Source organism: Arsukibacterium sp. (assembly GCF_033721375.1).
GTDB lineage: Bacteria > Pseudomonadota > Gammaproteobacteria > Enterobacterales > Alteromonadaceae > Alishewanella.
The window spans coordinates 56770-172112 of record NZ_JAWWAP010000011.1 but is presented as its reverse complement, the minus strand read 5'-3'; the positions used below and the strand labels follow the sequence as shown (position 1 = coordinate 172112).

110 protein-coding genes (1 of these 110 running past the window's edge) are annotated in these 115343 nt (G+C 51.2%); 54 read left to right on the top strand and 56 right to left on the bottom strand.

Features of this window, described 5'->3' with window-relative positions; genetic code table 11:
* Both R3187_RS17080 and uvrD read right to left on the bottom strand, forming a co-directional pair.
* Positions 1–794 carry the 5' portion of a GNAT family N-acetyltransferase gene (locus tag R3187_RS17080; RefSeq protein WP_318968270.1) on the bottom strand. Its footprint begins 1282 nt before the window's first position, so the window shows 794 of its 2076 coding nt (coding positions 1–794); its start codon is at positions 792–794; the stop codon falls past the left edge of the window.
* Positions 795–2966, bottom strand: coding sequence for a DNA helicase II (gene uvrD / locus R3187_RS17075; RefSeq protein WP_318968269.1), 2172 nt, complete (start codon positions 2964–2966; stop codon positions 795–797). It lies immediately after the preceding gene.
* A 239-nt stretch (positions 2967–3205) separates the two neighbouring features.
* On the opposite strand from uvrD, the gene R3187_RS17070 reads away from it, so the two are divergent.
* Together R3187_RS17070 and R3187_RS17065 are read left to right on the top strand one after the other, a co-directional pair.
* Entirely contained in the window at positions 3206–3907 is a 702-nt protein-coding gene (locus tag R3187_RS17070) for a hypothetical protein (RefSeq protein ID WP_318968268.1), read from the top strand.
* A gap of 65 nt (positions 3908–3972) precedes the next feature.
* On the top strand, positions 3973–4347 hold the full coding sequence (locus R3187_RS17065; protein ID WP_318968267.1) for a hypothetical protein: 375 nt from the start codon (positions 3973–3975) through the stop codon (positions 4345–4347).
* On the opposite strand, the gene R3187_RS17060 is transcribed toward R3187_RS17065, so the two are convergent.
* The 6 genes from R3187_RS17060 to lptM all read right to left on the bottom strand — a co-directional run bounded on the left by R3187_RS17060 (position 4344) and on the right by lptM (position 9006).
* Positions 4344–5048: an HAD-IA family hydrolase gene (locus tag R3187_RS17060; RefSeq protein WP_318968266.1), complete on the bottom strand. Its 705-nt coding sequence runs from the start codon at positions 5046–5048 to the stop codon at positions 4344–4346. The two genes, R3187_RS17065 and R3187_RS17060, sit on opposite strands and share 4 nt — an antisense overlap.
* A 71-nt stretch (positions 5049–5119) precedes the next feature.
* Complete coding sequence (locus R3187_RS17055; protein ID WP_318968265.1) at positions 5120–6067, bottom strand: tyrosine recombinase XerC; 948 nt, start codon at positions 6065–6067, stop codon at positions 5120–5122.
* Positions 6054–6710: a DUF484 family protein gene (locus R3187_RS17050; protein WP_318968264.1), complete on the bottom strand. Its 657-nt coding sequence runs from the start codon at positions 6708–6710 to the stop codon at positions 6054–6056. The genes R3187_RS17055 and R3187_RS17050 overlap by 14 nt, the downstream gene beginning before the upstream one ends.
* Positions 6707–7537 carry a diaminopimelate epimerase gene (gene dapF, locus R3187_RS17045; RefSeq protein ID WP_318968263.1) on the bottom strand — a complete coding sequence of 277 codons (831 nt, stop codon included), beginning with the start codon at positions 7535–7537 and terminating at the stop codon, positions 6707–6709. The genes R3187_RS17050 and dapF overlap by 4 nt, the downstream gene beginning before the upstream one ends.
* A gap of 13 nt (positions 7538–7550) precedes the next feature.
* A complete protein-coding gene (gene lysA, locus R3187_RS17040) occupies positions 7551–8807 on the bottom strand; it encodes a diaminopimelate decarboxylase (protein WP_318968262.1) in 1257 nt (418 codons plus the stop codon).
* A complete protein-coding gene (gene lptM / locus R3187_RS17035; protein ID WP_318968261.1) occupies positions 8794–9006 on the bottom strand; it encodes an LPS translocon maturation chaperone LptM in 213 nt (70 codons plus the stop codon). Before lptM ends, lysA begins: the two co-directional genes overlap by 14 nt.
* Positions 9007–9078: 72 nt before the next feature.
* Between lptM and cyaY the strand changes: the two genes are divergently transcribed.
* The 11 genes from cyaY (at position 9079) to R3187_RS16980 (ending at position 18550) form a co-directional block, all read left to right on the top strand.
* The gene (gene cyaY, locus R3187_RS17030) at positions 9079–9414 is read left to right on the top strand and encodes an iron donor protein CyaY (RefSeq protein ID WP_318968260.1); all 336 of its coding nucleotides are present in this window, start codon (positions 9079–9081) and stop codon (positions 9412–9414) included.
* Entirely contained in the window at positions 9414–10094 is a 681-nt protein-coding gene (locus R3187_RS17025) for an alpha/beta hydrolase (protein ID WP_318968259.1), read from the top strand. The genes cyaY and R3187_RS17025 overlap by 1 nt, the downstream gene beginning before the upstream one ends.
* A gap of 1 nt (position 10095) precedes the next feature.
* Positions 10096–11028: a hydroxymethylbilane synthase gene (gene hemC, locus R3187_RS17020; RefSeq protein WP_318968258.1), complete on the top strand. Its 933-nt coding sequence runs from the start codon at positions 10096–10098 to the stop codon at positions 11026–11028.
* Entirely contained in the window at positions 11025–11777 is a 753-nt protein-coding gene (locus tag R3187_RS17015) for a uroporphyrinogen-III synthase (protein ID WP_318968257.1), read from the top strand. Before hemC ends, R3187_RS17015 begins: the two co-directional genes overlap by 4 nt.
* Positions 11774–12904, top strand: a complete 1131-nt coding sequence (locus R3187_RS17010; RefSeq protein ID WP_318968256.1) for a uroporphyrinogen-III C-methyltransferase — start codon at positions 11774–11776, stop codon at positions 12902–12904. Before R3187_RS17015 ends, R3187_RS17010 begins: the two co-directional genes overlap by 4 nt.
* Entirely contained in the window at positions 12901–13980 is a 1080-nt protein-coding gene (locus tag R3187_RS17005) for a heme biosynthesis HemY N-terminal domain-containing protein (RefSeq protein WP_318968255.1), read from the top strand. The genes R3187_RS17010 and R3187_RS17005 overlap by 4 nt, the downstream gene beginning before the upstream one ends.
* Positions 13980–14486, top strand: a complete 507-nt coding sequence (locus R3187_RS17000; RefSeq protein ID WP_318968254.1) for a DNA-deoxyinosine glycosylase — start codon at positions 13980–13982, stop codon at positions 14484–14486. The genes R3187_RS17005 and R3187_RS17000 overlap by 1 nt, the downstream gene beginning before the upstream one ends.
* A 169-nt stretch (positions 14487–14655) precedes the next feature.
* A complete protein-coding gene (locus R3187_RS16995) occupies positions 14656–14778 on the top strand; it encodes a hypothetical protein (protein ID WP_318968253.1) in 123 nt (40 codons plus the stop codon).
* 109 nt (positions 14779–14887) lie between these two features.
* Entirely contained in the window at positions 14888–16279 is a 1392-nt protein-coding gene (locus tag R3187_RS16990) for a Type 1 glutamine amidotransferase-like domain-containing protein (protein WP_318968252.1), read from the top strand.
* A gap of 144 nt (positions 16280–16423) precedes the next feature.
* On the top strand, positions 16424–17740 hold the full coding sequence (locus R3187_RS16985; protein ID WP_318968251.1) for a TonB family protein: 1317 nt from the start codon (positions 16424–16426) through the stop codon (positions 17738–17740).
* A gap of 90 nt (positions 17741–17830) precedes the next feature.
* Complete coding sequence (locus R3187_RS16980; RefSeq protein ID WP_318968250.1) at positions 17831–18550, top strand: hypothetical protein; 720 nt, start codon at positions 17831–17833, stop codon at positions 18548–18550.
* Here the strand turns inward: R3187_RS16980 and R3187_RS16975 are convergent, their stop codons facing one another.
* The 4 genes from R3187_RS16975 to ubiD all read right to left on the bottom strand — a co-directional run bounded on the left by R3187_RS16975 (position 18551) and on the right by ubiD (position 21548).
* Positions 18551–18961 (bottom strand): thioesterase family protein, encoded by a 411-nt coding sequence (locus R3187_RS16975; RefSeq protein WP_318968249.1) that lies wholly within the window; start codon positions 18959–18961, stop codon positions 18551–18553.
* A 62-nt stretch (positions 18962–19023) separates the two neighbouring features.
* Positions 19024–19749, bottom strand: a complete 726-nt coding sequence (fre, locus tag R3187_RS16970) for an NAD(P)H-flavin reductase (RefSeq protein ID WP_318968248.1) — start codon at positions 19747–19749, stop codon at positions 19024–19026.
* A gap of 33 nt (positions 19750–19782) precedes the next feature.
* Positions 19783–20061, bottom strand: a complete 279-nt coding sequence (locus R3187_RS16965) for a 2Fe-2S iron-sulfur cluster-binding protein (RefSeq protein ID WP_318968247.1) — start codon at positions 20059–20061, stop codon at positions 19783–19785.
* Positions 20058–21548: a 4-hydroxy-3-polyprenylbenzoate decarboxylase gene (ubiD, locus tag R3187_RS16960; protein WP_318968246.1), complete on the bottom strand. Its 1491-nt coding sequence runs from the start codon at positions 21546–21548 to the stop codon at positions 20058–20060. Before ubiD ends, R3187_RS16965 begins: the two co-directional genes overlap by 4 nt.
* A gap of 141 nt (positions 21549–21689) precedes the next feature.
* Between ubiD and R3187_RS16955 the strand changes: the two genes are divergently transcribed.
* On the top strand, positions 21690–22331 hold the full coding sequence (locus R3187_RS16955; protein ID WP_318968245.1) for a class II aldolase/adducin family protein: 642 nt from the start codon (positions 21690–21692) through the stop codon (positions 22329–22331).
* 86 nt (positions 22332–22417) lie between these two features.
* Positions 22418–23188, top strand: a complete 771-nt coding sequence (locus R3187_RS16950; protein ID WP_318968244.1) for an EAL domain-containing protein — start codon at positions 22418–22420, stop codon at positions 23186–23188.
* A 50-nt stretch (positions 23189–23238) separates the two neighbouring features.
* Here R3187_RS16950 and R3187_RS16945 read toward each other — a convergent pair whose 3' ends face one another.
* Positions 23239–25740: a TonB-dependent receptor gene (locus tag R3187_RS16945; protein WP_318968243.1), complete on the bottom strand. Its 2502-nt coding sequence runs from the start codon at positions 25738–25740 to the stop codon at positions 23239–23241.
* 215 nt (positions 25741–25955) lie between these two features.
* Here R3187_RS16945 and R3187_RS16940 point away from each other — a divergent pair, with 215 nt between their 5' ends.
* Positions 25956–27128 carry a cystathionine beta-lyase gene (locus R3187_RS16940; RefSeq protein ID WP_318968242.1) on the top strand — a complete coding sequence of 391 codons (1173 nt, stop codon included), beginning with the start codon at positions 25956–25958 and terminating at the stop codon, positions 27126–27128.
* 306 nt (positions 27129–27434) lie between these two features.
* Entirely contained in the window at positions 27435–27935 is a 501-nt protein-coding gene (locus tag R3187_RS16935; protein ID WP_318968241.1) for a hypothetical protein, read from the top strand.
* A 56-nt stretch (positions 27936–27991) separates the two neighbouring features.
* Here R3187_RS16935 and R3187_RS16930 read toward each other — a convergent pair whose 3' ends face one another.
* The 3 genes from R3187_RS16930 to R3187_RS16920 form a co-directional block, all read right to left on the bottom strand.
* Positions 27992–28432 carry a hypothetical protein gene (locus tag R3187_RS16930; protein ID WP_318968240.1) on the bottom strand — a complete coding sequence of 147 codons (441 nt, stop codon included), beginning with the start codon at positions 28430–28432 and terminating at the stop codon, positions 27992–27994.
* A gap of 1 nt (position 28433) precedes the next feature.
* A complete protein-coding gene (locus R3187_RS16925; protein ID WP_318968239.1) occupies positions 28434–29333 on the bottom strand; it encodes a lipid kinase in 900 nt (299 codons plus the stop codon).
* A gap of 138 nt (positions 29334–29471) precedes the next feature.
* A complete protein-coding gene (locus tag R3187_RS16920) occupies positions 29472–30257 on the bottom strand; it encodes a DUF1206 domain-containing protein (protein WP_318968238.1) in 786 nt (261 codons plus the stop codon).
* A 202-nt stretch (positions 30258–30459) separates the two neighbouring features.
* On the opposite strand from R3187_RS16920, the gene R3187_RS16915 reads away from it, so the two are divergent.
* Positions 30460–31296: an ion transporter gene (locus tag R3187_RS16915; RefSeq protein ID WP_318968237.1), complete on the top strand. Its 837-nt coding sequence runs from the start codon at positions 30460–30462 to the stop codon at positions 31294–31296.
* Here R3187_RS16915 and R3187_RS16910 read toward each other — a convergent pair.
* Positions 31283–31999 (bottom strand): VC0807 family protein, encoded by a 717-nt coding sequence (locus R3187_RS16910; RefSeq protein ID WP_318968236.1) that lies wholly within the window; start codon positions 31997–31999, stop codon positions 31283–31285. The genes R3187_RS16915 and R3187_RS16910 overlap by 14 nt on opposite strands.
* Before the next feature lie 256 nt (positions 32000–32255).
* Between R3187_RS16910 and ppc the strand changes: the two genes are divergently transcribed.
* Positions 32256–34886, top strand: a complete 2631-nt coding sequence (ppc, locus tag R3187_RS16905) for a phosphoenolpyruvate carboxylase (RefSeq protein ID WP_318968277.1) — start codon at positions 32256–32258, stop codon at positions 34884–34886.
* A gap of 63 nt (positions 34887–34949) precedes the next feature.
* Complete coding sequence (locus R3187_RS16900; protein WP_318968235.1) at positions 34950–36302, top strand: mechanosensitive ion channel family protein; 1353 nt, start codon at positions 34950–34952, stop codon at positions 36300–36302.
* On the opposite strand, the gene msrA is transcribed toward R3187_RS16900, so the two are convergent.
* The 3 genes from msrA to R3187_RS16885 form a co-directional block, all read right to left on the bottom strand.
* Entirely contained in the window at positions 36299–37624 is a 1326-nt protein-coding gene (msrA, locus tag R3187_RS16895) for a peptide-methionine (S)-S-oxide reductase MsrA (protein WP_318968234.1), read from the bottom strand. The genes R3187_RS16900 and msrA overlap by 4 nt on opposite strands.
* Positions 37625–37715: 91 nt before the next feature.
* Positions 37716–38795, bottom strand: a complete 1080-nt coding sequence (gene ltaE, locus R3187_RS16890; protein ID WP_318968233.1) for a low-specificity L-threonine aldolase — start codon at positions 38793–38795, stop codon at positions 37716–37718.
* A 160-nt stretch (positions 38796–38955) separates the two neighbouring features.
* The gene (locus tag R3187_RS16885; RefSeq protein ID WP_318968232.1) at positions 38956–41181 is read right to left on the bottom strand and encodes a TonB-dependent receptor; all 2226 of its coding nucleotides are present in this window, start codon (positions 41179–41181) and stop codon (positions 38956–38958) included.
* A 219-nt stretch (positions 41182–41400) separates the two neighbouring features.
* Between R3187_RS16885 and R3187_RS16880 the strand changes: the two genes are divergently transcribed.
* Positions 41401–43509 (top strand): protein-disulfide reductase DsbD family protein, encoded by a 2109-nt coding sequence (locus tag R3187_RS16880; protein WP_318968231.1) that lies wholly within the window; start codon positions 41401–41403, stop codon positions 43507–43509.
* 48 nt (positions 43510–43557) lie between these two features.
* Positions 43558–44157, top strand: coding sequence for a redoxin domain-containing protein (locus tag R3187_RS16875; RefSeq protein ID WP_318968230.1), 600 nt, complete (start codon positions 43558–43560; stop codon positions 44155–44157).
* Positions 44158–44216: 59 nt separating this feature from the next.
* On the opposite strand, the gene R3187_RS16870 is transcribed toward R3187_RS16875, so the two are convergent.
* The 7 genes from R3187_RS16870 to mtnK form a co-directional block, all read right to left on the bottom strand.
* A complete protein-coding gene (locus R3187_RS16870) occupies positions 44217–45131 on the bottom strand; it encodes an exo-alpha-sialidase (protein ID WP_318968229.1) in 915 nt (304 codons plus the stop codon).
* A gap of 93 nt (positions 45132–45224) precedes the next feature.
* A complete protein-coding gene (locus R3187_RS16865; RefSeq protein WP_318968228.1) occupies positions 45225–46460 on the bottom strand; it encodes an ABC transporter permease in 1236 nt (411 codons plus the stop codon).
* A gap of 4 nt (positions 46461–46464) precedes the next feature.
* Positions 46465–47667: an efflux RND transporter periplasmic adaptor subunit gene (locus R3187_RS16860; RefSeq protein WP_318968227.1), complete on the bottom strand. Its 1203-nt coding sequence runs from the start codon at positions 47665–47667 to the stop codon at positions 46465–46467.
* Entirely contained in the window at positions 47657–48682 is a 1026-nt protein-coding gene (locus R3187_RS16855; protein ID WP_318968226.1) for an HlyD family secretion protein, read from the bottom strand. The genes R3187_RS16860 and R3187_RS16855 overlap by 11 nt, the downstream gene beginning before the upstream one ends.
* Positions 48679–49662: an HlyD family efflux transporter periplasmic adaptor subunit gene (locus R3187_RS16850; protein WP_318968225.1), complete on the bottom strand. Its 984-nt coding sequence runs from the start codon at positions 49660–49662 to the stop codon at positions 48679–48681. The genes R3187_RS16855 and R3187_RS16850 overlap by 4 nt, the downstream gene beginning before the upstream one ends.
* On the bottom strand, positions 49638–50330 hold the full coding sequence (locus R3187_RS16845; protein ID WP_413229039.1) for an ABC transporter ATP-binding protein: 693 nt from the start codon (positions 50328–50330) through the stop codon (positions 49638–49640). The genes R3187_RS16850 and R3187_RS16845 overlap by 25 nt, the downstream gene beginning before the upstream one ends.
* 158 nt (positions 50331–50488) lie before the next feature.
* Positions 50489–51703 carry an S-methyl-5-thioribose kinase gene (mtnK, locus tag R3187_RS16840; RefSeq protein ID WP_318968224.1) on the bottom strand — a complete coding sequence of 405 codons (1215 nt, stop codon included), beginning with the start codon at positions 51701–51703 and terminating at the stop codon, positions 50489–50491.
* 103 nt (positions 51704–51806) lie between these two features.
* On the opposite strand from mtnK, the gene mtnA reads away from it, so the two are divergent.
* Both mtnA and lepB read left to right on the top strand, forming a co-directional pair.
* Positions 51807–52832 (top strand): S-methyl-5-thioribose-1-phosphate isomerase, encoded by a 1026-nt coding sequence (gene mtnA / locus R3187_RS16835; RefSeq protein WP_318968223.1) that lies wholly within the window; start codon positions 51807–51809, stop codon positions 52830–52832.
* Between the two features lie 1014 nt (positions 52833–53846).
* The gene (gene lepB, locus R3187_RS16830) at positions 53847–54563 is read left to right on the top strand and encodes a signal peptidase I (protein WP_318968222.1); all 717 of its coding nucleotides are present in this window, start codon (positions 53847–53849) and stop codon (positions 54561–54563) included.
* A 610-nt stretch (positions 54564–55173) separates the two neighbouring features.
* Here lepB and R3187_RS16825 read toward each other — a convergent pair.
* The 5 genes from R3187_RS16825 to R3187_RS16805 all read right to left on the bottom strand — a co-directional run bounded on the left by R3187_RS16825 (position 55174) and on the right by R3187_RS16805 (position 58917).
* Positions 55174–55698, bottom strand: coding sequence for a tetratricopeptide repeat protein (locus R3187_RS16825; RefSeq protein WP_318968221.1), 525 nt, complete (start codon positions 55696–55698; stop codon positions 55174–55176).
* 210 nt (positions 55699–55908) lie between these two features.
* A complete protein-coding gene (locus R3187_RS16820) occupies positions 55909–56796 on the bottom strand; it encodes a LysR substrate-binding domain-containing protein (protein ID WP_318968220.1) in 888 nt (295 codons plus the stop codon).
* Between the two features lie 263 nt (positions 56797–57059).
* Positions 57060–57602 (bottom strand): acireductone dioxygenase, encoded by a 543-nt coding sequence (locus R3187_RS16815; RefSeq protein ID WP_318968219.1) that lies wholly within the window; start codon positions 57600–57602, stop codon positions 57060–57062.
* Positions 57599–58282, bottom strand: a complete 684-nt coding sequence (gene mtnC, locus R3187_RS16810; protein WP_318968218.1) for an acireductone synthase — start codon at positions 58280–58282, stop codon at positions 57599–57601. The genes R3187_RS16815 and mtnC overlap by 4 nt, the downstream gene beginning before the upstream one ends.
* Entirely contained in the window at positions 58279–58917 is a 639-nt protein-coding gene (locus R3187_RS16805) for a methylthioribulose 1-phosphate dehydratase (RefSeq protein WP_318968217.1), read from the bottom strand. The genes mtnC and R3187_RS16805 overlap by 4 nt, the downstream gene beginning before the upstream one ends.
* 126 nt (positions 58918–59043) lie before the next feature.
* Here R3187_RS16805 and R3187_RS16800 point away from each other — a divergent pair, with 126 nt between their 5' ends.
* From R3187_RS16800 to R3187_RS16780, 5 genes are all read left to right on the top strand, one after another.
* Positions 59044–60231: a methionine aminotransferase gene (locus R3187_RS16800; RefSeq protein ID WP_318968216.1), complete on the top strand. Its 1188-nt coding sequence runs from the start codon at positions 59044–59046 to the stop codon at positions 60229–60231.
* Positions 60219–60995, top strand: coding sequence for an amidohydrolase (locus R3187_RS16795; RefSeq protein WP_318968215.1), 777 nt, complete (start codon positions 60219–60221; stop codon positions 60993–60995). The genes R3187_RS16800 and R3187_RS16795 overlap by 13 nt, the downstream gene beginning before the upstream one ends.
* Before the next feature lie 104 nt (positions 60996–61099).
* Positions 61100–61531, top strand: coding sequence for a cytidine deaminase (locus R3187_RS16790; RefSeq protein WP_318968214.1), 432 nt, complete (start codon positions 61100–61102; stop codon positions 61529–61531).
* 4 nt (positions 61532–61535) lie between these two features.
* Positions 61536–62852, top strand: coding sequence for a thymidine phosphorylase (deoA, locus tag R3187_RS16785; RefSeq protein WP_318968213.1), 1317 nt, complete (start codon positions 61536–61538; stop codon positions 62850–62852).
* 56 nt (positions 62853–62908) lie between these two features.
* Complete coding sequence (locus R3187_RS16780) at positions 62909–63805, top strand: hypothetical protein (RefSeq protein WP_318968212.1); 897 nt, start codon at positions 62909–62911, stop codon at positions 63803–63805.
* On the opposite strand, the gene R3187_RS16775 is transcribed toward R3187_RS16780, so the two are convergent.
* The 3 genes from R3187_RS16775 to trxA form a co-directional block, all read right to left on the bottom strand.
* The gene (locus tag R3187_RS16775; protein ID WP_318968211.1) at positions 63752–65047 is read right to left on the bottom strand and encodes an NAD(P)/FAD-dependent oxidoreductase; all 1296 of its coding nucleotides are present in this window, start codon (positions 65045–65047) and stop codon (positions 63752–63754) included. The two genes, R3187_RS16780 and R3187_RS16775, sit on opposite strands and share 54 nt — an antisense overlap.
* Before the next feature lie 81 nt (positions 65048–65128).
* On the bottom strand, positions 65129–66394 hold the full coding sequence (gene rho / locus R3187_RS16770) for a transcription termination factor Rho (RefSeq protein WP_097112836.1): 1266 nt from the start codon (positions 66392–66394) through the stop codon (positions 65129–65131).
* A gap of 192 nt (positions 66395–66586) precedes the next feature.
* Positions 66587–66913, bottom strand: a complete 327-nt coding sequence (gene trxA, locus R3187_RS16765) for a thioredoxin TrxA (protein ID WP_097112835.1) — start codon at positions 66911–66913, stop codon at positions 66587–66589.
* Positions 66914–67014: 101 nt separating this feature from the next.
* Here trxA and rhlB point away from each other — a divergent pair, with 101 nt between their 5' ends.
* Positions 67015–68301, top strand: a complete 1287-nt coding sequence (gene rhlB, locus R3187_RS16760) for an ATP-dependent RNA helicase RhlB (RefSeq protein ID WP_318968210.1) — start codon at positions 67015–67017, stop codon at positions 68299–68301.
* The gene (gene gppA, locus R3187_RS16755) at positions 68267–69826 is read left to right on the top strand and encodes a guanosine-5'-triphosphate,3'-diphosphate diphosphatase (RefSeq protein ID WP_318968209.1); all 1560 of its coding nucleotides are present in this window, start codon (positions 68267–68269) and stop codon (positions 69824–69826) included. The genes rhlB and gppA overlap by 35 nt, the downstream gene beginning before the upstream one ends.
* A gap of 58 nt (positions 69827–69884) precedes the next feature.
* Here the strand turns inward: gppA and R3187_RS16750 are convergent, their stop codons facing one another.
* Positions 69885–70505 (bottom strand): superoxide dismutase family protein, encoded by a 621-nt coding sequence (locus tag R3187_RS16750; protein ID WP_318968208.1) that lies wholly within the window; start codon positions 70503–70505, stop codon positions 69885–69887.
* Between the two features lie 161 nt (positions 70506–70666).
* Between R3187_RS16750 and R3187_RS16745 the strand changes: the two genes are divergently transcribed.
* The 6 genes from R3187_RS16745 to R3187_RS16720 all read left to right on the top strand — a co-directional run bounded on the left by R3187_RS16745 (position 70667) and on the right by R3187_RS16720 (position 78678).
* Positions 70667–70894, top strand: a complete 228-nt coding sequence (locus R3187_RS16745; protein ID WP_318968207.1) for a ChaB family protein — start codon at positions 70667–70669, stop codon at positions 70892–70894.
* A 22-nt stretch (positions 70895–70916) separates the two neighbouring features.
* Entirely contained in the window at positions 70917–71825 is a 909-nt protein-coding gene (gene pip / locus R3187_RS16740; protein WP_318968206.1) for a prolyl aminopeptidase, read from the top strand.
* 5 nt (positions 71826–71830) lie between these two features.
* Entirely contained in the window at positions 71831–72634 is an 804-nt protein-coding gene (locus R3187_RS16735) for a TVP38/TMEM64 family protein (protein WP_318968205.1), read from the top strand.
* A complete protein-coding gene (locus R3187_RS16730; RefSeq protein ID WP_318968204.1) occupies positions 72631–74883 on the top strand; it encodes a hypothetical protein in 2253 nt (750 codons plus the stop codon). Before R3187_RS16735 ends, R3187_RS16730 begins: the two co-directional genes overlap by 4 nt.
* Positions 74880–76175 (top strand): glycosyltransferase, encoded by a 1296-nt coding sequence (locus tag R3187_RS16725; RefSeq protein WP_318968203.1) that lies wholly within the window; start codon positions 74880–74882, stop codon positions 76173–76175. The genes R3187_RS16730 and R3187_RS16725 overlap by 4 nt, the downstream gene beginning before the upstream one ends.
* A gap of 76 nt (positions 76176–76251) precedes the next feature.
* Entirely contained in the window at positions 76252–78678 is a 2427-nt protein-coding gene (locus R3187_RS16720; protein ID WP_318968202.1) for an endonuclease/exonuclease/phosphatase family protein, read from the top strand.
* A 2-nt stretch (positions 78679–78680) separates the two neighbouring features.
* On the opposite strand, the gene hemB is transcribed toward R3187_RS16720, so the two are convergent.
* From hemB to R3187_RS16665, 11 genes are all read right to left on the bottom strand, one after another.
* Positions 78681–79685, bottom strand: coding sequence for a porphobilinogen synthase (gene hemB, locus R3187_RS16715; RefSeq protein WP_318968201.1), 1005 nt, complete (start codon positions 79683–79685; stop codon positions 78681–78683).
* Positions 79675–80409: a GGDEF domain-containing protein gene (locus tag R3187_RS16710; protein ID WP_318968200.1), complete on the bottom strand. Its 735-nt coding sequence runs from the start codon at positions 80407–80409 to the stop codon at positions 79675–79677. Before R3187_RS16710 ends, hemB begins: the two co-directional genes overlap by 11 nt.
* Positions 80406–81206, bottom strand: a complete 801-nt coding sequence (locus R3187_RS16705; protein ID WP_318968199.1) for a TatD family hydrolase — start codon at positions 81204–81206, stop codon at positions 80406–80408. The genes R3187_RS16710 and R3187_RS16705 overlap by 4 nt, the downstream gene beginning before the upstream one ends.
* A gap of 1 nt (position 81207) precedes the next feature.
* Positions 81208–81741 carry a hypothetical protein gene (locus R3187_RS16700; RefSeq protein WP_318968198.1) on the bottom strand — a complete coding sequence of 178 codons (534 nt, stop codon included), beginning with the start codon at positions 81739–81741 and terminating at the stop codon, positions 81208–81210.
* Positions 81738–82496 (bottom strand): twin-arginine translocase subunit TatC, encoded by a 759-nt coding sequence (gene tatC / locus R3187_RS16695; protein ID WP_318968197.1) that lies wholly within the window; start codon positions 82494–82496, stop codon positions 81738–81740. Before tatC ends, R3187_RS16700 begins: the two co-directional genes overlap by 4 nt.
* Positions 82486–82854: a Sec-independent protein translocase protein TatB gene (gene tatB / locus R3187_RS16690; protein ID WP_318968196.1), complete on the bottom strand. Its 369-nt coding sequence runs from the start codon at positions 82852–82854 to the stop codon at positions 82486–82488. Before tatB ends, tatC begins: the two co-directional genes overlap by 11 nt.
* A 1-nt stretch (position 82855) precedes the next feature.
* Positions 82856–83101, bottom strand: coding sequence for a twin-arginine translocase TatA/TatE family subunit (gene tatA, locus R3187_RS16685; protein WP_318968195.1), 246 nt, complete (start codon positions 83099–83101; stop codon positions 82856–82858).
* A 53-nt stretch (positions 83102–83154) separates the two neighbouring features.
* Complete coding sequence (ubiB, locus tag R3187_RS16680; protein ID WP_318968194.1) at positions 83155–84783, bottom strand: ubiquinone biosynthesis regulatory protein kinase UbiB; 1629 nt, start codon at positions 84781–84783, stop codon at positions 83155–83157.
* Between the two features lie 3 nt (positions 84784–84786).
* Positions 84787–85395, bottom strand: coding sequence for an SCP2 domain-containing protein (locus tag R3187_RS16675; RefSeq protein WP_318968193.1), 609 nt, complete (start codon positions 85393–85395; stop codon positions 84787–84789).
* Positions 85395–86150 (bottom strand): bifunctional demethylmenaquinone methyltransferase/2-methoxy-6-polyprenyl-1,4-benzoquinol methylase UbiE, encoded by a 756-nt coding sequence (gene ubiE / locus R3187_RS16670; RefSeq protein ID WP_318968192.1) that lies wholly within the window; start codon positions 86148–86150, stop codon positions 85395–85397. Before ubiE ends, R3187_RS16675 begins: the two co-directional genes overlap by 1 nt.
* Before the next feature lie 97 nt (positions 86151–86247).
* Complete coding sequence (locus R3187_RS16665) at positions 86248–87324, bottom strand: GGDEF domain-containing protein (RefSeq protein WP_318968191.1); 1077 nt, start codon at positions 87322–87324, stop codon at positions 86248–86250.
* A 180-nt stretch (positions 87325–87504) separates the two neighbouring features.
* Between R3187_RS16665 and R3187_RS16660 the strand changes: the two genes are divergently transcribed.
* The gene (locus R3187_RS16660) at positions 87505–89238 is read left to right on the top strand and encodes a DUF885 domain-containing protein (RefSeq protein ID WP_318968190.1); all 1734 of its coding nucleotides are present in this window, start codon (positions 87505–87507) and stop codon (positions 89236–89238) included.
* Positions 89239–89359: 121 nt separating this feature from the next.
* Here the strand turns inward: R3187_RS16660 and R3187_RS16655 are convergent, their stop codons facing one another.
* Positions 89360–89590: a hypothetical protein gene (locus tag R3187_RS16655; RefSeq protein ID WP_318968189.1), complete on the bottom strand. Its 231-nt coding sequence runs from the start codon at positions 89588–89590 to the stop codon at positions 89360–89362.
* Positions 89591–89639: 49 nt separating this feature from the next.
* The gene (locus tag R3187_RS16650; protein ID WP_318968188.1) at positions 89640–90098 is read right to left on the bottom strand and encodes an EVE domain-containing protein; all 459 of its coding nucleotides are present in this window, start codon (positions 90096–90098) and stop codon (positions 89640–89642) included.
* Between the two features lie 64 nt (positions 90099–90162).
* On the opposite strand from R3187_RS16650, the gene tesB reads away from it, so the two are divergent.
* Positions 90163–91032 carry an acyl-CoA thioesterase II gene (gene tesB, locus R3187_RS16645; protein WP_318968187.1) on the top strand — a complete coding sequence of 290 codons (870 nt, stop codon included), beginning with the start codon at positions 90163–90165 and terminating at the stop codon, positions 91030–91032.
* A gap of 18 nt (positions 91033–91050) precedes the next feature.
* On the opposite strand, the gene plsB is transcribed toward tesB, so the two are convergent.
* Positions 91051–93495, bottom strand: a complete 2445-nt coding sequence (gene plsB, locus R3187_RS16640) for a glycerol-3-phosphate 1-O-acyltransferase PlsB (RefSeq protein ID WP_318968186.1) — start codon at positions 93493–93495, stop codon at positions 91051–91053.
* 140 nt (positions 93496–93635) lie between these two features.
* Between plsB and lexA the strand changes: the two genes are divergently transcribed.
* The 5 genes from lexA (at position 93636) to R3187_RS16615 (ending at position 98787) form a co-directional block, all read left to right on the top strand.
* On the top strand, positions 93636–94256 hold the full coding sequence (lexA, locus tag R3187_RS16635; protein ID WP_318968185.1) for a transcriptional repressor LexA: 621 nt from the start codon (positions 93636–93638) through the stop codon (positions 94254–94256).
* 399 nt (positions 94257–94655) lie between these two features.
* On the top strand, positions 94656–95726 hold the full coding sequence (gene coxB, locus R3187_RS16630) for a cytochrome c oxidase subunit II (RefSeq protein WP_318968184.1): 1071 nt from the start codon (positions 94656–94658) through the stop codon (positions 95724–95726).
* A gap of 2 nt (positions 95727–95728) precedes the next feature.
* A complete protein-coding gene (ctaD, locus tag R3187_RS16625) occupies positions 95729–97336 on the top strand; it encodes a cytochrome c oxidase subunit I (RefSeq protein ID WP_318968183.1) in 1608 nt (535 codons plus the stop codon).
* 10 nt (positions 97337–97346) lie between these two features.
* Positions 97347–97904, top strand: coding sequence for a cytochrome c oxidase assembly protein (locus tag R3187_RS16620; RefSeq protein WP_318968182.1), 558 nt, complete (start codon positions 97347–97349; stop codon positions 97902–97904).
* Between the two features lies 1 nt (position 97905).
* Positions 97906–98787: a cytochrome c oxidase subunit 3 gene (locus R3187_RS16615; protein WP_318968181.1), complete on the top strand. Its 882-nt coding sequence runs from the start codon at positions 97906–97908 to the stop codon at positions 98785–98787.
* A gap of 9 nt (positions 98788–98796) precedes the next feature.
* Here the strand turns inward: R3187_RS16615 and R3187_RS16610 are convergent, their stop codons facing one another.
* Positions 98797–99006 carry a DUF2909 domain-containing protein gene (locus R3187_RS16610; RefSeq protein WP_318968180.1) on the bottom strand — a complete coding sequence of 70 codons (210 nt, stop codon included), beginning with the start codon at positions 99004–99006 and terminating at the stop codon, positions 98797–98799.
* A 26-nt stretch (positions 99007–99032) separates the two neighbouring features.
* Between R3187_RS16610 and R3187_RS16605 the strand changes: the two genes are divergently transcribed.
* Genes R3187_RS16605 through R3187_RS16585 form a run of 5 tightly spaced genes read left to right on the top strand, consistent with a single transcriptional unit; the run spans position 99033 to position 102801 of the window.
* A complete protein-coding gene (locus tag R3187_RS16605) occupies positions 99033–99764 on the top strand; it encodes an SURF1 family protein (protein WP_318968179.1) in 732 nt (243 codons plus the stop codon).
* Entirely contained in the window at positions 99751–100266 is a 516-nt protein-coding gene (locus tag R3187_RS16600) for a hypothetical protein (RefSeq protein ID WP_318968178.1), read from the top strand. Before R3187_RS16605 ends, R3187_RS16600 begins: the two co-directional genes overlap by 14 nt.
* A complete protein-coding gene (locus tag R3187_RS16595) occupies positions 100263–101258 on the top strand; it encodes a COX15/CtaA family protein (RefSeq protein WP_318968177.1) in 996 nt (331 codons plus the stop codon). Before R3187_RS16600 ends, R3187_RS16595 begins: the two co-directional genes overlap by 4 nt.
* Positions 101259–102170, top strand: coding sequence for a heme o synthase (gene cyoE, locus R3187_RS16590; protein ID WP_318968176.1), 912 nt, complete (start codon positions 101259–101261; stop codon positions 102168–102170).
* Positions 102160–102801 (top strand): SCO family protein, encoded by a 642-nt coding sequence (locus R3187_RS16585; RefSeq protein ID WP_318968175.1) that lies wholly within the window; start codon positions 102160–102162, stop codon positions 102799–102801. The genes cyoE and R3187_RS16585 overlap by 11 nt, the downstream gene beginning before the upstream one ends.
* On the opposite strand, the gene R3187_RS16580 is transcribed toward R3187_RS16585, so the two are convergent.
* From R3187_RS16580 to nfuA, 3 genes are read right to left on the bottom strand one after another with little or no spacing between them, the layout of a single operon-like run.
* A complete protein-coding gene (locus tag R3187_RS16580) occupies positions 102798–105029 on the bottom strand; it encodes a DUF3857 domain-containing transglutaminase family protein (protein WP_318968174.1) in 2232 nt (743 codons plus the stop codon). The genes R3187_RS16585 and R3187_RS16580 overlap by 4 nt on opposite strands.
* 57 nt (positions 105030–105086) lie before the next feature.
* On the bottom strand, positions 105087–106100 hold the full coding sequence (locus R3187_RS16575) for a polysaccharide deacetylase family protein (RefSeq protein ID WP_318968173.1): 1014 nt from the start codon (positions 106098–106100) through the stop codon (positions 105087–105089).
* Between the two features lie 55 nt (positions 106101–106155).
* On the bottom strand, positions 106156–106734 hold the full coding sequence (gene nfuA / locus R3187_RS16570) for a Fe-S biogenesis protein NfuA (protein WP_318968172.1): 579 nt from the start codon (positions 106732–106734) through the stop codon (positions 106156–106158).
* A 129-nt stretch (positions 106735–106863) separates the two neighbouring features.
* Here nfuA and R3187_RS16565 point away from each other — a divergent pair, with 129 nt between their 5' ends.
* Positions 106864–109404, top strand: coding sequence for a M14 family zinc carboxypeptidase (locus R3187_RS16565; protein WP_318968171.1), 2541 nt, complete (start codon positions 106864–106866; stop codon positions 109402–109404).
* Here the strand turns inward: R3187_RS16565 and R3187_RS16560 are convergent.
* Entirely contained in the window at positions 109392–110108 is a 717-nt protein-coding gene (locus tag R3187_RS16560; protein ID WP_318968170.1) for a ComF family protein, read from the bottom strand. The two genes, R3187_RS16565 and R3187_RS16560, sit on opposite strands and share 13 nt — an antisense overlap.
* 40 nt (positions 110109–110148) lie before the next feature.
* Between R3187_RS16560 and bioH the strand changes: the two genes are divergently transcribed.
* The 3 genes from bioH (at position 110149) to R3187_RS16545 (ending at position 112207) form a co-directional block, all read left to right on the top strand.
* Complete coding sequence (gene bioH / locus R3187_RS16555) at positions 110149–110913, top strand: pimeloyl-ACP methyl ester esterase BioH (protein WP_318968169.1); 765 nt, start codon at positions 110149–110151, stop codon at positions 110911–110913.
* Positions 110914–111011: 98 nt separating this feature from the next.
* Positions 111012–111320: an excinuclease ATPase subunit gene (locus R3187_RS16550; RefSeq protein WP_318968168.1), complete on the top strand. Its 309-nt coding sequence runs from the start codon at positions 111012–111014 to the stop codon at positions 111318–111320.
* A gap of 5 nt (positions 111321–111325) precedes the next feature.
* Positions 111326–112207, top strand: a complete 882-nt coding sequence (locus R3187_RS16545) for a putative metalloprotease CJM1_0395 family protein (RefSeq protein ID WP_318968167.1) — start codon at positions 111326–111328, stop codon at positions 112205–112207.
* Positions 112208–112249: 42 nt separating this feature from the next.
* Here R3187_RS16545 and R3187_RS16540 read toward each other — a convergent pair whose 3' ends face one another.
* Entirely contained in the window at positions 112250–114571 is a 2322-nt protein-coding gene (locus R3187_RS16540) for a Tex family protein (protein WP_318968166.1), read from the bottom strand.
* Positions 114572–114645: 74 nt separating this feature from the next.
* Between R3187_RS16540 and greB the strand changes: the two genes are divergently transcribed.
* Positions 114646–115131: a transcription elongation factor GreB gene (gene greB / locus R3187_RS16535; RefSeq protein WP_413229038.1), complete on the top strand. Its 486-nt coding sequence runs from the start codon at positions 114646–114648 to the stop codon at positions 115129–115131.
* Positions 115132–115343: the final 212 nt, after the last annotated feature.

Below are 115343 nucleotides of genomic sequence, written 5' to 3'. Positions count from 1 at the left end.
AAGCGCAGGCCAGCGGTATCTGCCAGCTGGCTCTGACAATGCTTTATGGCAGTCGCCGCCGCATTCGGGCTGGCAGCAGTAATAGCCAGTCGTGTTTTACCCTGCTTTGCCAGCAATGCTGCTGCCAGGCCAAGGGCAGCAGATTTACCGCGGCCACGATCAGCGACTAATACCAGTGGCCGTTTCCGATGGCCTGACACCACTTTTAAAATGGCTGTTACAGCCTGTTGCTGCTCAGTGCTGGCATAAAGCGTTGCAACTTCAACAGGCGTTGTATATTCCGGTAATGATAAGTGCTGAGCGACGCTTAGTTGATTATTAATCAGGGTTAGTTTTAGGATCTGACATTCAGCCAGCCTGGCTAACCAGAACCGGATAAACTGTCCCTTATGCTGCTGTGGGTCCAGCGGATAGGGTAGCAGTGCAGCATGTGCCGGATTTGGCTGGCGGCACCAATTTTCATCCTCAGGTGCCAGCAACAGCCATAAGCCACCGGCGCGGACACAGCCGGCAGTGGCTGCGACTAAATCGGCATTAAAACCGGCACAAGCATTGATAACCAGCATATCGCATTCGCTGCCCAGTAGCTGATAGTTACTGCCGGCGCTAAGTTGGGTTGCCGCGACAGGCGGCTGTTCACCGAGCCAGTACAGCTTTTGCGGCTTAGTGCTGGCAATAAGCTGCTGACACTGGCTTAGCAGGTCCGCTTGCTTGCCTTGCAATAACACCGGTAAACGGACCCGGCGCGCAGCAGCTTGTGCCAGCAGTGGCTGCAAACAGGCCGTCAGCGGCATTTAGCCGGCAGCCTGCAGCCGGGCATAGGCTGTCATCAGCCATTTGCTGCCAAGCTGGTCAAAATTCACCTGAATACGCGACTGCGCCCCTACGCCTTCGTAATTAAGCACCGTGCCTTCACCAAATTTATCGTGCAATACCCGCTGGCCAAGCTTAAAACCGGTGTTTTCAAAGGCAACATGACTGGCGGCATTACCAAAGCGGCCAGTCTGGGCGGGCCGGCTTACCTGGGTGGTTAAACGAATTTCTTCAAGGTATTCAGCCGGAATTTCGCGGATAAAGCGTGACGCTTTATGGTATTGCTCCTGACCATATAAACGGCGGCTTTCCGCATGACATAAGTAAAGCTTTTGCATAGCCCGGGTCATGCCGACATAACAAAGCCGCCGCTCTTCCTCAAGCCGGGTAGGATCATCACCGCTTTGCTGGCTGGGAAACATGCCTTCTTCCAGACCACAGATAAATACCAGCGGAAACTCCAGCCCTTTGGCGCTGTGCAGGGTCATTAATTGTACCGCGTCTGAATGCTCTTCGGCCTGATAATCACCGGCTTCCAGCGCGGCCTGTGATAAAAACGCGGCCAGTGGCGTCATATCTTCTACGGTGTTGCTGTTAAAGTTCTGACAGGCCGTGACCAGCTCATTTAAGTTTTCGATTCGGGTCTGGGCCTTCTCGCCTTTCTCGGCCTGGTACATCGCATATAAACCCGATTGTTTAATAATATGCTCGGCCTGCTCAAACAGCGGTAAGTCGGTCAGCTCCTGCTCCAGAGTGTCAATTAATTGCATAAACTGTTCAATGGCATTGGCGGCGCGGCCACTGAGTTGCTTTTGCTGTAACATCTGCTGCAGCGCCTGCCACAGGGTTTGCTGCTCGCTGCGGGCGTGCAGTCGCACCTTATTCATCGTGGTATCGCCAATGCCGCGGGCCGGGGTATTAATAATCCGCTCCATCGCCGCATCATCCTGCCTGTTGCTGATCAGGCGTAAATATGCCAGCGCATCTTTAATTTCCTGCCGCTCATAAAAGCGTAAACCGCCATAAATACGATAATGCAGGCCTTCCTGAATAAGGGCTTCTTCCAGCACCCGAGACTGGGCATTATTCCGATACAAAATAGCACTTTCGGTCAGGCTGCCGCCCTGGTTATGCCAGCTGCGAATACGGCTGACAATAAAGCGGGCTTCGTCCAGTTCGTTAAAGGCGGTATAAAGTGAAATGGTTTCGCCGTCGCTGCCGTCAGTCCATAAGTCTTTACCGAGCCGGCCACTGTTATTGGCTATCACGGCGTTGGCGGCTTTTAGAATAGTGGCGGTAGAGCGGTAGTTTTGTTCAAGCCGGATAGTTTCTGCGCCGTCAAAATCACGCAAAAACTGCTGAATATTCTCTACCCTTGCGCCGCGCCAGCCGTAAATTGACTGATCATCATCACCAACAATCATCACCTTGGCTGCAGTACCTGCCAGTAGCCGCAGCCAGTTATACTGAATAGCGTTAGTATCCTGAAACTCGTCTACCAGAATATGGCGAAAGCGCTGCTGATAATGGCCGCGTACATCGGCATGGTTTTTTAGCAGCTCAAAGCTGCGTAGCAGAATTTCGGCAAAGTCGACTAAACCTGCCCGGTCACACATTTCCTGATAAGCGGCGTAAATTTTTACCATCTGTTGCAGGCTGAAATCGCCGCCGGCATCAATCATGCCCGGGCGCTGACCATCGTCTTTACGGCCATTAATAAACCACTGAATTTGTTTGGCTGGCCAGTGCTTTTCATCCAGGTTGAGGGCTTTGAGAACCCGCTTCACCAGCCGGTACTGATCGTCTGAATCGATGATCTGAAAGCCCTGTGGCAAACCAGCCTGCTGATAATGCGCCCGCAGCATCCGGTGTGACAAGCCGTGAAAGGTACCCATCCACAGGTTGTTTAAGCTGACACCGATAGTACTTTCAATCCGGCCGCGCATTTCCTGCGCCGCTTTATTGGTAAAGGTCACTGCCAGCAAACTATAGGGTGCGACGGTTTCCACCTGCATTAACCAGGCTAAACGATGCACCAGTACCCGGGTTTTACCACTACCGGCACCGGCTAAAATCAGCATATGCTGCGCCGGCGCAGCCACCGCGTCACGTTGTTTATCGTTTAAGCCATCCAGCAGGTTGGATACATCCATCAGCACATCTCAGTAAACCATTTGCGGCCATTATAACAGCCCTGCGGTAAGCGCCAAGTAAAGCAACAGATTTTAGTGGATAAATAACCAGTGTCTGGAGTGCTTATTGCCTTTTTGTCCGCAGAAAAGACTGGTATTTAATTCAGGAACAGATTATCTTTTGCTTAAAAAACAAGCATTAGAACGACAACATGCCATATAAATTGATTGTAAGTCTTGTGAGGATGGTTGCTATAGCGGTGGTTTTACTATCGCTGGCGATCGGCGGTGAGGATCAACCGGTAACTGGCACGGCACATAAGCAGCTAAGCATTGAACTGCCACCTGATATGGCACTTAAGCGGTTTGCCGATGCAGTGCCGGACAGCTGCCAGGATAGTAATGAGTTGCTGGCTATTGAACATACTTTCGATAGCACCAGACTGGGTCAACTGAATGCCGCGATGCAAATGTTGCATACCAAAACTAATGATCCTTTCTGGCAACCGCTGGCAGATTTGTTTAAACCCAAATCGATTTGGCTTAACCCTGTCGATTTCACAGTTGGCTACTCTGAGAATGCAGTTGAGGTTAATCGCCAGGTTAAACGCATAACAGTGAATTACCCTGAGCGTGTTGACAGCACCAGCGTTTATTTAAGTTATGACCTGCGAATTTCAGCTGCGGGCGAGGTAGACGTTATTGCCAATAAATTGGCTGAACGACACAGCCTGACTATTCCGGTTGGGTTAATTAAAAATAAGCCGTTTATTAGCGCAACTAAGCTAGTTAATGGCGGCAGTGTTTCCGATTGTGCTGTAGCAGTACTACCGAGTCTGCTACCAGAATTAAGCTGGCAAACCACTGAAATTGCTGGAAAGCCTTATTGCAGGTTGAATGGCCTGCATAATTCTAAACCGGTTATCGATTTTTATATCAACTGTCAGGTTTCATTAATTTGATTATTTGTTGCTCAACGGCTATTTGCGTGTTAAAACACTTTCTGGTGTGAAATTAGGGAAATAGTATGCGGTTAAATGGTTGGCAGCGGATTTATTGTATTATCGTTGTTGGGTGGGTCGGCTATCTGGCATTTGCAGCTCATTCGGACCTTAGTTTTGCGGATGAACGCATTGTGGAACTTACTGCAGCGGTACAGCGAATGGAAGCACAGCCGGAACCGGATGGCACCCTGGCAGGCTCAATTACACACCATCTTAACGGGCACAGCCCAGCGCTATTAGCTGAGCGATATCAGCAGCAGTTAAATCAGGTGCAGCAATCTAAAACAACCACTATAACCTCAGCGCTATTTTTAGCGGTAGTGCCGCCGGTCCTTATCTACTTAATTATTGTCTGGGTAGTTGCCGGTTTCAGGTCATCAGCCAAGGCAGCCAGTTAAGCTGTAATTAAAGCCCCTAACTGCCGCACATCGGTTAGCCGGATATGCGGCAAGATACTTACCGGTTGCTGGTGGTGATCGAGCCAGGCTGCCTGGCAGCCAGCGGCTAAGGCCCCCATCACATCGGCGCGGTGACTGTCGCCAATATGCAGTATTTGCGCAGGTGTCAGCTGCAGCCGCTCTGCCGCCAGCTGAAACATATCCGGATAGGGTTTCATTTTACCGGCCGGCCCGGCCTGCAGGCTGAACTGAAATAACTCGCCAACTCCCATCTTATTAATACAGGCATTGCCATTGGTTATGGCAATTAACCGGTACTGGCTGGCCAGTTTGGCTAGCAATTCGGTGATGTCAGGCGTCACGGTAATCCGGGTGCGGGCGTCGAGAAAAGCATCATAGCCCTGTTGCGCCACCTTTTTAGCCTCTTTGCGCGCTAAGCCCAGCTCGACCAGCCCGGCCTCAATACCCAGCAGTCGCCAGCGGCCAATATCATGCCGAATTTCCGGCTCTAGTTTGGCCAGCTTTAAGCGGTGCTGCCACCAGAAGTCGCTGTCGGTCTGGTTGCTCTGTGGCGCAAGTTCGAACAGCGCTGTCAGCATAGCCTGTTCAGCCGCCGCGATAACCGGCGAGTTGTCGTACAGGGTGTCGTCTAAATCAAAAGATAATGCCTGGACAGGCGCCAGCGCTTTAAATATCTGCATGTTGAATTTCCGACATTAAAGTTAACCTGAATTATGATTGCAGTTATTACTCACTTACGCCAAACAGATAGTCATGGTTTTTTCCGGGCCCTCGGGTGGGCATTGTCATACACCGCTGCCAGATGCTGAAAATCAAGATGGGTGTAAACCTGGGTGGTACTAAGATTAGCATGACCCAGTAAGTCCTGCACGGCGCGCAGATCTGAGCTTGATTGCAGCACGTGGCTGGCAAAAGAGTGACGCAGCATATGCGGGTGCAGCTGCTGGCCCAGGCCCTGCACTTTGGCCCAGTGGTTAACCCGCTGCCGTACCTGACGCGCGGAAATACGTTGCTGCTGCTTACTTAAAAACAGCGCCTGCTGATCGGCTTGCGGTGTGGCCTCACCCAGCAATAAATGGCGCTGACTAAGCCAGTGCTGCAACGCCGTTAATGCTACCGAGCCAACCGGAATTTGCCGCTCTTTGCTGCCTTTGCCGCGCACCCGGATTAACTTTTCATGCCAGTCAATATCATTAATATTGCTGCCGACTAATTCTGCCAGGCGCAGGCCGGATGAATAAAACAACTCCAGCATGGCTTTATCGCGGCACGCCAGCACATCACTGCTGCTGTCAAAGCTGAGCAAATGCTGCAAAGTATCGATATCAAGGTTTTTCGGCAGTCTCGCTTTGGGTTTGGGAACGGTCAGGTACTGAGCCGGATTGTCGCTAACATGCTGTTGTTGCTGCAGATAGCGGTATAAGCCGCGCAGCGCAGCCACCGTCAGCGCCAGGCTGCGGGCACTGAGGCCGCGGCGCCGGCCGTTGGCCAGATAAGTTTGTAAGCTGCTTTCGGTTTGGTTGTGCCAGCTGAACTCGGTTGGCTCGGTGGCTGAGGCCTGATCACTCTGGCTGGACGCGAACAGGCTCAGCTGCTGGCGATAAGTTTGTAAGGTCCGGCTGGCATAACCGCGCTCAAAGCGCAGGTAGCTCAGATACTGTTCCAGATCACGTTGCCAGCGTGGCTCAGCTGTTGGCATGGCCGGGTAATACCAGCAACAGCAGTTCGGCCAGATGGCGGATAAACAGCCGGTCCATGCCTGGTTGAAAGTGATCATCCTGCTCGCTGCCAAAGGCCAGCAACGCCAGGCCCGGGCCACTGCCAATCTGCAACAGGGCAACGGAATGAATGGACTCGCCGAATAACGGCTGTTGTTCCTCTTTATTTAACCGGCCCAGATACACCTTGTCGCTGCTTAAACGGCGGGATACCAGCAGCTGATACTGGCTGATGGCACTGCTGTCGGGCTGCAGGCAAATAAGCCGGCAGGCATGCACCTGGGGCATACTTTGGGCAAACTGCTGCAGCGCCTGTTCCGCATCGTCCAGGCTGGGTTTATGCAATAGACTTAAGTGCAGGGTATTCAGCGCATGAAAAATATGTTCATTCTGACGGGCGACTGACATTAAACGGGTAATATCATCTTCCAGCGCAGCAATTTTAGTGCGCTGCAATTCCAGCTGGCGTTCTACCAGTGACACGCTGCCTCGTTGCTGATGGGGCAGGCGCATTTGTTGCAGCAGTTGCGGATACTGCTGGAAAAATTCCGGGTGATCCTGCAGATAATCCAGTACCACCGAGGCGGCAATCGCTTCTTTATCCTGAGCCAGGTTGTCATTCATAACGAAAGTTGTCCATCAAATACGTGTTCAGCCGGGCCGGTCATTTTTACAACCTGGCCCGGCCCATTCCAGCGAATATGTAAGGTACCACCGGGCAAGTCTACCTGCACCTGGGGCCCCAGTTTTTTCTGCAGCTGACCAATCACCACAGCCGCACAGGCGCCGGTGCCGCAGGCCAGGGTTTCACCAGCCCCACGCTCCCAAACCCGCAGTTTAATATGCTGCGACGACAGCACCTGCATAAAGCCGATATTGGCCTTTTGCGGAAAGCGTTCATGCCCTTCCAGCAGCGGACCCAGTTCTGCTACATTAGCCGTGGCAATATCGTCTACTTCCAGCACGGCATGCGGGTTCCCCATCGAGGCCACACCGCACAATACCGTATGCTCGCCGGCCCGCATAATATAAGTTGCTTCCTGCTTCTGCGCTTTAAACGGCACCAGTGCCGGGTCGAGCTGGGGGATGCCCATATTAACGGTAACCTGGCCATCCTGTTCCACATACAAGGTAATTTTGCCCGACTTGGTACTAACCTGAATTTTACTTTTATTGGTCAGACCGCGGTGACGGACAAACTTGGCAAAGCAGCGGGCGCCATTGCCACATTGCTCCACCTCAGTGCCATCGGCATTAAAAATCCGGTAATGAAAATCCAGCTCCGGATCATAAGGTGGTTCTACCATCAACAGCTGATCAAAGCCAATACCGAAGTTCCGGTCAGCCAGCTGGCGAATTTGCTCTTTGGTAAGAAATAAGTTCTGACTGACACTGTCAACCATCACGAAGTCATTGCCCAGGCCATGCATTTTAGAAAAATTAATTATCATCAAAGCCTTATCACTATTCGCTAAGCAGCTGTTCACCGCGCCACAAATCCTGCCATTGTTCGCGGGCCCGGATTAAGTGGCAGCGGTCGCCCGCTACCATCACTTCGGCCACCCGCGGCCGGCTGTTGTAATTGGAGCTCATGGTAAAGCCATAGGCACCGGCCGAGCGCACGGCCAGCAAGTCGCCCTGGGCAATGGCCAGCATCCGGTCTTTACCCAGAAAATCACCGGTCTCGCAGACCGGGCCAACCACATCATACAGTTTAGCGGCCGCTGTACTTTGCTGCTTAACCGGCACAATATTCTGCCAGGCACTGTACAGTGCCGGCCGGATTAAATCGTTCATTGCTGCATCAACAATGGCAAAGTTCTTTTCCTGACCGGGTTTTAAAAACTCGACTTTAGTCAGCAAAATGCCGGCATTGGCCATAATAGCCCGGCCGGGCTCCATAATCAGTTCCAGCTGAGGGTAGCTTTGCAGCCGTTCAACCACTTTACTGATGTAGGCATAAGGCTCGGGCGGCGTTTCTTTATCGTAGGTCACGCCCAGGCCGCCGCCGATATCGATATGACTTAGCTCAATGCCGTCCTGCTTTAACGCATCAATTAAGCTCAGCAATTTTTCCAGCGCCTCTAAAAAGGGCTGGGTTTCGGTCAGCTGTGAGCCGATATGACAATCCACCCCGACCAGTTTCAGGTGGCTCATCTCGCTGGCAGCGCGGTAAATTTGCGGTGCTTTTAAAATATCGACCCCAAATTTATTGGCTTTTAAGCCAGTGGAAATATAAGGGTGGGTTTTGGCATCAATATCCGGGTTTACCCGCAGCGACACCGGCGCCTTAATATTTAAACTGCTGGCCACCTGCTGCAGCAGCTCCAGTTCAGCTTCTGATTCAACGTTAAAGCATTTAATCCCCAGTTGCAGGGCAAAGCGCATATCATCAGCGGTTTTTGCCACCCCGGAAAATACCACTTTGGCCGGATCGCCGCCGGCGGCGATAACCCGGCGCAGCTCACCACCCGAGACAATATCAAAGCCACTGCCGAGTTTGCTCAGCACATTCAGTACCGCCAGATTACTATTGGCTTTTACCGCATAGCACACCAGGCTGTGCGGGTGGGCCGCAGCGGCACTGGCAAAGGCCTGATAATGACGCTCAATGGTTGCTTTGGAGTAAACGTAGCAGGGCGTGCCGAACTCTGCCGCCAAGGCGGTCAAATCTACCTGTTCGGCGTGCAAGGTAGCGTGTTGGTAATTAAAGTGGTCCACGGTTTTGCTCCTCACTGGCGCCCGGCAACTGCTCATTATCAGCTGGCTGAGCAGGCTTTTCTGCTGCCGGCTCTGCCACTTCTGGTGCAGCTTGTGGTAAGGTAAGAGGCCCTTTTTGACCACAGGCGGCTAGCATAATGCTGCCCAGCAATAAGCAGGCAGGCAAAAGAAACTGGGATGAAATGCGCTTCGTTTGCATGGTTTCTATTTCTTTAACGGCTTGACGCTCTATAATCGCATCCTTAGCGATAAAAGCAAACAGGTGACGCAGATGAATGACTTAGAATATGAACAACTGACCGACAATACCCTGTTAGCGGTAGAAGAGGCAATTGAACAACTGGAGCTTGATTTAGACTATGAATCGAATGGTGGTTTGTTGTCGATAACCTTTCCTGATCAAAGCAAGATTATTATTAACAAACAACCGCCGCTGCAGCAGCTCTGGCTGGCGACCAAGTTTAATGGCCATCACTTTGAATGGCGCAATCAGCAGTGGATTGATAACCGCACTGGCAGTGAGTTCTGGCAGTTGTTGTCAGATGCAGCCTCAAAACAGGCGGGTAGTCCGGTGGTGCTGACACCACAGCAATCTGGAACAGAATAATGGCGTTACTCCCTTTTGTTGATGTAAAACCAAACGGCCCGGTCAGGGCCGCAGTTGTCTGGCTGCATGGCCTGGGCGATTCCGGTCACGGCTTTGCGCCGATAGTTCCCGAGCTGCGTTTACCGGCGGACGCCGGTATCCGGTTTTTATTTCCGCATGCCCCGGAGCGGCCGGTTACCGTGAACGGGGGCATGCGAATGCGCGCCTGGTACGATATTAAAACCATGGATTTAAGTAACCGGGCCGATGAGGCCGGGGTGCGCGAATCTGCCGCAGCCGTGCAGCAACTGCTGGATAAATTAATCGCCGATGGCCTGAACAGCGAGCAAATCGTGCTGGCCGGCTTTAGCCAGGGTGGGGTAATAGCGCTTCATTTACTGGCGCGCCTGCCCTATAAGCTGGCCGGGGTGATGGCGTTATCAACTTATATGTGCGCGCCTGAAAAACTGGCTCAGGAAGCTACCGCCGTTAACAAAGCAACGCCGGTATTTATTGGCCATGGCAGTCAGGATCCGGTCGTGCCGATGGCTGCCGGTCAGCAGGCCTTTCATGCCCTGAAAAACCTTGGTTTTAATGTCAGCTGGCAGGATTACCGGATGCAGCACAGTGTCTGTGCCCAGGAAGTGGCCGATATCAGCAGCTTTTTGCAGCGCCGCTTGATGATTGTAAAGGAAGCATGAGATGAGCCAGATTGTTCGTATCGCAACCCGCAAAAGCGCGCTGGCGTTGTGGCAGGCTGAATTTGTTAAAGCGGAATTAATCCGCCATCATCCGGATATTCAGGTGGTGCTGGTGCCAATGTCGACCCAGGGCGATAAAATTCTCGATACACCGCTGGCGAAAATTGGCGGTAAAGGTTTGTTTGTTAAAGAGCTGGAAACTGCGATGCTCGATGGCCGCGCCGATATTGCCGTACACAGCATGAAAGACGTGCCGGTGGCATTTCCGGACGGGTTGGTGCTGCAAACCATTTGCCAGCGCGAAGATCCGCGCGATGCGTTTGTCTCTAACCAGTTCAGATCATTAAATAAACTGCCGCAGGGCGCTGTGGTAGGCACCTCAAGTTTGCGCCGCCAGTGTCAGTTAAAAGCGCTGCGGCCTGATTTAACAGTGCGCGACTTGCGCGGCAACGTTAATACCCGGCTGGCTAAGCTGGATAACGGCGAGTTTGCCGCCATTATCCTGGCCTCGGCCGGGTTAATCCGCTTAGGTTTTGCCTCGCGGATTGCCAGTTATCTTGAGCCTGAGCAGAGTTTGCCGGCCAATGGTCAGGGCGCGGTCGGGATTGAATGCCGCAGCGATGATACCGTGATCCAACAACTGCTGGCGCCGCTGGAACATCAGTCTACAAGGTTATGTGTGCTGGCCGAGCGGGCAATGAACCGCCGGCTGCAGGGTGGCTGTCAGGTGCCAATTGGCGCTTTTGCTACTCTTAACGGTGAGCAGCTACAGTTACGGGGGCTGGTAGGCTCGCTTGATGGCAGCACGATCCTGCATGCCAGTCACAGCGGCAAAGCTGATGATGCTGAACAGATTGGTCTGCAGGTAGCAGAGCAGTTACTGGCTCAGGGCGCAGGTACCATTTTGCAACAGGTATATCAGGCGAACGCATGACACCAGCCACGCCTTTTCTGATCACCCGGCCGGCCGGTAAAGCTGATAATTTGCTGGCCAGCCTGGATGAGCTTGGCGTGGCCTACAGTTATCAGCCCGTTATTACCACCCAACAGGTGACATTAAAAACAAAAGATCTCAACTTGCTGACGCAGGCTGATTTGCTTATTTTTGTCAGTGTCAGTGCGGTACATGCGCTGGAGCAGCAAATAAGCCCGGAGCAGCTGCCAGGCCACTTATTTGCCGTTGGCAGTACCACTGGAGGGCTGCTGCAACACTGGAGCGGCCGCGAAGTAATAGTGCCGCAGGATCAGCGCAGTGAGGGCCTGCTGGCGCTACCGCAGTTACAACAGGTTGCAGGTAAACAGGTGGTGGTGGTGCGTGGCAATAGTGGCCGTGAGCTGATTAAACAGCAATTACTGGCCCGCGGTGCTACCGTTAAGTATGTACAGAGTTATAAGCGGCTGCCGCTGCCGCTGGATGGCGGGCAATTATGGCAAGTGTGGCAGCAACAGCAGGTACGTTGTATTGTAGCGACCAGCAACGAAATTTTGCAGCAGTTGTTCGGCTTGATCCCTGAAGCCGGTCAGCCCTGGCTGAAACAACGGCACTGGCTGCTGGTAAGCCCGCGGATGCAGGAGCAGGCACAGGCACTTGGTATTAGCCCGCAGCAGATAAGCCTGGCAGAAAATGCCAATGATCAGGCTTTGCTGCAGCAAATTATTCAGCTTAAAAAGGAAATGTTATGAGCGAGCAGGCAGAGTTAACCCCGGCTGAAGAATCAGCAGCACCACTGGAGCAATTGAAACAGCAAATTGCTGAACAGGAACAACGTCCTGCCGGTGCTGGCCGTGCGTTAGCAGTGCTGGCATTGCTATTAACCCTGTTGCTGGCAGCGGGGGTGGCTGCTGCAGGCTACTGGCTGTGGCCACAGTGGCAGCAAATGCAAAACCAACAGCAGCAATTGCAACAGGCACAGCAGGATATTAACCGGCAAAGTGCCGAGCTGCTAAACAGCAGTCAGAGCCAGTTGCAACAAAGCCTGAGCAGCCAGCAGCAAAGCCTGAATGCGTTCGAACAGCAGTTAAAAGCGGAGCAGCAGCGGCAGCAGCAACAACTGCAGCAGCAGATGCAGGCCGTGCGCGAGTTAGTCCAGCAAAGTGACGGCGCGCCGCCACGGCACTGGGCACTGGCTGAAGTACAGTTTCTGTTAAAGCGGGCTGATTACAGCCTGTGGCTAAACCGGGATATCAACAGCGCCCGCCTGCTATTGCAGCGAGCGCAGCAACAACTGGCCGAGCTGGATGACGCTTCATTAATCAATGTCCGTCAGGCTATCGTTACCGATTTAGCTGCGCTGGCCGGATTAAACACCCCCGATCTGAGCGCTGTCCATGTCGAACTTGCGCAAATGCGCAAAACCAGCATGGCGTTACCGTTGAAACAACAGCAAGCTGAGCTTAGCGTCACGGTGCAGGCGCCAGAGGGCGAGCTGAAAAACTGGCGCAGCACGTTAAAATATTACTGGGACAGCAGTCTGCAGCGGCTATTTTCAGCCAGAGTGGCGGTACCGGAAGACTATTTCAGCTTAAGTGAAGAACAGCAGCTGATGGTGCGGATTGCGCTTAATCAGCAATTGCTACTGGCGCAACTGGCAGCGTTAGAGGCTGAGCCTGCGGTGTATCGCAGTGCGCTACAGCAAGCCAGTGATCAGTTACAGCGTTATTTTCAGCCAACTGAGCCGGCAGTGCAGCAGCTAAGTGATCAGCTGCTGGCGCTGGCCGCTATTGATATCAGCCCGCAACAACTACCGGCGCTGCAAAGTGGCCCGCAGTTGCAAGACTATCTGCAAAGCATGGCGGAGACTGAGTTATGATCAAAGCGCTTATTCTGGTCGCGGTATTGGCGCTGGCAATGTTCATCGGGCCGGTGGTTACTAATAATCCGGGCTATATCAAACTGGTGCTTGCCGGCTACGTTATAGAGATGACCGCACTCGGGTTTGTAATCGTGCTGATCGCCGGTTTAGTGGTGCTGTGGCTGCTGGTCAAATTGCTGAAGCGCTTGCTGCGGCTGCAGCATGTGTCGTTTAACTTTTTCCGCTCGCGGCGGGAACGCAAAGCCCGTCTGGCTTTTGCCAAAGGTTTACGTGCTTATACCCGACGCCAATGGCCACAGGCAGCCAGTCAGATGCAACTTGCTCTGCAGGACGGCGATTTTAACCACGAAAAACGTTTTCTGGCCGCTTATGCGGCGTTTTATGCGGGCGATGCAGATAAGGCAAGCCGCTTAATTGCTGAGTTGGCTGAGGACGACCCGGACCGCCAGTATCTGGAAGCCGATATATTGCTGCATCAGGGCAATGCCGCTCAGGCCGCACGGCTGCTGGACACCTTGTTGCAACAGCAGCCAGTCGACCCGGCGTTGGCTGAACTGTATCTGCGGGCATTGCAGCAAGCCGGGCAGTGGCAGCAGCTTCTGGCCGCAGCGGGCCGGGCGGCAAACGGCCACTGGTTTGATAAAGCCAGCTGGCAGCAGCAACGTTTTGCCATTTATCCGCAGGCCATCCACTATTTAGCTACTGAGGCAGGCTTTGATCAGCAACAGGATTACTGGCAGGCGTTGCCTGCCAAAGAGCGTAAATCTGCCGCTGCGGCCCTAGGGTTAGCCTGGGCAGAAGCCGCCGCAGGCCAGACAGATGCCGCAGAAAAACGGCTGGTCGCTGCTTTGTCACTGGCTGATATTGCACCCGCTTGGCCACATTTACGGCAGATCCCGCTGGGCCATTCGGTTTTGCGTTTACGCAAACAAATACAACACTGGCTGCGAGATCATCCAACTAACGGCTATCTGTATGCGGTGCTGGCCTATCTGTCCGAGCAGGAAGGTGAGCCGCAACAGGCGAAGCAAGCCTGGCAGAAAGCCCGGCAGTATCAACCCGGGCTGGGTTAATGGCTGAGAGGCTGCAAGGTCTGACGGCCGTAGCCCGGCCGGATGCCAGGCTGCTAATTCTTGGCAGTATGCCGGGCGCAAAATCGCTGCAACAGCAGCAGTACTATGCTCATCCACGCAATGCATTCTGGCCGTTAATGGCAACTATTCTGGGGTTTGACCCTGATCTCAGTTATCCTGCCCGGCTGCAGGCTATGCAAAACCGTTGTGTCGCGCTGTGGGATGTTATTGGCTACTGTCAGCGTCAGGGTAGCCTGGACAGTGCCATCAGTGCTGAACAGGCAAATGATTTTGGTCTTTTTTTTAAACAGCACAGTGAAATTCGCGCTATCGCTTTTAATGGTGGCAAAGCCTGGCAATGCTTTCGGCGTCAGGTGATAAATAAACAGCCATTACCCGAAAGCCTGCAGCTGCTTCAGCTACCCTCTACCAGCCCGGCGCATGCCAGCCTGAGCTTTAGCGATAAACTGCTGCACTGGCAACAAATACGCTCCTTTCTGAATTAAAACCGCATCGTCAACATTTCTGCCGCGTTTTAGTTATCACTTTTCCTGCCTTAGGTACCTGTCGGCTTTTTTTACAACTGCAGCAGTTTTATGCTTGACAGCATGCTGATTCAGGACAATATTGAATAGTAATTGAACAGTCATACAACTATGGTACTAAGCCAATTTTATGAAACAACTGTTATGCAGAACCAGTAAATTACTGTGGCCGGTTGCCCAACCGGCTAATCTGCATAACTGTTTGCATGAATGTGCCACCGACTATCACCTGTCTGAGTGGTTCGACGAATAGCCACACCCCTCTGAGTTAGCTCCAAAATCTTTTGCCCGGCGTTTGGCCGTGCGAAGAAACCTGGCCTGTTGGCCATTTCCTATAACAAATCAAAATGCAGGAAGTAAAAATGAAAGCACTAAGTCTGTTAGGCGTCGTGGCGCTATTGCTATGTGGCAATGCGCAGGCCTGTTTATTACAAGAAAGCGAAAACAACAATAACGAAAGTGGCGCCAATGGCCTGTTATGCAGTGGCGTAGCGGTACAGGCCAGTATTGGCAGCCGCACCGATCAGGACTGGTTTTACTTTGATTCCAGCGCTACCGGTGATATTACCGTAAGCCTTAGCCATGATAACAACGATGACTTTGACTGGTTTTTATACCGGGCCAGCGGCAGCTACATTGCATCAGGCCAGAGTAGTGCCAACCCTGAAACCGGCAGCTATGTTGCCTCTCCGGCCGGGCCGTATTATGTCAAGGTGACCCGTTACAGTGGTACCGGCAATTACCAGCTAACGGTAAATTTTAGCGCCGCAGCTGGCGGTGGTGGCACCGAACCGGAACCGGAGCCTGAGAACTGTAATTATGGTAACCGGCCGACAAAACCGGGTGGCTTAAGCGCAACGCTGCTGGGTAGCGCTAATGATGTCTGTGTCAGCCTGACAAATCCGGCATTGCTACTGATGGGTGGCGGTGCTGACGTTGATGCGGCGTTTGCTAACCGGATTAACCCGCATATTCAGGGCGGCAATGTAGTGGTGCTGCGTACCTCTGGCACTGCAGCATATAACGACTACCTGCAAGGTTTAACTAACGCTGCCTCGGTAGAAACCCTGATTGTAAATACCCGGACCAAAGCCAACAGTGATTATGTTGACTGGGCTATTCGCAGTGCCGAATTTGTATTTATCGCCGGGGGTGATCAGTCTGATTATCTGAATCAGTGGCAGGGCACCAAAGTACAGGATGCCTTGATGCATGTGTATAACAAGGGTGGCGCAGTGGGCGGTACCTCTGCCGGCAACCATGTATTGGGCGAGTTTATCTATGATCCGGATGGTGTGCTCGGCGCTATCAGCTCAGAAGCGGTAACCGATTTCTGTCATGAAACGGTGAATATCAGCAGTAACTTCCTGGGCTTGTCGCTGCTTAATGGCATTATTACCGACACCCACTTTAAACAGCGCGACCGGATGGGCCGCTCAGCGGTGTTTCAGGCCAGGCTGGGGAGCAGTGGCCGGGTAGTGGCTGTATCAGAAGCCACGTCGCTGTTTATTACTGCAGACGGTAATGGCGTGGTCGATGGCAGCCATGAAGTTTATGTACTGCGGGCCGACAGCCAGACCCAGTACCAGCAAACCAGTTGCGGTCAGCCGGTTATTATTAACAATTTACTGCGCTATAAACTGTTACCGGGCCAAAGCTACAACTTGCTGAATAACAGCACGGCGGTCAGCCCCATCCGGCTAAGCATCAATGGTAATAACAGTAATTTTTATAATCCGACTATTCCATACTAAGTCTCTGGCTCAGGCGGGCATGGTGCCTGCCTGAGCTGTCACAGGCTAAAATTCAGTGTATTCAAACTAACATTTAACTAACAAGGGTTGCATTCCCCTTTTAATTGGTTAAGGTATCGGCAGTTTAATTAAAAGGGACTAACAATGAAAAAATGGGTTTTTCTGGCGCTGTTCAGTTGTGGCTTAGCGCAGGCCGGTATGCTGGAAGCATTAAAAGCGTACGAAGATAAAAATTATACCGAAGCCAAACAACAATTTGCTGAGTTAATACCGCTGGGCAATGACGTTGCCGCATTTAATCTTGGGGCGATGGCCTACCAGGGTGAAGGGCAGGAAAAGGATCTGAGCGCAGCGCTGGCATATTTTATGTTAGCGGCTGAATTGAAGCATCCCCAGGCAAAAGAGATTTTGCAAAGTGAGATAAAAAATGTCACCGAACTACAACTGGAGCAGGCAAATCAGCATTTTGAACAGCTAAAACGCAAAGTGGTAATTGTGGCGACAGACTTGGATAAACGGCGGGATGACAGTCTGCCACAACCTATCAAAAGGGTTAACCCCGAATATCCGGTAAATGCTGCCAGAAACGGCCAGTTTGGGTTCGTTAATCTGCGATTCTTAGTAGACGAGCAAGGTCAGGTGACAGCAGTGGATACCTTGGATGCTTACCCGGAAAAAGTATTTGAAAAGGCATCAATCCGGGCTGTTAAGCGTTGGCGGTATCAGCCAAGTGGTCAAAAGCATTTAATGAAAGTGCAACTAAGTTATTCTCTGAGCGGTGGTGTTAAGGTTTCAGCGGTAGAAGAGACTGTCGCTGAACATAATCTATGGGATTACGCGGTGGCAGGGTCGCCACAGCATCAGCTGGCGCTGGGTATGCTACTGTCGCTGGTTGAAATTCAAAGTCACAATAGCTTCTGGTATAACCCGGAGTTGCCGCTGGCCACAGCAGCTGACTTCTCTATTTATCAAAAACGCGCTGAGCTGCGGCCTGATTTCGATGGCTTCTGGGGTTATGCCGTGGTGCGGGTGGCTGCAGATGGCACCATTACCGAGCAGATTAAAACCGATTTTGAGCCTCGCAGCGAAGTCACCGATTTAGTGGGTCTCAAACTGAAAGGCAATGTGGAGACCGAGGTTTACCGGTTGCATCGCAGAAGCGACATTCGTTCAAAAGGCGTTTCTGTAACACCTTCAATTGAAACCTCCAAAGCAATGTCTGGTAAGTTCTGGTGGGAGCAAGCGGCAAAAAATGGTAACAAAGATGCGCAGCGTATTATGGCGGCCTATGACAAGCAGTGGGAAGACTATTTACTGGGCCAGAACGATGCCGAGGTGATGGCCTGGACTGGTACCCGGTTAATTCTGGAAGGGCAACGTGACCAGGGCATTAAGTTGCTGGAGCAGGCAATAGCAAAAAACTATAAGCCTGCAGCTGAAATGAAAAAGCAATTTATGTAGTAACTTATTACGCCATTGGAATTAATTGCTGGCCCAAGGGTCTGAAGCTTATTAAATAGCATCAGGCCCGGGCAGCAAATTTTGTCAGCTGTGACACACCCTCTCAAGCGTTTTATCTTTGAATATGGCAATGCTGTGCTGCTGGCCGTGTTGGTGCACACCGTCATTTTGGGGTTGCTGCTAACAACAAAATTCAGCCAGCCTGCGTCGCCACCGGTAGCTGAGCCAATAATATCCTTCCTGTATCAACCGCCGCCCGCTGCAAAACCGCCCCCTAAAGCGACTCTGCCAGACAATCTATTGCCAGATGAACAAAGAACGGCCGATGAAAGGGTCGAGCAGGCTATTGTCAGCGATGACAGCGCAGGAAACTTGCCACCAGAATTAAAACCACTCACGACAACGCCAGATGTCGCTGACCAACATACCCGTTCAGCAGATAACACAACGTTAGTTCAAGGCCAAAGCCTGGCGCAACGTGCATTGCACCAAGTGGCAAAACCGGATCAGGCGGCAATCGAGCGGGCAGCAACGGTCAGCTACCAGCAATTTATTCAACAGCAGCAACAGCCAAGGTTAACAGTGGATAAAAAGCACTGGCCGGTTAGTCAGGACCCGACACAGCAGGTTGTTGCCCAGCTAAATGATGGCCGGCATATCGTTCGTATCAGCAAAGGTGTTTGTGTTTTCGGCGACCCGACGCTGGATGGTTTTGAAGCACTGATGGCGGCAAAAAGGGTGCCTTGCGGCGATGAAGTGACAACCAGCGCGTTGCTAAAGCAAGCGCTGGATAAACATAGTAAGCGCTGATTATTGCTCGGCGATATGCTGTTCCAACCGTGCTTTTAATTCACCTTCAATAACCACCGGCTTGCCGGTTTTCTGATCAAGACAGACAATGGTCACCTCAGCGTCAGCAGCAATGGCATCTTTACCGGCAATTCGCACTTCCTGCTTAACCACAGCGCTTTTACCGCCAATTTTGCTAAAGCGGGTCAATATTTCCAGGGTATCGCCCATGGTGGCCGCAACCCGGTAGTTAATATTAATATTGACGATAATCCAGGCCAGCTTATGTTTGGCAAACCAGTCAATATCGCCGCTGTCTTCCAGATAGCCCCAGCGGGCTTCTTCCAGGAATTCCAGGTAACGGGCATTATTGACGTGCTGATAAATATCTAAATGATAACCACGCACTTTAATCAGGGTTTTATGTTGCATCTTACTGATCCTGTTCTACCGAAAGGCACTAAGTGTGGCACAGTTTAACTGGCCAAACCAGTTCAAATGTAGGCAAAGGCATCGGCAAACATATGCTCGCGGTGGGCGCCTTGCTCTGTAAAGGCTTCGCGTGCTACCCCGGCCATGGCAAAGGGGCCGGCGATATAAATGTCATAGGCTTCCAGCGAGACAAAATCAGCTAACACCGCTTCGTGTACCAGACCATTGCGGCCCTGCCAGCCGGTACCCGGCTGCTGCACTACCGGGATAAAGCGGAACTGCTTATGCTGACTGGCCCATTGTTGTAACTCTGCCTGATAGTACAACGCATCTTCATGGCGCACGCCCCAATACAAAAATACCGGCTGGCTGGCGTTAGCCGCGCTAAGTGCCTGGGCAATCGCGTAAACGTAAGAAAAACCGGTGCCGCCAGCCATTAAAATGACCGGCCTTTTGCTGTCGGTACGCAACTGAGCCTGGCCCAGGCCAACTTCAGCCATCACCGGCAAGCCAGCACGGAATTGCTGTTCAATATGGCTAAGGGCAGCGCTCGACCAGGTATCGCCGGCTGGGGTACCAATATGCAGCTCCAGTAATTGGCTGCTGGCGATACTGGCAATCGAAAAAGGTCGTTTATCATCATCGCTTAACACCAGTTGCAAATACTGACCGGCGCGGTAATCAGCTGCCTGCTGCGGCCGCAGCACAACTTTGCTGATCCCGGGGGTCAGTGCTTCGACAGAAATCACCTGGCAGGCAATCGCAGTGGTGTTGGCAGTGTTGGTCATAACGCTCTCGTTTCTGGTGGCCTGAACCTGTGGTCAGCCACTGATAAATGGATGATGCAATACTACATCGCTTAGCGGGTACGCCAGGCAACAATAAGTAAACTGCTGTTGTTTGTCCACGTCGGACAGCGGTTGTGGCTCGTTATATCGAACTTCACCGCTTTTTAGTTTGCAGACGCAGCTGGTGCAAACGCCTTGCCGGCAGCGGTTGGGGAAATCAATACCACATCGCAGCGCTGCGTTCAGAATGGTCTCTTCTTCGTGCACAGTAAAACTGAGTCCGGCCGGGGTAATGGTTACCTGAAAACTCAAAGCCGGGATTCCTTTGCCGGCAGCACAATGCCGAGGCTATCCCAGATGGCATCAACCCGTTGTTTAGTGGCTTCATTCATCACTATGGGTTCACCCCATTCCCGACTGGTTTCGCCCGGCCATTTATTGGTTGCGTCCATACCCATTTTCGAGCCTAAGCCTGATACCGGCGAGGCAAAGTCGAGATAATCTATCGGCGTATTTTCTACCAGGGTGGTATCACGCGCCGGGTCCATCCGGGTGGTAATGGCCCAGATCACATCCTGCCAGTCGCGGGCATTGATATCATCATCGCAGACAATGACAAATTTGGTATACATAAACTGGCGCAAAAATGACCAGACGCCCATCATTACCCGCTTGGCATGGCCGGGGTACTGCTTTTTCATGGTGACCACAGCCAGCCGGTAAGAGCAGCCTTCCGGTGGCAGATAAAAGTCGGTGATTTCCGGAAACTGCTTTTGCAGAATTGGCACAAATACTTCGTTCAGTGCCACCCCCAGAATGGCGGGTTCATCCGGCGGCCGGCCGGTGTAGGTACTGTGATAAATCGGGTCTTTGCGCATCGTAATATGGGTAACCGTAAACACCGGGAAGTTATCAACTTCGTTATAATAACCGGTATGGTCGCCATAAGGGCCTTCCGGCGCCATTTCACCAGGGGCAATATAGCCTTCCAGCACAATCTCGGCACTGGCAGGTACTTGCAAATCATTGCTGATGCACTTGACCACTTCAGTGTTGTCACCACGCAGTAACCCGGCAAAACCATACTCAGACAAGGTATCCGGTACCGGGGTGACGGCGCCTAAAATGGTTGCCGGATCGGCGCCTAAGGCCACTGAAACCGGATAATTCTGGCCCGGATTGGCTTTTTGAAATTCATAAAAATCCAGGGCGCCACCGCGGTGCGATAACCAGCGCATAATCAGTTTGTTTTTTGCCAGCACCTGCTGGCGGTAAATACCCAGATTCTGTCGTTCTTTGTGCGGCCCTTTGGTTACTGTTAAGCCCCAGGTAATTAACGGCGCCGCATCGCCCGGCCAGCAGGTCATTACCGGCAACTGGCTTAAATCAACCTGCTCACCTGTCAGCACAATTTGCTGGCAGGCGGCTTTTTTTACCTGCTTCGGTGACATATTCAGCACCTGCTTAAATAACGGCAGTTTGCTGAAAGCATCTTTCAGACCTTTTGGTGGCTCTGGCTCTTTTAAAAAAGCCAGTAACTTACCCACTTCCCGCAGTGCCGATACGTTTTCCTGGCCCATGCCAAGCGCCACCCGCTGCGGCGTGCCAAACAGGTTAGCGAGCACCGGCATGTTATAGCCTTTCGGGTTTTCAAATAATATGGCCGGGCCACCGGCCCGCAAGGTGCGGTCGGCAATTTCGGTCATTTCCAGCACCGGGTCTACTTCTGCAGTTACCCGCACCAGTTCACCCCGTTGTTCCAGCTGGCTGATAAAATCGCGTAAGTCTTTATATTTCATGCTTGGCATCAGCCCTTGTCAGTTATTGCCGGCTATTATACAGCTCTGGTCAGTGCTTGCCAGTTTTGGCCTGCTATGCGGCTGGTTTGGCAAAGCGCTGGCTTTATAATAGCGGCAGGTAATTAAACGCAGAGTGATACGATGGCCGAGCAGGAAGGGGTTATAAAATATCAGTTAAATTTTCAGCCAGCTGAGGTGTTGAAGATGGATGATATTGTCCAGCTGAACAGCTGGCGCCATATTATGCTGCAGTTAGGTATGCTGGGCCAGGACCCGGCTCGATACGATAATTACGGTTTTGGTAATATTAGCCAGCGCTATCGCAATACCACCCAGTTTATTATCAGTGGCAGCCAGACCGGTGGGATCAGCAATATGACAGCGGCTGACTATGCGCTGGTCAGCGAATGTGTTCCTGAACAAAACCAGATCACAGCACTGGGCCAGACCAGGCCGTCCTCTGAGGCAATGACCCATGGCCAGTTGTATCAGTTAAGCGACGACATTAACTTTGTTATTCATGCCCATTGTCCGCAAATCTGGCAGCAGGCCAGCGCCCTGGGCCTGCCACAAACCCGGGCCGAGGTACCTTATGGCACGGTGGCGATGGCCGATGAAGTGGCACGGTTATTCCGTGATACAGATGTATTGCAACAAGGGCTGTTTAGCATGGCCGGCCATGAAGATGGGATAGTGGCTGTTGGCCAAAGCGCGGCAGAGGCCGGCCAGCGGCTGATTGCCTGTTATGCGGCAGCGCTTGGTCGTGATACTGTCTCTGAATAACGCTTACTGCCGATTAAAGGTTGGTAAAAGTAGCGGATAATCGCTAAAGTTTAATTTAGGTGTTTTTAGCAAAAATAAGGTTGTTGATGGATTTTCCGCCACAAGTTAAACAACAAACGTGCAGCGACTGTTTAAGCGGGCAATCGTTAGGTTTTCAAATCCGGATGGCGTTTCAGCCGATAATTGACTGGAAATATCAGGTTATCTGCGGCTACGAAGCGTTGGTGCGCGGCCCCGAGGGCCAGGGCGCGGGCTGGGTTTTTCAGCATATTAACGAAAGCAATAAATACTACTTTGATCAGGCGTGCCGGGTTAAAGCCATTGAAACAGCGGCAAAGCTGGGCTGCAGTACCTATCTGAATATCAATTTTTTACCCAACGCTGTTTACAACCCTGAAACCTGTATAAAGGCCACCATTGAAGCCGCCGATTTATTTGGTTTTGATTTAACCAAGCTGGTGTTTGAAGTAACCGAAGGTGAACAAATTCCGGATAAAGACCATTTAAACCGGATTTTTCGCAGTTACGCCAAGCGTGGCTTTAAAACGGCGATTGATGACTACGGTGCAGGATATGCTACGCTGGACTGGCTGGTTGAACTTAAGCCGCATATTTTAAAGCTGGATATGGAGCTAATCCGCAATATTGAAGCCAATCCGGACAATCAGTTTATTGTTGAGCAAACCATGGCTCAGTGTCAGTTGCAAGGTACTCTGGTCTTGGCCGAGGGGGTGGAAACCAAAGCCGAGCTGGACTGTCTGCTGGGGTTGGGTATTCGTTATTATCAAGGCTATTATTTTGCCCGGCCAGAGCTGGAGCGGTTAATCAGCACTGCCGAGCTAAATGGCATGAAATAACCCGGACCCTGCTGCGCCCGGGTTGCTGCCAGAAAAATGCCAAAATCTTGTTAAAAATCGTAGCTGACCCTGCCATACACCAGCCGGCCAGAACGACCATAGGGTGAATAGTTTGAAAACGGCGTATTACCAGTACCGTTTAAATTAACCGGGAAAGCGTCCGGATATTCATCCAGCAGGTTATCAGCACCAAGTGCCAGCTTAATATTGTCGGTCATTTGATAACGGGCTTCTATATCAAGCAGGGTTTTCGCATCCAGGGTAAAATCATTGGCAGCACTGGCATTCGGGGTAAGCACTTCACCATAACGGGTAGCGCGGAAAGTGGCGCCAAAACGGTCGCGGCTCCAGTTAACATGGGCACCTAATTTGCTTTTCGGGTTACCTTTTTCATAGGTCAGCACATTTACCCGGCCAAACAGCTCCGGTGCAGGGTCCAGGGCAGATAACTCAGCGGTTTGTGGCGTGCGGGTGACATCAGTGCTGTTAAAATTGGCTACCAGCGTCAGATCAAAGCGGCCGCTGTGGTCAGTAAACACCGGGTAATTGGCTACAATATCCACGCCCTGAGTTTCAGTATCTACCCCATTAATAAAGAAGCGGCCCCCACCAATACCAATTAAGCCCAGCGATTCCAGATAGGCCCGGACATTGGCCTGGGTCAGGTTTTCTGACAAGACGATTCTGTCATCAATATCTATCCGGTAGCCATCTATGGTGAGGGTTAAATCGCCCAGCCGGAACACCGCGCCTAAAGAAAAATTAACGGATTCTTCGGCGTCGAGCGGCGTGGCACCCAGGGCAATAGCCGCCGGATTGTTAACCGGGAAGGTAGTAATATCAAACGGCACACCGTCGATAAAATTAGTCGAGGTACTGGTAAAATACTGCTGCTGCAGCGACGGCGCCCTGAAACCATTCTGCACGCTACCGCGCAGACCGACGCTTTCATTAACGTCATAACGAAGCGCCAGTTTACCGGTAACATTATTACCAAAATCTGAGTAGTCTTCTGCCCGCAAAGCGACCGAGCCTAACAGGTTGTCAGTAATGTTGGCTTCTAAATCAATATAGACACCAATTGCCCGCCGGTTTTCGTCTACCGCATTGGCGGGCCTGAAGCCAGGAAAGACCTGAGAGCCAGACTGGGTCGGATTGCCATTAGGCAGTAACACACCACCGTTGCGGTACGAGTCTGGTTCGCCGGCAAAAATCGAGTAGCCTTCACGCCGAATTTCAATGCCGGTGGCCATATTTACCGGCGAGGCAAAGCTGGCAATGTCGAAAGAAGTCACCCCTGAAAAGTTAAACACCCATTGGTCATAGTCAAACCCGCCGGCATCGAATTCGGTTTTACTGGTTGGGCCAATTGAGCGGTTAACGGTATTTTCAATGGTAAAAGCCATTTCATTCATACCATAAACCACTGAAGCATCCATACTCCAGTCAGCGATATCCCACTCGTAACCTACGGCAAAGCTGGTATCAGTCACTTCAGGAGCAATTATCGGCAGAAAACCGTCCGGATGCACTTCAATAACGTTTCTGTCATCCAGTGCCCGCCGGTAAAAACCACCAGAGCGGGCTGATCTGTCCTGAAAGCTGGCCCAGCCATACAGTTTGCCGCTGTCCAACATCAGACCGGCATTAGCAAACAGGGTAAATTGCTGCAGCTCAGGTTCGCCATACCAGGCATTAAAGCGTTCGATAGTTTGTTCGCGGGGGTCATATTCGTCGCCAACCAGCGGATATTGCTGGCGATGGTCATAGCCACCCCGCTCAGTCCGTTCGGCGTCTTTAAACTCTGCCGCCAGCGTCAGATAACCATTACCGGGCAGGGCAAAGCCTTTCCAGCCAGACAGGTTGATTGTTTCGCCATCGTTAACGCTGCGCTTTATTTCAGCCGGCGCGCTCCAGGTGGCATTTGCCGGCGGCGGGGTGGTGGGTACTGTATAGGCTGAGTCGCGATAGCCGTATGACAGCGTAACATTGCCGCCTTCACTGGCCTCACGCAGCCGCACATTAATGACCCCGGCAATGGCATCTGAACCATACTGGGCTGAAGCACCGTCGCGCAGTACTTCAACGCTGCGAATCGCGGCAGTGGGAATGGTATTTAGATCTACCGCTGAACTGCCACGGCCAATGGTGCCGTTAACATTTACCAACGAAGCAGCATGCCGCCGCTTGGAATTCACCAGCACCAGAGTCTGATCCGGCCCCAGACCACGTAAGGTTGCCGGCCGGATAGTATCGGTACCGTCCGCAAGGCCGGGACGGGGGAAATTAAACGACGGCAGAGCTACCGATAATACTTGGTTAAGCTCGGTCGAGCCCGAGCGCTCCAGCGCTTCAACGCCCACGATATCGATAGGTACGGCGGTATCATCTACTGAGCGGCCGGCGACCCGGGTGCCGGTTACCACAATTTGCTCAATTTTTTCATCGTCGGCAGATCGGTTATCGTTACTTTGCGCCAGGACAACAAAAGCGGGGTTAAGTAAAGCCGCACTGATCGCCAGTACCAAAGGGTGTAAAGCAGCACTGCGCATAGTAAGCTCCTTGTTGATATCCTTAAAACGTAGGTGGCCGTTTGCAGCTTGTCAAACTTCAGCAAACTTTGTTTCTATGATGCAATACTGCTGTTAACGACAGTGGGATCAGCCGGCTGCGGATTAGCATCGTGATTTTTGCTGCAAAACAGGGTAATCTGGAGCAGCCATCCGGATGGCTTATAACTGACCGAAGGTAGAAATGGGGTTAAACCATGCATAAAAACACTAAACTTATTGATGCCGGCCGGGCAAAAAAGTACACCGGCTATGCGGTTAACCCGCCGCTGGTGCGTGCTTCTACTATTGTATTTGACACCTTTAGTGAGCTGAAACAGGCTACTTTGCAGCGCGGCAACCGGGTACCGTTTTATGGCCGGCGGGGTACCGATACCCATTTTGCCCTGCAGGAAGCAATTTGTGAGCTGGAAGGCGGTGCCGGTTGTGCGTTGTATCCCTGTGGTGCTGCGGCGGTAAGCGGTGCCTTGCTGGCATTTCTGCAAAGCGGCGATCATCTGCTGATGGTCGACAGCGTCTACGAGCCTACCCGGGCGCTGTGCGATAAGTTGCTAAAAGGCTTCGGTATTGAAACCACCTATTATGATCCGCAACTCGGCGCTGGTATCGCCGGGCTAATTCAAGCCAATACCAAAGTAATATTTCTGGAATCACCCGGTTCCTTAACCTTTGAGATGCAGGACATTCCAGCCATTTGTGCGGTGGCGCAGCAACATAAAATTGTCACCATGTTAGATAATACCTGGGCGTCGCCCATTTTATGTCAGCCTTTTGCACTGGGAGTGGATATTTCAATTCAGGCGGCAACCAAATACATTGTCGGCCATTCCGATGTGATGCTGGGAACCGCCAGTGCAAATCAAAAGCACTGGCCAAAGCTTCGGGAGCATAGCTATTTAATGGGTTACTGTGCCTCAGCAGATGATGCCTATACCGCGCTGCGTGGCCTGCGTACCTTAGCAGTACGATTGCAGCAGCACGAGCAAAGCGCCCTTACTATTGCCAATTGGCTGCAGCAACGGCCAGAGGTTGAGACTGTGCTGCATCCGGCCTTGCCGTCGCATCCGGGGCATGCCATTTTTCAGCGGGATTTTTCCGGCAGCAATGGTTTATTCTCGTTTGTGTTAAAGCAAGGTAACCAACAGCAGGTTGAAGCTTTTATCGAAGGCATGCGCCATTTTAAAATGGGTTTTTCCTGGGGAGGCTATGAAAGCCTGATCACCGCTACCTTGCAGCTGCAAAAACTGCGTACGGCCAGCAGCTGGCCCTACAGCGGGCCGCTGATCCGGTTGCATATTGGCCTGGAACATGTTGATGATTTACTGGCAGATTTAACCGACGCATTTCAGCGGTTTGCCCAGGCAAGCTGAGGCTGAATTCGGTATCAGCTAACTAAGATTAACGCCGTTGTGTTGCTATTCACAGCGGCCTGCTCAATACTTTCACTGCGCCACCCGTCGGGATAATATCGCTGGCCACCATAGTTGGAGGTTTTTATCCGTCCTTACTATATCGCCTGGAGCATTTGTTTAATTCCCGTTATTGCCGCACACGGGGCATTTTTAGTTGGCCTTTGGGAAGGTGTGGCGCGGCAGTGTGTACCGTATATTGAAGGCTGCACATCAATCAGCCGGGCAGCCCGTGAAGGAAATGCAATATTTCTATTCCGGGGCCTTATGATGCCAACAGCGGCGTTACTGTTTATTTTCTGGTATTTACAAGCTGTCTGGTTAGAAAAAATCACTCAACAATCTCAAAGAACTATTTTCATTTCAGGTTCGACAGCCGCTGTTTTTTTAATCTTATATATAGATTTTCTGGGTACCAGCGGCGACATTTACCAACTGTTACGCCGCTACGGCACCACGTTGTATTTTGGCTTAACGATACTGGCCCAGATGTTAAGCATCCGAAGCCTTAAACTGAAAGGGCAGGTACTGGATAGTAAAGTTCGCTTTTATTTAACGCTGCAATTCCTGCTGATGGTGCTTTACTGGTGCCTGGGTATTGCCAATATTGTTATCAAAGCCAGCGGCGTCAGCTGGGCTGATGCCGCCGAGAATGTAATCGAATGGCATTTTGCGTTATATATGTCACTCTACTTTGGTTTAACAGCCATGATGTGGCAACGAACAGGTTTTAACTTGTGCTTTACGGTAGGTAAAAAAAACGGCTAGTTTCATGGTATCGACTCTGGTAAGTCTGCAGCCAGCAAGTAAACCGCCATACCCGTTTATTCTTTCAGCGCCTGGAGTGTTTTCTTACTGTCGTTAAGGTTGTCAGCTAACTGATCCAGTAATTGCTGAATGTCTGCCGACAGCTCGCCGAGCTTGGTATGTCTGACCAGATCCGCAAGCTTGTGGTCTTGTTCCAGACATTTATCCAAAATGGCATTTCTGGCATCAGATGAGAACAGTTGGGTTAGCTTGCCACCCAGCTGCTGCATCAGCTCTTTGTCTGGGTCGGGCCTGACAGGCAATTCATCCAGCTGCTTAACAACTTTTTCAAAGGGTTCGATAAAGCTTTCCCGCTCACGGGCAAGATTGGTTAAGCGCTCGTCAAGATTATCTTCCGCCAGCAGCTCAGCCATTTGCCGATAGTAGTCTGCTGTTTCTCTGACTAATTTCAGAATTTCCAGGCTATCAGCCTCGTTATCAGTGCGTATAATTGACATATTAAACCTTGTTAGTCGTTGGCTGCGGTATTGTTCCTGCGATTACTTCAATAGCCTCTGGCATTACGGCAAACTCCGCAGGCGTTTTCGTTTTATATTCACCATCAGCGTTGAGTTCAATTGGCTTGGTGGTGTTAATGCTGATTTTTCTGGCGGTTTTACAGATAACCCGCTCTGCTGTTCGCAGGTCGCCATTGCGCAAACTGGGCCCCAACAGTAACAGTTGCCACCAGCGCTGTGGTTTAATGCAGAATAAACTTAGCTGCCCGTCCAGTAATGTTGAGGTATTATCAACAATATTGCCACCGCCGTAAAAGCGGCCGTTGCCGACAGCCAGATGAATGACCCTGACCGAACAATTCCAATCATCTGCTTTTAAGTTTATTTTAAAACTTCTGTTACGCTTAATGGCGCTGAAAAAAGCTCCCAGATAAGCAAAAACGCCAAAGTATTTTTTCGTTTCCGGTGTCAGCTCATGAGTGACATCTACTCCTAAGCCAATATGCGCCACATTGACAAAGTAGTTACCGTTAACCGTTGCCAGGTTTATCCGTTGCCGCTTACCGGCAACAATGGTTTCGGTTGCTGCCAGAATATCCTGTGGAATTCCCAGAGAGCGGGCAAAATCATTGGCAGTACCCAGCGGCAGAATGGCCAGGGTGCGTTGGTGTTTTTTAACGGATGCCAGTGCCGAACTGATCGTGCCATCACCTCCGGCTATAATGACGATGCCGTCTTGTTGTGGGTAACCTGCAATTTTCGCCAGCATATCAGCACGGCTTTGCGTGATATGAACGGCCACCTCAAAACCCGAAGTCTTCAGTAACGCTATTGCCTCGTCCAGCTCAGCCGCCTGACCATTGCGGCTATTAGGATTGACCAGCAGCAGAGCGTGTTGCAATTGTGTGTCCCTCCAATCTTAAAAATAGCCGGTGTTCGCAGCAGAACCGGAATTTAGCAGAATAATGCTCGCTGTTGCCGCAAACATGATGCAGTAAAAGCATAGCCTTATTTCAATTATCAGCTTTGGCAAAAAACACTATGTGTCTATATGTCGATACAGAGACTCAATAAAACTGTATATTCCAAACGCAAACAAGCCCAGTGAAATAATGATAATTGTCCAGGTACCGAACGGGGTATTGCCCAGCCATTCAAAAGCGTCGCTTATTCCTTCTTTATCGGCGTTGCCCGAGACGTATGCCGGGCGAAGAATAATCCAGCCAATAATACACCACACTATGCCACGTGAAATAAGGCCGAACCTGCAGATTGGAACGAGCCATTGTTTTTTATCGGCTGGAAAATCGATGTACTTTTTGAAACCGGATCTGAAACCTTTAATCAGATGCGCTACGCCAACCAGGATTACCATCACCCCAATTACCGCGAACAGTAGGGTGACCTTATCTGAACCCAGAAGTTCATAGGCAATTGATGAAACAGATTGTTCAGAAGCATCATCAGTCTGGTGGAGCAAAAGTTTAATTACCCAATATGCCAGTATGCTATGAGAGATTGCACTGATAATGAGACCCCCTCGGATAGCGATTCCTTTGAAGGAGTGGCCGTGATTATCGGTATCCGTTATGCCTTGAATAAAACGCCAAATCACATAGCCTGCCAGACCTACCACCAGCATCATTAACAGTATTTCACCAAAAGGTTGCGCTTTGAGGCTTAAAATGGCCCCTTTACTGCCCGTTTTGTCGCCCTGCCAACCCATGGCGGAAAAAAACGCCAGCAGACCGATTGTCAGATAAATCACGCCCCTGGCTGCGTAGCCCATTTTAGCCCAGGGTTTGGGGCTATTAAGTTTAACCATGCTAACTCCCTTTAATATTCGGTTTTTGCTGCGTTATCACGTAGCGCGCCGCGCTGGAGAATAACAATTGAAGGCTGATTTGCCGATTAAGCTTATGTAACCTTTTCTTAACTTACAAGTTTTGCTGTTGTAGAGAATGATTGTTTTTGGCAACGCTCACCCACTGACATACAATAGCGCCAGTTTAATTCTGAGGTGCGGTATGAGTAGTAATAGCTTGCCCGGGGTAAGTTCTTTTCGTCATAAAGTCGGCCATTTTCTGCAGCGTACCAGTGTGCAGCGCACGCTACTGACGCTAATTTTAATTAATGCCTTAATTCTGGGGCTGGAAACCTCAGCGGCGATAATGCAGGCCGTTGGTCCGGCGCTGTTGCTGTTTGATAAAATTATTCTGGCCGTGTTTGTAGTGGAAATTGGCTTACGGATTTATGTACACCGGCTGGCGTTTTTTAAAGATGGCTGGAGCATTTTTGATTTCATCGTGGTGGGTATTGCACTGGTACCGGCCAGCGGACCTTTTGCGGTATTGCGGGCGCTGCGGGTATTGCGGGTACTTCGGGTGCTAACCTTTGTACCGTCGATGCGCAAAATTGTCGGGGCGTTAATAAAGTCTCTGAACGGTATGCTGTCGATTGCCATGGTGCTGGCGCTGATTTATTACGTGGCGGCGGTAATGGTCACCAAGTTATTTGGTGAGGCCTTTCCTGACTGGTTTGGCAGTCTCGGCGCGTCGCTCTACACCCTGTTCCAGATCATGACCCTGGAAAGCTGGTCAATGGGCATCGCCCGGCCGGTGATTGCCGAGTTCCCCTACGCCTGGGCGTTTTTTGTACCCTTTATTCTTATTGCCACCTTTACCATGCTTAACCTGTTTATTGCCGTTATCGTTAATGCCGTACAAAGCATGCACGATGAAGAGCATAAAGTGGAGCATGATGCCGAGCAGGCTACTCAGCAGCAGTTATTGCAACAGATGCAGCAACTGCAGCAGGAGTTGCAACAGCTTCGCAGCGAGCTGAAAAAGCCTACTGCAGAATAAAGTCTTCCAGTGATTGCTCGGTTAATTTACCAATCTGGCTGAACATATAAATAATGGCGCCCATCAGCATTACCATTACCGGCAGCACAATAACCGGGTAGCTGAGCCAGGTCATCCGGCCCAGTTCCTCGGCATAAGCCGTGGTGCCAGGCTGGCTGACGACAATGGCTTTGGCCAGTACATAATTCAGTACTGCCGAGACAAAAAACGCCGAAGCGACAATATAGCCGGCGCGGGCTACGCGCTGTTCAAACAGCTCGCGTTTTTGCCGGGCCGCCAGTGCCTGATACAGCTTGTCGGTATCCAGCAAATCGGGGTTAATCAGCAGTTTTTTCACCAGCGGGTACGGTGTGTACTGGCTTATCAGCACAATAATGCCAATAATTGCCGGGATCATTGCCTCTTTAATCGCAATATACGACGGGTCCAGCTGCAATAAGCTGATGCCACCGGTCAGCAATACACTGATAATGCCAAGAATTGAATAAAAGTTGACCTTGCCCGACTGCAGCAGCTCCCATAAGCCAAACAGCAGCGGAAAGGCCAGTGCCACCACCACGCCCCATACCGGCCCCAGATTGTCTTCGCCACTGAAGCGGCTGAGAATAACTGCCGGCACCACAATATTAAAAATCATATTGCTGAAAAAACCGGACTTTTTCTGTTTAGCCGGGCGGGTTGGGGTTGTTGCTGGTGTACTCATCAGGCTGTTTACCGTTTATATAGATAGGGTCGGACTATAGCATGGCCGGAGCCGGTTATTTAAGTCAATATTGCCAGCGGTGAATAGCATGAGTGTCCGGGCTTTGATCCTGAATTTATCTTTGTGGTAATTTGGTCTTACCAATTCCGTTGCCGGTTTTGTAATCAATCAGTGTTGAGTACCAATTGATTACAGGCTAGGGTGGGTTTATTCGGGATGTGTATTGAACACAGATAATCAAAACAGAGATGCTGAAATGGACCATTACGCTGCACTAAAAACCAATGTTGGCCTACTGGGCACCCAACTGGGCGAGACTATCCGCCAGCAACTGGGCGACGCTGTGCTGGAACGGGTAGAACAAATCCGCATGCTGTCCAAGGCCGCGCGCCAGGGTGAAGAATTACAGGCCGATAAGCTGAAACAGGTACTGCGTAGCCTGAGCGATGATGAGTTATTGCCGGTGGCCCGCGCTTTTGCCCAGTTTTTAAACCTGGCTAATTTAGCCGAACAACATCACACCATCAGCCGGATTGGCCATGCCAGTATCGAAAAGCCTGAACCCCTGCAGGAGTTATTCAGCCTGTTGGATGAAAAAAAGCTCGATAACGGCAAAGTTAAACAAGCCGTGGCCAATTTATCAATTGAGCTGGTGCTGACCGCCCACCCGACTGAAGTATCACGCCGCACCCTTATTCATAAACTGACAGAAATTGCCGGTTGTTTAACTGAACTGGAACACGAATTAACCGCGGCAGAGCAACAAAAAGTGGAACTGCGGCTAAGCGAACTGATTGCACAGGCCTGGCATACCAATGAAATCCGCGAGCAGCGGCCGACGCCGGTGGATGAAGCCAAATCAGGCTTTGCAGTCATTGAAAGCTCGTTATGGCAGGCCATTCCGGACTTTTTAAGGGAGCTGGATCAGAAACTGCTAAGCGCAACCGGTGAGGGCCTGGCTGCAGACGCGGCGCCGGTGAAATTTTCTTCCTGGATGGGCGGCGACCGTGACGGTAACCCTTTTGTTACTGCCAAAGTTACCCGTCAGGTGTTGCTGTTAAGCCGCTGGAAAGCTGCCGATTTATTTGCCGCCGATTTAGATAGTCTCAGCAGTGAATTATCGATGTATCAGGCCAATGACGCACTGCGCGCAGCCGCAGGCGAGGCAAGTGAGCCTTACCGGGTGGTGCTGAACCAGTTGCAGACCGGCCTGCTGCGCAGCCGCGACTGGCTGACTGAGGCGCTGAAACATGACCGGCTGCAGCGGCCGCAGGATTTAATCTGGCATAATAAGCAGCTGCTAGAGCCCTTACTGCTGTGCCATCAGTCGTTGCTTGACTGCGGCATGGCTGTGATTGCCAATGGCCGGCTGCTGGACACTATTCGCCGCGCCTATGCCTTTGGTTTAACCCTGTTAAAGCTGGATATCCGCCAGGATGCCGGCCGCCATGCTCAGGTATTTGCTGAATTAACCCAGCATCTGGGCCTGGGCGATTACAGTGCCTGGGACGAAAGTGCCCGTCAGGCCTTTTTACTGGCCGAGCTGGCTAACCGCCGGCCATTATTCCCGAAAAACTGGCAGCCGTCGGACGATGTTCAGGAAGTACTGGATACCTGCGATATCGTGGCCCGGCACGGCAGCGAAGCGCTGAGTACTTACGTTATTTCAATGGCCGGTAAGCCGTCTGATGTGCTGGCGGTGCAACTGCTGTTAAAAGAAGCCGGCATCAGCTTTGCGATGCCGGTGGCGCCTTTGTTTGAAACCTTAAGTGATTTGCAAAATGCGCCGCAGTGTATGGAGAAGTTGCTGAGTATTGACTGGTACCGTGGCTATATTAATGGTAAGCAGGAAGTGATGATTGGTTACTCTGACTCGGCCAAAGACGCCGGCGTGTTTGCCGCCGCCTGGGCGCAGTATAGTGCCCAGGAAGCCTTAGTGGCCATTTGCCAGCAGGCCAAAGTGCAGCTGACGTTGTTTCATGGCCGCGGCGGTACCATTGGCCGTGGCGGCGGTCCGGCCCATGCCGCTATTTTATCGCAGCCACCGGGCTCACTGGCTGGCGGTTTGCGGGTAACCGAGCAGGGCGAAATGATTCGCTTTAAATTTGGCCTGCCAAAACTTGCCGAGCGCAGTCTGGCGTTATATGCCAGTGCCGTGCTGGAAGGCCTGCTGCTGCCACCGCCGGTGCCGAAAAAAAGCTGGCGTGAGCTGATGCAGCAGCTGGCCGATGACTCGTGCGAGGCGTATCGTGTCGTGGTGCGCCACGATAAAGACTTTGTGGGCTATTTCCGTGCTGCCACACCCGAGCAGGAGCTGGGCCAGTTACCGCTGGGCAGCCGGCCGGCCAAACGTAACCCGACCGGTGGCGTTGAAAGCCTGCGGGCGATCCCGTGGCAATTTGCCTGGTCGCAAAACCGCTTAATGTTGCCGGCCTGGCTGGGTGCCGGTGCTGCGCTGGCGAAAGCGGCAGAACAGAACCACACCGCTTTACTGGATGAAATGCAGCAGCAATGGCCGTTTTTTGCCACCCGTATGTCGATGCTGGAAATGGTGTTTTTAAAAGCCGACGTCGATATCGCCGCTTATTATGACAAAGTGTTGGTGCCGGACGAGCTGAAACATCTGGGGCAGCAACTGCGGGCCCAGCTGACAGCAGATCGTGAGCTGCTGCTAAAGTTGATTCACAGCGATACGTTAATGGCGAAAGAGAGCTGGATCCGCGAATCAATAATGCTGCGCAACACTTACGTAGACCCACTGCATATTCTGCAGGCCGAACTGTTACACCGGGTTCGCCATCAGCCCGAGCGGGTCAACCCGATGATTAGCCGGGCACTGATGGTCAGTATCGCCGGCATCGCGGCCGGCATGCGCAACTCGGGATAAGCAGGCGGCTAAGAGTAGCTGCTATAGTTAGATTACTGCCAATCAGATTAAGCCGGAGGGATAATGCGGCAATGGTTAGCGCTGCTTATGTTATCAGGGGTATTGTGTTGCCCCGGCGTAGTAGCACAGCAGGCCGATAGTGAGCAGCCTGAGACAGAAATAAGAGTGGTGGATGCACCAGCGGATCAGGCGATTGCGACGCGGCTTGGTAATATTACGGCAGCCATCAGCGGTCTGGAACAGGTGGAAATCAGCGTCAGGGCCGGGGTTATCACGCTGCAGGGCCAGGTAGCCAATGCCCAGCTGAAAGATGAAGTTGCCACTATCGCCAGCCGGCTGGAAGGGGTAGTGCATGTCCAGAACCAGCTGCAGGAGCAGCTGGCGGTACGCTCCCGCTTAGCCCCCGCTACTGAAAAATTCCGGGAAATGCTGGGTACCACGGTGCAAATGTTACCGTTATTGCTGCTTGCTATTCTGGCGGTGCTGCTGTTTTCGCTGCTTGGCAGCTGGTTATCCCGGCGCAATTCGTTACTGCGTAAGTTAGGCTTGTCTGAACTGGCCACTAACCTTGGCATGCGCTTTGTGCGGTTAACGGTTACCGCTATTGGTATTCTGATTGCACTGGAATTGCTTGATGCCACAGCGCTGGTCAGCGCGATGCTTGGCGTAGCCGGGGTGATCGGTATCGCGCTGGGTTTTGCGTTTCGCAATATTGTTGAGAATTACCTGGCCGGGGTGCTGCTTAGTACCCGCAACCCTTTTGCCATTGGTGATTTTATTCAGGTTGATGATATGAGCGGTAAAGTGGTGCGGCTGACCTCGCGCGATACCGTGCTGATGACCCTGGATGGCAATCATCTACGGATCCCGAACAGCCAGATCATTACCTCACCGATGACCAACTTTACCCGTAATCCATTACGCCGTTTCGAATTCAATGTGGGTGTGTCGGTAACCCTTGATTTAGTCAGGGTGCGCGAGCTGGCAATCAGTACCTTAAATAATATGCCCGGCATTTTAACCGAGCCCCCGCCGCGGGTGCTGGTACTGGAGCTTGGTGACAGTGCGGTCAGTGTCCGGGTGCTGGCTTGGATTGACCAACGCGATACCGATTTTCTGAAGGCACGCAGCGAAGCGATCCGGTTGGTGAAAACCGCCTTTGATCAGGCAGGCATTGAAATGCCTGAGCCGATTTACCGGCTGCATATGGTCGATATGGCTGCCCAGGATGCAGATAACAGCGCACCGGGCCGGGCAACGGCGAAACCGCAGGCGATCCAGTCTGACGTGGCGACAGTGGATGTCAGCGCTGATACCACCATCGAACAGCAATTAACTGACGAGCTTAACCAGTCGGCAGAAGAAAACCTGTTGCCGGCAGCGGATAACAACTCTGCCGGTAAACCAGCAGATTAACCAGCGTTTGGCCGTGGTACAAAATCAAGCACTGTGGCATTTATGCAGTAACGCGGCCGGCCGTTGGGGCCATCGCCGAACACATGGCCTAAATGAATACCCGACACTTTGGCCCGGATTTCCGTGCGCTGCATGCCATAACGGTTATCGGGCTTCTCAATAACAGCGCCGGCAACCGGCTTGGTAAACGATAACCAGCCGGTACCGGAGTTAAAACGGTCGCGGGTATCAAATAACGGCGCGCCGCTTAATTTGTCGACAAAAATGCCATCCGGGGTGTTTTTAAATATCTGATACTCTTTGCAAAACCGCTGATCAGTCGCTTTATCAAAGGCAACATCGAAAGCTTCGCTGTCACCCAGTTTAAATTTACCCAGTAGCAGATAAAATTCTTCAGCGTTGAGAAAGCCCTGATGAGCGAATACCTGCTTACCATCTTCCAGCAGAATAATGGTCGGCGTAGCCCAGGTAGGGCTGCTAATTGTCAGCTTATCCAGCTGGCTGGCAAACCGGAAATGCAGTGGAATGTCGCCCTGATAATCACGGGCCACCTCGGCTTTAAATTTTTCGCAGTAAGGGCAGTAGTTTTCCGAGTCTATTACCACGATATGTTTACCCGTTAACAACGGGCTGTTGTCAGTCTGGCTTTGGTCCGGCTTGTTGTCACGGTTAAAACGCACCCCGGTAGAATGGTCAGGACAATAACCATTGGGGTTTTTGGCAATATAATCCTGATGATACGCTTCGGCCGGAAAAAACTCGGTAAGGGGCTTTAACCGGGTAACAATCTGGCCATAACCGGCCGCGGTTAATAACGGCTGATACTGCTGCATTACCGCCTTAGCCCGGGCCTGCTGCTCTGCACTGTTGGTCAGAATAATCGAGCGATACTGAGTACCAATATCGTTGCCCTGGCGGTTAAGCTGAGTGGGGTCATGGCTTTCAAAATAATGTTGCAGCAAGGCTTCCAGGCTGATTTGCTGCGGATTAAAGATAACTTTCACCACTTCAGCGTGGTTGTTGGGGTTCATTTTATTACTGCGCTGGGTAATGGCCCGGTAGTTGGGCGCCACACCCTGACCATCAGCATAACCGGATATCGCATCCACTACACCCGGCAGTTTTTCATAACGCATCTCAGCGCCCCAAAAGCAGCCTGAACCCAGTACTATACTGTCAAGCTGAGCGGTAAGCGGCATGTCAGGCTTCACTTGCTCTGGTGTCACAGCAGTTACTGCTGGCAGATCCTGCGCCGGAGAGTTAAGCGCAGAAAACATCAGTAAAGACACAACTAAAGCGATACAAAAGCTCAGATATTTCATCACATCATCCTGTGGTTGCTCTGGTTAACTAAACAGACCGGCTCACTGGCCACAGGCTTTCACTGATTTCGCTATTAGCGCGATGCCCCTGTTAACTTTGCGCAGCAAACTGGCGGATAAAACCCAGGGTTTCGGTGATCTGGTTGCGGCTGATATCCAGATGACAGACCCAGCGCAGGCGCATTAAGGCGCCCTGACTTGCCTGATACCGGCTGGCAGTGACTTTAATGCCGTGCTCAGCCAGATAGGGTAACAAGCGGTCGGCCAGTGCCGGACTGATATCAGTGAATACGATATTGGTTTGCGGTACGATCACCGTCAACGATTGCAGCGCCGGCAACTCACTGGCCAGTTCAGTTAAGCCCTCAGCCAGATAGCGGGCATTGGCATGGTCCTCAGCCAGCCGTGCAATGTTATGTTGCAGCGCATACAGGCCGGCGGCAGTTAACACCCCGGTCTGGCGCATACCGCCACCGAGCATTTTTCTGACGCGCTTTGCCTGTTGAATAAACACTTGTGAGCCCAGCAATAACGAGCCCACCGGACAACCAAGGCCTTTCGATAAACACAACGATACCGAATCATAGCCCTGGCAAAGCTCGCGGGCCATCTGCTGCGGGCTTAACCGGTGCTCAGCTGCCATAGCAACAGCGGCGTTCATCAGCCGGGCACCATCGATATGACATTTTAAGCCATGCTTTTTAGCCAGTGCGGCCACATCGCGCATATAGTTAAGTGGCAGCACTTTACCGCCAACGGTATTTTCAATCACAATTAACCGGCTGCGGGCAAAGTGCGGATCGTCTGGTTTTATGGCGCCGACGATATCGCTAAGCGCCAGTGTGCCGTCTGCCTGCAATTCCAGCGGCTGCGGCTGAATAGAGCCCAGCACTGCCATGCCGCCAGCTTCCCACTTGTAGGTATGCCACTGCTGGCCAACTATTGCTTCATCGCCGCGCTGACAATGGCTCATCATCGCAATCAGGTTGGTTTGGGTACCGCTGGGGGCAAATAACGCTGCTTCAAAGCCCAGCAACTCAGCGGCATAGCGCTGCAGCTCCAGCGTAGTGGGGTCATCATTAAATACATCATCGCCAAGTACGGCATCATGCATTGCCTGGCGCATAGCAGCACAGGGCTGGGTTACGGTATCACTGCGAAAATCGGTCATTGGGATCTCTGCTTAATAAGTTCAGGCAGTCGGAACTGGTAGCAGCAGGCTAAAACGTCAGCAGGGTAAAAAGCAATAACGATACGGCCAATAGCATGCTGAACGGGAAATAAAAAACCGCCCGGTTCAACGCGGGCGGTTCTGTTAAAGCAGCAAATGCTTAGTAGAAGCTGATCCTGAAATCGACGCCTAATATCCGTGGTTCGTTAACAAAACCGGTCAGGTTATTAAAGTCGATAGCCCCTTTCAGGTTGTCTTCGTCGGTAATATTACGTCCAAAGAAACCAACCTCGTAGTTATGTTCATAATTGATGTAAGCCACGCGCAAGCCGGCTTCGAAGTTATTGTTCGAGCGGAACTCGGCTGACTCATACAGGAACAGGTTAGTTTCACCCTGCAACTGATAGTCGGCATAAACATAAATTTCACCGCTTTCAATCGGGAAATCGTAGCGGCCATTCAGGGTTAAGATAGTTTCCGGTGCCTGCGGGAACGGATTGCCATCAATAAAGGCCTGGCCGTCGCTGTTTACCGGATCAAGCACCGTACACATGCCAGAGCCACACGGTGCTACAGTCAGGTTATCATCCTGCAGTTCCGTGTTGTTATAACTGAAGCCACCGCCCACGGTGAAATAGGGTGTAGCGCGCCAGTCGAAGTCGATTTCAAAACCATAACCCACGCCCTTGTCGGCATTGATTAACTGGTTACCCTGAGTCTGACCGCCGATTGCCGACAGCTGAATGTCATCAATGGTGTAGTAAAACAAGGCACCGTTCAAACGCAGAGTGTTATCGAGTAAGTCTGACTTGGCACCCACTTCAAACGAGGTAATGGTTTCAGCATCAGCTACTGATGGTGGGGCTTCAAAGGCTACATCGCGGCCCTGAATAGACTGAGCGCGGAAGCCTTCGGCAACCCGGGCAAACAGGCTGGTGGTACCGGTCAGGCGATAGTTAGCACTGAGCTCCCAGCTGATATTGTCATCTGACACCCGGATTGGCGCATAATACTGCTCTTCAGCCGCACCAATCACCAGCGCAAAACCGTTAACGTTCTGCTGGCCAACATAGAAGGTTTTTTCATCGTCGGTGTAGCGGATACCAGCGGTAATATCCAGTTTGTCATCAACTTTGTATGAGCTCTGGCCAAACAGTGCCCAGCTGGTATTACCATGGAATACTTCAGTCGCACCGAAAAAGCCGTCAATGCTGTTTACTGAGAAGCTTGAGTCAAAGTAAAAGGCACCGGTCTGCCAGCTTAGTGCGTTGTCGGTATCACTGGCCAGGCGGATTTCCTGGGTCACCTGCTTTAAGTCACGCAGCTGATCTTCAGTGACCGCCTGAAACGGAATAAATCCGGGGCCGTCAGGGTTGCCACCATCAATATCACCAATACCACCACCGTCGGCTTTCTCAACCGCTGAAATGCTGGTTAAGGTCATATCGTTAAGCGCGAAATCAAACTTTAATGAACCGCCCCAGCCATCATAACTTTGTGGGTTATTACGGCCTTCGTTATACGCTACCGTGTCGCGGTCATAGTTATTATTCAGCTCACTGCTGCCAGGGCTTAAAATATTGGCCCGGAACAAGGTTGAAGTGCCATCATAATTACGGGCATGCAGGTTCAGTAAAGCTTCAAAACTGTCCCCTTCATATAAAAACTGTACCCGACCGGCTTTTTCATCATAGCCACCCATCACATCTTCATTGCCGTAGAAACTGTTACTGACCCAGTCGTCGCGATGGTTGGACATTAACGACACCCGGGCTGATAGCTCGTCAGTTAAGCCACCGCCAATAGCGCCTTCCACATTCAGCATGCCCAGACTGCCGGCACTGGTTTTAAAATAGCCATCAAATTCCTGGCGCGGTTTTACAGTGTCAAACTTAATAATGCCGGCTGTGGTATTGCGACCAAATAAGGTGCCTTGCGGGCCACGAATAACTTCAACTGCCTGGATATCGAACAAAGGAAAGCTTTTTAAAATAACGTTTTCCATCACCACTTCGTCCATGATGATAGAAACCGGTTGTGAAGCGGCCAGGTCAAAATCAGTATTGCCTAAACCACGGATATAAAAGCGCGGTGCAGCCCGGCCGTTTGAGGTCTCAGCATATAAACCCGGTACTTTTACTGCAAGAGCGGTAATGTCGTCGCCGCCGGAAAAGATCGCATTAAACCGTTCCTGGCTGATGGTGGCTACCGAAATAGGCACTTCCTGGATACTCTGGGTCCGCTTCTGGGCGGTAATGGTAATGGTTTCCAGCTTATTATTGTCTTGTTGCTCGCTGTCAGTTTCCTGAGTTTGCGCAGCCGTAGCAAAGCTGACAGCACCAAACAAACCGGCGCAAATTGCCAGATTCAGAGCAGACTTTTTCATGCCTTTCATTAAGTTCAACCTTTATATCATCACTGGGGTGGGGGTAACAGCCAGCCGGAGTGACCACGGCTAACCACAGAATAAAGCCCCGCTAATATAGCATTCTGTCGTGAGTTTTGCTGCACTTGGCGTATTAAATCCGCATTTATCGCAGTTATTTTGAACATTTCTCTGAACTGAAGTAGCTTAATAGCGTAAAGCAGATATCGGGGTAAAGTAATGTCGCAACGAAGCAGCTGGCTGACAATCTGGGCGTTTTTACTGCTAAGCAGTTGGCCGTTGAGTTTTGCTGTTAATGCCAGTAATAGTGGCTGGCAGCAGGCAAAGCATATCAGGGCTGAACTGCTGGCAGAGTACGGTACGGTTGTGCCGGGCCAGCAACTGGCCGTTTTGTTGCATTTTCAACCCGACCCAGGCTGGCATACCTATTGGCAGAATCCCGGCGACTCCGGGCTGGCAACCAGCATCAGCTGGCAACTTCCCACCGGAGTAAAGGCCGGGGCAATTCAATGGCCAACACCGCAAGCTTTTATTATTCCGCCACTGGTTAACTATGGTTATGCCGGCCAGACTTTACTACTGACAGAGCTGAGCATCCCGGCTGACTATGCTGCCGATAGCCTGACTATTTATGCCGATGTTGACTGGCTGGTATGCGAGGAAATTTGTATTCCGGCAGATGCCAGCTTTGAATTAACCCTGGCAGTTGCCGGCCAGAGCGAACTGGCGGCAAGCCAGCAGCCATTGTTTAACAAGGCCCGCGCTGCATTGCCGTTGCCAACCGGGATAACGGGCGACTATGCCATCAGCGGCGGCGCATTCTCTGCAGAGCTGAGCGAACAGCTGCCCCAGCCGCCGGTAGCGTTTTTTGTGGCCGCAACTGAGCTGGTAGACCATGCTGCCAGCCAGCAACTGGTGTCGCAGCCAGCTGGCTGGTTGTTACAACAAGCCATCAATACTTATTTCAGCAGTGCACCGCAACAGGTGGAAGTGGTGCTGGTGGATGCCACAGGCCAGGGTTATAGCGTCAATCTACAGCATCGCAGTCAGCCGGCTGAGCCTGGTGCCAGTACTGAAATCCTGGTGACTGGGGGGACGCTTAAGCAGAGCAGTCTGTGGTTAGTTTTATTAATGGCCGCTGGTGGTGGCCTGATCCTGAATTTAATGCCCTGCGTATTTCCGGTGTTGTCATTAAAAGCGCTAAGCATTGCCGGCAATAGTCAGCAACGGCAGCAGCAACAACGTGATGCTGTTTTTTATACGGCCGGGGTGGTACTGAGCTTTCTGGCGTTAGCCGGTTTACTGATAGCGCTTCGAGCCGCCGGTAACGCTATTGGCTGGGGCTTTCAGCTGCAAAGCCCGTTGCTGGTGGGTTTACTGGCCTATTTACTGCTGGCGCTGGGCTTAAGTTTGTCCGGGCTGGTGCAGTTTGGCCTGGGCTTAATGAATACCGGTAGTGAGCTCACTGCCAGACGCGGCGCTAAAGGCTCATTTTTTACCGGGGTACTGGCGGTCATTGTTGCCAGCCCTTGCACTGCGCCCTTTATGGGCACGGCGCTCGGTTATGCCGTAACCCAGAGCCCACAGGTGGCGTTACTGGTGTTTGCTGCGCTCGGCCTTGGTATGGCGCTACCCTTTTTGCTGCTGGCCTATATTCCGGCGCTGGCCCGGCTATTACCTAAGCCCGGCGCCTGGATGGATACCTTAAAGCAGTTACTGGCGTGGCCGTTGTATTTAAGTGCAGTCTGGCTGGTGTGGGTATTTGGCCGCCAGACCGGCATCGATGCAGTAGCTTTACTGTTGGTTGGCATGGTGGCCCTCTCTGCTGCATTGTGGTTGTGGGGTAGGGTGCAGCTGGGAGCCGGCTGGTTTAACCGCCTGGCGATGTTTGGCTTGCTACTGCTGGCGCTTCTCACTTTATGGCAGGTTACCAGCCAGCCGCTGGTGCAGGGTACTGTCAGCCAGCAAAGCCAAAGCCAGCAGCACTGGCAAAACTGGTCACCGGAAAAACTCAGTGCGCTGCGCCAGCAGGCAAAGCCGGTACTGGTTAATATGACCGCCGACTGGTGTATTACTTGTCTGGTGAACGAGCGGGTAGCGCTGAATACCGATCGCAGCAAGGCAGCTTTACAGCAATATAATGTCAGTTACCTGAAAGGGGACTGGACCCGCCGCGACAGTGATATTACTGCTTATTTGCAGCAGTATCAGCGCGATGGCGTGCCGTTATACGTGGTGTACTGGCCGGGGCAGCCACCACAGGTGCTACCGCAAATTTTAACGCCTGACACTCTCAGGCAAACATTTGAGTCGTTAAGTCAGCAGTAAGCAGCCAACAATCAAGGTGTAACCCATTACGCAACAGGAGCGATAACTATGAAATTAGCAAAACTCGTTGTTTCCGTCGGTGCCATGCTATTTGCAGCCACCCTTGCTGCCGCGCCACAGGTTGGCCAGCCGGCGCCGGATTTTACCGTGAAAGATTCAAATGGCCAAAGCCATAGCCTTAAGGATTTTGCCGGCAAAAATGTGGTGCTGGAGTGGACCAACCATGACTGCCCATTCGTGGTTAAGCATTACAGCGGCAATATGCAGCAGCTGCAACAAGCTATGCAGGCTAAAGACGTAGTCTGGCTTAGTGTGATCTCGTCAGCACCGGGCAAACAGGGCCATATCGATAGCGCCAAAGCAGCAGAATTAACCAGCAGCCGTAATGCCAGCCCTACCGCTATCTTATTTGATGAAAGTGGCAATATGGGTAAGGCCTATGACGCCAAAACCACCCCGCATATGTATGTTATTGACGAAGACGGTGTGTTGCAGTACATGGGCGGTATCGACAGTATCCCGTCCGCTAAAGTGGATGATATTGCCAAAGCCACGCCGTACTTTGCTAACGCGGCAACTGCGGTACTGGCCGGCAATATACCGGATCCAGCCGTTACCCGGCCTTATGGCTGTAGTGTTAAGTATTAACAAACAACAGCTCAGCCGGTATTTGCTGGCTGAGCTTTGCTTGTGAGTCGGCTAAGCTTTCAGGTGGTTAAGCTTAGTTCGGTGAAATAAACACTGGTTTTACCCTGATGCGATGAGTAGTAGCTGATATACAGCTTAGTACCCTGTAGCACCATGCCGGCATAGCTGCAATCGCCGGCTGAGGGCAGGCTTTGCCATTCGGTTAACTTGCCAGTTCGGCGGTTAATCCAGCATAAACTGGTGCGTACCTCGTCATCATATAGCCTGACGCAAGCCAGTAAACGGCCGTCAGGCAGTTGCAACCATTGCGGCCCGCCAATCCTCCAGCCAACATCCTGCCATTGCCAGTGGGTATAAGGTGGTTTGCTCTGGCCGAATAAGCCATGTTCCGGGTCGCGGCGCAGTAAACACAACGCGGTGCCATCGGGCTCGAACAGCAAGCCGCTTTCATTGGCATACTGGCCGCTGAGTAAATCGGTCACTGGTGCTAACTGCAGCGGACTGTCGCCCTGATATAGCCTAACCAGTTTATCCGGGCCTGTGTGGTATCCCACGGCATAGCAGTGAGGCATCTGCCTGGGAAGCTGCTGCCAGGCCATCCGCCACAACCAGATATTCGGCTCACCAATCGGCGTGGCTGCTGTCCAGCTGTAACCATCTTCGGATTGCCAGAGATAAGATTGATGTGATTGCTGGTCACGGTTATGCAAAGCACCGGCACCCAGTAACAGCAGTTTGCCAGCAGGGTCAATGCTGAGTTTCGCGTCGCGTAAATCAGCATCAGTGGCGCTGATAAGCGCCGCACTTTGCCAGCTGTGGCCCAGATCAGCTGAACGTAGCAGCCGGAAGGCACCGTCAGGCGAAACGTGGGCACTACCTTCGCGAAACACACACCACAATGCCTGCTTAAACCAGATAAGGTCGGTAAAGGCATTATGCTCAGCCTGTTGCCAGATACAGCGTGCCGTTAACATCGACTTTCCTCACTTTGCAGGGGGGTAATCCGCTGAGCGTTATTACAGACCCCAGTATAGCGCCGCTGATTGATTATTGACTTTGCGCTTTCTCTATTCGCTTTGCAGTGCCGTTATCGGGTCCAGCTCGGAGGCTTTAATCGCCGGATAAACTCCAAAGGCCACGCCGATTAAGGCACAGATACTGAACGATAAACCAATGGCCAGCAATGACCAGCTGACAGCCCAGTCAGAGTAAACGGCAATAAGCTCTGACAATAAAATACCGAATACAATACCCAGTAAGCCGCCAAGAATGGCGATAGCAAAGCTCTCGGCCACAAACTGAATTTTAATGTCGCGCCGGGTGGCACCCACTGCCCTGAGCAGGCCAATTTCTTTGGTGCGCTCCAAAACAGTAGCCAGCATAATATTCATAATGCCGATACCGCCGACTAACAGGGATATGCCGGCAACGCACGACATCACAATATTAAAGATTTGCTGGGTTTGTTTTTGCTGGGCCAGTAACGCAGCCGGCACAATAATGTTGTAGTCATCGATATCGTTGTGGCGTTGTTTTAATAAAAAATCCAGAGCGCGGGCGCTTAACGCATTATTGGCGTCTTCACTTAGCTGCAGCCGGAATGAGGTAAGCTCAGCAGTTAATGGCTCGGCTTTAAAGCGGGTCTGGGCAGTGTTCAGCGGCATAAACAGCTGGTTTTGTTCGCCACCAAGTTTAATACCCTGAAATTCATCACTGCCGGCATAGGGCTCGGCCAGTACGCCGACCACCTGCAGCCAGACATGGTTAACTTTTACCGGTTTACCCAGCGCATCGCCATCGGGAAATAAACTCTGCGCGACCCGGGCGCCTAAGATGGCCACCTGGGCTGCGTAGCGGTTTTCCTGTTCAGTGAAGTTACGGCCTGCCACAAACTGCAGCTTGCTCAGTGCCATATAGCTTGGTGATACACCAATAGCGGCGCCGTCACTTTTACCGGTGTGGCTGTAAATACCATGGGTGTCGAGCATTCGCTCGGCACTGTACGACGTTACGCCGGGAATAGTGGCAACTGCAGCATCAATATCGCTCTGGTTCAAGCCCAGCGAGTGCTTGCGCTGTTCCTGCAGCACTTTTTCATCAAACTTACGTCCTTCCACTATCAGGTTGCGCAGGCCCATGGTTTCAATGGTTTTTAAGGCTTCGCGCTCAGCGCCTTCGCCGATATTCAGCATGGCGATAACAGCGCCTACCCCAAAAATCATCCCCAGCAGGGTTAAAAAAGTACGCAGCTTGTGCTGCGCCAGTTCGGCCAGGGTATCTTTTATCAATGGCGTATGTTTCATGGCGTCAGCTTTCCGGATTAATCAGGGCGATTTCATCACCGGCGCTAAGGCCGGTACTAATTTGGGCGTGGCTCAGGCTCTTACTGCCAATACTGATTGGCTGTTTAACAAAGCCGCTGCCATTGCGTTTATAGACATAAAGTTGCTGCTGTTCACTGAAAATGGCTTGCAGCGGTACTTTTAATACTTCAGGTTTTTCGTTTACCCATAAGGTGGCGATAACTTTAATGCCCGGCATAAAATTCGGGTCTTGCTGCTCAGGGGCAACAATAACCTCGATATATTTGCGTGGGTCGCGCCGCTCCCGCGACTGAGCTACCGCGGCCACTGAGACAATGCTGCCGCTGAGCACGTTATCAGGCCAGGCTGCCAGGTAAAAGGTTACCCGCTGCCCGGCGGCCAGGCCAATTGCCTCCTGCTCTATTACCTGCAGCTTCAGATGCTGCAGACTTAAATCCGGAATGCTGCCAATTTTCGAGCCGGGAAACACCATGCCGCCCACTTCCGGTTTTTCACCACGCCAGTTGGTGTCAAACAACAAAATACCGGCATGAGGAGCTTTGACTTCCAGCGCGGCTAAACCACTTTCTGCCTGCTGCAGCAGGCTTTGCTGCTGGCCGCGTTGCAGTTGCAGCAACTCCAGCTCGCCACTGCTGCGCTGAGCGAAACTTTGTTCCTGCCAGCCCAGATATTGCTGCTTTTCACCCAGATACTCTTTATTCTGCATTGAATCGAGAATTTCCAGCTTGGAGCGGATCTGCACATCGTCAATACTGAAGCGATCGGCAAAATTAAACTCCTGGGCTATCAGGGTTTGATCCAGCCCCAGCGCTTTTTGCTCTTTTTGCTGCTCGGCCAGTTTTTGCTGCTCGTCGGCCTGCACGCTGCTAAGGCTGGAGCTGGCTTTGCGTTGAGCGCGTTCCAGCTGGGTGGCATCGAAGGTAACGACCACATCACCCGGTTCCACCCGGCTGTATTCGCGGGCCAGGCTGGCAATAAAGCGAGGGCCCTGCACATTGCGTGGTGCGCTGACGGTAACCGAGTTAACGGCGAATAATTCACCTTCGGTATGAACTTTATGGATCAGGGTATCGGGTTCCACCTGATAAACCGGGATCTGTAACGCCGGTTCACTGCAACCGGCCAGGGTAACTAATCCCAAAGTTATTGCTGTGGCCAGCAGCGGCCGGAATAGCTTAATTTGCATTGGCCGCTCCTTCTGTGGTGCTCAGGCTGATATTCAGCCGGGCGGTCATGCCAGGCCGCATCAACTCGGTATCGAGGTTGGTCAGGCTGACACTGGCATCTACTACCCGTCGCAGGTTATCGTTCGATTTATCCCGCACCGCATTGCCCAGGCTTTGCAGCACGCCGTTAAAACGCCGCTCCGGATAGGCATCCAGGGTCACCTCAACTGCCAAACCCGGTTGCAGTTGTTTTAAATCAATTTCATCAATTTCAGCTTTGACATACAGGCTGTTAAGCTGGCTGACTTCCGCTACCGGCTGACCAAACTGGGCACTGTCGCCGACCGAGAACTTTTCACCATCAAACCCCATGCTGTACACCATTACCCCCTCAAACGGCGCTTTAACCTGCATACTGGCAATGCTGCGTTGCAACTCGCTGACTTCCGATTGCAGGCGGCTGACTTTGGCCACCAGCATTTGCTCTTCGGCCCGGCGTTGTTGCTGATGACTGGCCAGTCTGGCCTGCGCCAGCTGATACTGGTTGTCGGCAATGGTAAAGTCGATTTGGGCTTTACGCCGGTCATTGGCCGAGCGTGACTGGTCAACAATTTCGGCTTTGCGTTGTTCGCGGTCATATTCCATTTTCCGCTCAGCCAGGGTCAGCTTCAACTCTTCAAAAGTTTGCTCATCGCTGCGCAGGCGGTTGGCCAGTTCCTGTTCGGCACTTTTTAGCTCAATGCTTTTATTGTTCAGCTCATCGACCAGCCGCTGACCGTCAAATGCCACCACCACGGCGCCTTCGGTTAGCATGCTGCTTTCCGGTGCCAGCTGTTTAATATTATATTGCCACATGTTGCTGACACTGGGGGGCGAGGCTTTAAATGAATTAGCCGCGGTTAACTCGCCGGTAGCCCGCACATGGCTGACCACGTTGCTGGTCGGGCCGGCGGTTGTTTCCTGCTGACAGCCATTTAGCAGTAGGGTACTTAAGCCTAAACTTACGCCGTATAACAGGGGTTTTATGCTGATCATTCGGCTGCTACCTCAATTAACATGCCCATACCCAGCATCGGGCTGGCAACCGGTAAACTGGCGGCACTGAACGACGCTTTGTAATACAGGGCCGTGCCCCAGCGCTGGCGTTTCTCACCCTGTTGCGCCAGTTCGCTGAGCTTAACGGCGAAAGGCTGATCAGGTGCAATATCAAACCGGGCCTGCAGCTTGTCGGCCTGCTGCAGCCGGGGCAGATCGGTTTCATGCACCCAGGCTTCAATATACAAATTTTCTTTGCGGTTCAGCTCGGCGATTATCCAGCCTGGCTGGGCGGTAACCCCGGCATAAATTTTGGTGCCGTACCACGGATGGTTGCCATAGCTGATATTACCGTCCTGGGTGGCATAAACGCTCATCCGGCTTAGCAGGTTTTCCGCGTCATTCAGCTCAGCGCGGGTTTGCTCAATCTGCAATTGTTGTTTACTTAACGCTGCATCCGCAGTGATCCGGGCTACCGCCAGTTGCTCGGCGGCTTTGCTCGCTTCGGTGCGGGCCCTTTTTTGTTCCAGCTGGTACTGCTCATAATCATACTGGCTTAAATTTTCCAATGGCACGCCGGCATCGATGCCGGCTTTTTCCAGCAGTAACTGGCGCCGGTTCAGCTCGAATTCGGCTTCCATTACCGCCTGTTTATGCTCACTGTTCAGCTGGTTCAGCCGCTCCTGATGGTTAATCAGGCTGCTTTTCAGCTGCTCTATCTGGGCCTGAATATTACCGGCATCAAATACGGCAATTAAATCGCCGGTTGTGACCGGTTCGCTTTCGCTTTGTAACCACTGCACCTGCACCCGCCAGTTATCGGTCATCGGCGCAACGATACTTTGCCTGTCGGCAGACTGCAGGGTACCGGTTAGCAATAAGGGCAGCTCACTGCTGGTTGCGGGCGCTGCGGCATTGTCTGTGCTGAATGCCGGCAGGCTGGCTGCCAGCAGGATCAGGCAGAACGTTTTGTTGAACATGCACTGTCCTCCGTGATCTGGCCATCGCGCATCCGGATCACCCGGCCGGCATAGGCGGCAATCTCATCTTCGTGGGTTACCATCACGATGGTATTGCCCTGCTGATGTAAATCGCACAGCAATTGCATAATTTCTTTCGAGGTTTTGCTATCCAGATTACCGGTGGGCTCGTCAGCAAAAATCACTTTCGGCCGGTTTATCAATGCCCGGGCAATCGCCACCCGTTGGCGCTGGCCGCCTGACATTTCATGTGGTTTATGGTCTTTGCGATGACCAAGGCCAACCTGATCCAGCAGCGCATTAGCGCGGTCGATAGCCTGTTCCGGCTCGGTGTCGGTATAGCGCAGCGGCAGCGCCACATTCTGAGCGGCAGTCAGCCTGGGCAACAGATGAAAAGACTGGAAAATAAAGCCGATATGCTGGTTGCGCATGGCCGACAGGCTGACATCATCCAGCTGACCAATTACCTGACCCGCCAGCTGATACTGGCCACTACTTGGCGTATCGAGGCAACCGAGAATATTCATCAGGGTCGATTTGCCAGACCCTGAGCTGCCCATAATGGCAACAAACTCGTTTTCGGCAATACTCAGACTGACATCGCGCAGTGCCTGGACCTGACTGTCGCCGCTGCCAAAATTCTTATAAAGGCCGTTCGCTGTAATCATCCGCTTCATCTGTTTGTGGTTAGAATCGATACAGTTTGCCATAAGCTAAACTATGCGGACAGCCACTTATTGCCATCCGATGGATTAGCAGGTTGATTAATTGTAAGCAGATGTAATAAACGTCAGGCCGGCTTTACTTAGTTGTAGAAACCGCCGGCTCAGTCTGCCTGCTGATAGCGCACCAGATTAAGTAACTGGCTGATATTGCTTAATTCATGGCGTTGCATTATCAGTTCGCGGCCCAGTTTTAACGCATTACGCTGACACTGCGCCCGCTTACCGGCATCACTGATGCTATCCATATCGGCGACATGAGCCAGGCCAACGGTGCGCCGGATCAGCTCACATCCGGCATAGCCACTGGTATCGCGGAACACCTGCTGCAAAAAGCGCTGCTGATATAAGCTGTTTTCCAGCGCCGGATCCTGGGTTTCCCGGGCCATCAGCTCGGTATATATTTCACTGAACTGTTGCCATAACTGCTCAGCTTGTTCCAGCAAAAAGGCTTGCTGTTCAGCGGCATCATCGGCGTCATGCAGGCCAGGGCAGGCTAAATAGTTAAGCAGTAAATTACCCAGTAAGGTGCCGACATCAAAACCTACCGGGCCATAAAAGCCAAATTCCGCATCGATTACTTTGCAGGTTTCGGCATCAATAAAAATACTGCCACTATGTAAATCGCCATGCAGCAATGCCTGTGGTTTACTGAGAAAATCGGCTTTCAGCGCGGCCACTTCGGCTTTTAACGCCTCGTCATGCCAAAGGGTTTTGGCTTTTTCCAGAATCGACGGCTCAATATTGTTGCGCTCGTGGTTGCAGTACGGGTCGGTAAAAAATAAATCTTCGGTGATCAGGCACAGTTCCGGGTTTAAAAAACGGGCAACTTCGGCTTTTTTATGTTCGCTGCTCAGCACAAAATCGCTGGTATAAAACAGGGTGTTGGCCATGTATTTCGCCATTTGCGCCGCCAGATGGTTAAACTTTTTCCCGGCGTTAAGCTCAGTGCGTAAAATGCGGAAGGCTTTTAAATCTTCCATTAAAATGGCGCAGGCTACCGGGTCAAAATAACGCACGTCAACGGTATGCTCCGGGCAAAAGCGGCGGTGCATTTTCAATACTTCTGCTTCAATCCGTGCCCGGTCGGTGGTAAGCGGCCAGCTTTCACCAACACAGCGGGCGTAGGGCAGGGCTTGCTTTACAATTACCGAGGTACCTTTGTCATTCTCTACCCTGAATACCAGATTCAGATTGCCGTCACCAAACTCTTCTGCGCTAAGTTTACTGTGATCGCCAAACAGTTCGCTGTGCTCATCAGCAAAAGCGATGGCATCATCGGCATTAAAGGTTTTGTACTCACTCGTTGTTGTAGTCATTGATCAGGGGCACCGTTACTTGTAAAGACAAAAGCTGGGCTGCATAATCGCAAACCCGATAGCCGTCTGCAATATCTAACAAAGCGTTAAGCAGGAATAAGTCATGCAAAATTTAACGGCGCTCAGCCTGAAAACCGAACAGGGCCAGCTTTTCGTGCTGGATCAGACCTTGCTGCCGCATCGTCAGCAGTGGCTGCCATGTAATACGGTAGCAGAGATGGTTAACATGATTAAAAAGCTGCAGTTGCGCGGTGCGCCGGCCATTGGTATCGGTGCCTGCCTGCTGCTGGCCGTGCGGGCAGAGCAGGGCGTAAGCTGCCAGCAACTGCGCCAGGACGCTGAAATACTGCGCGCCGCCAGGCCAACCGCCGTTAACCTGATGAACAATATCGACAGTATGCTTAAGGCACTCACCGGGCCTGATTATGCTAAAAACGCAGTGGCCTGCGCTGAAGCGCTGTTTTTTGAGGATGTGGCGTTATGTCAGCAAATGGCCGCCCATGGTGCCGCCCTGGTGCAACCCGACGAGCAGCTGCTAACCCATTGCAATACCGGTGGCCTGGCTACTGCCGGGGTAGGCACCGCGCTGGGGGTAATAAATCTGGCGCACCAGCAGGGTAAAAATATCCGGCTCTGGGTTGATGAAACCCGACCCTTGCTGCAGGGCGGCCGCTTAACCGCCTGGGAATGCGAGCAGCTCGGTATTCCGTATCAGCTTATTTGCGACAATATGGCAGCGATGCTAATGGCCCGTGGTCAGGTAGACCGGATTTTTGTCGGCTCAGACCGCATCGCCGCCAATGGCGACTTTGCCAATAAAGTTGGCACTTACTCACTGGCCGTGCTGGCGCAATATCATCAGGTACCGTTTTACGTGGTCGCCCCACACACCACCGTCGATTTAAACTGCGCCGATGGCAGCGTTATTCCGATAGAACAGCGCGACGGCAATGAAGTACGCGGCGTCAGCGGCGCCTTCGGCCAGACGCTTTGGGCGCCGGAAAACGCTCCGGTATTTAACCCGGCGTTCGACGTAACCCCTGCCAGTTTAGTCACCGGCTGGGTATTGGATACTGGTGTTTATAGTCAGGCGGATATTGCCAACGGTGTGTTAAAGCAGTTTGCCTGACCTTGTGAACATACCCAAGCAACAGTGAGCGGCTGGAACCTCGAATTGGTCGGCACAGAGTGTCTGAGTGTTTGCGTGAGCAAACAGGAGTTGCTGTGCCGAGCCAGGGCGAGCGTTGCAGTCGATAGCTGTCTTCAAGTCGCCGCCAACTTGTTTAAAATTTAAGCAAGCAGTTTTTCAGCAATTTTTTATAGGCCAAATATACTAGTGTTAAGTAACTGATTTCTTTACCCCCCCCTGTTAATTTGTTGATTAAGTAATATTAATATAACAAAAAAGAATATAACAAATTATTGTTTATTAAATCGAAACATATTAGCTTGCTCGAACTTACAAAGTTTGCAGTGTTGTAAACACAATAGAAGTTTGAGGTTGTTGTGGCAGAACAGGGATTGTTTCGCGCTAATGCGGTAAAGCAGCAGAGCGCGCAAGTAGCTGGTGCGGTTTTTAATGTTGAACACATCAGCAATGCGGGGTTAGCGCAATGAAAAAAAATACTGTATCAATTCTTACCGTGCTTGTAGTGCTAGTGATGTTTTTTTCTTTAGATTTCTTCTTCCCTGAAACTCCGGTTATAGCTAAAGCGTCAATAACGGCGATAAGCGCTTTTGTGGCTTATTTATTGTTTTCAAAACTATTTCTACGAAACGTTGAAAACGCTGAATGATATTAAGGTTGGTTAACACTGTGTTGTAGTATTTTCTCAATTGATGTTTGTAACTCTTGTTTTTCAATGTGTTAGATATGAATGGGAATGATGCTTCGTTTAAGGATTTTACAGTGACAGAACGCAACTCAGAATTAATAACAATGCTACCGTTAATCTTTTTAGGCGTGATAATGGGAGGTGTATTGTTTGCGCTTTACGATCACTTCATTGGCCATTATCTGTTGTTATCAGCCGGCAGTTATCAGTTTATTTGCATGCTGCTAAGTTGTGCGGTGTGTGTTTGGGTCGCCAGAAAACTAATTTAGTTGGCGTATGTAGTTCGTTGTCAGCTAAGTGGGTTTTAAATGCTAAAAAAACTTAGTGTGTTTAAAGTTATTATCCTCAATTTTTTTGTTTTATTTATATTTTCCTATGTGGTCAATAGCTTCGTAATTGCTTTCGGGTTTTTGCACGAGCTGATCTCAATCGCCTTTATTCTGCTGTTAATTATCTTTCAAACGTACATCGTTTTTAACAGAGGCAAATTATTAGCAGGGCTGTATTTTATCCTGGCATTGGCACTGCTGTTATTTTCGATAAGAGTTGGCGGCATCAACGGTTATTTCACGATTGCAGCTGATGGTATTTCGAGCTACCCAACAATTATCCATGGTGACCATGCGCTTGTTGATCCAAAGCCTTTAGAACTAACACCTGAGCGCTTTATTTTATTTAGCAGAGATGATGGCAGATTCTACGTTAAACGCGTGCACGGGGTGCCGGGCGATGATATAAAAATTTGTAATCATCTGGTGTATGTAAACGGCTATCACTATTCGCTGGCGAATAACTGGGTTGGCCAGCTGTTTAATGAAAACGAGCGCTGCGCATCAAGGCAATCAGCGTTTACCCTTAAAGCAAACGAGTATTTTGTTTTGGATGATAATTTACGCGGCAGCATAGACTCCCGACACTTTGGGCCGGTAAATTCATCCCGTATTAACGGGGAAGTGCTTTACAAATTTGGCTCAAGATATGGAGCTAACAGCATTTTTCTCGAGGTAAGTTTTGAGCAGGATTAGTGCTAATAATTTAGGTTCAGAATTCTGATAAGGACAATATGTTACTTACGTTAATAACGCTACTTGGCGCTGCCGAGCCTGAGCTGCCAATTACCAGAGTGGTTTCTGGTAAAATGCATACTGTAATTAACCAGAATGTCAGGCTTAGCAAAGAACTGAAAAGTTTTGTGATAACACCCTGCAGCTTTGCGGTAAAACCGGCTGCACAAAACACAAAGCGTGTTGAAATTAGTTTTAGTGACCGGGTTTTTTATACTGATAGCTTTACCGTGAAACAGATAAGTGAAGCTGAGTGCGAAATCAGTTTAAGCAACGACAAAAGCGGGAACTAAGACATGCAATATAGCCATTCTACTTTGTTAGGTGCTGTCGCATTTACGCTGGTTTTGTATTTTCTATCCAGACTATCTAAGAAAAAACGCACCCCATTAAAATTTATTCTGGTCGCTGGTGTAGCATATTTTGTTGTGTCGATGCTTCGGGCAACTTGAACCTTAACAACTATTTTTTAAATTTGAATAAAAAAAGCCCGGTTAAATTAACCGGGCAAAGGACGAGGGTAAAACGGGGTAAAACTTTTTACAGTTAATAAGGTTACAGCTAAAACAGCTTATTCCGCGCTGTTGTAGGCAATTTGATTGGTTTCAACGCCATTAATATCGGCGGTTAAGCGTGCCAGGTTGTGCTGGTTAATATCGTTGGTATTTAACGATACTGCGCGCTTAAAATCTTCCAGCGCGGCGACTTTGTCGCTGGCCAGTACGTGCATTACACCGCGGTTGCTGTAAGCCAGGGCGCGCATTTCGCGTTTGGCATCACTTGGTACTGCCTGGGTGGTTTGTGCCAGGCTTACTGCCTTGCTGCAGGCGCTTTGGGCCAGATCAATCTGGTTTAAGCGGCTGTAAGCGACGCACAGGCTCATGTGTAATGAGAAGCTGTCTGCTTCAGCACCGCGATAGTTGGTTACTTCGCTGATGCCTTGCTGTAACTGACCTGCCTGAATGGTCGTGACGCCCGGGGTGTCTTCAATTAACACCATTTTGTAACCATTGCTCGCAGCTGAAGCGAGAAATGGACTTGAGGCCAGCACGCTCAGTGCCACGGCGGTAGCAAATTTTTTGGCTGTGAATGTCATGTCGTATTCTCCCTTGGTTTAAATTTGGGTCACCGGCCTTTCGAAGGGAAAGTTTTTGCGGCGACAGGGATACTTTAGCCAGTAGCAACTGGTCTGACAAACGAGATAAATCACACCGATAGGTTAAGAAAATTCACCTATACTTCGCGCTGAACGTCCTGTAACTGTCATAAAAGGCTGCTACGCGAACACGGTTAACAGCTGCTGGTTTTAGCCGTTAGCTGGCTGAAAACTCTTTAACACCCAGTCAATCAGCAACTGAATTTCCGGCCGGTTGCCATCGTCATCGTGGCGCACCAGGTAATAGCGATCGCGGCTTAGCAGTTCCTGTTCAAACAGCCTTACCAGGCTGCCACTGCTAAACCAGCTCTGGCTGATAGGTAATGGAATTAGCGCTACCCCCAGGCCCTGCTGGGCGGCGCGGGCCACGCTGAACATACTGTCGAGTTGAATGATCTGCTTTGGCTTGAAGTTGTGATAGCCGACATGTTCAGCCCACTGATGCCAGGCGTGTGGCCGCGCCTGATGCAGAATGAGCGGGGTTTTTTCCAGCGCCCGGTAACTTTTACCGTGAATTTGCGCATATAGCGCCGGGTTACAGGCCGGTACATAGCTGATGGGGAACAGATCATAAGCCTGGGGCTCGTCAGGCTGCTTGCCGGATAAAATAATCGATAAGTCGGTATATTTCGGGCTGTCTCGGCGTGATTTCACCGTTTCCAGCTTTAAATTTATATTCGGATACTGTGCTGACCAGCCAATCAGTTTCGGTACAAACAGCTCGCTGGCAAAAAACTCCGGCATTGAAATACTGACTTCCTGCATCCGTTCAACCTGGCTGAACTGCGCAATGGTATCGGCCAGCTGGGCCAGCAGCGGTTGCACTTCCTGATAAAAGCGTTTGCCGGTTTCCGTTAACGCAATAGCGCGGGTTTTGCGTTCAAACAAACTGAGGTTTAAGTTATCTTCCAGCTGTTTTATCTGGTGGCTTACCGCCGACGGCGTTAAATACAGCTGCTTGGCGGTTTCTTTAAAACTTAAACACTCGGCCGCTACGCAAAAACAGCGCAAGCCACGAAGTGGCGTATGAATAGTCATAATCGGTAATACCTGGTGTTCGATGCAGGCTAGTATACAAGCCATTAATGACAAACTGGCTGCAAAAGTTAAACCACTTTTCTTTTTGCATTAAAATAACGCTAAAACAATAGCATAGCTTTAAACTGGCGCCGGTGATCTGCTGCTTTGCACCAGCCTGGATCAGCAATGCCTGCAAAACCAGATAACGCGACAGAGCAACGCTAAGCCAGCAGCGGAAACTTTAAGCCAGTAGCGGAAACTTTAAGCCAGTAGCGGAAACTTTAAGCCAGTAGCGGAAACTTAGTGGCGATATCGCTACCGCTAAAATGGGCAACCCAGCCGTCGGGATTATTAAATAAGCGGATTGCGGTAAAGTCGGGCTCGCTACCCATATCAAACCAGTGTGGCGTGTTGGCCGGTACGCTGATTAAATCGTTCTGCCGGCACAGTACCTGATACACCTTAGTGCCAATATGCAGGCAAAACAGGCCCTGACCACGGACAAAAAACCGCACTTCATCTTCGCTATGGGTATGCTCGGCCAGAAATTTCTGCCGCAGTTGCTGTTTATCCGGATGATTCGGGCTTAGTGAAATAACATCAACCGTGATATAGCCCTCAGCCGCTTTTAAGCGTGCAATTTCATCGCCGTAGGCAGCGATGATTTGCTCTGTACTGCTATCAGCTGTTACCGGTGCGTTGGCTTGCCACTGGGCAAACTGCACCCCAACTCTCTGCAGCTGTTGCTGAATAACGGTAACCTCAGTGCTGTCGAGCACTATCTGTTCAGGATCAGTGTCGTTAAATATCGTTAACCGGCTCATGCCATCATCTCCTGCACCTGATAAAAATCGCTGGCGGTTTGATGCTTACCCGCGCGCTGGCCTTCACGGATAAGCTGTACGGTCGAGATACCCAGCTCGCTGGCGGCGTCAAGCTCAGCGGTAACATCGGATAAAAACAATACCTGACGTGGCGGCAGTTGCAGCTGCTGCAAAATGGCGGCATAGGCCGAGACGTCGCGTTTGGCACCGATGCGGGTATCGAAATAGCCACTGAATAACGGAGTTAAGTCACCAGCGTCACTGTACTGAAACAGCAGCTTTTGGGCCGCCACCGAGCCGGAACTGTAAACGTACAGTTTTATACCCTGGCTGTGCCAGTCGGCCAGTTTGGCGGCGACATCGGCATAAATATGGCCGGTAAAAGCGCCGCTTTGATAACCCTCGGCCCAGACCATGCCCTGCAGGGTTTTCAGCGGGGTAACTTTTTGATCGGCGGCCAGCCAGGCCAGTAACTGGGTTATGCAGCGTTCAAGATCTGCTTCTGGTTCAGCCATCAGCTTGCGCACCTGAGCCAGTTCGCTGGCGACAGCCGGCAGCTGCTGATGCTGGCGGATAAAACCCGGTAAATGGGTGGCGGCATAAGGAAACAATATGTCGGTAACAAAGCTGATGCGGCTGGTAGTGCCTTCAATATCAGTAATAATGGCGCGGTAATTCACGGTAAGCCTGCAATTTTAAAACGTTCCAGCTCGCAGTTTATAAGAAACTCCCAACCTTCTAAATGCCTTTTTGCCTGCTCCAGACTGTTACCCCAAACATAAAGACCATGACCGCGGACCAGCAAACCATATTGCAGCGGTTGCTGGTGCCAGCGTTGGTTAAGCTCTGCCGCCAGCGCAGGAATGTCCTGGGTGTTGTCAAAAATAGCCAGTGACAACAACTGTTGATGGCTACTGATGCCGCTAATGGCTTTTTGCATTTCATAGCCGGCAAACAGGTAATTACTCTGACTGATTAAGCGGGAAAATACTGTGGCCTGCACTGAATGGGTATGCAGCACTGCTTTAGTGGCTGGATTTAACTGATACAGCATGGCGTGCAGCGCGGTTTCTGCCGAGGGCGTGCCAGTACAACTAAGCTGCTGCCCCTGCCAGCTAACCGGTAGTAAGTCCTGCGGGCTTAACTCACCTTTATCTTTACCCGAGGCGGTAACCAGTGCGCTGTTATCGCCGCTGCGGATAGAAAAATTGCCGCCGGTAGCCGGCACCCACTGGCGGCCGGCAATCCAGCGACCCAGTGCGCAAAGCGCAATGGCGTTGGGGTTAACTTGATGCAGCTGCGCAGTGTTGTTCATAAAAAACCGTCATTGAAATCCGTTAGAAAAAGCTGGCATAAAAGCCTGTTGTTAAATCTGCTCTGAACTGTCGCTTCGACAGCTAAACGTTTAACCATTTAGATGTCTATACACAAAACAGGCTGAATGATAGCATTCAGACTGGTTTTGGCAACTTTTTCTGAGCATATGGCCTTCCAATCGAAACTTCCGACGCTGGGCAGCAGTATTTTCAGCCAGATGAGCCAGTTGGCTTCTGAGCAGCAAGCTATTAATTTGTCTCAAGGTTTTCCGGACTTTGCACCGGACAACTATCTGTTGCAGCGGCTTAGTTATCACAGTCAGCATGGCGCTAATCAATACGCTCCGATGCCCGGCATTTTGCCGTTGCGTCAGCAAATCAGTAAGCTGGTAGGTCGCTGCTACCGGCGCAGCATTGACCCCGACCATCAGATAACCGTTACCTCGGGGGCCACTGAAGCGCTGTTTGTCGCCATTCAGGCGATAGTGCAGCCGGGGGATGAAGTGATAGTGTTTGACCCGGCCTATGACAGCTATGCGCCGGCGGTTAAGCTGGCCGGCGGCAGCACGGTGCATCTGAGCCTGTTGGCACCTGATTTTAAAGTGAACTGGCAGCAGGTGGCGGCAGCAATTAACCCGAAGACTAAACTGATTATTGTTAACAGCCCGCATAATCCCAGCGCCACCGTATTTAATGATGATGACTGGCAGGCCCTGCAGGCACTGGTATGCCAGCATGGCTTATATTGTCTGAGCGATGAAGTGTACGAGCATATGGTATTTGATGGTGCGCCCAGGCTGAGTGCCCATTGTTACCCGGCATTGGCTGAGCGCAGTTTTATCGTCTCATCTTTTGGCAAAACCTTTCATGTTACCGGCTGGAAGCTGGGCTATTGCGTGGCTCCGCCATTACTTAGCGCTGAGTTTCGGAAAATTCATCAGTATGTCACGTTCTCCAGTTTTACCCCGGCGCAGCATGCGATAGCCGATATGCTGGCAATGCAGCCTGAACAGGTCAGCGGCCTGGCGACGTTTTATCAGCAAAAACGCGATCAGTTTGTGACAGGATTAACTGACAGTCGGCTGCAGTTGCTGCCCAGTGCGGCTACGTATTTTCAGCTGGCAGACTACGGTGCAATCAGCAACTTGCCAGACGTCGAATTCTGTCGCTGGTTAACTATTGAACATAAAGTGGCGGCTATCCCACTTAGTGTGTTTTATCAAAAGCCGACCGGGGCCCGGCTTATCCGGTTTTGTTTTGCTAAAACACCGGCCACCTTAAATCAGGCAGCGGAGGTGTTATGTCAGCTGTAAAAGTCAGTCTGCTGCAAACCACATTGTACTGGCAGGACAGCGAGGCCAATCTGGCCCATTTCAGTGCGCTGCTAGCTGATTTAGCGCCATCTGATTTAGTGGTACTGCCGGAAATGTTTACCAGCGGTTTTAGTATGCAAAGCACCGAAATAGCAGAGCAGGAACCCGGCCCGGGTTTAACCTGGCTAACTGAGCAGGCCAAAGCCTTAAACGCCGCAATTACCGGCTCGCTGGCCGTTAAAACAACGACCGGTGGCTATGTTAACCGGCTGTATTTTGTCAGCCCGGATGGCGCAGTCAGCTTTTACGATAAAAAGCATTTATTCCGGATGGCGGGCGAGCAGCATGCTTATCAGGCGGGGCGGGAGCGGGTAATAGTACGCTGGCGTGGCCTGCGTTTTTGCCTGCAGGTCTGTTACGATCTGCGTTTTCCGGTGTTCAGTCGCAACCAGAATGATTATGACGTGCTGATTTATGTCGCTAACTGGCCGGCAGCGCGGCGCCATGCCTGGAGCAGCCTGTTGCTGGCCAGGGCCATTGAAAACCAGGCGTTTGTGTTGGCTGTAAACCGGGTGGGGCAGGATGGTAACGATATTCACTATAGTGGTGACAGCGTAGTAGTGGATTATCAGGGCCAGCTATTGGCCAGTTTGCCAAAAAGCGAAGCTGGGGTACTGACTGCCACCCTCGATGGTACAGCGCTGGCACAATATCGGCAGGCGTTTCCGGCCCATTTAGATGCAGACCATTTTAGTCTGGATTAACTCAGTTCGATCCGGATTAACTAACATTGAATTAACCAACAGGCTTGACCTGTAAGCGTTTCGCGGCAACACTGTACGGCCGTAATTAAGCAGGTTCAGCCAGCGTGACAGCAATTAACTGGGCAGCACTTAACGCTGCCGCCAAAGCCGCCTCCGAGCAGGCCTATGCCCCTTATAGTCAATTCCCGGTGGGAGTGGCTATTCAGGCCGAAAATGGCAAGATTTTTGCCGGTTGTAATGTCGAAAATGCCTCCTATGGCGGCACGGTGTGTGCCGAACGCAACGCCATAGCGGCAGCAGTAGTAGCCGGCGAGCGCAAGTTTGTCGCCTTACTGGTCTATACCCCGCAAAGTAAACTTACCCCGCCCTGTGGTATATGCCGCCAGGTGATTGCCGAATTTTTTATGCCGGATGCGCCTATTACCAGCAGTAATCATTTAGGCCAGCAACAAAACTGGAGCCTGCAGCAATTACTGCCCGATGCCTTTACCCCGACCTATCTGGCTGCCAGTACCAAAATCAGTAAGGACAGTTAATCTTATGGCTATTCCCCAGGAAATTATTAAAACCAAACGTAACGGTAAACCGTTAAGCCATGCCGATATTCGTCAGTTTGTAAAAGGCTTAACCGATGACAGCTTCAGTGACAGCCAGGCAGCGGCACTGGCGATGGCCATTTATTTAAATGGGATGGCGGTCAGTGAAATTGTGGAGTTAACCCTGGCCATGCGCGACTCCGGCACGGTACTGAACTGGCAAGGCAGACTGAATGGCCCGGTGGTGGACAAACACAGCACCGGTGGCGTCGGCGACAAAGTCACCCTGATGCTGGCACCTATGGTAGCAGCCTGTGGTGCCTTTATGCCGAGCATTGCCGGTCGCGGCCTCGGCCATACCGGCGGCACCGTTGACAAGCTGGAAAGTATTCCGGGCTATAGCTGTACCCAGAGTTTAAGCCGGATTGAGCAATTATTGCCGCAGCTGGGTTGTATGATTGTCGGCCAGAGCAGCGAGCTGGCACCGGCTGACCGTCGTTTATATGGCATTCGCGATGTTACCGCCACGGTAGAATCGATTCCGCTTATCACCGCCTCCATTTTATCGAAGAAATTGTCTGAAGGGCTGGATGCGCTGGTCATGGATGTCAAAGTCGGTAATGGCGCTATTATGGCCACTGCCCACGATGCCAGTGCGCTGGCAACCAGTATTGTTAATACCGCTACCGGTGCCGGGGTAGCGACCCGGGCACTGATCACCGACATGAACCAGATTTTAGGCAGCACGGCCGGTAATGCGCTGGAGGTCGTGGAAACCCTCGATTACCTGAGCGGAAAATACCGCGAACCACGCTTGCACCAGCTAACGCTGGAACTCGGTGCCAATATGCTGCTGCTTGGCGGTTTGTATAACGACAAAGCGGCGGCAATTGCCGCGCTTGAGCAGAGTCTCAGTTCAGGTAAAGCCGCAGAGATATTCAGCAAAATGGTGGCAGAACTGGGCGGCCCGGCCGATTTACTGGAAAAACCACAGCACTATTTAGCCAGTGCGCCGGTGGTGCAGGATATTAAGGCGCCGCAAAGCGGTTATCTCAGTTATCACAATACCGTCGGCCTGGGCATGGCGGTAGTGCGCTTAGGTGGTGGTCGCTCGCACCCCAGCCAGCAGATTGACCCGGCGGTCGGTTTTAGTGACATACTGGCAGCAGGAAGCAAAGTGCAGCAGGGCGATATCATTGCCCGGGTGCATGCGGCCAGTGCAGAGGCGGCCGGGATTGCCCGGCAGGAATACCAGGCTGCACTGACGATTGACGCGCAGCATAACGCTCCATTGCCTTTGCTGCATCATACTATCGGTTAACTGGCATTAGGTCCCGCTATTGGCTAAAGTTAGCCTGACCAACAGTGGGGCTCATCATGTTATTAAATAAATTAGCTGGCAGTGTGTTACTACTGCTGGCGTGTGATGTACAAGCCAGGCCAACTCTGAACTGGTTGCAAGCCGACTGGCCGCCGCATCAGATTGTCAGCGGGCCTTACCAGGGACAGGGCACATTTGATTTACTGCAGCGGCAGCTGACTGAGCGGCTACCGCAATTTAATCACCGCAATCGTTTGGTCAGTATGGCGCGGCTGGAGCAGGTTTTTACTGATGCAGAGGTAGCGAATTGTTCTGTTGGTACCTTATTTTCAGAGCAGCGGGCAGTTAACCGGCTGTTCTCGAATCCAGTCGCTGTTGGGCCGGCGTTGGCGGTTGCTTATATTGCCGGTACGCTCAGTAACCATCCTGCCAATCAGGCTGATGGCGTTAATATTGCAATCCTGGCACAGGATCCTGAGTTGAGCGGCGTATACCAACCCAGCCGCTTTTACCCGGATGTTATTATCCGGGCTCTGCAACAGACCAGTAGTAATCTTAGTAGTTATCCATTTACCAGTGAAGTTAATGCGGTCGCACTGCTGGCCAGCGGCCGGGTACACTATGTGATTGAGTATCCCGAACGGCTGGAGTACTTTAACAGGTTATTGGCTGAAGCGGCAGCTCTGGAGCACCGCGCCATTATTGATGCCAATATTGCCAGCGTGTCTTATGTAACCTGTAGCAAAGATGCCACAGGCAAGTCAGCAATAGCTGCCATCAACCAGCTACTGCCAGGCTTGTGGCAACAAGCCACCTATACGAATGCCATGCTGCGCTGGCTGGATGACAGCGCCCGCCACAGATTAAGCAGTGAAATTGCCAGCTTGCGCAAAGACGCCCTAATGCAGTTTCAGCCGCGGCCGGACAATGCGGTTGATCCGGGCCACCATTGATATTACCAGCATTTTCAGCCAGCCATGTAGCGCCACCTGATGCATCCGGTACAGTGAGATATAAGCCAGCCGGGCGAGCCGGCCTTCAATCATCATCGCACCACCCACCAGATTGCCCATTAAGCTACCGACAGTGCCAAAACGACTTAATGAAATCAGTGAGCCGTGGTCTTTATATTTAAACTGTTGCAGCGGCTGGTTATTTAAGGTGGCAATCAGGTTAGTCGCCACCAAACTGGCCATCTGATGGGCTGACTGCGCCCGTGGTGGCACCCATTTGCCATCGGGTAGCGGACAGGCAGCACAATCGCCAATCACCAGAATACTGGCATCGCGGCTGCTTTGCAGCATGGAATTAACCACCAGCTGATTAAGCCGGTTGGTTTCCAGCCCTGCCAAATCACGCATAAAATCAGGCGCTTTAATGCCGGCCGCCCAAACCATCAGCTCAGCATCCAGATGCTGTTCGCCCAGTTGTAAGCCATGACAATCTGCAGCAGTCACCCTGGTGTTAACGCGGACATCAACCCCGAGTTTTTGCAGCTCTTTTAACGCCGCATTGGCCATCCGCTCAGGCAGCGCCGGTAAAATCCGGGGCCCGGCTTCCACCAGAGAGATATTCAGCCGGTCAGAGCGTAAGTCAGCAAAGCCATACAGGTTAAGCTCTGCTGCCGCATGATAAAGCTCTGCAGCAAGCTCTACTCCGGTGGCACCTGCACCGACGATAGCAATGTTTAGTTTATCTTTCGGATGCTGGGGCGAGTTCAGCTTTAAATACGCCTCCAGCAGCCTGCGCTGAAAGCGATGTGCCTGGCCCGGGCTGTCCAGAAATATACAATGCTCTGCCACGCCCGGGGTATTAAAGTGATTAGAAATGCTGCCAATGGCCAGCACCAGATAGTCGTAGCTAAGCTCGCGTTCGGCCAGCAATTGCTCGCCATCGGATGAACCAATGGCGGCCAGAGTAATGGTTTTTTGTTCGCGGTTTAAGCCAGTGAAATTACCCAACTGGAACTCAAAATGATGACTGGCGGCATGCGCCCGGTAGCTTAGCTGATCAATTTCAACATCGAGGGTGCCGGTTGCCACTTCATGCAGCAGAGGTTTCCAGATATGAGTATGATTGCGATCGACCAGGGTGATATGAGCGCGTTTTTTCCGGCCCAGTTTATTGCCAAGCCGGGTAGCCAGTTCCAGGCCACCGGCGCCACCGCCAACAACTACGATGCGAGGGGGGATCATGTTACGCTTTCCTTCCGTTTCTTTTAAATCAGTGTCGTGCTGCAGCCATAAAAAAACCGGCGCGGGCGCCGGTTTTCGGGGTTAAGATTTTTGCCGCTTCATGGCATCGAAAAATTCATCGTTGGTTTTGGTCATCGATAACTTGTCGATTAAAAATTCCATACAGTCGCTTTCGTCCATCGGGTGCAGAATTTTGCGCAGGATCCACATTTTCTGCAGCTCTTCCGGCGAAGCCAGCAATTCTTCGCGGCGGGTACCGGAGCGGTTAAAGTCGATAGCGGGGAAGATGCGACGTTCGGCAATTTTGCGCGATAAGTGCAGCTCCATATTACCGGTGCCTTTAAACTCTTCGTAGATTACTTCATCCATTTTCGAGCCGGTATCAACCAGCGCGGTAGCGATAATGGTTAAGCTGCCGCCTTCTTCCACGTTACGGGCTGCACCAAAAAAGCGCTTTGGCTTATGCAGGGCATTGGCATCAACACCACCGGTAAGGACTTTGCCTGAACTTGGAATAACAGTGTTATAGGCACGAGCTAAGCGGGTAATAGAGTCGAGCAGAATGATCACGTCTTTTTTGTGCTCTACCAGCCGTTTGGCTTTTTCTATCACCATTTCAGCTACCTGAACGTGGCGGCTGGCTGGCTCATCGAAAGTAGAGGCAATTACTTCGCCTTTAACCAGGCGCTGCATTTCTGTCACTTCTTCCGGCCGCTCATCAATCAGCAACACCATCAACACACATTCCGGGTGATTGGCGGCAATAGACTGGGCGATATTTTGCAGCAAAATGGTTTTACCGGCTTTCGGCGGTGCGACGATTAAGCCGCGCTGACCCCGGCCAATCGGTGAGGCTAAATCCAGCACCCGGGCGGTGATATCTTCCCGGCTACCGTTACCGCGTTCCATCCGCAGCCGCGAGTTGGCATGCAGTGCGGTTAAGTTTTCAAATAAAATTTTATTGCGGGCCTGCTCTGGCCGGCCGAAGTTAACTTCGTTTACTTTTAACAGGGCAAAATAGCGTTCGCCTTCTTTCGGCGGCCGGATTAATCCGGAAATACTGTCACCGGTTCGCAGGTTAAAGCGACGGATCTGGCTCGGAGAGACATAAATATCATCCGGCCCGGCTAAGTAAGAGCTGTCTGACGAACGTAAGAAACCAAAACCATCCTGCAGAATTTCCAACACACCCGCACCGAAGATTTCTTCACCGTTTTTAGCGTGGGCTTTTAATATTGCGAAGATAATATCTTGTTTGCGCAGGCGGGCCATGTTTTCCTGGCCCATGGACTCAGCCAAATCAACCAGTTCGCTAATTGGTTTCAGTTTCAGTTCTGTTAAATGCATAGTTTGATGGGTTCTTGTTGGTAAAAACAGAAAATGCTTATCGGCTCGATAATAAAGGTTTGGAAGTTGGTTTATTCGACAGACAAGCGTGGTTTAAGGTATTTGCTTAGCCACACAATAGCAGCAGTTGTCAGGCACGTCCAGCAGTGAACAGCAAAAAGGCGTACAAAAATACGCCTTTTTCCGTCATTTTCAGATATTGCTATCTAAAAACTCTTTTAACTGGGTTTTAGATAGTGCGCCAACCTTAGTCGCCGCAACCTGGCCATTTTTGAACAACAGTAAGGTTGGAATACCACGAATACCAAATTTTGGCGGGGTATTCGGATTCTGGTCAATATTCACTTTGGCGATGCTGACTTTACCGCTGTATTCCGCAGCAACGTCTTCCAGAATAGGTGCGATCATTTTACAAGGGCCACACCATTCTGCCCAGAAGTCGACCAGTACCGGTACTTCAGCTTTTAAAACATCAGCTTCAAAACTGTCGTCAGAAACCTGTAAAATTTGTTCGCTCATCTATTTCTCCGTTCAGGCTGTGCAGTTACACTGCAAAAATGTGTTATCAATTTAAACGTGGCTGTTTCTTATTGCAAGCGTAACAGTTATGCTAGGCAGGTATGAATAAAACTCACTTAACCTCACATAAATTCGCCGATTTCGCATTGGCGCCACAAGTTCTTGACGCTTTATCGGCGCAAGGTTACAGCTATTGTACGCCAATTCAGGCCCAGTGTTTACCCCTGGCGCTGGCGGGCAAAGATATAGCGGGTCAGGCCCAGACCGGTACCGGCAAAACCCTGGCTTTTTTAACGGCAACTTTCCATTACCTGCTTAACCATGAACCTAAAGGATCAGGGCAACCACGCGCTATCATTATGGCTCCTACGCGGGAACTGGCGGTGCAGATCCATAACGATGCCGTAATGCTGGCCCAGAAAACCAACATGCGGCTTGGCTTAATATATGGTGGCGAGGGCTACGATTCTCAACGGCAATTGCTGGAACAAGGCGTAGATATTTTAATTGGCACCACCGGCCGTTTAATTGATTATTTAAAACAAGGGCTTTACAGCCTTGACCAAATTCAGGTTGTGGTACTGGATGAAGCCGACCGGATGTTCGATTTAGGCTTTATTAAAGATATCCGCTTTATGTTTAACCGGATGCCACCCGCTACTGAGCGCTTAAGTTTATTATTTTCTGCCACCTTGTCTTATAAGGTGCAGGAGCTGGCATTCGAAAAAATGAACGAGCCGGTCCATATTCATGTGGCACCGGATGAAATGACCGGCAGCCAGATTAGCGAAGAGCTGTTTTACCCGGCGCATGAGCACAAAATGAAGTTGTTGCTGACGCTGATGGAAGAAGACTGGCCGGACAAAGCGATTGTGTTTGCCAATACCAAGCACGCTTGTGAAGATGTTTATGCCTGGCTGGAGGCCGACGGCCATCGGGTAGGCATGCTGACAGGCGATGTTATTCAGAAAAAACGACTGAAGATTCTCGACGACTTTACCACCGGCAAACTGGATATTCTGGTGGCAACCGATGTGGCTGCCCGTGGCTTGCACATCCCGAAAGTAAGCCATGTTTTTAACTATGATCTGCCAGACGATTGTGAAGACTATGTGCACCGGATTGGCCGTACCGGTCGCGCCGGCGAAAGTGGTAAAGCCATCAGCTTTGCCTGCGAACGTTATGCCCTGAATTTAACCGCTATTGAAGACTACATTAGGCATCCAATCGCGTTAACCCAGTATGATGCTAATGCGTTGCTGGACGATTTAACCGTACCTAAACCCCGGGTTCGGCGCCGTCCTGGTCAGGCTCGCAGTGGTCCGGCTCGTGGCAACAGTGGACGCAGCAGTAATGGCCCAAGAAACCCACGCAGCCGCCCCCGCTAGCACACCGCCGCAGGTTCCGGCTGCCCTGCTGAGTGATACCTCACCGCATAGCGACATCTATGCGGTTATTGACCTTGGCTCCAACAGTTTCCATATGCTGATGGTGAAAGTGGTGGGTGGCTCTGTCCAGGTTATTGGCAGGGTAAAGCGTAAAGTCAGGCTGGCAGCAGGTCTGAATAACAATTTAGTACTCAGCCGCAAGGCGATGAAACGCGGCTGGGAATGTCTGGCATTGTTTGCCGAGCGGCTGCAGGACATTCCGGCGGCAAATATCCGGATAGTTGGCACTGCCACCTTGCGTCTGGCGCAAAATGTTAAAACCTTCCTCAGAGAAGCTGAAATTATCCTGGGCCAGAAGGTCCAGGTGATCAGTGGCGCCGATGAGGCCCGGATTATTTATCTGGGCGTGGCCCATACCTCAAATTGTGACTCCAACCGGTTGGTGATTGATATCGGCGGCGCCAGTACCGAAGTGGTGGTGGGCCGTGGCTTTACCCCTGAACTGCTGGCCAGCCTTAATATGGGCTGTGTGACTTTTCTGGAACGTTACTTTGGTGATGGTGAGCTTAGTGAGGACAACTTCAGCCAGGCGATTAGCGCCGCCGAACAGCAGATTGATGCTATCTGTACCGATTTTCTTGAAAAAGGCTGGCAAATTGCGGTAGGTGCCTCAGGCACAGTACAGGCAGTACAGGAAATTCTGGTGGCACAGGGTAAAGATGAAGTCATTACTCTGGGTAAGCTCGAAGACATTATGCAACAGGCGATGGCCTGTGGCCCGGTCAGTCAGCTGAATATTATTGGCCTGGCGCAGGAACGCAAACAGGTTTTTGCCTCGGGTCTGGCCATTCTGGTTGCGCTGTTTCGTAAACTAAAAATTCACGGTATGACCTTGTCTGGTGGCGCCCTGCGTGAAGGGGTGTTGTACAGCATGTTGCCCCAGTTACAGCATAGCGATGTGCGCAACCGGACCGTGGCCAGCCTGATGGTGCGTTATTTTATTGATCAGCGCCATGCTGAGCGGGTAGCTGATATGGCGGTTGAACTGGCCGGCCAGCTACAGCATCGCTGGGATCTGGATAAATTTGAAGGTCACAGCATGTTACGCTGCGGCGCGCTGTTACATGAGCTTGGCTTACTGATTGAATATAAAAACCACCACCATCACGGCGCTTATATTATCAACCATTCTGATCTGCCGGGTTTTACCCGGGCCCAGCAACAGCTGGTGATGGCGCTGGTGCATAATCACCGGGCCGATATCAGCCGCGACGTTATCGCCCGCCAGACTATGACATCGGTATTGTTAACGGTGCGCTTAACCCGCATTTTGCGCCTGGCCGTTATTCTGTCGATGCGCCGGCGCCATGAAGTGTTGCCCGAGGTGAAAATTACCACTAAGGCTGAAACGCTTAATCTGCAGATGCCCGCCAACTGGCTGGAACAACACCCGTTGATGCGCGCCGAGCTGGAGCAGGAAGTGCAGTATCAGCAGCAGGCCGGTTGGCAGTTGCTGATTAAGTAGCAACTGCCGCGAGCTATTATCAGTAAATATTACCGGGACTCTTTGTAATTATTGCGGATTAATCGATGACACCGCACATAATACGTGGGCCACTGTCGCCAGCCGGATTGCTGCTGTAGTCATCACGCCGCTTATGCACCACCAGCGAGCGGTTTTTCAGATCATCCAGCGTTAAGCCTTTAATCGTCACTGCCTGCTGCGCCCCTGAGCTGTCCACTTCAATCATTGGTAAATCGCCTTTGTGACCGTCGCCTTGAGGCCCGGTATGGGTACCGGCATTGGTCGGGTCATAATGGCCCCCGGCAGCGGCGGCGGCTACTGGTTTGCCGTCTTTCAGTTCCGGCTCACAGCTTGGATTCTGGTGGATATGAAAACCATGCATACCCGCATTTAATCCCATCAGATTTGGCGTGAAAACGAGGCCGTCGCTGGTTTGTCTGACAGTGATAGTACCTGATCCGGCAGCCACCTCATCTGGTGTAACCCGGTTCATATAAACAATCAGCGTGCTGGTTTCGGTCTCTGCATCTGCGGGCGAGCGTGGCTGGCCGGCTACCGGCGTGGCGTCACTGGCTGGCATGGTATCTGGCAGCGGATCAGCGTCTGGACGGTTGTCCGGGCTACAGCCTGCTAACAACGCTGTCGCGATAACTGATAGTGAAAAAACCCGTAATTTCATCATGTTCTCCTTTTGATTATTAGCTGGCAATAGTAACTGCTTTACCGTTATCCATTTGTTAAGTTGCAATTTTAAGGCCAAACGGTGAGTGCCAGTTGTTATAGCAAGCTGGCACGAGCTTTGCTATTTCCTTGGTAGCGTGACAGACACAGGAAATATTTATGCCGTACGATAAGCGCAGTGAGTTACCGGACTCAGTACGAGATAATTTACCCAAGCATGCCCAGGAGATTTATCAGGAAGCATTTAATAACGCCTGGGATAAATACAAAGACCCTGACGATCGGCAGGGTGATGACAGCCGCGAAGACGTTGCGCATAAGGTAGCCTGGGCGGCGGTAAAACAGCAGTACCATAAGAATGATGCTGGTAACTGGGTCGCCAGCTAATCTATAGTCAGCGAGTGAACCAATGCCTTTTCTGAACGTTGGCGATGGCCATCAACTGCACTACCAGATCCAGGGAGATATCCGCAGCGCTACTCCGCTGCTGTTTTTGCATGGCGGGCCGGGTGCTGGTGTTCGTCCAGCGGATAAAGAACTGTTTGCCGGGCTGCGCCGGCCAGTGATTTTCTTCGATCAGCGGGGTTGTGGTCTTAGCAAATTCAGCAAGCGGCTGCAGGCGAATACCACGACGCAGCTAATTGACGACATAGAGCAGTTACGTGCTGCACTGACAATCGAGCAAGTCATGCTGGTGGGCGGAAGTTGGGGCAGCACACTCAGTTTGCTCTATGCTATTCATTATCCACAGCGGGTGTTGCGGTTAATTCTGTGGGGGGTGTTTTTATGCCGGCAGCAGGAACTGAAATGGTTTTATCAGCAGGGCGCAAACCAGTTGTATCCAGATGAGTATCAGCAGTTTATCGATACTATCGGCCAGCCTGACCAGCCGGTGCAGGCTTATTATAAGCTGCTGACCAGTGGTAACAGCGACGAGCAGCAAGCAGCAGCGATGAGCTGGGCCAGATGGGAAGCCGTCAATTCATTTTTAACGCCAGGCCGGCAGAAAATTGCTGAATTTTGTGATCCGGCGACCAGCTTGCCTATGGCACAGCTGGCCAGTTACTACTTCGTCAACAACGGTTTTATGGAAGACGATTTTATTCTGCGTCATTGTGCTGCACTACAGGACATCGCCATCGATATTGTCCATGGCCGCTACGACACGATTTGTCCCTGTGTTTCAGCCTGGCAGCTGGCCAACGCAGTAAGCCAGGCCCGGTTGACAATTACACCCCATGCTGCGCATGACGCCAGCGAGCCTGAAAATTTTGCAGCCTTGCGAGCCCTGCTGCAAAGAATAGAGCCTGAGGAGTGATTATTTTGAAGCCGGTAACCACTGACAGTAAAACGGCAAGCCCCGAGCAGAGAAGCAGCAGTACAAAAAAGGCGTTGCTGGGCATGGCGGGCAGTGTGATATTTGTTGGCGTGGTGTTGGCACTGCTGGTGTATTTTGGGGTGCATACCGAAGTATTAAAATTGCTGGAATGGTTTAAACAGCAGGGTGCCTGGGCGCCGTTATTGTTTATGCTGATTATGGCTGCGGTCGTGGTACTGCTGTTACCCGGTGCCTTATTTACCATCGGCGCCGGCTTTGTATTTGGTGTGGTGCAAGGTTCAGTGTATGTGGTACTGGGCACCACGCTGGGGGCGACAATCGCCTTTTTGCTGGCGCGTTATACCTTTGGCCAGCGTGCCAGACAATTTATTATGGCCAGGGCAAAGTTACAGCTGGTTAATGAAGAACTGAGTAAAAATGACTGGAAAATAGTATTACTAACCCGGTTGATCCCGTTTTTTCCAAGTAAGATATCTAACTATTTCTTTGGTTTAACCCAATTCTCATTGCCCGGCTATATTGCCGGTTCACTGCTTGGATTTATTCCTTTTACCGTGCATAACGTCTATCTGGGCTCGCTGGTTGCCAATATCACTGCCATAGAGTTTGGTCAGCAACAGCGCTCTGGCTGGGAGTGGGCCCTGTACCTTGGCGGTTTTATGGCGGCGGTGGTAGTTGTTGTTTATCTGAACCGGTTGGCCAACCGGGCGCTGGCCAAATATACCGAGCAAGATAATGACGAGCAAAACAATGACGAGCAAGACAATGAAAAGGAGCCTTTGGCATGACGTGGTTTAAGTGGTTGCCCTGGCGGTACGTGGTGCGTTATGTCGCCCACAAGCATGGTTTTATCGATCCGGTGGCCTTGCTGGCTAAGCTGCATAATTTTGCCCAACCCTCTGAAGTGGGTGAGCCGATTGAGCTGCTGCGCGCCGGGGTGGTGTTTCACGCGCGCGGTTTAATTAACAGCCGGGTTATTCAGCATAATCTGGACTGGGTTTGGCCATACTGGATTGAACGTCAGTTTGACCCAAATGATAACTCTTTTATTCCGCGGGCATTTTCAATTACCCATATCAATCTGACTCATCGAAACTGGACCGCCATTGGTTACCCGGATTGCCCTGAGCTGCCGATTGTTGACCCCAGGGGCCTGCTAACGCCATTTTTAGACAGCTGGTCGCTGGATGGCTGGATTATGCCGGAGCAGGGAGACTGTCTGCTGCCGTCAAGAGCAGATGACAGCGAACAGAAATTGAGCGTCGGCGGCGATGTCAGCATCACTACCACGACCCGTCATCAGGGGATGACCCTGAAAAATACAGCCTGGGTGGAGCTGGAAGACGGGGTGCCAATGCTGAAGATGCGCCTGCAAGCAAAGGCAGATAAGCCCGGTTATCTGGTATTGGCATTGCGGCCGCAAAACCCGGAAGGGGTCAGCTTCATTCATAAAGTAGCGCTGAATCAGCAACATGATCAGTGGCTGGTTGATGACACTAAACGGGTTAAGTTCAGCCGGCCGGCTGACAGGTATCATGTCTCAGCCTACAAACAAGGTGATGTGTATATTCATCTTGCTGATGCCGAGCAGCAAGCTGAAGGGATATGTGACGTCGGCATGGTCACGGCGGCAGCATTATTTAAACTGCCGGAAAATGACTGGCATGAAGTGGAAATATCTGTACCGCTGACTTCTGCTGCCGAGCCGCAGTTACCAGCCGATGCCTGGCCGGCAGAGCAGCAAAAATGCTGCAAGTTGCAATGCCCGGATCCGCATTATCAGTTTTTATATGATGCGGCGATAAATTCGCTGATCCTGCATTCGCCAGAGGATGTCTACCCCGGCCCGTACACCTATAAGCGGTTCTGGTTCAGAGATGCGGCCTTTATTATTCATGCATTACTTTGTGCCGGCCTGACCGACCGCGCAGCCCGCGCTCTGCAGCAGTTCCCGGCGAGACAAACCCTGCTGGGCTATTTTCGCTCACAGGAAGGAGAGTGGGACGCTAACGGTGAAGTACTCTGGATTTTGCAACGGTATGCTGAATTAACCAATCGTGAGCTGTCCACAGACTGGCATAGTCCTTTAAAAAAAGGCGCGCGCTGGATAATCAATAAAAGGCTGTCAGATAAACTCGACGCCCCGCACGCCGGATTATTGCCGGCAGGCTTCAGTGCCGAGCATCTGGGCCCGAACGATTATTATTACTGGGATGATTTCTGGGGCGTTGCAGGTTTGCAAGCTGCAGCCAGCTTATTTAAAGAGGTCGACCCGAAGCTGCAACAGGAATTTACTGAGGCAGCTGCGGATTTCAGTACAGCAATAGATAACAGTCTGCAGCACTGTGCCCGCCGGCTGAAGCGGCCAGGTATGCCTGCTTCACCTTACCGGCGGCTGGATGCCGGGGCTATTGGCTCTCTGGCTATTGGTTATCCGGTGCAACTGTGCCGTCCCGACGACCCGCGGCTGTTAGATACCGTCGAATTTTTACTGAAACGTTGTTTTGTTCAGGATGCGTTCTATCAGGACATGATTCACTCAGGACTGAATGCTTATTTAACCCTGCATGTTGCCCAGATTTTATTACGGAATAATGATCCCCGCTATCTGGTGCTGATGGATGCAGTAGCCGGGCTGGCTTCGCCAACCGGTCAGTGGCCGGAAGCGATTCATCCTGGTACCAAGGGCGGCTGCATGGGGGATGGTCATCATGTCTGGGCAGCGGCTGAATGGCTATTGATGATCAGAAACTGTTTTGTCCGCGAGGAAGAAGATCATCTGGTGCTGGCGGCTGGGGTGCCCGAGCGCTGGCTAAGCAGCGACAATCCGGTCCGGTTCGGACCGGCGCCGACTCGTTTTGGCAGTATTAGTCTGACAATCCGCCAACAGCAGCCTGCAGACGTTGTGCTGGAATGGCAGGCAGACTGGCATCAGGCAGAGGGGCCGCAACTGGAGATCTGTCTACCTGGCTATCAGACCACTAAAGTAGCAGCGGCAGCAGGTAGCGTCAGCTTAGTAAAACGGAGCAGCAGATGAATATCGTCATCTTTACCAACACTTATACTCCGCATGTCGGCGGGGTGGCGCGCTCAGTCGAGGCCTTTGTTACGGAATACCGCAAACTGGGTCATCGGGTATTGGTCGTCGCGCCGGAGTTTGCCAATATGCCGGAACACGAAACTGATGTGGTACGGATTGCTGCCATTCAGAATTTCAATGCCTCTGACTTTTCAGTTGCTTTGCCATTTCATCAAAGGCTCAGTCAGATCCTTGATGAATTTAAACCCGATATTATTCACTCCCAGCATCCGTTTCTGCTGGGAATGAGCGCACTGCGTACGGCGCGTTATCGTCAATTGCCACTGGTGTTTACCCATCACACCTTGTACGAGCAGTATACCCATTATGTGCCCGGTGACTCGCTGACCATGCAGCGTTTTGCTATCGCGCTGGCTACCCGCTATGCCAACTTATGTGATCAGGTTATTGCGCCGAGCCAGAGCATTGCCGACCTGTTGTACGACCGGGGCGTCATCAGCCCGGTCACCGTGATCCCAACAGGGGTATATCTGGAAAAGTTTGCTACGGGTGAGGGGGCTAAAGTAAGACGCCAGTATGGCATCCCGGCAGACGCTGTGGTTATTGGCCATCTTGGCCGCTTAGCGCCGGAAAAAAATCTTGAAGTGCTGGCCCGGGCAGTGGCTGATACGATTTGCGCTCGTCCGACGGCACATTTTCTGGTAGTGGGGGCTGGGCCGTCTGAACAGACAATTCGCGATATCTTCGCTGCTGCAGGCATTGCCGACCGGTTACATATGGCCGGTGTCCTGCAGCAGCAATCATTGGCTGATGCCCTGCACGCGATGGATATATTTGCTTTTGCCTCGGCCAGTGAAACCCAGGGTATGGTAATAACAGAAGCCATGGCTGCAGGCTTGCCGGTAGTGGCTTTTGACGCACCTGGCGTGCGTGAGGTTGTTGAAAGTGAGAAAAATGGTCTGTTACTGAGCGAAAAGTCTGCTTCAGCGCTGAGCACTGCGTTGGGTCAGCTGCTTGATCAGCCAGATAAGCTGAATGCACTTGGCAAAGGTGCGTTGGCTACGGCAGAGGATTTTGCCATGTCACGTTCTGCTGCCAGAGCCTTAATATGTTTTCGCTCAGTGCTGGATAGTATGGCTGTTAGGCCGAAAGCTGAGCGGGATTGGGAAGATGTACTGGCATGGATAAAGGCCGAGTGGGATATTTTAAGTAGCGTTGCCGTAGCCGGCACCACCGCTGTCGGTAGCGGCTTATTTACTGACAGTAAATTAGCTGCCGATAAAAAGTAGCCTCAGTTCAGCACGGCTGCATGTCATTAATTTAGCGGTTTACATTCTTATTAGTTAACACTGTGCGGAGAGCCTTATGATCAGTCGGGTCGAAGTATGGTTTCGTTGGCTAAGGCGCAGCCTTAGCCGGAGCCACTGGTTTACAAAACTGTTGCGTTTGCCGGTGTCCAAAGGCTCTGGTGTTCGCTCCGGCCTGATTATGATTCAGATTGATGGTTTGTCGCAGCCGCAGTTACAACAGGCACTGAAACGCGGGAAAATGCCGTTCTTACAGCGCTTACTGCAGCGGGAACACTATAAATTACAGGCGCATTACAGTGGCTTACCGGCCACCACGCCGGCGGTACAAGCTGAGTTATTTTATGGCATAAAAACGGCGGTACCGGCATTTTCATTTCGCGACCACCAAACCGGCGAAATTGTCCGGATGTTGCAACCTGATACTGCCGCAAAAGTGGAGCAGCATCTGCAGCAGCAAAGTCAGGCCGCTTTGCTAAAGGACGGCAGTGCTTATTCCAATATCTATACCGGTGGTGCGGCTGAATCCCATTTTTGTGCTGCAACCATGGGCTGGGGGGCGGCATTGCGTGCTGCCAACCCTTTGGTATTGCTTGGACTTTTTCTCAGTAATGCATACAGTGCGCTGCGGATCATCGCTTTGTTTTTTTTGGAACTGGGGCTGGCCATAGCCGATTTCTGCCGTGGCCTGATTAAAGGCCAGGATTTTCTAAGCGAACTGAAATTTATTCCGGCGCGGGTTGCGGTGTCAATTGTGTTGCGGGAGCTGTGTGTCATAGGCGGCAAAATGGATATCTCCCGCGGCCTGCCGGTGGTGCATATCAATTTACTTGGATACGACGAACAGTCACACCGTCGCGGGCCTTCATCCCTGTTTGCCCACTGGACCTTAAAAGGGATTGATGACAGCATTGCCCGGTTATGGCGTGCGGCACATCGCTCGCAATGGCGCAGTTATCAGCTGTGGCTTTACTCTGATCACGGTCAGGCTAAAGTGACACCTTATCACGTGCTACAAGGTTATCCATTGCAACAGGCTGTAGATGCCAGCTTTGAAAAGCTGACGTCATTGCCAGCTGCCATGCGGCGTAAAGTCACCGGCAGTGTTCAGACCCAGCGGGCACGCTTGTTGGGTGGTAATAAAGTGCAACGGATGTTTTCGGTCAATATTGGCGATGAACAGACTACAGCGGACAATGAGATTAAGGTAGCGGCGCAGGGACCGGTCGGTCATATCTATGCCAGTGCGCCATTATCTGAGGCCGACAGCGCTATACTGGCAACTGAACTGGCGGGCTACCATAAAGTACCGCTGGTGCTGGTAGTAGCAGGCCCCGATCGGGTGCGGGCCACCACCGCAGATGGCACCTTTTACCTGCCGGAAGATAAAGCCGCGATATTCGGAGACGATCATCCTTTTCTGGACGGTGTCGCCGAGGACATATTGCGCCTGTGTCAGCATCCGGATGCCGGCGATCTGGTGATTATGGGCTGGCGCAAAGGCGTAAAGGCGCAGTCGTTTGCTGATGAAAACGGTGCTCATGCCGGCGCAACCCCGGCAGAAACCCATGGCTTCGCAATGTTGCCGGAAGATGTAACGCTACCCGATACGCCTTATGGCTACATCAGGCCATCCGATATTTATCATGCTGCGCTGCAGCAGCTTGGCAGGAGCTCCTCTAAACCGGCTGGCCGTGCAGGCAGCAGCCAGGGCTCCTGTGACAGTTTGCGGGTAATGACTTACAACGTTCATAGTTGTATCGGCCTGGATGGCAAAATGGATATCGAGCGGATTGCCAGAGTGATTGCCCAGGCTAAGCCCGATGTGGTGGTACTGCAGGAGCTGGATGTTGGTCGCAATCGTACACAGGGTCTGGATCAGGCTCAACTGATTGCCAGGCAGCTGGAAATGGAGTTTCATTTTCATCCGGCAATGCATCTGGAAGAAGAACAATATGGCGACGCCATTTTAACTCATTTGCCATTGCAGCTGGTCAAAGCCGGTGGCTTACCCGGCCTGGCAGACAAGCCAAAGCTGGAGCCACGCGGTGCTATCTGGGCAACAATTGAGCTGCATGGCCAGCAGATAAATATCATTAACACCCATTTGGGGCTGCAACCGCGGGAGCGGCTGGCGCAAATTGATGCCCTGCTGGGCGAAGATTGGCTTGGCCATCCTGATTGCAGCGGACCGGTCATTTTCTGTGGTGATTTAAATGCGCAACCAGGTTCAGAAGTTTGTCGCCGGCTGGGGCAGAAACTGACCGATGCGCAGACACTACTGGAAGGTCATCGTCCGCGGGGCACCTTCCCCAGTCGCTTTGCGGCGATCAGAATTGATCATATTTATGTCAATGAGGCAGTGGAAGTAACCGCTGTAGATATTCCCGGATCAGTGCAGGCAAAAATGGCGTCGGACCATCTGCCATTGCTGATTGCGCTGGCTATTCCAAAGCCGCAGACTACAGCTGAAAAGCAGGCTTAAAATTAAGCCTGCTGTAACCAGATGGCCACTTTTTTGGCGAAGTAGGTCAGAATGCCATCGGCTCCTGCGCGTTTAAATGACAGCAAGGACTCCATAACCACAGGTTGCTCGGCCAGCCAGCCATTCTGAATAGCGGCCATATGCATGGCATATTCGCCGCTGACCTGATAGGCAAAGGTTGGCACGCCAAACTCATCTTTAACCCGCCGTACGATATCCAGATAAGGCATACCGGGTTTCACCATAATCATATCGGCGCCTTCTTCCAGATCCATCGCCACTTCGTGCAGGGCTTCATTACTGTTAGCCGGATCCATCTGATAATTCTTTTTATTGCCACCTTTTAAGTTGCCGGCTGAGCCTACGGCATCGCGGAAGGGGCCGTAGTAGCTGGACGCATATTTAGCCGAGTAGGCCAGAATGCGGGTGTTTACAAAACCGGCTTCCTCCAGCGCCTCGCGAATAGCTCCAATCCGGCCATCCATCATATCGGATGGTGCTACAATATCGGCGCCGGCTTCGGCATGTGACAATGCCTGCTTAACCAGGGCTGCGGTGGTAACGTCATTCTGCACATAGCCCTGTTCATCAATAATGCCGTCCTGACCATGGGTGGTAAAAGGGTCAAGCGCCACATCGGTAATAACGCCCAATTCAGGAGCGTGTTGTTTCAACAATCGCACAGCACGCTGCGCCAGGCCATCCGGATTCCAGGCTTCGTCTGCCTCAAGCGATTTGCAATTCTGAGGGGTGACCGGAAATAACGCAATGGCTGGAATACCGAGCGCCACCAGCTCCCTGGCTTCGGTGACCAGTAGATCAAGACTCAATCTTTCAATGCCTGGCATTGAACCAATGCTTTCGCGTTGGTTTTTTCCTTCAATGATAAACATCGGGTAGATTAAATCGTTCACCGTAAGTTGATGCTCGGCCATTAACCGCCGGCTGAAGTCATGTTCTCGCAGGCGACGTGGCCGGCTGGCCGGGAAATAACGGTTAGCTTTCATGGGCAGATTCCTGAGTGATAGGGGTAACAATAGCGCTGGCGCTCGCTGTGCGGTTGCGGCCCTGATGTTTAGCCTGATACAGCGCACTGTCAGCCGCCGCAATATAGTCGTTGCTACTGGTGCTGGCATCTGCGACCGCGGCGTAACAGCCGGCGCTTAAGGTCACCGCTAAACTCAGTTGGCCAATCTGAATTGGCGTGCTGCTGATTTTCTGCCGCACATGTTCCGCCAGCTCAATGCAGCCCGCCAGTTCAGTACCGGGTAGTAACAGGGCAAATTCTTCACCACCATAACGAAAAGCGGCATCACTGCTGCGCTTTAAACTGGCAGCAAGGATGCCGGCTATTTGTTGAATTGCCGCATCACCTGCCAGGTGGCCATGGGTATCATTAATTTTCTTAAAGTGGTCGATATCAATAAACACCAGGCCAAGCGTGGTTTTTTCCCGCCGGCTGCGTTTCAGCTCATTGGTTAAGCGTTTATCAAAGCAAGCGCGGTTAAAAATGCCGCTTAATGTATCCAGCATATTTTGTTGTTCCAGCAGCCGGTTTTTTTCAGCCAGCTCGTCCAGGGCTATTTGCAGCTCCAGATTATAGCTTTGTATTCTGGCGTCAACCTGCTCGTTATGCTGGTGTTGCCAGCGGCGCCAGCGCCATGCCATGACTGCGCCAGCAACAACAGCGCCCGCTAAGGCTGCTGCCAGCAGCCACAGAATGTTGCTCATGCTGCTTCTCCGTTTAAACCAAACAGACGATGGGCGTTAGCATGACATGCCGTCGCCAGTTGCTGGCTATCGAGCTGCTTTAGCCGGCAAATTTCGGCAGCAATGGCCGGCAGCAAAGCCGGCTCATTATATTTAGGACGTGGCTTTATGGTTCTGGGCAGTAAATAGGGCGCATCGGTTTCAAGCAGAATGCGGTCAAGCGGCAGATACTGAATAGCCTGTTGCAGGCTCTGACCGCGGCGTTCATCACACACCCAGCCGGTGATACCAATATACAGGCCCAAATCAAGGTAGGCTTTCAGCTGGTCGCTATCCCCGGTAAAACAATGGGCGACACCATGGTTTATCTGCTGCTCTTGTAGCATGGCCAGCTGAGTGGCAAAGGCATCGCGCTCGTGCAGATATACCGGTTTGTGCAGTTGCTTTGCCAGTTGCAGCTGACTGGCAAAGATATGCTGCTGCACTGGCCTCGGAGAAAAGTCACGGTTGAAATCAAGACCACATTCGCCCACTGCCACTACGGCCGGTAAGCTCAGTAACTGGCGAAGCTCAGCCAGCCAGTCTGCTGCGACCTTGTCAGCCTGATGCGGATGAACGCCGGCTGTGGTGTAGCACGCCGGATGGCTACTGCAAAACTGCTGATTTAGCTGGCTTTCAGCAAGATCAGAGCCTATAAGCAGCATATTACTAACACCGGCCTGTTGTGCCTGCTGCCAGATCTGCTGCTCTTTTCCGGCAAACTGCAGACTGAACAGGTTTACCCCGCAGTCAAACCAGTCTGACTTGGCCGTTTGCATATCACTCTACCCGGCGAACCTTTATGGTCCGGTTATTATCATCGTTGCCGAGGGTAAAGGAATTAAAGATGCCCCGTTTAATATAGTGCCGCTCGCCAACGTTAATATCATAGTAACTGCTGTCGTTCTGGCGCCAGACCTGGCCATTTTCAAATTCGACTATAAGCTCTTTGCGTGGGCTATAGCTGACTTTAGCAACTGTCATATACATTTCATCAGCATTTTTATCTGCTGGCTTTTTGTGCTCTAAACCAAAGTCACTGGTGGTTGGTGCAGCTTTGGCGGTTGCCGGGTTATTGCTGACAGGGGCGGGGCGAACCGGCGCCTGACTATGGGCTTGTACGGCATCGCTGCTGGCTGTGGAAGCTGTTGCCGTCAGCTCAATTTCGTCGTAACACACCAGTCGCTTTAAGGCATTTTGCTGCTGCCGGCATTCGGCAAGAGCCTCTGCCAGGGTACTTGCCTGCAGTGGCAGGCTTAGCAGGCTGCCGCTGGAGACAAGCAGGGTAGTTAGCAGGCAAAGCGATTTTTTCATTGTTGTTTTTCCTCTGCGTTCTGTTCCGGATCAGGCGCTGGCTGATAAAAGCGGCTTAGCCATAAGCCTGCTTCAAATAACAACCACATTGGCACTGCCAGCAAGGTTTGTGATAGCACATCAGGCGGGGTAAGCAGCATGCCCAGCACAAAAGCGCCTACCACAATATAAGGACGTTTACTGGCCAGAGTGGCCGGGGTCACTGTACCTGTCCATACCAATAATAAAATTGCTACAGGAATTTCAAAAGATAAGCCAAAGGCAAAAAACAGTTTCAGCACAAAGTCGAGGTAACTACTGATATCGGTGGCAACAGTCACCCCCACCGGGGCGACACTGGTGAAGAATGCGAACACCAGGGGGAATACCACAAAATAAGCGAAGGCAATACCGCCGTAAAATAACAGGGTGCTGCTAATCACCAGTGGTGCAACTAAGCGCTTTTCTTTGCCGTACAATGCAGGAGCGATAAATTGCCAGACCTGCAACAAAATAAAAGGAATAGCCAGACAGATAGCGACAATAAAGGTCAGTTTAAAAGGGGCAAAGAACGGGGCAGCGACGTCGGTCGCGATCATACTGCTACCCTCAGGCAGCACAGCAATCAGTGGCGCAGCCAGTAACTGGTAGATATCAGCAGCAAAATAGGCCAGACAGGCAAAAACCACAATTACCGCGATGACGCATTTTAACAGCCGGTTGCGTAACTCAAGTAAATGGCCAAGCAGACTATCGGCTTCTGGTTTAGTTTTCATGTTTATTTTCAACAGACTTAGTGTCAGCATCAGTTTTAACGGTTGTCGGATCTTTTACCGCTGATTCAGTCAACGGTGCGGCCGGCGGGTTTACTGATTTTGCTGCCGCCCGCAGTTCATCTAACGCCGCTTGCTCATCCGGGGTCAGGTTGAGCAGGTTCTTACTTTCGGCATCTTTTAATTTCTGATGTAATTCATGCACCCGCAGGTTTTCGCTAAGCTCTGCCTGCATCTGGCTGCCAAATTGTTTGATACTACGCACGGTTTTAACGGTGCTGCGGATAGCGCCGGGCAACCGCTCCGGCCCCAGCACCAACAGGGCAATAACCCCGATAACCAGCAGCTCCCAGAAACCCATCTTAGTGTTTTTCTTTATCTGTATGTTTGGCTTTGTCTGCCGGAATATCGCTTTGGTCGCGCTTTTGCTCCGCCAGCTGCTCGGGCTTGTCTTCTTCTGCCGGTTCATCTTTTACCGAGCTGCGAAAGCCCTTAATAGCCGAGCCCAGATCAGTGCCAATGCCGCGTAATTTTTTGGTACCAAATAACAAGACAATAATTGCCAGAACAATAAGCAACTGCCATATACTAATGCCGCCAAAACCCATAATCACACCCTCTGTAATCTATGCCAAAATTGCTACGCCAGTTTGCAACAAGTTTATGACAATAGTGCTTTTACACCGAAAAAGATAGCCCCGCCCAACAAGGCCGCTGCCAGCCACAATGGCCCGACGCTGAGGGCTATAGTACCACTTATCAGGGTACCGGCGGCAAGCGCGGCTGCAATAATTTGCCGGCTTGATTTGTGCTGCTGCAACTGCAGGATCTGCAATTGTTGCAGCAACAACGCCTGCTGTTTAGGACTCTGTTCCAGATAGCGATGCAGCAGGGTCGGCATTTGTGGCAGTTTTTCTGCCCAGAACGGCGCATTGTCTTTCACCTGACGCCATAAAGCCGGTAGACCCACCTGTTGTTTTACCCAACTTTCCAGAAAAGGCTTGGCGGTTTTCCATAAATCCAGCTGCGGATACAGCTGGCGACCGAGCCCTTCAACATACAACAAGGTTTTTTGCAGCAGCACCAGTTGTGGCTGCACCTGCATATTAAAACGCCGGGCGGTACTGAATAAATTCAGCAGCACATGGCCAAAGGAAATTTCTGCCAGCGGCTTCTGGAAAATAGGCTCGCACACGGTGCGAATCGCACTTTCAAACTCTTCAACATTGGTGTCGATGGGTACCCAGCCAGAATCCAGATGCAGTTGGGCCACTTTCCGGTAATCGCGATTAAAGAATGCGACAAAATTTTCAGCAAGGTAACGCTTATCTTCGCTGTTCAGCGTGCCGACAATACCGCAATCGATACCAATATACTTTGGATTGTCAGGGTGGTCGCGTGAGACAAAAATATTGCCCGGATGCATATCAGCATGAAAAAAACTGTCACGGAATACCTGGGTAAAAAACACTTCGACGCCCCGCTTGGCCAGTAATTCCATATCGGTATGCTGGGCATTCAGCGCGGCAATGTCAGAGACCGGTATGCCGTATATCCGTTCCATCACCATGACATTCGGCCGGCTGAAATCACTGTACACATAAGGAATATACAACGACTCGGACCCTTCAAAATTGCGCCGCAACTGAATAGCATTAGCCGCTTCGCGTTGCAGGTCAAGCTCGTCGAGAATAGTTTTGCGGTATTCCGACACCACTTCACGCGGCCGCAGTCGTTTGCCATCCGGCAGATAGCGGGCTGCAATTGCAGCCAGACCATCCATTAAATCCAGATCAGCAATAATCTGTTTGCGGATGTCCGGCCGGATCACTTTAATAACCACATCAGCATCAGTGCCATCAGGCTGGCGCAGCACTGCCGCATGAACCTGGGCAATAGAAGCAGAGGCGAGAGGGGTAACACTGAAACTACTGAACAGCTGGCTGATATCCGTCAGCTCCAGTGCCTGTTCAATCAATTGCTGGGCTTTTTCACCCGGGAAAGGATCAACCTTATCCTGCAGTCTGGCCAACTCATCCGCTATTTCTGCCGGTAGCAGGTCACGGCGGGTCGATAACATCTGACCAAACTTAATCCATACCGGCCCCAGGCTCTGCAACGCCAGACGCAATCTTTTACCTACCGGGTAATCGGGATAACGGTTGCGCAGCCAGAAGGCACTGTTGCGCATAGCCCGGGCATACCAGGGCTGCCAGGCAGCAGGGATAAGTTCATCCAGACCGTATTCAAGCAGGGTTTTCTGAATGTGGTAAAAACGGCTGAATCGCACCTGTTACTCCTTAAGATCAGACAGGCTGGCTGTCAGCCGGGCAACTCTGGCACTGAGTTCACTAACCTCCTGGCTGAATTGTTGCAACTCGAGGCTGCCCGGGGTCAGTAATAATTCGTCCTGCGCCAGCATCGTGACACTCTGGCCAACCAATTGACTTTTCAGCTGTAAATAGCTTTGCAACTGTTTGATACTGAGCGCTATTTTGTGGGCCATCGCATCGCCAACGTAACCAGACAGGGCCTCCTGCCAATCCGGGTCCAGACTTTGCAGAAAATAGCTATATTGCTGGGCAACCTGAATATCGCCTTCGATCTGCAGTGCATCGGCTTTTATTAAACGGGTGAGCTGGCTGGCATCCCGCAATTGCCGCAGGCTGGCTAAATCGGTGCTGATGGCACAATCAACCGTCTCATTATGCTGGTTAAATAACAAGCGGTCTGCGCCGGCGGTGAGCACCAGCCGCAGTTTTAACTCGCGCAAGGTAAAAGCCAACTGCTTACCCTGCAATTTTTTTAAGCGCTCAGTTGCACCGCTATCCATGCTGATTAAACTCTGGCTCAGGCGTTCGGCACTGGCGCACAGCAGTTGCGGTAACAGCGCAGCTAACATCAGAATTTAAAACCGCGGTGCAGAGCGACAATTCCACCGGTCAGATTGTGGTAGCTGACTTCGGCAAAACCGGCGTCAGTCATCATGGCCTTCAGGGTTTCCTGATCCGGATGCATCCGGATAGATTCAGCCAGATACTGATAGCTTGCTTTATCATTGGCAATTAACTGCCCCATCACAGGCAACAGCTTAAACGAATACATATCGTACACTTTGCTCAGCCACTGTTGTTCGGGCTTGGAAAACTCCAGTACCAGCAGACGGCCGCCCGGTTTTAATACCCGGAACATCGATTTTAATGCCGCGGCTTTATCGGTAACATTTCTCAGGCCAAAACCAATGCTAATAATATCAAAACTGTTGTCAGCAAAAGGCAGGGCTTCGGCGTTGGCCTGAACAAACTCAATATTATTAATCAGGCCAAGATCGCGCAGTTTATCCCGGCCGACATTCAACATTGATTCGTTAATATCGGCTAACACCACTTTGCCGGTCGGGCCAACCCGGCGTGAAAACAAGGCTGCAATGTCGCCGGTACCGCCGGCCAGGTCCAGTACCTGCTGGCCTGGTCTGACCCCACTGCAATCCAGGGTGAAACGCTTCCATAAGCGATGAATACCGAGCGACATAACGTCATTCATAATGTCGTACTTAGCGGCAACTGAATGAAATACGTTGGCGACCAGCGAGACTTTTTCAGCTGCAGCAACGGTTTTGTATCCGAAATCGGTAGTGTCTTGTTTAGGTTCAGTCATCAGGTTGCCTGTTTCAGCACTAAAAAGAAGGGATAGTGTAAAAGAATTGGTCTCACTAGCCAACTGCTGGTTATATACGGCGCAGAGGCCGGCAGGTTCAGCCCGGTTGCAACATTAATTCGTCAGCAACCTGATTACGGCCACGTTCTTTTGCCAGTTTTAATACTTGTGAGCTGCGGGCAAGAAACTGATACCAGCTTTCCTTCGCCTGAAACAGTGATACGCCGAGCGAAATAGTCACTTTTGGCAGGCTTTTTTTATCGCGGGATGAAACAAAGCGGAGCTTTTCGACGCCTTTACGAACCTGCTCAGCAATTTCGTTGGCGGTACGCAGATCAATATCCGGCAGCAACAATAAAAACTGTTCGCCACCAGAGCGGACCGGCATGCCGCTGGCCTGCACATAGCTGCCAACTTTACGCGCCACTTTACTCAGAATCACATCACCTATGGTCTGGCCGTAGTCCTGATTAAAACGGCTGAAATGATCAATGTCGACTACAATGGCAGCAATCCGCCGATCCGGTTGTTCGGTTAACCAGAGGTCAACCTGATTTTGCATCGCAATCCGGTTGTACAAACCGGTTAATGGATCCTGCATCCGCTGCAGTTTCAGCTGCTCCAGTTCATGACGTAACTGATGACTTTGCTTGTTAGCCATCGCCAGCTGGTTATGCAGCTGTTGCTGTTGCTGCTGATAAGATTGCGCCTGTGACTTAATAACAACGGCGATATCTGCCAGCTTAGCCGGTGCTGCCGCTAGACTGTCTAATTGTTGGTCCAGTTGCTGAATAAACTGACCGGTCGCCTCAGCAGCCAAATCAGTATAACCGGATAAACGACCAACTATGCCGGTGACTTCCTGTAGCAACTGTTCCTGCTGGGCATTTTCGTCTGCCAGCCAGCGTTGGTACAATTCGGCCATGATAAAATCATCTAACGCCGTTTTGCTGGCAAGTTTTTGTTCAATCGCCTGACACAGGTCTGCGTTATTACCACTGATATAGTCGTATACCACCGCATAATTAATCGGGTGGATAGCAAGTTGGTTATGCTGCAGGAAAGCTTTTACTAAGCCCGCTTTTTCCAGCGCTTGTTGCAGCGAATCCTGATACTTCATAAGACGATGTTTAGCTCCGGAGCCAATCACTTTATTATTATTTTCAGGTCCCATAGTAACCGAATCCAGCTCGCTGGCAACCTGCTAGCTAAACAAAATCGCTTAGTCGCCGAAAATAGCGGCAAACAGATTGAAAAAAGTCGGTTCAGCTGCTGGTTTTGTCAGTTTAAGCGGCTTTCTTCGCTGGTAAATCGGGTTACAATCGTTGCCACATCAAGTGGAAGGAACATCGATATGCGAAATATGCTTACCCTTACTGTGTTACTGGCATTATTGGCCGGTTGCGCTGTGGTGCCGTCGCAACGTGATGCTGATCAGCAGTTTAGTCAGCTGGCAGAGCAAATCTGGCAGGCGGAGACGAGATTAACGGCGAGCGAGCCAGACCGGCTACCTGATATGTCGCCTGCTGCATTGAGTGCCAGACAACAACAACGAACTGACTGGCAGCAGCAATTGGTAAAGGTAGACACTTCCCAATTATCAGAGCAAAACCAGATAAACCACGCCATCTTGCAGTACCGGCTGGCAAACCAGATTGATGAGTATCGCTTTAATGCTCATCTGACACCACTAACCTCGGAATCGGGTTTTCATACCTCAGTGGCGATGATGCTGCAGCGCAGCGGCTTACGTCAGAGTGTTGATTACGAAAACTACCTGAAGAAGCTGGCAACCGTGCCTTTGTATATGCAGCAACAGACTGACTGGATGCGTCAGGGCCTGCTGACCGGGATTACCCAGCCGAAAGTGGTACTGACAGGCTTTGAGAAAAGTATCAGTTCGTATATCACTGAAGATATGAGCACCAGCGTGTTCTACCGGCCCTTTCTGGTTAAACCGGACACAATAACTGATGAGAAGTGGCAACAGCTGCAGGCCAGTGCCCAACAGATCATTGTCAACGAGGTTAATCCTGCTTATCAGGCGTTTTATGATTTTATGGTGCAGGATTATATCCCTGGCGCCCGCACTAGTATTGCCGCCAGCGCCCTGCCAGAGGGCGCTGCATTTTACCAGAACAGGCTGGAGCACTATACTACGTTGCAGTTAAGCCCCCGTCAGGTGCATGACACTGGGTTAGCAGAAGTAAAACGTATCCGTGCTGAAATGCAGGCCATTATTGACCAACTGGAATTCAGCGGAAGTTTTGCCGACTTTATTCAGTTTTTACGGACCGATCCGCAGTTTTATCCAAAGTCCGAGCAGGAATTACTGCGTTATGCGGCCTGGCTATCCAAACAGGCTGATGCCGAATTACCACGTTTATTTAAAACCTTACCGCGCACGCCTTATGGCGTGGTGCCGGTACCGGCGGAAATAGCACCTAAATATACCACGGGACGTTATGCCGGTGCATCACGGGATGACCAGGCTGGTTACTACTGGGTTAATACTTACGCTCTGAATCGTCGTCCTTTATATGAAATGCCGGCGCTTACCCTGCACGAAGCGGTACCCGGCCATCATTTGCAAATTTCGCTGGCCCGCGAGCAGGCCAGCCTGCCGGATTATCGCCGCAGTTTTTATACCTCGGCTTTTGGTGAAGGCTGGGGTTTATATGCCGAGTATCTGGGGTTGGAGATGGGCTTTTATGACGACCCTTATACCGACTTTGGCCGCCTGACGTATGAAATGTGGCGAGCCGCCCGGCTGGTGGTCGACACCGGTATGCACAGTATGGGCTGGAGCCGGCAACAGGCGATTGATTTTCTGGCAGAAAACACCGCGTTATCGATGCACAATGTCACCACGGAAATTGACCGTTATATCAGCTGGCCCGCGCAGGCTTTATCGTACAAATTAGGTGAGCTGACAATCAGACGGCTGCGCACTGAGGCTGAGCAGCAGCTGGGTAGCAAATTTAATATCCGCCAGTTTCATGATGTGGTACTGAGTAACGGCAGTGTGCCACTTGCGGTACTTGAGAGGCAGGTTGCTGCTTATATTGCGGCTGAACTGGCTGAATAAATTTCAGGGTTAATTACCATAAAAAAGCCGGCTGCTGCCGGCTATTTACTGTTTATCACTGTTGCATCTTAACGGCGGAATGTCATTCAGCTGCCAGTGATTTACTGATAATGTTATGACATCAATGCCGAACTACCACTCTGGGCTCAGTATCAATCTGACCATCGTGGTCTATCGCTGCCATTTTATTACCAGCAAACAATACTGCTACTTTGTGGTTGTCTTGTTGGCGGACAAACCGCAACTCATAGCCGAATCGCTGCAACTCTGCGACAGAAAATTTCTGCGCTAAATTAAGTTCATCCCAGAAATAATGCATATCCTTATCCGTCTGGCGCCGCTCTTGTATCATACCTGGCTCCAACTACGTGGACTTATGTTTCGGGGTTCAGTCAGGCCGGTCAGGATAGCGCTAAAATGGTTTGCCATTGTGCGCAGGTAACAGGCATAACAGAAAGTCTGTTGCCTTTGCGTACCAGCGGCAACTCTATCAGAGTAGCTAAATTTTTAAGTTTGTCCAGTCGGATCAGTTGCGGCAACTTGCTGACATAGACTAAATCTACCGCGAACCAGCGAGGATTCTCAGCTGTCGACCTGGGATCATAATAAATACTGCTGCTGTCAAACTGACTGGGATCGGGGTAGGCAGCTCTGGCCACTCTGGCGATACCGGCAATACCGATATCTTTGCAACTGGAGTGATAGATAAAAACTTCATCGCTAACGGCAACATCATCCCGCAGATAGTTTCTGGCCTGATAATTCCGGACGCCTTCCCATACAATCGGCGTATCAGGTGCAGTGGCAAAATCGTCAATACTGCATTCATCCGGTTCTGTTTTAAATAACCAGTAGTTCATCTTTGCCAGGTACCTTGCTTTGCGGCAGAATAGAGAGCGCCAAGTGTAGCAAAAGGACCGCCGGATGAGTCAGGTATTAGAGAATTTGTTGTCGTTATTAAAACTGGAAACTATTGAATTAGGACTGTATCGGGGACAAAGCCAGGACTTAGGCTTTAAAGCCGTTTTTGGTGGCCAGGTAATGGGTCAGGCGTTATCGGCAGCCAAGGAAACCCTGGACGGAGAGCGCAAAGTACATTCATTTCATTCTTATTTTCTAAGGCCTGGCGATGCAGCAAAACCGATAGTGTATGAGGTTGAAAACATCAGGGATGGTAAAAGTTTCAGTACCCGCCGGGTTAGCGCTATTCAGTATGGCAAACCTATTTTTTATATGACGGCATCCTTTCAGACTGAAGAGCAGGGCTTTAGTCATTATGATCCGATGCCGGAAGTGCCGGGGCCGGACGAACTGGTGTCTGATCTGGCATTTTATCAGCAACACGCCTCGCTTATTCCGGAGAGTTTACGCAGCAAGTTTATTTGTGAGAAACCAATTGAAATGCGGCCGGTCGACTTTCAGAATCCGTTTCAGCCCCAGATCAGTGCGCCGAAACGCTATGTCTGGTTTAAGGCCAATGGCAATATGCCAGACGATATCCGGGTGCATAAATACCTGCTGGCCTATGCTTCAGATTTTAACTTTCTGCCGACGGCGCTGCAGCCCCATGGTGCCTCATTTATGGCCGCCAATATGCAGGTAGCGACCATTGACCATGCCATGTGGTTTCATCAGGACTTCCGGTTTGATGACTGGTTGCTGTATGCGGTAGACAGCCCGCGGGCCAGCGGCGGCCGGGGCCTGGTACGGGGGCAATTCTTCAATCGCAGTGGCGAACTGGTTGCATCAACCATCCAGGAAGGGGTGATTCGTCAGTACGCCAGCGCCCGTTAGCTCTCAGGGCCACGCCCGTTAAGAAGAAGCTTGCTGCGGCATAATGCTTTGCAGGCTTTGCAGTATATCGTTGCGAAGCAGGGTATTCACAATCTGGGTCAGCTGTTCCAGCCGGTCACTACTACATACCTGATTACTGTTGTTAGTATGGCTGATTCCAGCCTCTTTTAAGGCATTGATTAAGGTGGTAAATAACCCCTTATCATAGTATTCCGGTGCAATGATGCCGTGCAGTTGAAGTAAGCGTTGTGCCAGTTGATGGCTACATTTTTCAAGATCAGAACGGCTCAGCGGCCCCTGTGTCTGTACCAGGTTCAGCACTATGGCATAACGCTGCAGGGTATCTTCGGCGTTATGGGCCAGTAAGCTTAATCGATAGTAATGGCGGCTTTGCTGCGCCGGCGCACAATAGTTGTCGTCATTGCGTTCAATCAGACCCTGTTCAGTCATAAATTGCAGTAGTGCCTGACAATAGGTATGCAGTGAGCTGACGTATAAAAATAACTCTGCCCGCAACAACGGATATAACTGCTCAATATAACTGAGTAACTGCTGACCACTGATGCTGCGATGATGTAGCACGGCAGATGCCAGTAATGATGGCAGCATAAATAAATGCAGCACGTTGTTGCGGTAATAGCTGGCTAACACACTATGCTCATCACTGAGGCTAATCAGCTCACCGAAACCATCGGTGTTGCTTTGCACTTTTTGTAAGGCCACGGCATGGTTAATCAGGTCATCTGCAGCGCCTTCCGGAAAACTAACATGCGGATGATATGGCACCTGGCGTTGTAAACTAAGATATAAATCAAGCTGCTGAGTCAGCTCTTCCCGGGTCATAATATGTTTGTCTGTTGCCAGTATGCTCAGTGCAATCAGATTAGTGGCATTCAGTGCTGCTGCCTGATTAATATGCTGCATTATCTGATTAGCCAGCTTGGCTACCAGTGGGTTAAGCCAGTTTGGTTTCTGCACTTCCAGCGGATTAATATGGTTTTTCCAGTCGCTTACCTGCTGGCTCAAATACTGATTAAGCAAAATAGGTTCACCAAAATTAACATAACCATAGCCATAGTCGCGTAAATTCCGAATGGCTTTCAGCACGCCGCCGATAGATTCTTTTTTCTTACCCTGTCCCTGCAGCTCATTGACATAAGTACTGACTTCCATCACATGTTCATAGCCCAGATAAACTGGCACCAGAGTTACCGGTCGCTCAATACCCCGCAACATCGACTGCACGGTCATTGCCAGCATACCGGTTTTCGGTTGCAGCAGCCGGCCCGTGCGGCTGCGGCCTCCTTCTGAATAGTATTTAACGGCGTAGCCTTTACTGAACAACTGGCTCAGATACTCGCGAAATACCGCTGAATATAATTTGTTGCCACTAAAACTACGCCGGATAAAAAACGCACCACCGCGGCGGAAAATAGTACCGGCTGGCCAGAAATTTAAATTTATCCCTGCAGCGATATGGGGCGGCACCAGACCCTGATGATAAATAACATAACTGAGCAACAGGTAATCCATATGACTGCGATGGCAGGGCACGTAAACTATTTCGTGACCCTTTTGCGCCAGATCACGCAACATGTCGGCATTATTAATTTTTATGCCACTGTACAGCTTTTTCCAGAGCCAGCTCAGCACCCTGTCGCCGACCCGGAGTGTCGACTCACGATAATCGGCAGCAATTTCCTGCAGCAATTTATGGGCTTCATTGCGGGCGACGTTAACCGATATTTTTTTGCTGCGGGCTTCATCTTCAATCGCTTGTTTTAATGCCGGCGAGGCCAGTAATGCATTAAACAGCTGGCTGCGATTAACCAGCTTCGGCCCGGTTGCTGCCAGTTTCTGCCGGTAAAAGTGAAAACGCGACATTCTCAGCAGTTTACGGGCCGTATCGGTTTTATCACCAAACTGCGCGGCCATCTGGTTAAGCGCTACTGCGCGACTTAACCGGACCAGGGTGTGGCGGCCGGACACCAGCACAATTAATAATTTAGCCAGCCAGTGTGGCGCATTGGCTTCACCAAGTAACCACTTAATACTGTTTTCTTTGCCTGGCGCCCGGCCCCACAGAATAGCAACCGGCACCAGCTGGGCATTCAGCTCCGGATTGGCCAGATGCAATTGCAACAGTTGCTGGCCCTGCTCAAGCGCGTGGGTTTTTGCTCTGCCACCAATAACACTGTGTGGCTTTACCAGAAATAGAGTGCGGGACAGTTGCTGACCAGACAGTGAAACCGGGCTCAGCGGATCAGGTAGCGCCAGTTTCTGACACACCCGCCGCAAGGTAGCCAGATCACTGGCCGATTCGGTGTGGCAAACGTAAAAAACAGGCCGGTTCAGATCCAGTGCCAGCTCATTAACGGCATCATCTGGCACGACTTTAAACTTTACCAGCAGCCGCAGCGGCCATTTCAATAAGACAGTAAACAACGATAACAGAGAAAACATAGCAATACCGGCTGTGAAACACAGACTTACAAGAATATCACGGAAGCGGTTGCTGGCAAATTTGCCGTGCTGACAAAAATTTGGCAATTTTCAAAAGGCTGTATATACTCACAGTACTAACTGTATAGGTAGCCAGCATTATGAGACCACTTACGCCTCGTCAGGCAGAGATTTTGCAACTTATTAAAGATTATCAGGCTGAAACCGGCATGCCGCCTACCCGGGCTGAAATAGCCAGTCAGCTGGGTTTTAAATCGGCAAATGCAGCTGAAGAACACTTAAAAGCGCTGGCAAAAAAAGGCGTGCTGACCATGATGCCAGGTACCTCGCGTGGCATTCGCTTACTGGAAGATGAGCATGAGCCCGAGCAACTGGGTTTACCTTTAATTGGTAAAGTGGCCGCAGGGCAGCCGATACTGGCAGCAGAACATGTGCAGAATCATTACAAAGTGGATGCTCATTTATTTAAACCGCACGCTGATTTTTTACTGAAAGTTCAGGGTATGAGTATGCAGGATATTGGCATTCTGGATGGTGATTTGCTCGCCGTTCATAAAACATCTCAGGCCCAGCCCGGCCAGGTTATTGTTGCCAGAGTAGACGAAGATGTCACGGTGAAGCGCTTTCAACGCGATGGCCATCAGGTGTTACTGCATCCGGAAAATAAAGATTTCAGTGTGATTAAAGTTGACCTGCGTCAGCAACAGTTTGCCATTGAAGGTTTAGCTGTTGGGGTAATTCGCAATGGAAGTTGGTTATAAAAAACCATTAGCTCAATAAGTTAATTGTTAATAAAGGCGCTGGTATGACCTGTTGGTTTTGCCGGCGCTTTTGTTATTTAGGGGTTTACACTGGCGTTGATTTGGATGATTCTTAGGCAAAGGTTGCTGAAAAAATATCAGTTGCCAATTTGGGTTACTGCGCGGGCAGTTCAAATTTAAAAAAACTATAACAATAATAAACTAAAGAAACGTCATACATAGGTTCGGGGGCTAGCGGTATTCACCGTATTTTCTATCGGTATTCGCCGTGTATTACTGTGTACAGGTTTCTGCGGTTTGCTTTGCAAATGACAGAGGAGAAGTACAGTGGCGAAGACGCGTAGTATACGTTGGTCGCTGCCGACCTTGCTTTTAGCCGCATCGGCTAATGCAGCAGCCATGCCTTTAAATATGACTAAAGGTGTAACGGAGATCAGTCAGGAGGTTTATAGCCTGCACATGCTGATTTTCTGGATTTGCTGTGTTATCGGCGCAGTGGTGTTCGGGATAATGTTTGTTTCTATCCTGCTACACCGAAAATCGCGGGGCGTGCAGCCGGCTCAATTTCATGAAAGTACCAAAATAGAAATTCTTTGGACCGCTATTCCGGTCGTAATCTTAATTGGTATGGCTATACCTGCTTCCAAAACCCTGATCGCCATGGATGATACCTCTGCAGCTGATGTTACTGTGCAGATCACCGGCTCGCAGTGGAAATGGCACTACAAGTATCTTGGTAGTGATCTGGAATACTTCTCGGTACTGGCCACCCCTCGTGAGCAAATCAGTAACCGTTTTGCCAAAGGCGAAAATTATCTGTTGGAAGTTGACCGGCCACTGGTTATTCCTACCGGTCAGAAAATCCGCTTTTTAATGACCTCTGATGATGTTATTCACTCCTGGTGGGTACCGGCGTTTGCAATTAAAAAAGACGCTAATCCCGGCTTTATCAATGAAGCATGGACCCGGGTAGATGAGCCCGGTATTTATCGCGGCCAGTGCGCTGAGCTTTGTGGTAAAGACCATGCCTATATGCCGGTTGTAGTAATCGCCAAAAGCCCGGAAGACTATGCAGCCTGGAAACTGGCCGAAGAAACCCGGATAGCAGAGGCAAAAGCTGCTGAACGGGAACTGCTGGCGATGAACATGGATATGACCGAGTTAATGGCCAACGGTGAGAGAACCTATATCGCTTACTGTGCCGCTTGCCATCAGCCTAACGGGGCCGGTTTGCCCGGTATTTTCCCCTCTCTGGCAGGCAGCGAACTTATCCTGACTGATAAAACTGCACATATTGATATCGTGCTAAACGGTAAAAGTGGTACTGCAATGCAGGCGTTTGGCCGTCAGTTAACCTTAAAAGAATTAGCATCTGTCCTGACTTATACCCGTAATGCCTGGGGTAACGATACCGGTGATGCCGTGCAGGCTGCCGATGTGTATAAAGTGCAGCAGGGTGAGGGAGAATAATCATGTCTGTAGTAATTACCGAACCAAATGATCATGAACATGAGCATCATGAACACGACCACCATGATCACAAACCTAAGGGTATAACGCGCTGGTTATACACCACCAACCATAAAGATATCGGCACCATGTATCTGGTGTTCGCGTTAATTATGTTCTTTATTGGTGGGGCAATGGCAATGGTTATCCGGCTGGAACTGTTTCAGCCAGGTATGCAATTTGTTGAACCGCATTTTTTTAATCAGATGACCACGGTACATGGCCTGATTATGGTCTTCGGCGCGGTAATGCCGGCCTTCACCGGCCTGGCTAACTGGATGATTCCAATGATGATTGGTGCGCCTGACATGGCGTTGCCGCGAATGAACAACTGGAGCTTCTGGATCCTGCCGTTTGCGTTTCTGATTTTACTGTTATCACTATTTATGCCGGGTGGCGGCCCCAGCTTTGGCTGGACGTTCTATGCCCCGCTTTCTACGACCTACAGTGGTGACAGTACCGCGTTGTTTGTGTTCTCTGTTCACATTATGGGTATATCGTCCATTATGGGCGCAATCAATGTGATTGTAACCATCTGGAATATGCGGGCGCCGGGCATGACCTGGATGAAAATGCCACTATTTGTCTGGACCTGGTTTATTACCGCGTTTCTGCTGATTATGGTCATGCCGGTACTGGCCGGGGTGGTCACCATGGTATTAACTGATAAATACTTTGGCACCAGCTTCTTTGATGCGGCAGGTGGCGGTGATCCTGTGTTGTTCCAGCATATTTTCTGGTTCTTCGGTCACCCTGAAGTCTACATTATGATCCTGCCGGCATTTGGTATTGTCTCGGCCATTATTCCGACGTTTGCCCGCAAAAGGCTGTTTGGTTATGCCTCTATGGTCTATGCCACCGCCAGTATCGCGATATTGTCGTTTCTGGTCTGGGCGCACCATATGTTTACCACTGGTATGCCGGTGTTTGCGACGTTGTTCTTTATGTATGCCACCATGCTGATAGCCGTGCCTACCGGCGTTAAAGTGTTCAACTGGGTGGCAACGATGTGGCGTGGTGCCATGACCTTCGAAGTGCCGATGATGTTTGCCCTGGCCTTTATCGTGCTGTTTACTATCGGTGGCTTTTCCGGCCTGATGCTGGCGATAACGCCCGCCGACTTCCAGTATCACGATACTTATTTTGTAGTGGCGCATTTTCACTATGTGCTGGTTACCGGTGCCATTTTCTCAATAGTGGCTGCGGTATATTACTGGTTACCGAAATGGACCGGTAATATGTATGACGAAACCCTGGGCCAGTGGCATTTCTGGTGTTCATTAATTTCGGTTAACATGTTGTTCTTCCCCATGCATTTTGTCGGCCTTGCGGGCATGCCCCGCCGGATCCCGGACTATGCACTGCAGTTTGCCGATTTTAATGCCTTTATCAGTATCGGCGGTTTCCTGTTTGGTTTGTCGCAGTTAATTTTTGTCTGGGTGCTGATTAAGTGCGCCCGTGGCGGAGTTAAGGCAACGGATCAGGTATGGGAAGGCGCTGAAGGCCTGGAATGGGAAGTGCCGTCACCGGCGCCATACCATACCTTTGAAACGCCACCGGTAATTAAGTAAGGAGTCGGCCATGGCGCAGAACAAACCGTTAATAGGCAAACTGCTGTTGGTTACCCTGGCAATGTTTGGTTTTGGTTTCGCGCTGGTGCCGCTTTACGACGTATTTTGTGATTTAACCGGTATTAATGGCAAAACCGCGGCGGTAGCAGCAACAGGCGACAATGCCATTGTTGATACCAGCCGTGAAATTACCATTGAGTTTCTGGCGCGGCCTAATAAAGACATGCCGTGGGTGTTTAAACCTGAAGTGCATAGCATGAAGGTGCACCCAGGCGAAATCCATATTATGAATTATCTGGCAGAGAACCCGACCGGTCGGATGATCGTCGGCCAGGCTGTGCCGTCGGTATCGCCGGGTCAGGCCGCATTATATTTTAATAAAATTGAGTGTTTTTGCTTTAGTCAGCAACAGCTGGCGGGCGGCAAAAACATGCTGATGCCGTTACAGTTTTATGTGGATCCGGCGTTGCCGGCACAATTTAATACTATAACCCTGAATTACACCTTATACGATGTCACTCAGGCATGGGCAGCGCAGCAACCACAACAAGATAATATTGGGGAATAACATGACAACAAAAACCTACGAAAAATATTATGTTCCCGCCCAGAGCCCCTGGCCGATAGTGGGGGCCATCGCCCTGTTCTGTATTGCCTTTGGCGCTGGTCACTTCGTTATTGATATCAGCAACCAGCAAAGTGGTTTTGGCGGTTATTTGTTGCTGGCAGGCTTTGCGATACTGGTATTTATGCTGGTTGGCTGGTTCCGGAATGTGATTGATGAATCGATGAGTGGCTTATACAGCAACCAGATGGACCGGTCGTTCCGTCAGGGAATGAGTTGGTTTATCGTTTCTGAAGTGATGTTTTTTATGGCATTTTTCGGGGCGTTATTTTACGGCCGGATGATAGCCATGCAGTGGCTTGGCGGCTCCAGTAACAATGCGATGACGTTTGAACTGCTCTGGCCAGATTTTGAACCGGTATGGCCATTAGTGAAAACCCCGGGTGGCATTGAAACACAAGCGATGCCCTGGACAGGTTTGCCGCTGATTAACACCGCTATTCTGATTGTTTCATCAGTCACCCTGCATTTTGCCCACACCGGACTGGAGCAGCAAAAGCGCGGCCAGTTAAAGCTGATGCTGTTACTGACCCTGTTATTAGGCGCGACTTTCCTGGGGTTGCAGGTATATGAATATATTCACGCTTATCAGGACCTGGGCCTGCGTCTGGATTCCGGCTTTTACGGTAACACCTTCTTCCTGCTTACCGGCTTTCATGGTTTGCACGTTACCCTTGGCGCGATAATCCTGCTGTTTGTGTTTTTCCGGGTGTTAAAGGGGCATTTCACCCCTGAGAAGCACTTTGCCTTTCAGGCTGCAGCCTGGTACTGGCACTTTGTTGATGTGGTCTGGATTTGTCTGTTCGTTATTGTCTATATCCTGTAACAACAAGGGTTAGTAAGGTCTGGGGTTGGGCGTGATCCAACCCAGGGCCATCGCCAGCAACAGAAGAAGCAGTACCAGTACCGAATAGAATACCCGGCGCCCGAGAAATCGAGACATTTGTTTTTGTTCCGGATCGTTACGCAGCATAACAATGCCGGCCCGGAACAGGTTGAACACAATAAATAGTAGTAATGCAATGATAACAAGCTTAAGCAACATCCTTTCTGATCTCCGGTTGGCAAATTATGCGGGTTAAAATATTTGGCCGCTATTTTGGTATTCACAAGGTGTGGTTGCTGATTACTGTGACGGCTTTTATTATTTTAAGCAAGCTTGGCTACTGGCAGTTACAGCGCGCAGAAGAAAAAGCGATTCAGCTTAGTCAGCTTGAGCAACTGCAACAGCAGGGCGCACTGAACTGGCAACAGCTGGCTGTACTGACAAAAGCGCAGGCCGACGGCGTAATGTTTGCAGGCGATGGACGCTGGCTTAGGCCCTATGTCTGGTTGCTGGATAACCAGATTGTCGACGGCAAAGTGGGCTACGATGTGATTATTCCGGTGCAGAATACCGAAAAAAGCCGGCCGCTGCTGGTCAACCTGGGTTGGGTAGCCGCCGGTAACAGCCGGGCGGAGCTGCCAGAGCTGGCTATTCCTGAACATTTACAACTGCATGGGTTGATCCGCAGCGAAGTGGGTGGCTTCCGGCTGGGCGCCAATACCGAAGCTGCAGGCTGGCCGCAACGTATTCAGCAACCAGAACTCGAACAAATGGCAGCGCAGTTGCCTGCCAGTTCCTATCCGTTTTTACTGTACCAACAGGGAGCTAGTCCTTTTTTACCTCATTATCAGGCGGTGGTGATGCCACCTGAAAAACATCATGGTTACGCTTTTCAATGGTTTATGCTGGCAATCGCCGTAGTCGCAGTGGCACTTGCTGCTGCAAGGCGCAGCGGGAGAGAAAATGAACAAGAATAAATTTATGCTGCTGTTTGTTATATGTTGTGTGTTACCGCTGGCGGCAGCCAAGCTGGTGCTGGAGATGGGCTGGTTTAATCCCGGTTCATCCAGTAAAGGGGTGTGGCTTGAGCAGGAAATTTTTCTGCTGGATGATATCAGCGGTCAGAAAAAACACTGGCGTATCGTCTTGCTGGCTGACACTCCCTGTCAGCAGCAATGTCAGAATGCATTGCATACCGTTAAACAGCTGTATATTGGTCTGGGCCGCAAGCAGGAGCAGGTGCAGCCGGTTGTGGTCGGCTCGTTAACTGAACCGGACGCTTATCCGATGTTTATTCAGCAGCAGGCTGAAATTAACGATGTAGCGTTACTGCAGCAGCAAATATTGCTGGTTGATCAGAAAGGCCTGGTCCTGCTCAGCTATCCGATGCCTGAGCTGGAGGCTGAGATGGCAGCAGTAGCCCGCAATATCCGCTACGACTTATTAAAGCTGATAAATTACGACAGGACCAGCGTATGACCAGACATAAGAAGTTGGTGTCTATTACCTTACTGCTGACCATGGTAGTGATTATTTATGGTGCTTTTACCCGCTTAACCGATGCTGGCCTGGGATGTCCGGACTGGCCAGGCTGTTATGGCTTTCTGAAAGTACCTGAAAAGCCCGAAAGCATAGCGCTGGCTGCGCAGGCATTCCCGGACCGGCCGTTAGAGCCACATAAAGCCTGGAATGAAATGATCCATCGCTATCTGGCAGGCACTTTAGGCTTACTAATCGCTGCCATATTTATTTCCAGTTTAGTTAGTAAAGCACGCCAGCCCCGTGCTTTGCCCACCGTGTTACTGTTGCTGGTGATATGTCAGGCGGCATTAGGTGCCTGGACCGTAACAATGAGTTTACTGCCGATAGTGGTGCTGGCGCATTTGCTTGGCGGCTTTACGCTGTATTGTTTACTGGCGCTTTACTGGATGCAGCTGACACCCGAATGGCGGGTTACCGAACCTGGTCTGGCAAGGCTCAAGCCGTTGGCAATCGTCGCTGCTGTCGTTGTTATGGTACAAATTGGCCTTGGTGGCTGGACTGCAGCAAATTACGCGGCGCTGGCCTGTATTGAGTTGCCAGTCTGCGAAGCGGGCTGGATGAGTCGGCTGGCACTGGACGAAGCCTTTGATCTACATCTGGGTTACAGTGATTATGAATATGGCGTAATGTCCGCTGAGGCCCGCCAGACGGTGCATGTTTTTCACCGGATTGGTGCTTTTATTACCCTTGGCGTGGTCGGCTGGTTTGCCATTAGTCTGTATCGGCAGGCGCAAACGACAATAATGCAGAACTTTGCGTTAGCGCTCGGCGTGGTATTGCTATTGCAATTTGTGCTGGGTCTGTTAAATGTAGTGCTGCATTTGCCACTGATTAATGCGGTAGCGCATAATTTTGTCGGGGCGAATTTACTTATGATCACGGTGGTGGTGCTGTATCAGCTCTACCGAACCGCGGGCAGGGAGGCGTAAATGGCAACAATAATGGCAACACGACATGGTATTTCCCGCTGGCGTGACTATCTGGAATTAACCAAGCCAAAAGTGGTAGCCCTGCTGGTATTAACGGCCTGGGTTGGCATGATGCTGGCCTCCCCCGGCTTACCGGATGTAGCAGTAGTGATATTGGCAACACTTGGTATTGGCTTATTATCAGGTGCTGCTGCCGCTTTGAATCATGTGGTCGATCAGCGAATTGATGCGCAAATGGCCCGTACTCACAGCCGGCCGGTGGCCAAAGGCAGAGTGAGTTCGCAGCAGGCAGTCGCATTTGCCTGCGCGCTGGCCGCGACCGGTTTTGTGTTGTTATATGTTGGGGTTAATCCGCTGACTGCCTGGCTGACCTTGCTCAGTCTGTTTGGCTATGCGGTGGTTTACACCATGTTTTTAAAACGTGCTACTCCCCAGAATATTGTGATTGGTGGCCTTGCCGGTGCCATGCCGCCGTTACTGGGCTGGACAGCGGTAACCGGTGAAATTCATGGTTATGCCTTGTTGCTGGTAATGATCATCTTTGCCTGGACGCCGCCGCACTTCTGGGCCCTGGCTATTCACCGGCGTGATGACTACGCTAAGGTCAGTATGCCGATGCTGCCGGTAACCCATGGCATTGAGTACACCAAAAGCGCCATTTTATTGTATACCGTGCTGCTGTGCCTGGTTTGTCTGCTGCCTTACATTGTTGGCATGACAGGGGCAGTGTATCTGCTGGGCAGTACCTTGCTTAATTTGCGGTTTTTACAGTATGCCTGGAAATTAAAATTTAATGCCGACCCGAAAACAGCAATGGCCACCTTTAAGTTTTCAATTGTCCATTTAATGGTGCTGTTTTTAGTGCTGCTGCTTGATCACTATTTTAAGGTATCCCCTTTTTATGTTTCGTAATGTGATTGTATTAATACTGTCAGCTGCGGCTGTGGTTGCCGGGGTTATGTTGTATCTGCTGTGGCAACATCAGCCGTTGCCAGAACAAGCGCTGGTTTATCCGCAGCCGCGAAATTTATCTGAATTTAAGCTGATTGATCAGGACAATACTGCCCGCAGCCGCGCCGATTTAATGGATAAGTGGACGCTGGCCTTTGTCGGCTATACTTTTTGCCCGGATATTTGTCCGCTAACCCTGGCCAAGCTGGCCGGTGTTCGGGATGAACTGGCTGCTGGCGTCGACAAACCATTGCAAATCTGGTTTATTTCGGTTGACCCAAAACGGGATACCCCGGCGCAATTGAAGCAATATGTTGACTACTTTAAGCAGCCTGCGCTGAGTGGTTTAACCGCCGGCCATGATCAGCTGTTCCCGTTCGTGCGGGAGCTGGGATTAATGTATGCAATGAGCAGCACTACCGAGCAGGACTATCTGGTGGATCATAGTGCCTCCGTCGTGCTGATTAACCCGCAGGGGCAGGTTGCCGCCATTTTTAAACCCGAAATGCTGCCTGGCGAAGTGCCACTGGTAAACCGCGAGCAGTTACTCAGTGATTTTCCGCTGGTGTTAAATCAGCTGCAAAATGACTAATCAGCAGGAGCAGCAGATGGTGGCTCTGGCAGCGCTGCTGCATTAAGCTGACTAATATTTTTGATGCACCAGTACAAACCGTAAAGACTGAATGTCACCAGCCAGGTCAGAATAAACCGGACCATCGGTTCCGGGAAACGCTTGTTATGACGATACGTTTCAATCGGCAGCAGCCACAGCGCAGCACAGAGTATGCATAGCATAAAATAGACTGCCAGCAGCAAGAACATGACTTTCCCACTACCATTGGAAGAGTTCGGGACGACGTCACTAACGGCATCATGTTGAAAAATGTTCAGGTTCAGGTCGTTACGGGCTTTGTTTACAGCGTCAATATAATCAGCACGCTGCTCGGGCAGAATGTGGTCAGTAAGACTCTTATATTGATAACTCAGGGTTAGGATCTGGCGGCTCTTGTCAAATTGCAGCTGGCTCTGGTAGTGAAAAAAAGCGTTGTGTTCTTTCACCTGCTCATCGTCAAATTGCCAGTCAATATCATTGAGTTCAACGGTAATTGTCTGGCTAATATTTACCGGATGGCTAAGGACCACAGGCTGGGTGCGGTTGGCGGCAATTTCGGGAGTCTGCAGATAACTGCTGATACCATTACTATAAAAGTTTGCCTCTAACCTACCGGGTTCGGCTGGATCTGCCTGCCAGAAATCTGTTATCTGATAAAATTCGTTGACCGTAATGCTGCCTGTGGCGGCATCGTCAGTTTTGCTTATGGGTTCTGCAAGAGTAATCGTGGGGTAATATCTGCTGTAGAACTGCACATAACCGTCTGCTTTCTGGCTGATGCTGTTGCTGGCAAACTGCGAACGGGAACGCTCAGCATCCAGCCCACTGTAAACCGTACTTACGCTGTACTCAGCAGGGGCAGTCAGTGCGTCCGGCAGGCGGAAATGCTCGTTAATCATCACCTCAGTGTATTCAGTCGCTGAGCTCATGGCTGTCAGTTCAGTGCTGGCAGGAGTCAGTTCCAGGGCGTAGCCGTAATCTGGCTGATACAGGGTGTCCAGTGGACCAGCCTGAAAACTGCGGGTCGGATCCAGCCAGTAGCTTTTGCCATTAAAATCCAGTTTAACAATAGCATGATCAAATACGCCCGCCGACGGCAGCCGCTCTGTTATAGTTGCGTTAAGATCAGTATTCACCAACACTGGCACGGCCTGGTGGCCAAGCTGACGCAATATGCTGACCAGCAATACACTTTTATCTTTACAATCGCCATAGCGTTGCTGCAACACCTTAGCTGCGCTGGCTGGTTTATGGGAGCTCTGCCCCAGCTCAATTCCAAGATAGCGAATTTCTGTCTGTACAAACTTCAGTGCCGCTGCAATTTGTTGCTCTGGGGCCGGATAATCGCGCTGCAACCTGGCCACCTGAGCAGCAACCGCAGGACTGTCATCAATTGCCGGTTCAAACAACGCCGAGCCCCAGCGGGCTATGTCTTGCCACTCTGGGCTGTTACTCAGCGATAAACTATTATAAGGCGAATACCAGTCAGGCGTATCATCCTCATGTTTGACTGGCGCCACATTGTGCTGAACCAGAGCATAGGTAGTCGTATCAGCTTCAGTACGTATTTGCAGCGGTATAGCTTGTTTGCTGAACTTAAAAACCAGCGGCTCTGGACGTTGCCACAGCAGGCGCCAATGCTGCTGCTGAAGCGGTACAGTCCAGTTTAAACGCTGGCTGGTATTAAAGCGGTCAGCAAACACCGGGTTACTGCCTGTTAGGCTGTAGCTATATTCGATAATATCGCCAACCCGAACATCTGGTAAAACAATATTCAGTGCAGTCTCACCATGATAAAGCAGTTTCTCTAAATCCTGCTCAGTCTGAACTAATGTTATCCGCGCTTGAGGATACCGGTTAATAGTTGTGCCATCGCGAATGATATTAAGCTGATGCAGCGCCACTTGCTGATAAGCCGGATCATAATAAATACTTATTTGTCCTGCTTTTTCAAGGCCTTTGCTGCTGGTAACCAGGCTGGCATAATGTTCAAAAATCTGCTGCTCGCCGGTGGCTGGCACCTGCAACTGGGTATCCGCAAGCAAATAATATATACCGTTGCTAATATCTTGCTCAGGCACGTTGCTGCTCAAAACAGGCTGCAGCGCTACTACCCAGTTTGGTAAAGGGCTCTGATTAACCTGAGCAGCACTATCCAGGGTTATCAGCAGGCTCAGCATGGCGATTATTTTTGATAACTGCTTCACAAAAAATCCATTTTTCTATCAATAAACTGTTTTTATATCAGCAATCATCAGCTCGTGCTAATTATTTAACCATGGCTGCGAATACCAGTAAAAATAGCCTTTTTTCCCCAGGGACGGGGCGGTGCAGTTATAGCGGCTGCGGCCATGGTTGAGCGGTTTGCTGGCAGTGACTTCAAAGGTATTGTCAGTCAGCCATTTGGGTTCCAGTGCTTCGGGACCGGCGTAACAACGTAACTGATTGCGCAGAAAGTCAGTAACGTTAAGCCTTAAACGCAGCGTAGGTGGATTATCACTGATTTGCTGATTTGCCGACAGGTAGTCAGTAATATCGAACGCCAGCGTGCGTAGTTTCTGTGCCAGGTTAGCAAGGTCGGCATACTGGCCCGCTGCCGGGTAGCGGGGTATCCGGGTAAGCAGGGTCGAATGACCGATAGCACCGGATTGCTGACCAATACCAACAAAGCCCAGCTTTTCAATCAGCGTTTCAAGCTTATTATTAAATTCGCCGTACGGATAAGCCAGCCATTGATGGTTCTGGCCGGTTTCCTGTTTGATCCGTTGTTCGGCGCTCAGAATATTCTGTTCAATCCGGGCCAGCCAGTCAGCTTCTGTTTCACCGGGTTCGAGCCGGGTCATATGCTCGTGGTTCATGGCATGGTTGGCTACCAGCACGCCGTCAGCTGCCATTTGTCTTACCTGGTCCCAGCTAAGCACCGGGCCCACCCGGTTGTCGATACTGCCGGGGCTGATAAAAATAGTATAAGGGTAGCCAAACTCCATCAGGATTGGATGGGCTGTGGTGTAGTTATTTTCAAAGCTATCATCAAAGGTGATAACGACAGCATTATCGGCTATCGGTTTGCCCTGTTTAAGTTGAGCTATCAGCTCATCAAGGCCGATCACGGCAAAGTTGTTATCTTGCAGATATTGCAGATGCTGGCGGAATTCATCGGCTGTTACGCTGCTGACCCGAGGTGTATCAGCGGCAACATGATGATAAATCAGCATTACCGCCGCCTGAACCGGCGACAATAAACTATAAAGAACAGAAAGAATAACTATCAGACGCATAATACCCCCGGTAACTAACATTCGCCCGGGGGTTATATCACAGTCAAGCCCGGGCTTAATAGTATGAGTGTTCACCGCGCTGGTGTTCGGTAATGTCACGAACGCCGTTTAATTCGCCACTGAACCGGGCCAGCAGTTCTTTTTCAATCCCTTCTTTTAATGTCAAATCAACCTGTGAACAGCCGTTGCAGCCACCGCCGAATTGCAACACAGCCACGCCATCATCAGTTAATTCCATCACCGAGACCCGGCCACCGTGATTAGCCAGCTGTGGGTTAATTTCGGCATCAATAACATACTGTACCCGCTCCATCAGCGGAGCATTGTCATTCACCTTGCGCACTTTGGCGTTCGGCGCTTTTAACGTAAGCTGTGAACCCATCTGATCGGTGACAAAATCGATTTCGGCGTCCACTAAAAAAGGTTTGCTCTCGGCATCAACGACCGCATTAAAACCATTAAATTCGATTTGAATGTCGCTGTCTTCAATGGCGTCTGCCGGACAGTAAGATACGCCGCACTCCGCCTGAGCCGTGCCAGGGTTAACAACAAATACCCGGATGCTGGTACCGGCAGCTTGTTTTTCCAGCAGCTTTGCAAAATGGGCTTGCGCCTGTTCTGAAATAGAAATCATCTTAGTACCTGACTAAATTACTAGGTTAATGGCTATCATACTCCGAGTCCGGCGCTGATGCCAGCCCTGCTTGAGTTTTGCTGTTGTTTCTGGCTAACTGGGCGCGCAAAAAAATTAAAGGAAACAGGCATGAAACTGAGTGTAATAGTTTTTTTCGCACTCTGGGCCAATTTGGCACAGGCGCAGTATTTTAATGAGCCGGTAGACACCAGTCTACCGTCACCCCAGCAAATCCTTGGCCACCCTGTAGGCGACTGGCATGCCCGGCATGACCAGATCCAGCGTTATTTTGAACAACTGGCCAGTCAGTCAGACAAAGCCATGTTAGAAGTCATCGGCTACAGTCACGAACAACGGCCGCTATTGCAACTGGTTATTTCATCGCCCGAAAATTTACGCCGGCTGGACGACATACGCCAGCAGCATCTTGACCAGGCGAAACGGGAAAAAACCATCGCCAGCGATGCGCCAGTTGTAATCTGGCTGGGTTACGGCGTGCATGGTAACGAGTCCAGCGCCGCCAATGCTGCGCTGGTGCTGGCACATTATTTAACCGCTGTTAAAACAGAAGAAGTCGCCGCCTGGCTGAGCCGAGCCGTTATTTTAATTCAGCCAAGCCTGAATCCGGATGGCCACGATCGGTTTGCGTTATGGGCCAATATGCATAAGGGTGCCAAGCCTGTTGCCGATCCGCAGCACCGGGAGCATATCGAGCCCTGGCCAAATGGCCGGCCAAATCACTACTGGTTCGATTTAAACCGCGATTGGTTGTTACTGCAGCATCCGGAAAGCCGGGCGCGGATTGCCCAGTTTCAGCAGTGGCTGCCGAATGTGGTTGGCGACTTTCACGAGATGGGCACCAACAGCAGCTATTTTTTTCAGCCCGGCATTCCCAGCCGCAATTATCCGCTGACCCCAAAACGCAACTTTGACATAACGGCGGCAATGGCAGAATTTCATGCCGCAGCCTTTGATGAGCGCAAGCAGCTTTATTATAGTGAAGAGAGCTTTGATGATTTCTATATTGGCAAAGGCTCCACCTATCCGGATGTTAACGGCAGTGTTGGCATCCTGTTTGAGCAGGCCAGCAGCCGCGGCCACCTGCAGGAATCAATCAATGGCCTGCTGAGTTTCAGAGACACCATTCACAATCAGTTTACTGCTTCACTGTCGACCATCAGAGGGGCAGTAGCTAAACGGCAGCAACTATTAGCTTATCAGCAAGAGTTCTATCAAACAGCACTGGCTCAGGCGAAAACTGATAAAATCAAAGGTTTTATGCTGACCGATGATGGCGATCAAAGCCGGTTGCAGGCGCTGCTCGACTTGTTACAGCGGCACCATATAGCCGTTTATCCGTTAGATCGTGACTGGCAGGATGATGATATTAAGTATCAGGCCGGGAAAAGCTTCTTTGTGCCACTGCAACAGGCGCAATACCGTTTAATTAAAGCGGCATTCTCTACTGAGAAAAATTTCGAAGATAATACCTTCTATGACGTTTCCAGCTGGACCTTACCCTATGCTTTTAATATTGAATTTAAAGCAGTAAACCGCGAGCCGGGCAGGGCACTGGCCAATACCCAATGGCAGGCGATACCACAATTGAAACAGCCGTTAGCGGCCGGCGCTTATGCCTATGTGTTCAGCTGGCAGGATCAGCAGGCACCACTATTGCTGCAGGCATTATTGGCTGAAGACGTGGTAGTACGATCAGCACTGCATAGCTTCAGCGCGCTGACCAGTGACAGCACGGTGCAGTTTGCCGCGGGCAGTATGCTGATTGCTGCCGGGCTGCAGCAGCGGCAGGACTGGTTTGAACATCTGCAACAGCTGCAACAGCAATATCCGGTGAAAGTGCATGCAATACACAGTGGCCTGACCCCGGATGGCAGCGATTTAGGCAGCCACAACTTCGCCGTTATCAGCAAACCTGAAGTACTGCTGATTGCCGGGCCAGGGGTAAGCTCTACCGAAGCCGGTGAAGTGTGGTACAACCTCGAGCGGCTGGCCGGCATCTCGCCGAGTATGGTGGAGCCTGAACGTTTAAGCCGGATTAATTTACAGCGTTATACCCACATTATTCTTGCCGATGGTAATTACCGGCAATGGCAGGACAGCCAGATCAGCCAGCTGAAACAGTGGACTGAACAGGGCGGCGTGCTTTGGGGACATAAAGACGGTGCAGCCTGGCTGGCTAAGGCAGGCTTGTTGCAGACTGGGGTATGGCAAGGTAAGGAAATGAAGCAGCTTATTCCGCAACAGGATTTAAGTTACGCAGACAGAGAAGCTTTGGCCGCCAAACAGCGGATTGCTGGTGCTATTTTCAGTGCCGAGCTTGATTTAAGCCATCCGTTAACCTTTGGTGTGCCCCGTGCCCGCTTACCACTATTTAAAAACGATATTATGCTGCTGCAACCAAGTAGCTCGCCTTTTGTTAATGTGGCGTTATACAGTGCAAATCCGCATTTGGCCGGTTACACCGCTACTGAATATGTACCAAAAATTGCTCAGGGCGCAGCAATTGTTGCCCACAATCTGGGCCGGGGCCGGGTTATTGCGATGACAGACAATCCGGTATTCCGGGGTTACTTTTATGGCTCCAGCCGTATTCTGATCAACGCAATGTTTCTGGGAAACAGTTTTAACGCGCCGATTCAGGCAGAGTAACCCGGCGCCGGGGTTACCGTCAGCGTCCAGACACTGACAGTGCTGACCCCGGCCCGGCGTAACAGTCTGGTCAGGGCGTTGGCGGTAGCACCAGTGGTAATGACATCATCTACCAGGGCAATGTGAGACGGCAGTTGCTGCGCCAGTGGCGTTAAACTGAATGAACGATGCAGATTGCGCAACCGCTGCCGCCGGTTAAGGCCACGCTGGCTGTGGCTGGCAGATTTAGAAAATAATGCCAGCACCGGTAGCTGTAACTGTTGCCCTAACGCCTCTGCCAGAAGCTGGGCCTGATTAAAACCGCGCCGGCGTTGTTTGCGCCAATGCAGCGGCACAAATGTCAGGGCCTGCGGTAGCGGCATATTGTTGTTGCAACAGCAACTGAGTAATAAACACATTTGCTGCAGCAACAGCTGACCTGCTGCTAAATCTGTGGCGTATTTCCAACGTGGTATCCAGTGCTGATAGGGTTGCTGGTAGTGTGCCAGACAGAGCAGGCGATCGAATTTCGCGCCTTGCAGGCCCCGGGCAATTGCTGGCAACAACAATAAATTGTGGTGACACAGCTGATATGGCAGTATCGGCAACGCTTGCTGACAGTAGCGACAAAGTTGTTGTTCAGGCTCAGTCCGCGGTAAACTGCACCACATACACTGAGCCGGTAGTAAAAACTGCCAGCAGCGACGAAACAGAACAGTAAGCATTCCAATCATAAAATTAACATTGTAGAAACACAAAGGTAGCATGGCAGAGATTAGCAAAACTGACAAACCTGTTTTGGTGCTGCTGCATGGCTGGGGCGTAAATCAGGGTGTCTGGCAGACGATTCTGGCTGATATTTCGCCCTCTGTGCAGGTTATAACCCCGGACATTCCTGGTTTTGGCCGGGCACAACAATTACCGCAACCCTGCAATTTTGACACTGTGCTTTCAGAGCTGGCCAGCCAGATCCCAGCGAACAGCCTTGTATGTGGCTGGTCGTTGGGCGGCCTACTGGCGATTGCGCTGGCTGAGCGTTATCCGGCAAAAGTGCAACAATTGGCGCTGGTAGCGGCAACGCCCTGTTTTTTACAACAAGCGGGCTGGCCGGGCATGAAAGCCGCGGTGATGCAGCAGTTTGCCCAGTCATTACAGCGTGATCTATCCCAGACTGTCAGCCGTTTTTTAGCCATTCAGGCCATGGGTTCGGCTACCGCGAAAAGTGATGCTGTGCTACTTAAGCAGGCAATAGCCGCTTATCCGCAGGCCAGTAAGGCGGCGTTGAGCGCAGGGCTGGAATTTCTGAGCAGTCAGGACTTGCGTCGCAGCTTTGCGGCACTAAACCAACCTGTGGTTGGCTGTTTTGGTGCCCTGGATTCTCTGGTGCCCGTTGCCGTTGTCAGCGAATTACAAAAATTACAACCAAACGCCGACCTGAGCGTGCTGGCTAAAGCATCGCATGCCCCTTTTATATCCCACCGGGCAGAGTTTCTGGCTTGGTTGAATAACTGGCTGCTGACCATCGGCTGATAACAATCGGCTGGCTATAATAAGGGCTGACAGCTAATCATCTTTCCTTTTGCTCTATTTTGGTTAATAATTAAGCATTATTTAAGTGTCAGGAGGTGATGATGGAGATTCAATCAGCATTTAATGCCGGTTTGCAGGGATTCCAGCGTGCTTCAGCCGGGGTAACAGAAGCAACGGTTAATATTAACCGCCAGACAACAGCCAACCGCGATCAGGTTGCGGCTGCTGAAACTGACGTACGTCAGGCTGATGCGCCTGAACAAAACCGGCCTACACAATCACAACCGCCGTCAGTAGAACAAAGCCTGGTGCAACTTACCAACGAGTCCCGGACTGCTGAAGCAAATGTGCGGAGTATTCAGGCCGCTGACGAAGCACTTGGCACTATTATCGATGTCCGGGTGTAAGCTAAATGCAGATCACGTCCTATTATCCTAACGTCAGTATCAACACGGCTAACCCGCCTACCGAGTTAGCCCGGCGTGATATGCAACGGCGGGAACTGGTGGAACCGGTTCGGGAAATGGATAAAGGCAAGCCAGAACGCGCTGTTGCAACTGACGAAAAAGGCCGTAGCAGTAATACTGCCGGTTCAGTCAGCAGTTATGACGCCAGTGGTAAATCAACGGAAACCCAGCAGGCGGTTGAAGGCCGGTCTGAGCAGGCGCAGGACGATAACCAACAGCAACAGCAGAATGAGGCTGAACAACGGCAGCAACAGGCTGAGCAACAGGAAATTAGAGAGCTGCAGAGCCGGGATCAGGAAGTTCGCAGCCATGAGCAAGCGCATGCCAGCATTGGCGGGCGTTATGCCGGTGCCCCCAACTACAGTTATGAATTGGGGCCAGATGGGCGCCAGTATGCGGTAGCTGGCGAGGTGCAGATTGATATTGCGCCGGTTGCCGGTGATCCACAGGCGACCATTCAGAAGATGCAGCAGGTAAAGGCTGCCGCCTTAGCGCCGGCAGAGCCTTCGTCGGCTGACCGGCGGATTGCCGCTGAAGCCGGCCAGCGTTTATTACAGGCGCAAGCTGAACTGGTGGCTGAGAAAACAGCACCGGCCCAGACAAAACCTGTTGCCGGCAGTGAAACCGCATCGCAGGCGGGCGCCGCAATCGACGACTCGCAAATTCGCTATGATAGTGAAACAATCAGCCAGGCCGGCACTGCAGCCGGTTTGGTTTTTCCCGAACTGGATACCCTGGCGCAAATGCAGCAACGCAGTCAGGTGATCAGCCGGTTTTACCAGCTGGCCACTGAACCAGCGCAGCGACCGCTGCGCCAACAAGCCTGACTCATTATCTGGTTTAATATTTCCTCTCTTTTTTGTACTGCACTATTTTTTGAATTTGGCCAGTGCCTCAGCAAAAGCATTGCCCATAGCAGCATTAGCCGGCTCAGCTTTGGCAGGCTTTGGCGCCGGCCGCTGGCTTTTGGCGCCAGCTGAGCTGGTGGCTTTTGCTAACGTGTTGCCGGAAGATTTCGGCTGAGGTTGTTCGTCCAGCCGCATGGTCAGCGCAATCCGCTTGCGGTTAATATCCACTTCTAACACTTTTACTTTAACGATATCGCCCGCTTTTACCACCTGATGCGGATCGCTGACAAATTTGTCGGTCAGTGACGAAATGTGAACCAGACCATCCTGATGTACCCCTATATCAACAAAGGCACCAAAATTAGTGACATTGGTAATAACACCTTCGAGCAGCATGCCGGGTTTCAGATCCTGCAGGGTTTCCACGCCATCTTTAAAGCTGGCTGTTTTAAACTCAGGCCGCGGGTCACGGCCGGGCTTATCCAACTCCTTTAAAATATCGCTGATGGTCGGTAAACCAAAATGGTTATCAACAAAGTCTGCCGGATTGATACTGTTTAAAAAGCTGCTATTCCCTATAACAGCACTGACAGGTTGGCTGGCTGTTTTCAGGATCTTTTCAACCAGCGGGTAGGCTTCAGGGTGCACTGCCGAGGCATCCAGCGGATTGCTACCGTTGTTAATCCGTAAAAATCCGGCAGCTTGTTCATAAGCTTTCGGTCCCAGCCGTGGTACCTTTAACAGCTCTTTGCGCTCGTTAAAGCGGCCATGTTCATCCCGGTATTGCACAATATTCTGAGCCAGGGTTTTATTTAGGCCTGCTACCCGGGCCAGCAAGGCCGCAGAAGCAGTGTTTAAATCGACACCCACTGCAGTAACGCAGTCTTCGACCACGGCATCCAGCGAGCGGGTCAGCAAACTCTGGTTAACGTCATGCTGATACTGGCCAACACCAATGGCTTTAGGTTCAATTTTCACCAGCTCGGCCAATGGGTCCTGTAAACGCCGGCCAATAGATACGGCACCGCGCAACGACACATCCAGGTTAGGAAACTCCTGCGCCGCCAGCTCAGAAGCTGAATAAATTGAAGCACCAGCCTCTGAAACCATCACTTTACTCAACGTATCACTACTAGCTGCTTTGATAACATCGCCAGCCAGTTTGTCTGTTTCACGGGAGGCGGTGCCATTGCCGATAGCAATTAATTCAATTTTATGTTGCTGGCATAACTGACTAAGCGTACGGACTGATTTATCCCACAAATTTTGCGGCGCGTGCGGGAAAATGGTGGTGTGGGTTAACAGCTTACCGGTTTCATCTATCACTGCACATTTAACCCCGGTTCTCAGGCCGGGATCCAGCGCCAGGGTGCGGCGCATGCCGGCAGGGGCCGCCATAAGCAGATCAGCCATATTGCGGGCAAATACTTTTATGGCCTCCAGTTCAGCGCGCTCACGCAGCTCACTTAATAAGTCATTTTCCAGATGTAAATGCAGTTTTACTTTCCAGGTCCATTGCACCACTGTCCGTAAAAAAGCATCAGCAGGGCGTTGCTGCTGGCGGATATCAAAGTGGTCGGCCACCATTTGCTCGCATAGTGCATGAGCATTCGCTTCGTCGCTGTCAGGCAGTAACTGCAATTGCAGCACACCTTCATTGCGACCACGAAACATGGCCAGCGCGCGGTGTGACGGAATGTTTTTCCATTGTTCGGTATGGCTGAAATAATCGCGGAATTTGGCTCCTTCCTGTTCTTTACCGCTGACAACCGTGCTTTTTAATACCGAATCCCGGCTAAGCTTCGCGCGCAGCCGGGCAAGCAGGGTGGCGTCCTCGGCGAAACGCTCCATCAAAATAAACTTAACGCCGTCGAGCACGGCTTTAGTGTCGGCAAAGCCGGCATCGGCATTGATAAACGCAACAGCTTGTTGTTCAGGATCGAGGTCTGGGTTAGCCAGAATAACATCAGCTAAAGGGGCCAGACCCGCCTCAATTGCCATCTGACCTTTAGTGCGTCGTTTGGCTTTGTAGGGCAGGTATAAATCTTCCAGCCGGGTTTTATTGTCTGCCGCAAGAATATCGCGCTCCAGCTCAGAACTAAGCTTACCTTGCTCAGCAATAGTTTTTAAAATAACCTGACGTCGCTCTTCCAGTTCGCGCAGGTAATTAAGTCGTTGATCAAGTAAACGCAATTGCGTATCGTCCAGCGCACCGGTGGCTTCTTTGCGGTAACGGGCAATAAAGGGCACAGTCGCACCTTCATCTAACAAGGCTATGGCGGCAGCAACCTGTTCCGGCCTGGCGGCAATTTCACTGGCTATTTGTTTTACAATCATTGACATAACTATAGGATCCTTCGACTTTGCGGCCCCTGTGGCAGGCAAAGTATGATACGAAATATGAAAAGCAGGGTGAATTGTCTACTTTCAGCATAAAAAAATCCAATCTGATTACACGGGAAGGCTACGATATTCTGGAGCGGGAACTGCGTTATCTGTGGAAGGAAGAGCGGCCGCGGGTCACTCAGCAGGTTGCTGATGCCGCAGCGCTGGGTGATCGTTCAGAAAATGCAGAGTATATTTATGGCAAGAAACGCTTAAGAGAAATTGACCGACGGGTCCGCTTTCTGACCAAGCGCCTGGAGCAGCTGCGGATAGTCTATCCGTCGGCACAGCAGCAAGGTAAGGTTTACTTTGGAGCCTGGGTCGATCTTGAAGATGACAGCGGTGAGGTAAAACGTTATCGGCTGGTGGGGCCGGACGAGTTTGATTTGCGTCTGAATAAGCTTAGCATTGACTCGCCGCTCGCCAGAGCAATACTGGGTAAATCACTGGATGACGAAGTAAAAGTGATTACGCCTGCCGGGGAGCGCTGGTATCTGATCACCGCAATCAGCTATTAGCGCCGGCCAAACGAAATCAGAGTGGCGTTTAAAAAATGTACTATACTTAAACAGGATTTTAGCTTTATGGGAGGGCCTCAAGATGAAATCCCGTCGCAAGCTTTTTTTAATTATTCCGGCAGTGTCATTGCTGACAGCATGCAGTGTTACACCTAAATATGTAATAACACCTGATTACGAGTATATGCACCAGGTTGAGAATTCAGCCCGCT

Bases quoted from the DNA above. Each gene is read 5' to 3' on its own strand.
- rho (WP_097112836.1), bottom strand. From the start codon at position 66,394: ATGCATTTAACAGAACTGAAACTGAAACCAATTAGCGAACTGGTTGAT.
- lepB (WP_318968222.1), top strand. From the start codon at position 53,847: ATGCTAAAAAAACTTAGTGTGTTTAAAGTTATTATCCTCAATTTTTTT.
- R3187_RS17010 (WP_318968256.1), top strand. From the start codon at position 11,774: ATGAGCGAGCAGGCAGAGTTAACCCCGGCTGAAGAATCAGCAGCACCA.
- R3187_RS16820 (WP_318968220.1), bottom strand. From the start codon at position 56,796: ATGACTATTCATACGCCACTTCGTGGCTTGCGCTGTTTTTGCGTAGCG.
- R3187_RS16795 (WP_318968215.1), top strand. From the start codon at position 60,219: ATGTCAGCTGTAAAAGTCAGTCTGCTGCAAACCACATTGTACTGGCAG.
- R3187_RS16600 (WP_318968178.1), top strand. From the start codon at position 99,751: ATGAACAAGAATAAATTTATGCTGCTGTTTGTTATATGTTGTGTGTTA.
- R3187_RS17000 (WP_318968254.1), top strand. From the start codon at position 13,980: ATGGCTGAGAGGCTGCAAGGTCTGACGGCCGTAGCCCGGCCGGATGCC.
- rhlB (WP_318968210.1), top strand. From the start codon at position 67,015: ATGAATAAAACTCACTTAACCTCACATAAATTCGCCGATTTCGCATTG.
- R3187_RS16910 (WP_318968236.1), bottom strand. From the start codon at position 31,999: ATGAGTACACCAGCAACAACCCCAACCCGCCCGGCTAAACAGAAAAAG.
- tesB (WP_318968187.1), top strand. From the start codon at position 90,163: ATGAGTCAGGTATTAGAGAATTTGTTGTCGTTATTAAAACTGGAAACT.
- R3187_RS16705 (WP_318968199.1), bottom strand. From the start codon at position 81,206: ATGCAAACGGCCAAGTCAGACTGGTTTGACTGCGGGGTAAACCTGTTC.
- R3187_RS16990 (WP_318968252.1), top strand. From the start codon at position 14,888: ATGAAAGCACTAAGTCTGTTAGGCGTCGTGGCGCTATTGCTATGTGGC.
- R3187_RS16655 (WP_318968189.1), bottom strand. From the start codon at position 89,590: ATGATACAAGAGCGGCGCCAGACGGATAAGGATATGCATTATTTCTGG.
- uvrD (WP_318968269.1), bottom strand. From the start codon at position 2,966: ATGGATGTATCCAACCTGCTGGATGGCTTAAACGATAAACAACGTGAC.
- R3187_RS16665 (WP_318968191.1), bottom strand. From the start codon at position 87,324: ATGGGACCTGAAAATAATAATAAAGTGATTGGCTCCGGAGCTAAACAT.
- R3187_RS16855 (WP_318968226.1), bottom strand. From the start codon at position 48,682: ATGATCAGCATAAAACCCCTGTTATACGGCGTAAGTTTAGGCTTAAGT.
- R3187_RS16720 (WP_318968202.1), top strand. From the start codon at position 76,252: ATGATCAGTCGGGTCGAAGTATGGTTTCGTTGGCTAAGGCGCAGCCTT.
- R3187_RS16805 (WP_318968217.1), bottom strand. From the start codon at position 58,917: ATGAACAACACTGCGCAGCTGCATCAAGTTAACCCCAACGCCATTGCG.
- R3187_RS16725 (WP_318968203.1), top strand. From the start codon at position 74,880: ATGAATATCGTCATCTTTACCAACACTTATACTCCGCATGTCGGCGGG.
- R3187_RS16560 (WP_318968170.1), bottom strand. From the start codon at position 110,108: ATGCTTACTGTTCTGTTTCGTCGCTGCTGGCAGTTTTTACTACCGGCT.
- R3187_RS16620 (WP_318968182.1), top strand. From the start codon at position 97,347: ATGGCGCAGAACAAACCGTTAATAGGCAAACTGCTGTTGGTTACCCTG.
- msrA (WP_318968234.1), bottom strand. From the start codon at position 37,624: ATGAAATATCTGAGCTTTTGTATCGCTTTAGTTGTGTCTTTACTGATG.
- R3187_RS17050 (WP_318968264.1), bottom strand. From the start codon at position 6,710: ATGAATGACAACCTGGCTCAGGATAAAGAAGCGATTGCCGCCTCGGTG.
- R3187_RS16710 (WP_318968200.1), bottom strand. From the start codon at position 80,409: ATGAGCAACATTCTGTGGCTGCTGGCAGCAGCCTTAGCGGGCGCTGTT.
- R3187_RS16930 (WP_318968240.1), bottom strand. From the start codon at position 28,432: ATGTCAATTATACGCACTGATAACGAGGCTGATAGCCTGGAAATTCTG.
- cyoE (WP_318968176.1), top strand. From the start codon at position 101,259: ATGGCAACAATAATGGCAACACGACATGGTATTTCCCGCTGGCGTGAC.
- R3187_RS17015 (WP_318968257.1), top strand. From the start codon at position 11,025: ATGACACCAGCCACGCCTTTTCTGATCACCCGGCCGGCCGGTAAAGCT.
- R3187_RS16955 (WP_318968245.1), top strand. From the start codon at position 21,690: ATGGCCGAGCAGGAAGGGGTTATAAAATATCAGTTAAATTTTCAGCCA.
- tatB (WP_318968196.1), bottom strand. From the start codon at position 82,854: ATGGGTTTCTGGGAGCTGCTGGTTATCGGGGTTATTGCCCTGTTGGTG.
- pip (WP_318968206.1), top strand. From the start codon at position 70,917: ATGCCTTTTCTGAACGTTGGCGATGGCCATCAACTGCACTACCAGATC.
- R3187_RS16920 (WP_318968238.1), bottom strand. From the start codon at position 30,257: ATGGTTAAACTTAATAGCCCCAAACCCTGGGCTAAAATGGGCTACGCA.
- R3187_RS16880 (WP_318968231.1), top strand. From the start codon at position 41,401: ATGTCGCAACGAAGCAGCTGGCTGACAATCTGGGCGTTTTTACTGCTA.
- R3187_RS16815 (WP_318968219.1), bottom strand. From the start codon at position 57,602: ATGAGCCGGTTAACGATATTTAACGACACTGATCCTGAACAGATAGTG.
- R3187_RS16565 (WP_318968171.1), top strand. From the start codon at position 106,864: ATGAAACTGAGTGTAATAGTTTTTTTCGCACTCTGGGCCAATTTGGCA.
- tatC (WP_318968197.1), bottom strand. From the start codon at position 82,496: ATGAAAACTAAACCAGAAGCCGATAGTCTGCTTGGCCATTTACTTGAG.
- R3187_RS17005 (WP_318968255.1), top strand. From the start codon at position 12,901: ATGATCAAAGCGCTTATTCTGGTCGCGGTATTGGCGCTGGCAATGTTC.
- mtnA (WP_318968223.1), top strand. From the start codon at position 51,807: ATGCAAAATTTAACGGCGCTCAGCCTGAAAACCGAACAGGGCCAGCTT.
- R3187_RS16745 (WP_318968207.1), top strand. From the start codon at position 70,667: ATGCCGTACGATAAGCGCAGTGAGTTACCGGACTCAGTACGAGATAAT.
- R3187_RS16950 (WP_318968244.1), top strand. From the start codon at position 22,418: ATGGATTTTCCGCCACAAGTTAAACAACAAACGTGCAGCGACTGTTTA.
- dapF (WP_318968263.1), bottom strand. From the start codon at position 7,537: ATGATAATTAATTTTTCTAAAATGCATGGCCTGGGCAATGACTTCGTG.
- R3187_RS16875 (WP_318968230.1), top strand. From the start codon at position 43,558: ATGAAATTAGCAAAACTCGTTGTTTCCGTCGGTGCCATGCTATTTGCA.
- R3187_RS16985 (WP_318968251.1), top strand. From the start codon at position 16,424: ATGAAAAAATGGGTTTTTCTGGCGCTGTTCAGTTGTGGCTTAGCGCAG.
- coxB (WP_318968184.1), top strand. From the start codon at position 94,656: ATGCCTTTAAATATGACTAAAGGTGTAACGGAGATCAGTCAGGAGGTT.
- R3187_RS16540 (WP_318968166.1), bottom strand. From the start codon at position 114,571: ATGTCAATGATTGTAAAACAAATAGCCAGTGAAATTGCCGCCAGGCCG.
- ltaE (WP_318968233.1), bottom strand. From the start codon at position 38,795: ATGACCGATTTTCGCAGTGATACCGTAACCCAGCCCTGTGCTGCTATG.
- R3187_RS16650 (WP_318968188.1), bottom strand. From the start codon at position 90,098: ATGAACTACTGGTTATTTAAAACAGAACCGGATGAATGCAGTATTGAC.
- ubiE (WP_318968192.1), bottom strand. From the start codon at position 86,150: ATGACTGAACCTAAACAAGACACTACCGATTTCGGATACAAAACCGTT.
- R3187_RS16610 (WP_318968180.1), bottom strand. From the start codon at position 99,006: ATGTTGCTTAAGCTTGTTATCATTGCATTACTACTATTTATTGTGTTC.
- R3187_RS16730 (WP_318968204.1), top strand. From the start codon at position 72,631: ATGACGTGGTTTAAGTGGTTGCCCTGGCGGTACGTGGTGCGTTATGTC.
- plsB (WP_318968186.1), bottom strand. From the start codon at position 93,495: ATGTTTTCTCTGTTATCGTTGTTTACTGTCTTATTGAAATGGCCGCTG.
- R3187_RS16885 (WP_318968232.1), bottom strand. From the start codon at position 41,181: ATGAAAAAGTCTGCTCTGAATCTGGCAATTTGCGCCGGTTTGTTTGGT.
- deoA (WP_318968213.1), top strand. From the start codon at position 61,536: ATGGCTATTCCCCAGGAAATTATTAAAACCAAACGTAACGGTAAACCG.
- R3187_RS16945 (WP_318968243.1), bottom strand. From the start codon at position 25,740: ATGCGCAGTGCTGCTTTACACCCTTTGGTACTGGCGATCAGTGCGGCT.
- R3187_RS16780 (WP_318968212.1), top strand. From the start codon at position 62,909: ATGTTATTAAATAAATTAGCTGGCAGTGTGTTACTACTGCTGGCGTGT.
- R3187_RS16615 (WP_318968181.1), top strand. From the start codon at position 97,906: ATGACAACAAAAACCTACGAAAAATATTATGTTCCCGCCCAGAGCCCC.
- R3187_RS16775 (WP_318968211.1), bottom strand. From the start codon at position 65,047: ATGATCCCCCCTCGCATCGTAGTTGTTGGCGGTGGCGCCGGTGGCCTG.
- R3187_RS16935 (WP_318968241.1), top strand. From the start codon at position 27,435: ATGATGCCAACAGCGGCGTTACTGTTTATTTTCTGGTATTTACAAGCT.
- R3187_RS16605 (WP_318968179.1), top strand. From the start codon at position 99,033: ATGCGGGTTAAAATATTTGGCCGCTATTTTGGTATTCACAAGGTGTGG.
- lptM (WP_318968261.1), bottom strand. From the start codon at position 9,006: ATGCAAACGAAGCGCATTTCATCCCAGTTTCTTTTGCCTGCCTGCTTA.
- R3187_RS16865 (WP_318968228.1), bottom strand. From the start codon at position 46,460: ATGAAACATACGCCATTGATAAAAGATACCCTGGCCGAACTGGCGCAG.
- R3187_RS16915 (WP_318968237.1), top strand. From the start codon at position 30,460: ATGAGTAGTAATAGCTTGCCCGGGGTAAGTTCTTTTCGTCATAAAGTC.
- gppA (WP_318968209.1), top strand. From the start codon at position 68,267: ATGGCCCAAGAAACCCACGCAGCCGCCCCCGCTAGCACACCGCCGCAG.
- hemC (WP_318968258.1), top strand. From the start codon at position 10,096: ATGAGCCAGATTGTTCGTATCGCAACCCGCAAAAGCGCGCTGGCGTTG.
- R3187_RS16940 (WP_318968242.1), top strand. From the start codon at position 25,956: ATGCATAAAAACACTAAACTTATTGATGCCGGCCGGGCAAAAAAGTAC.
- ubiD (WP_318968246.1), bottom strand. From the start codon at position 21,548: ATGAAATATAAAGACTTACGCGATTTTATCAGCCAGCTGGAACAACGG.
- R3187_RS16550 (WP_318968168.1), top strand. From the start codon at position 111,012: ATGATGGAGATTCAATCAGCATTTAATGCCGGTTTGCAGGGATTCCAG.
- fre (WP_318968248.1), bottom strand. From the start codon at position 19,749: ATGACCAACACTGCCAACACCACTGCGATTGCCTGCCAGGTGATTTCT.
- R3187_RS16900 (WP_318968235.1), top strand. From the start codon at position 34,950: ATGCGGCAATGGTTAGCGCTGCTTATGTTATCAGGGGTATTGTGTTGC.
- R3187_RS17025 (WP_318968259.1), top strand. From the start codon at position 9,414: ATGGCGTTACTCCCTTTTGTTGATGTAAAACCAAACGGCCCGGTCAGG.
- R3187_RS16850 (WP_318968225.1), bottom strand. From the start codon at position 49,662: ATGTTCAACAAAACGTTCTGCCTGATCCTGCTGGCAGCCAGCCTGCCG.
- bioH (WP_318968169.1), top strand. From the start codon at position 110,149: ATGGCAGAGATTAGCAAAACTGACAAACCTGTTTTGGTGCTGCTGCAT.
- ctaD (WP_318968183.1), top strand. From the start codon at position 95,729: ATGTCTGTAGTAATTACCGAACCAAATGATCATGAACATGAGCATCAT.
- R3187_RS16870 (WP_318968229.1), bottom strand. From the start codon at position 45,131: ATGTTAACGGCACGCTGTATCTGGCAACAGGCTGAGCATAATGCCTTT.
- R3187_RS16860 (WP_318968227.1), bottom strand. From the start codon at position 47,667: ATGCAAATTAAGCTATTCCGGCCGCTGCTGGCCACAGCAATAACTTTG.
- R3187_RS17055 (WP_318968265.1), bottom strand. From the start codon at position 6,067: ATGCCAACAGCTGAGCCACGCTGGCAACGTGATCTGGAACAGTATCTG.
- R3187_RS16575 (WP_318968173.1), bottom strand. From the start codon at position 106,100: ATGCGTCTGATAGTTATTCTTTCTGTTCTTTATAGTTTATTGTCGCCG.
- R3187_RS16975 (WP_318968249.1), bottom strand. From the start codon at position 18,961: ATGCAACATAAAACCCTGATTAAAGTGCGTGGTTATCATTTAGATATT.
- R3187_RS16595 (WP_318968177.1), top strand. From the start codon at position 100,263: ATGACCAGACATAAGAAGTTGGTGTCTATTACCTTACTGCTGACCATG.
- R3187_RS17065 (WP_318968267.1), top strand. From the start codon at position 3,973: ATGCGGTTAAATGGTTGGCAGCGGATTTATTGTATTATCGTTGTTGGG.
- R3187_RS16675 (WP_318968193.1), bottom strand. From the start codon at position 85,395: ATGTTAGCTGCGCTGTTACCGCAACTGCTGTGCGCCAGTGCCGAACGC.
- R3187_RS16845 (WP_413229039.1), bottom strand. From the start codon at position 50,330: ATGATTACAGCGAACGGCCTTTATAAGAATTTTGGCAGCGGCGACAGT.
- cyaY (WP_318968260.1), top strand. From the start codon at position 9,079: ATGAATGACTTAGAATATGAACAACTGACCGACAATACCCTGTTAGCG.
- R3187_RS16995 (WP_318968253.1), top strand. From the start codon at position 14,656: ATGAAACAACTGTTATGCAGAACCAGTAAATTACTGTGGCCGGTTGCC.
- ppc (WP_318968277.1), top strand. From the start codon at position 32,256: ATGGACCATTACGCTGCACTAAAAACCAATGTTGGCCTACTGGGCACC.
- R3187_RS16825 (WP_318968221.1), bottom strand. From the start codon at position 55,698: ATGACATTCACAGCCAAAAAATTTGCTACCGCCGTGGCACTGAGCGTG.
- R3187_RS17060 (WP_318968266.1), bottom strand. From the start codon at position 5,048: ATGCAGATATTTAAAGCGCTGGCGCCTGTCCAGGCATTATCTTTTGAT.
- tatA (WP_318968195.1), bottom strand. From the start codon at position 83,101: ATGGGTTTTGGCGGCATTAGTATATGGCAGTTGCTTATTGTTCTGGCA.
- nfuA (WP_318968172.1), bottom strand. From the start codon at position 106,734: ATGATTTCTATTTCAGAACAGGCGCAAGCCCATTTTGCAAAGCTGCTG.
- mtnK (WP_318968224.1), bottom strand. From the start codon at position 51,703: ATGACTACAACAACGAGTGAGTACAAAACCTTTAATGCCGATGATGCC.
- R3187_RS16700 (WP_318968198.1), bottom strand. From the start codon at position 81,741: ATGAAAAAATCGCTTTGCCTGCTAACTACCCTGCTTGTCTCCAGCGGC.
- R3187_RS16545 (WP_318968167.1), top strand. From the start codon at position 111,326: ATGCAGATCACGTCCTATTATCCTAACGTCAGTATCAACACGGCTAAC.
- trxA (WP_097112835.1), bottom strand. From the start codon at position 66,913: ATGAGCGAACAAATTTTACAGGTTTCTGACGACAGTTTTGAAGCTGAT.
- R3187_RS16660 (WP_318968190.1), top strand. From the start codon at position 87,505: ATGCGAAATATGCTTACCCTTACTGTGTTACTGGCATTATTGGCCGGT.
- R3187_RS16750 (WP_318968208.1), bottom strand. From the start codon at position 70,505: ATGAAATTACGGGTTTTTTCACTATCAGTTATCGCGACAGCGTTGTTA.
- hemB (WP_318968201.1), bottom strand. From the start codon at position 79,685: ATGAAAGCTAACCGTTATTTCCCGGCCAGCCGGCCACGTCGCCTGCGA.
- lexA (WP_318968185.1), top strand. From the start codon at position 93,636: ATGAGACCACTTACGCCTCGTCAGGCAGAGATTTTGCAACTTATTAAA.
- R3187_RS16800 (WP_318968216.1), top strand. From the start codon at position 59,044: ATGATAGCATTCAGACTGGTTTTGGCAACTTTTTCTGAGCATATGGCC.
- R3187_RS16585 (WP_318968175.1), top strand. From the start codon at position 102,160: ATGTTTCGTAATGTGATTGTATTAATACTGTCAGCTGCGGCTGTGGTT.